At 42.8% G+C, this 115,343-nt stretch carries 91 protein-coding genes and 2 pseudogenes (1 of these 93 running past the window's edge); 69 read left to right on the top strand and 24 right to left on the bottom strand.

The window, feature by feature from the left end:
- Positions 1-348, bottom strand: the start of a protein-coding gene (locus tag D469_RS0109185; RefSeq protein ID WP_018923097.1) for a YbfB/YjiJ family MFS transporter. It extends 795 nt beyond the left edge of the window; 348 of the gene's 1,143 nt are visible here — the first part of the coding sequence; its start codon is at positions 346-348; its stop codon lies beyond the left edge, outside the window.
- A gap of 392 nt (positions 349-740) precedes the next feature.
- Between D469_RS0109185 and D469_RS22445 the strand changes: the two genes are divergently transcribed.
- From D469_RS22445 to D469_RS21150, 10 genes are all read left to right on the top strand, one after another.
- Positions 741-1,244, top strand: coding sequence for an FGGY-family carbohydrate kinase (locus D469_RS22445; protein ID WP_018923096.1), 504 nt, complete (start codon positions 741-743; stop codon positions 1,242-1,244).
- A gap of 221 nt (positions 1,245-1,465) precedes the next feature.
- Positions 1,466-1,807: a hypothetical protein gene (locus tag D469_RS0109175; protein ID WP_018923095.1), complete on the top strand. Its 342-nt coding sequence runs from the start codon at positions 1,466-1,468 to the stop codon at positions 1,805-1,807.
- Positions 1,808-2,084: 277 nt separating this feature from the next.
- Positions 2,085-3,125: a cell wall hydrolase gene (locus D469_RS0109170; RefSeq protein WP_083910775.1), complete on the top strand. Its 1,041-nt coding sequence runs from the start codon at positions 2,085-2,087 to the stop codon at positions 3,123-3,125.
- 505 nt (positions 3,126-3,630) lie between these two features.
- A complete protein-coding gene (locus D469_RS0109160) occupies positions 3,631-4,461 on the top strand; it encodes a flagellar hook-basal body protein (RefSeq protein ID WP_018923093.1) in 831 nt (276 codons plus the stop codon).
- 193 nt (positions 4,462-4,654) lie between these two features.
- Entirely contained in the window at positions 4,655-5,500 is an 846-nt protein-coding gene (locus D469_RS0109155; protein WP_018923092.1) for a flagellar hook-basal body protein, read from the top strand.
- 73 nt (positions 5,501-5,573) lie between these two features.
- Positions 5,574-5,876, top strand: a complete 303-nt coding sequence (locus D469_RS20070) for a DNA-directed RNA polymerase subunit beta (protein WP_018923091.1) — start codon at positions 5,574-5,576, stop codon at positions 5,874-5,876.
- Positions 5,877-6,028: 152 nt separating this feature from the next.
- Positions 6,029-6,469, top strand: coding sequence for a 3-hydroxyacyl-ACP dehydratase FabZ (gene fabZ, locus D469_RS0109145; RefSeq protein WP_018923090.1), 441 nt, complete (start codon positions 6,029-6,031; stop codon positions 6,467-6,469).
- Positions 6,470-6,688: 219 nt separating this feature from the next.
- Positions 6,689-8,401: a putative bifunctional diguanylate cyclase/phosphodiesterase gene (locus D469_RS20065; protein WP_018923089.1), complete on the top strand. Its 1,713-nt coding sequence runs from the start codon at positions 6,689-6,691 to the stop codon at positions 8,399-8,401.
- Between the two features lie 232 nt (positions 8,402-8,633).
- Positions 8,634-8,897: a hypothetical protein gene (locus D469_RS22050; RefSeq protein WP_018923088.1), complete on the top strand. Its 264-nt coding sequence runs from the start codon at positions 8,634-8,636 to the stop codon at positions 8,895-8,897.
- A gap of 694 nt (positions 8,898-9,591) precedes the next feature.
- Positions 9,592-12,093, top strand: a complete 2,502-nt coding sequence (locus D469_RS21150) for a C40 family peptidase (RefSeq protein ID WP_018923087.1) — start codon at positions 9,592-9,594, stop codon at positions 12,091-12,093.
- Positions 12,094-12,294: 201 nt separating this feature from the next.
- Here the strand turns inward: D469_RS21150 and D469_RS22045 are convergent, their stop codons facing one another.
- Complete coding sequence (locus tag D469_RS22045; protein ID WP_156816956.1) at positions 12,295-12,570, bottom strand: hypothetical protein; 276 nt, start codon at positions 12,568-12,570, stop codon at positions 12,295-12,297.
- 395 nt (positions 12,571-12,965) lie between these two features.
- Between D469_RS22045 and D469_RS21145 the strand changes: the two genes are divergently transcribed.
- The 7 genes and pseudogenes from D469_RS21145 to D469_RS21125 all read left to right on the top strand — a co-directional run bounded on the left by D469_RS21145 (position 12,966) and on the right by D469_RS21125 (position 23,149).
- The gene (locus D469_RS21145) at positions 12,966-14,366 is read left to right on the top strand and encodes an N-acetylmuramoyl-L-alanine amidase (protein WP_018923086.1); all 1,401 of its coding nucleotides are present in this window, start codon (positions 12,966-12,968) and stop codon (positions 14,364-14,366) included.
- 682 nt (positions 14,367-15,048) lie between these two features.
- Positions 15,049-15,288: pseudogene (locus D469_RS22770) on the top strand (Rpn family recombination-promoting nuclease/putative transposase); the annotation flags it as partial.
- A gap of 243 nt (positions 15,289-15,531) precedes the next feature.
- Positions 15,532-16,023 (top strand): hypothetical protein, encoded by a 492-nt coding sequence (locus D469_RS22340; RefSeq protein WP_018923084.1) that lies wholly within the window; start codon positions 15,532-15,534, stop codon positions 16,021-16,023.
- A gap of 108 nt (positions 16,024-16,131) precedes the next feature.
- The gene (locus tag D469_RS0109115; protein WP_018923083.1) at positions 16,132-16,440 is read left to right on the top strand and encodes an RpnC/YadD family protein; all 309 of its coding nucleotides are present in this window, start codon (positions 16,132-16,134) and stop codon (positions 16,438-16,440) included.
- 964 nt (positions 16,441-17,404) lie between these two features.
- Positions 17,405-18,049 carry a hypothetical protein gene (locus tag D469_RS21135; protein WP_018923080.1) on the top strand — a complete coding sequence of 215 codons (645 nt, stop codon included), beginning with the start codon at positions 17,405-17,407 and terminating at the stop codon, positions 18,047-18,049.
- Between the two features lie 186 nt (positions 18,050-18,235).
- Positions 18,236-21,145 carry a S8 family serine peptidase gene (locus tag D469_RS21130; protein ID WP_018923079.1) on the top strand — a complete coding sequence of 970 codons (2,910 nt, stop codon included), beginning with the start codon at positions 18,236-18,238 and terminating at the stop codon, positions 21,143-21,145.
- A 195-nt stretch (positions 21,146-21,340) separates the two neighbouring features.
- Positions 21,341-23,149, top strand: coding sequence for a S8 family peptidase (locus D469_RS21125; RefSeq protein WP_156816955.1), 1,809 nt, complete (start codon positions 21,341-21,343; stop codon positions 23,147-23,149).
- Positions 23,150-23,401: 252 nt separating this feature from the next.
- On the opposite strand, the gene D469_RS20025 is transcribed toward D469_RS21125, so the two are convergent.
- Positions 23,402-24,412 carry a C40 family peptidase gene (locus D469_RS20025; RefSeq protein ID WP_018923077.1) on the bottom strand — a complete coding sequence of 337 codons (1,011 nt, stop codon included), beginning with the start codon at positions 24,410-24,412 and terminating at the stop codon, positions 23,402-23,404.
- Between the two features lie 737 nt (positions 24,413-25,149).
- Between D469_RS20025 and D469_RS20020 the strand changes: the two genes are divergently transcribed.
- The 15 genes from D469_RS20020 to D469_RS0109010 all read left to right on the top strand — a co-directional run bounded on the left by D469_RS20020 (position 25,150) and on the right by D469_RS0109010 (position 45,519).
- The gene (locus tag D469_RS20020) at positions 25,150-28,284 is read left to right on the top strand and encodes an S-layer homology domain-containing protein (RefSeq protein WP_018923076.1); all 3,135 of its coding nucleotides are present in this window, start codon (positions 25,150-25,152) and stop codon (positions 28,282-28,284) included.
- A gap of 160 nt (positions 28,285-28,444) precedes the next feature.
- Positions 28,445-28,855, top strand: a complete 411-nt coding sequence (locus D469_RS0109075) for a hypothetical protein (protein ID WP_018923075.1) — start codon at positions 28,445-28,447, stop codon at positions 28,853-28,855.
- 130 nt (positions 28,856-28,985) lie between these two features.
- Positions 28,986-31,229 carry an O-antigen ligase family protein gene (locus D469_RS0109070; protein ID WP_018923074.1) on the top strand — a complete coding sequence of 748 codons (2,244 nt, stop codon included), beginning with the start codon at positions 28,986-28,988 and terminating at the stop codon, positions 31,227-31,229.
- Between the two features lie 75 nt (positions 31,230-31,304).
- Positions 31,305-32,153 (top strand): YveK family protein, encoded by an 849-nt coding sequence (locus D469_RS0109065; RefSeq protein WP_018923073.1) that lies wholly within the window; start codon positions 31,305-31,307, stop codon positions 32,151-32,153.
- 455 nt (positions 32,154-32,608) lie between these two features.
- A complete protein-coding gene (locus tag D469_RS0109060; RefSeq protein WP_018923072.1) occupies positions 32,609-34,429 on the top strand; it encodes a polysaccharide biosynthesis protein in 1,821 nt (606 codons plus the stop codon).
- 211 nt (positions 34,430-34,640) lie between these two features.
- Positions 34,641-36,053, top strand: a complete 1,413-nt coding sequence (locus D469_RS0109055) for a lipid II flippase MurJ (RefSeq protein ID WP_018923071.1) — start codon at positions 34,641-34,643, stop codon at positions 36,051-36,053.
- On the top strand, positions 36,050-37,159 hold the full coding sequence (locus tag D469_RS0109050; protein WP_018923070.1) for a polysaccharide pyruvyl transferase family protein: 1,110 nt from the start codon (positions 36,050-36,052) through the stop codon (positions 37,157-37,159). The genes D469_RS0109055 and D469_RS0109050 overlap by 4 nt, the downstream gene beginning before the upstream one ends.
- Before the next feature lie 52 nt (positions 37,160-37,211).
- On the top strand, positions 37,212-38,432 hold the full coding sequence (locus tag D469_RS0109045) for an O-antigen ligase family protein (protein ID WP_018923069.1): 1,221 nt from the start codon (positions 37,212-37,214) through the stop codon (positions 38,430-38,432).
- 42 nt (positions 38,433-38,474) lie between these two features.
- Positions 38,475-39,590, top strand: a complete 1,116-nt coding sequence (locus tag D469_RS0109040; protein WP_018923068.1) for a glycosyltransferase — start codon at positions 38,475-38,477, stop codon at positions 39,588-39,590.
- Positions 39,587-40,813, top strand: a complete 1,227-nt coding sequence (locus D469_RS0109035) for a glycosyltransferase family 4 protein (protein ID WP_018923067.1) — start codon at positions 39,587-39,589, stop codon at positions 40,811-40,813. Before D469_RS0109040 ends, D469_RS0109035 begins: the two co-directional genes overlap by 4 nt.
- Positions 40,814-40,857: 44 nt before the next feature.
- Positions 40,858-42,141: a phenylacetate--CoA ligase family protein gene (locus tag D469_RS0109030; protein ID WP_018923066.1), complete on the top strand. Its 1,284-nt coding sequence runs from the start codon at positions 40,858-40,860 to the stop codon at positions 42,139-42,141.
- Entirely contained in the window at positions 42,134-42,730 is a 597-nt protein-coding gene (locus D469_RS0109025) for a sugar transferase (protein ID WP_018923065.1), read from the top strand. The genes D469_RS0109030 and D469_RS0109025 overlap by 8 nt, the downstream gene beginning before the upstream one ends.
- Positions 42,727-43,359 carry an acetyltransferase gene (locus D469_RS0109020; protein WP_018923064.1) on the top strand — a complete coding sequence of 211 codons (633 nt, stop codon included), beginning with the start codon at positions 42,727-42,729 and terminating at the stop codon, positions 43,357-43,359. Before D469_RS0109025 ends, D469_RS0109020 begins: the two co-directional genes overlap by 4 nt.
- A gap of 4 nt (positions 43,360-43,363) precedes the next feature.
- A complete protein-coding gene (locus D469_RS0109015; RefSeq protein WP_018923063.1) occupies positions 43,364-44,515 on the top strand; it encodes a DegT/DnrJ/EryC1/StrS family aminotransferase in 1,152 nt (383 codons plus the stop codon).
- A complete protein-coding gene (locus tag D469_RS0109010) occupies positions 44,512-45,519 on the top strand; it encodes an NAD-dependent epimerase (RefSeq protein WP_018923062.1) in 1,008 nt (335 codons plus the stop codon). The genes D469_RS0109015 and D469_RS0109010 overlap by 4 nt, the downstream gene beginning before the upstream one ends.
- A 110-nt stretch (positions 45,520-45,629) precedes the next feature.
- Here the strand turns inward: D469_RS0109010 and D469_RS0109005 are convergent, their stop codons facing one another.
- Entirely contained in the window at positions 45,630-45,980 is a 351-nt protein-coding gene (locus D469_RS0109005; RefSeq protein WP_018923061.1) for a hypothetical protein, read from the bottom strand.
- Between the two features lie 471 nt (positions 45,981-46,451).
- Between D469_RS0109005 and galU the strand changes: the two genes are divergently transcribed.
- The 3 genes from galU (at position 46,452) to D469_RS21120 (ending at position 49,801) form a co-directional block, all read left to right on the top strand.
- Positions 46,452-47,336, top strand: a complete 885-nt coding sequence (gene galU, locus D469_RS0109000) for a UTP--glucose-1-phosphate uridylyltransferase GalU (protein ID WP_018923060.1) — start codon at positions 46,452-46,454, stop codon at positions 47,334-47,336.
- Positions 47,337-47,355: 19 nt separating this feature from the next.
- Positions 47,356-48,687, top strand: coding sequence for a UDP-glucose dehydrogenase family protein (locus tag D469_RS0108995; protein WP_018923059.1), 1,332 nt, complete (start codon positions 47,356-47,358; stop codon positions 48,685-48,687).
- A gap of 223 nt (positions 48,688-48,910) precedes the next feature.
- Positions 48,911-49,801, top strand: a complete 891-nt coding sequence (locus D469_RS21120) for a copper amine oxidase N-terminal domain-containing protein (RefSeq protein WP_018923058.1) — start codon at positions 48,911-48,913, stop codon at positions 49,799-49,801.
- Between the two features lie 477 nt (positions 49,802-50,278).
- Here the strand turns inward: D469_RS21120 and D469_RS0108985 are convergent, their stop codons facing one another.
- The 5 genes from D469_RS0108985 to D469_RS0108965 all read right to left on the bottom strand — a co-directional run bounded on the left by D469_RS0108985 (position 50,279) and on the right by D469_RS0108965 (position 54,936).
- A complete protein-coding gene (locus D469_RS0108985) occupies positions 50,279-51,274 on the bottom strand; it encodes a proline racemase family protein (protein ID WP_018923057.1) in 996 nt (331 codons plus the stop codon).
- A 10-nt stretch (positions 51,275-51,284) separates the two neighbouring features.
- A complete protein-coding gene (locus tag D469_RS0108980) occupies positions 51,285-52,517 on the bottom strand; it encodes an NAD(P)/FAD-dependent oxidoreductase (RefSeq protein ID WP_018923056.1) in 1,233 nt (410 codons plus the stop codon).
- Positions 52,510-52,845, bottom strand: coding sequence for a (2Fe-2S)-binding protein (locus D469_RS0108975; RefSeq protein ID WP_018923055.1), 336 nt, complete (start codon positions 52,843-52,845; stop codon positions 52,510-52,512). The genes D469_RS0108980 and D469_RS0108975 overlap by 8 nt, the downstream gene beginning before the upstream one ends.
- Entirely contained in the window at positions 52,838-53,098 is a 261-nt protein-coding gene (locus D469_RS0108970) for a (2Fe-2S)-binding protein (protein ID WP_018923054.1), read from the bottom strand. Before D469_RS0108970 ends, D469_RS0108975 begins: the two co-directional genes overlap by 8 nt.
- A gap of 101 nt (positions 53,099-53,199) precedes the next feature.
- On the bottom strand, positions 53,200-54,936 hold the full coding sequence (locus D469_RS0108965; RefSeq protein ID WP_018923053.1) for a sigma-54 interaction domain-containing protein: 1,737 nt from the start codon (positions 54,934-54,936) through the stop codon (positions 53,200-53,202).
- A 194-nt stretch (positions 54,937-55,130) separates the two neighbouring features.
- On the opposite strand from D469_RS0108965, the gene D469_RS0108960 reads away from it, so the two are divergent.
- From D469_RS0108960 to D469_RS0108925, 8 genes are all read left to right on the top strand, one after another.
- On the top strand, positions 55,131-56,309 hold the full coding sequence (locus tag D469_RS0108960) for an NAD(P)/FAD-dependent oxidoreductase (RefSeq protein ID WP_018923052.1): 1,179 nt from the start codon (positions 55,131-55,133) through the stop codon (positions 56,307-56,309).
- Positions 56,309-57,364: a proline racemase family protein gene (locus D469_RS0108955; protein WP_018923051.1), complete on the top strand. Its 1,056-nt coding sequence runs from the start codon at positions 56,309-56,311 to the stop codon at positions 57,362-57,364. Before D469_RS0108960 ends, D469_RS0108955 begins: the two co-directional genes overlap by 1 nt.
- Positions 57,365-57,572: 208 nt before the next feature.
- Positions 57,573-58,652 carry a tripartite tricarboxylate transporter substrate-binding protein gene (locus D469_RS0108950; protein ID WP_018923050.1) on the top strand — a complete coding sequence of 360 codons (1,080 nt, stop codon included), beginning with the start codon at positions 57,573-57,575 and terminating at the stop codon, positions 58,650-58,652.
- Between the two features lie 27 nt (positions 58,653-58,679).
- Positions 58,680-59,138 carry a tripartite tricarboxylate transporter TctB family protein gene (locus D469_RS0108945; RefSeq protein WP_018923049.1) on the top strand — a complete coding sequence of 153 codons (459 nt, stop codon included), beginning with the start codon at positions 58,680-58,682 and terminating at the stop codon, positions 59,136-59,138.
- 21 nt (positions 59,139-59,159) lie between these two features.
- Entirely contained in the window at positions 59,160-60,668 is a 1,509-nt protein-coding gene (locus D469_RS0108940) for a tripartite tricarboxylate transporter permease (protein WP_018923048.1), read from the top strand.
- 56 nt (positions 60,669-60,724) lie between these two features.
- Positions 60,725-61,672, top strand: coding sequence for an ornithine cyclodeaminase family protein (locus tag D469_RS0108935; protein WP_018923047.1), 948 nt, complete (start codon positions 60,725-60,727; stop codon positions 61,670-61,672).
- Between the two features lie 159 nt (positions 61,673-61,831).
- On the top strand, positions 61,832-62,716 hold the full coding sequence (locus D469_RS0108930; protein WP_018923046.1) for a dihydrodipicolinate synthase family protein: 885 nt from the start codon (positions 61,832-61,834) through the stop codon (positions 62,714-62,716).
- 12 nt (positions 62,717-62,728) lie between these two features.
- Positions 62,729-64,165, top strand: a complete 1,437-nt coding sequence (locus D469_RS0108925; RefSeq protein ID WP_018923045.1) for an aldehyde dehydrogenase family protein — start codon at positions 62,729-62,731, stop codon at positions 64,163-64,165.
- A gap of 248 nt (positions 64,166-64,413) precedes the next feature.
- Here D469_RS0108925 and D469_RS21115 read toward each other — a convergent pair whose 3' ends face one another.
- The 3 genes from D469_RS21115 to D469_RS0108910 all read right to left on the bottom strand — a co-directional run bounded on the left by D469_RS21115 (position 64,414) and on the right by D469_RS0108910 (position 67,849).
- The gene (locus tag D469_RS21115) at positions 64,414-65,151 is read right to left on the bottom strand and encodes a copper amine oxidase N-terminal domain-containing protein (protein WP_018923044.1); all 738 of its coding nucleotides are present in this window, start codon (positions 65,149-65,151) and stop codon (positions 64,414-64,416) included.
- A 630-nt stretch (positions 65,152-65,781) separates the two neighbouring features.
- Positions 65,782-66,834 (bottom strand): homocysteine S-methyltransferase family protein, encoded by a 1,053-nt coding sequence (locus tag D469_RS0108915; protein ID WP_018923043.1) that lies wholly within the window; start codon positions 66,832-66,834, stop codon positions 65,782-65,784.
- Between the two features lie 94 nt (positions 66,835-66,928).
- Complete coding sequence (locus D469_RS0108910; protein WP_018923042.1) at positions 66,929-67,849, bottom strand: LysR family transcriptional regulator; 921 nt, start codon at positions 67,847-67,849, stop codon at positions 66,929-66,931.
- 284 nt (positions 67,850-68,133) lie between these two features.
- On the opposite strand from D469_RS0108910, the pseudogene D469_RS21595 reads away from it, so the two are divergent.
- The 3 genes and pseudogenes from D469_RS21595 to D469_RS21110 form a co-directional block, all read left to right on the top strand.
- Positions 68,134-68,322: pseudogene (locus D469_RS21595) on the top strand (transposase); the annotation flags it as partial.
- Between the two features lie 168 nt (positions 68,323-68,490).
- Positions 68,491-68,721, top strand: a complete 231-nt coding sequence (locus tag D469_RS0108895; RefSeq protein ID WP_018923040.1) for a hypothetical protein — start codon at positions 68,491-68,493, stop codon at positions 68,719-68,721.
- A 679-nt stretch (positions 68,722-69,400) separates the two neighbouring features.
- Positions 69,401-69,853, top strand: coding sequence for a hypothetical protein (locus D469_RS21110; protein ID WP_018923039.1), 453 nt, complete (start codon positions 69,401-69,403; stop codon positions 69,851-69,853).
- A gap of 196 nt (positions 69,854-70,049) precedes the next feature.
- Here D469_RS21110 and D469_RS0108885 read toward each other — a convergent pair whose 3' ends face one another.
- Entirely contained in the window at positions 70,050-70,901 is an 852-nt protein-coding gene (locus tag D469_RS0108885; RefSeq protein ID WP_018923038.1) for a hypothetical protein, read from the bottom strand.
- Positions 70,902-71,151: 250 nt separating this feature from the next.
- On the opposite strand from D469_RS0108885, the gene D469_RS0108880 reads away from it, so the two are divergent.
- The 11 genes from D469_RS0108880 to D469_RS0108825 all read left to right on the top strand — a co-directional run bounded on the left by D469_RS0108880 (position 71,152) and on the right by D469_RS0108825 (position 87,143).
- Positions 71,152-73,965 (top strand): S-layer homology domain-containing protein, encoded by a 2,814-nt coding sequence (locus D469_RS0108880; protein ID WP_018923037.1) that lies wholly within the window; start codon positions 71,152-71,154, stop codon positions 73,963-73,965.
- Between the two features lie 147 nt (positions 73,966-74,112).
- Complete coding sequence (locus tag D469_RS0108875) at positions 74,113-75,111, top strand: hypothetical protein (protein ID WP_156816953.1); 999 nt, start codon at positions 74,113-74,115, stop codon at positions 75,109-75,111.
- A 199-nt stretch (positions 75,112-75,310) separates the two neighbouring features.
- Entirely contained in the window at positions 75,311-76,123 is an 813-nt protein-coding gene (locus D469_RS0108870) for a hypothetical protein (protein WP_018923035.1), read from the top strand.
- A 189-nt stretch (positions 76,124-76,312) separates the two neighbouring features.
- Positions 76,313-78,325: a transporter substrate-binding domain-containing protein gene (locus D469_RS0108860; RefSeq protein WP_018923033.1), complete on the top strand. Its 2,013-nt coding sequence runs from the start codon at positions 76,313-76,315 to the stop codon at positions 78,323-78,325.
- 79 nt (positions 78,326-78,404) lie between these two features.
- Positions 78,405-79,766 carry a sigma-54-dependent transcriptional regulator gene (locus D469_RS0108855; protein ID WP_018923032.1) on the top strand — a complete coding sequence of 454 codons (1,362 nt, stop codon included), beginning with the start codon at positions 78,405-78,407 and terminating at the stop codon, positions 79,764-79,766.
- Positions 79,767-79,920: 154 nt separating this feature from the next.
- Entirely contained in the window at positions 79,921-80,919 is a 999-nt protein-coding gene (locus D469_RS0108850) for a TAXI family TRAP transporter solute-binding subunit (protein ID WP_018923031.1), read from the top strand.
- A 39-nt stretch (positions 80,920-80,958) separates the two neighbouring features.
- Positions 80,959-81,423, top strand: coding sequence for a DUF1850 domain-containing protein (locus D469_RS0108845; protein WP_018923030.1), 465 nt, complete (start codon positions 80,959-80,961; stop codon positions 81,421-81,423).
- A 4-nt stretch (positions 81,424-81,427) separates the two neighbouring features.
- Positions 81,428-83,416 (top strand): TRAP transporter permease, encoded by a 1,989-nt coding sequence (locus D469_RS0108840; protein ID WP_018923029.1) that lies wholly within the window; start codon positions 81,428-81,430, stop codon positions 83,414-83,416.
- Between the two features lie 420 nt (positions 83,417-83,836).
- Positions 83,837-85,456 (top strand): stalk domain-containing protein, encoded by a 1,620-nt coding sequence (locus D469_RS21105; protein ID WP_018923028.1) that lies wholly within the window; start codon positions 83,837-83,839, stop codon positions 85,454-85,456.
- Between the two features lie 439 nt (positions 85,457-85,895).
- Positions 85,896-86,774, top strand: coding sequence for a PIN domain-containing protein (locus D469_RS21100; RefSeq protein ID WP_018923027.1), 879 nt, complete (start codon positions 85,896-85,898; stop codon positions 86,772-86,774).
- Positions 86,775-86,795: 21 nt separating this feature from the next.
- Positions 86,796-87,143, top strand: coding sequence for a hypothetical protein (locus D469_RS0108825; protein ID WP_018923026.1), 348 nt, complete (start codon positions 86,796-86,798; stop codon positions 87,141-87,143).
- 185 nt (positions 87,144-87,328) lie between these two features.
- Here the strand turns inward: D469_RS0108825 and D469_RS0108820 are convergent, their stop codons facing one another.
- Positions 87,329-88,357, bottom strand: a complete 1,029-nt coding sequence (locus tag D469_RS0108820; RefSeq protein WP_018923025.1) for an S-layer homology domain-containing protein — start codon at positions 88,355-88,357, stop codon at positions 87,329-87,331.
- Between the two features lie 462 nt (positions 88,358-88,819).
- Between D469_RS0108820 and D469_RS0108815 the strand changes: the two genes are divergently transcribed.
- Together D469_RS0108815 and D469_RS0108810 are read left to right on the top strand one after the other, a co-directional pair.
- On the top strand, positions 88,820-89,512 hold the full coding sequence (locus tag D469_RS0108815) for a hypothetical protein (RefSeq protein WP_018923024.1): 693 nt from the start codon (positions 88,820-88,822) through the stop codon (positions 89,510-89,512).
- Entirely contained in the window at positions 89,499-91,316 is a 1,818-nt protein-coding gene (locus tag D469_RS0108810) for a hypothetical protein (RefSeq protein ID WP_018923023.1), read from the top strand. Before D469_RS0108815 ends, D469_RS0108810 begins: the two co-directional genes overlap by 14 nt.
- A gap of 182 nt (positions 91,317-91,498) precedes the next feature.
- Here the strand turns inward: D469_RS0108810 and D469_RS0108805 are convergent, their stop codons facing one another.
- On the bottom strand, positions 91,499-92,485 hold the full coding sequence (locus D469_RS0108805) for a zinc ribbon domain-containing protein (protein WP_018923022.1): 987 nt from the start codon (positions 92,483-92,485) through the stop codon (positions 91,499-91,501).
- A gap of 492 nt (positions 92,486-92,977) precedes the next feature.
- On the opposite strand from D469_RS0108805, the gene D469_RS0108800 reads away from it, so the two are divergent.
- The 7 genes from D469_RS0108800 to D469_RS0108770 all read left to right on the top strand — a co-directional run bounded on the left by D469_RS0108800 (position 92,978) and on the right by D469_RS0108770 (position 102,918).
- Entirely contained in the window at positions 92,978-93,826 is an 849-nt protein-coding gene (locus D469_RS0108800) for a hypothetical protein (protein WP_018923021.1), read from the top strand.
- Between the two features lie 87 nt (positions 93,827-93,913).
- The gene (locus D469_RS0108795) at positions 93,914-94,213 is read left to right on the top strand and encodes a DUF4190 domain-containing protein (protein ID WP_018923020.1); all 300 of its coding nucleotides are present in this window, start codon (positions 93,914-93,916) and stop codon (positions 94,211-94,213) included.
- Positions 94,214-94,568: 355 nt separating this feature from the next.
- Positions 94,569-96,116: a TcaA second domain-containing protein gene (locus tag D469_RS0108790; RefSeq protein WP_018923019.1), complete on the top strand. Its 1,548-nt coding sequence runs from the start codon at positions 94,569-94,571 to the stop codon at positions 96,114-96,116.
- A gap of 202 nt (positions 96,117-96,318) precedes the next feature.
- Positions 96,319-97,743, top strand: a complete 1,425-nt coding sequence (locus D469_RS0108785; RefSeq protein WP_156816952.1) for a TcaA NTF2-like domain-containing protein — start codon at positions 96,319-96,321, stop codon at positions 97,741-97,743.
- Positions 97,744-98,511: 768 nt separating this feature from the next.
- A complete protein-coding gene (locus D469_RS0108780) occupies positions 98,512-99,828 on the top strand; it encodes an S-layer homology domain-containing protein (RefSeq protein WP_018923017.1) in 1,317 nt (438 codons plus the stop codon).
- Between the two features lie 100 nt (positions 99,829-99,928).
- Positions 99,929-101,866 (top strand): CAP and S-layer homology domain-containing protein, encoded by a 1,938-nt coding sequence (locus D469_RS21095; RefSeq protein WP_083910770.1) that lies wholly within the window; start codon positions 99,929-99,931, stop codon positions 101,864-101,866.
- A gap of 152 nt (positions 101,867-102,018) precedes the next feature.
- Entirely contained in the window at positions 102,019-102,918 is a 900-nt protein-coding gene (locus tag D469_RS0108770) for a PhzF family phenazine biosynthesis protein (protein WP_018923015.1), read from the top strand.
- A gap of 175 nt (positions 102,919-103,093) precedes the next feature.
- On the opposite strand, the gene D469_RS0108765 is transcribed toward D469_RS0108770, so the two are convergent.
- From D469_RS0108765 to D469_RS0108735, 7 genes are all read right to left on the bottom strand, one after another.
- Positions 103,094-103,627, bottom strand: a complete 534-nt coding sequence (locus D469_RS0108765) for a chromate transporter (protein WP_018923014.1) — start codon at positions 103,625-103,627, stop codon at positions 103,094-103,096.
- Positions 103,627-104,217, bottom strand: a complete 591-nt coding sequence (locus tag D469_RS0108760; RefSeq protein WP_018923013.1) for a chromate transporter — start codon at positions 104,215-104,217, stop codon at positions 103,627-103,629. Before D469_RS0108760 ends, D469_RS0108765 begins: the two co-directional genes overlap by 1 nt.
- 125 nt (positions 104,218-104,342) lie before the next feature.
- Entirely contained in the window at positions 104,343-104,840 is a 498-nt protein-coding gene (locus tag D469_RS0108755; protein ID WP_051081182.1) for an Lrp/AsnC family transcriptional regulator, read from the bottom strand.
- Between the two features lie 35 nt (positions 104,841-104,875).
- Positions 104,876-106,489, bottom strand: a complete 1,614-nt coding sequence (locus D469_RS0108750) for a gamma-glutamyltransferase family protein (protein ID WP_018923011.1) — start codon at positions 106,487-106,489, stop codon at positions 104,876-104,878.
- 76 nt (positions 106,490-106,565) lie between these two features.
- The gene (locus D469_RS0108745) at positions 106,566-108,071 is read right to left on the bottom strand and encodes a tripartite tricarboxylate transporter permease (RefSeq protein ID WP_018923010.1); all 1,506 of its coding nucleotides are present in this window, start codon (positions 108,069-108,071) and stop codon (positions 106,566-106,568) included.
- 18 nt (positions 108,072-108,089) lie between these two features.
- Positions 108,090-108,560 carry a tripartite tricarboxylate transporter TctB family protein gene (locus D469_RS0108740; RefSeq protein ID WP_018923009.1) on the bottom strand — a complete coding sequence of 157 codons (471 nt, stop codon included), beginning with the start codon at positions 108,558-108,560 and terminating at the stop codon, positions 108,090-108,092.
- Between the two features lie 12 nt (positions 108,561-108,572).
- The gene (locus D469_RS0108735; RefSeq protein WP_018923008.1) at positions 108,573-109,553 is read right to left on the bottom strand and encodes a Bug family tripartite tricarboxylate transporter substrate binding protein; all 981 of its coding nucleotides are present in this window, start codon (positions 109,551-109,553) and stop codon (positions 108,573-108,575) included.
- Between the two features lie 643 nt (positions 109,554-110,196).
- Between D469_RS0108735 and D469_RS0108725 the strand changes: the two genes are divergently transcribed.
- A complete protein-coding gene (locus D469_RS0108725) occupies positions 110,197-111,087 on the top strand; it encodes a polysaccharide deacetylase family protein (RefSeq protein WP_018923006.1) in 891 nt (296 codons plus the stop codon).
- A 193-nt stretch (positions 111,088-111,280) separates the two neighbouring features.
- Positions 111,281-111,775 carry a hypothetical protein gene (locus D469_RS21090; RefSeq protein WP_018923005.1) on the top strand — a complete coding sequence of 165 codons (495 nt, stop codon included), beginning with the start codon at positions 111,281-111,283 and terminating at the stop codon, positions 111,773-111,775.
- A 129-nt stretch (positions 111,776-111,904) separates the two neighbouring features.
- Here the strand turns inward: D469_RS21090 and D469_RS0108715 are convergent, their stop codons facing one another.
- Entirely contained in the window at positions 111,905-112,207 is a 303-nt protein-coding gene (locus D469_RS0108715) for a hypothetical protein (RefSeq protein WP_018923004.1), read from the bottom strand.
- 266 nt (positions 112,208-112,473) lie between these two features.
- On the bottom strand, positions 112,474-114,153 hold the full coding sequence (locus D469_RS0108710; RefSeq protein ID WP_018923003.1) for a methyl-accepting chemotaxis protein: 1,680 nt from the start codon (positions 114,151-114,153) through the stop codon (positions 112,474-112,476).
- Between the two features lie 618 nt (positions 114,154-114,771).
- Here D469_RS0108710 and D469_RS0108705 point away from each other — a divergent pair.
- The coding region (locus D469_RS0108705; RefSeq protein WP_018923002.1) for a hypothetical protein at positions 114,772-115,343 on the top strand (572 nt) is incomplete at its 3' end.

The following is a 115,343-nucleotide window of genomic DNA, read 5'->3' as shown; positions in this document are numbered from 1 at the left end:
AAGGACAAAAACAAGTCCACTTGATATGCCTGACGCAAGGCGCAACACTGACCAGAGGACCATTGATTCAGTAAAGCCCATCCAAAGTGTCGTAATCACGTTAGCCCACAACGAATAAAGCAGCACGCTTCTTTTTTGCTCGATCCTTCTGGCTGCAAGCGCCCCTATTAAGTAGCCTAAGTAATTCATGCTTGCTAAAAAACCTGCCGCAAAAGACGATAAGTGCGTTGCTTCCATATAAGGAAGCAACGGGGTATAAGCAAAACGCCCAATCCCCATAGCTACAGCCAAAGCAAGAAAACCTGCTATAATTCCGATTAGATCTTGTCTTTTGTTGTTGCTCTTCATACTGGCCCCCCGCTTTTCCTGCTCCTTTTTAGTATACGAGAGTTTTCTGCTAAAATAAATTAATAGTTTAGAATACTAAAATTTTATTGTCACCTAGATTGAATGTGTCACTTTTGCTACACTCTTTTTCCTAGCAGCGTCAGCTTGAGTTTAACAGGGGAGACTTTCAGGAAGATTACCTAGAGAGCATAACCTGGTCCTCCCCTACACTCGAATTGCCGAAGCGGCACGCAGCATAAATATAACCACACGTACGGCTGAATTCTTCCTACTTTTACTACCGACCTGAGAGGAGTTTTTTCATGAAAAAGAACTATGTTCTCTCCGTTCTCTCCATTGACTAAGGTACGACTAGTTCATGGGCGATTTTATTTAATTATGAGGGAGAGCCGGTGGCAAGCGGTCAGCGCGAATTTGAACAGTATTTTCCGCACCCGGGCTGGGTGGAGCATGATGCCAATGAAATTTGGAGTTCCGTGCTCGCGGTGAATGCAGATGTGTTAACAAAGACAGATGTTTCAGCGCAAGAGATTGCCTCAATTGGTTACCAATCAACGGGAGACCACCGTTATGTTTTAGAAGCCATGGAAGCCGATGCCCAGATGGAGCTCAAAACATTGCGTGTAGATGGCGGTGCGGTGAGTAATGATTTCTTAATGCAATTTCAAAGCGATATCTTCGGTGTGGAAGTCGATCGTCCAGAAGTTATGGAAACGACCGCACTAGGAGCAGCATACCTTGCCGGGCTGGCCGTAAACTTTTGGGATAATAAAGATATTATTGTCGAACGGTGGAAAACGGAACGTCAATTCAAGCCAGAGATGCATGAATCCGAGCGGGAAGCTCTTTATGCTGGCTGGAAAAAAGCAGTTCAAGCAACCACCGCTTTTACGTAAGCAGCATGTTGGAGCTGAAAGTCTCATACTTCCTTTCAGCTCCCCTTTATGTGTATGACATTGACAGATGGAGGCTTTTGGGGAAACAGTTATTATTAATCAGAAGCTATTACAAGGGTGTCCTAACTCAAGCTTGTGCTTTCATAGCCGCCGATATACAATAAACCTTTGCCTCATGTAGTAGATAAACCATTACATTTTTTATGAGAGGAGATTGATGGATGCTCACTTTTGCTTTTATTCTACTCTTCGCCCTTCTCCTTTTTGAATGTCTAAGCGGCGTCCTCGATATATCGGGTAAACGAGCGAATGTCCAGCCAAAACGTAATATTTTTGGGGATGAAATCCGCTTACATAATATACAAGACTATCGCACACGACGAGCGTATTTTTCGTTTGCCCGGGCAGGTGTCACTCTTTTCTTTATGGTTCTCATACTATTCCAACGTGACGACCTTCCTTTGCATATAGGAAGCTATTTTTTTGTTCCTGCTCTTCTTCTGGTCAGCCTGGCCCAAGCTCGAATTTTACAAAAGTATGAGCAGCAAGATCAGCAACAATGATGTGGTAACTCCCACTATCCATTTATGCAACTGCGGCTCCAACCTGGAGTGCTAAGATCCATGGATTCCAGCTTCGTCCCCCCCCGAATATCTGTTGAAATTTTCATATTTTTAGTGATTGCAATCAGTTTGTAACAACTTGCAACACTTTTTAATTTAATCGTAAAAAATTGAACTGAAGCTTGGTTGTGCAGGCGTTCCTTGCTTTCACCCCTTCTCCCCTACGCTTCGCCTCTCTTCTGTTTTTTCCTTTTATATGTATAATGTGGTAGTGTGAATGACCTATTTTAAGTACCAAGTAAAGGAGGTGAACTCGGAATCAAGGAAACAATTGATTCCGGGGGTAACTATCAAGTATACAGCAGCAAGCCTTGTAACGGCTTTATCTACTTTATTTTTTGTGAACCCAGCCGATGCTTCCACTGACATTTCAGTAGATGGCAATACGATAAACATGAATGAACCTATACTTACTGAAAATGACAGGACGCTTGTACCAGTTCGCTTTGTTTCTGAAGAACTCGGCGCCGAGGTAGATTGGAATGCAGAAGAACGCGAAGTTGAAATCGAGACCGCTCAGGGGGATACGATTAAACTTACCATTGATAATGAAATGGTTGAGTTAAACGGCGAAACCTATTCTATGGACGTGCAAGCAGGCATCAACAATGAAAGAACATATCTTCCCGTCCGTCACGTCGCTGAACTTATGCACAGCAATGTTCATTTCGCTAACGGGCACGTACATATCAACGAGGTTTCATTGCATGAAGTACAGCCAGGCGAAAATGCAGAAAATATAAGTACTAACTACGACGTAAGCACGAGTGATCTAATGGAACGAAATCAAATGACTGACCAATCCCTAAGTCCGGGTGAGATGCTAAAAACAGTCATTCCAACAGTGTTAGCTGAAGACCTTGTATTTGAAGAAGAAACAGAAGAGGCCGTAAGTGAAGCCTCAACTGCAGATATCGATGCACTCGCTCGCTTAATTCATCTCGAAGCACAAGGAGAACCAGTAGAAGGTAAAATTGCAGTTGGCAATGTTGTCCAAAATCGCGTTGACAATGGCAATTATCCAAACACGCTAGAAGGCGTTATCCGCCAATCCGGACAATTCACCCCGGTAATGACAGGCGCGTACGATTCAGCGACAGCTAGTGCCACTTCCATTGAAGCAGCTACACGAGCACTAGAAGGTGAAAATGTAGTAGAAGGGGCCCTCTACTTCCACAACCCAAACGTAACTAGCACCGCCTTCTTCAACAACAAACCAACCATAGACGTCATCGGCAACCACAGATTCGTAAGGTAACAAAGAAAAGCGGAGGCGCTTTGCTCAGAGGCGACAAGTTTTTCAGCACCTGCGTAGAGGAGCTTGCTCCTCGGAGTCTGGGGCAGAAAAATCCTCGAGCCTCTAGGCGCCGCAGCTAGACAGAAAAGCGGAACGTGCTTGGTTAACGACGCAGAGCCCTTCTCTCCCCCCGAGGAGGCTGTCGCCGCCGCAGAGTGGGAGAAAGGGATCTCAAGTCGTTAGCACGTGAAGCTAGACAGAGAAAAGCGGAAAGCGGCGTTCAGGGGCGTCAAGCATAAGACGCGCGGCGCCAAGGGCACATTTTGACTTTGAAGGCGAACGGTATAGACCTTGCCCCTGCTCCCCGCAGCCAAACGCTAACAATTTTTCGCTCCAGGTGACGTTTTCCACGTCTCATAGTGGAAATGTCCATTCGCATGCCATCACGATAGTGAGCCTAACTACGGCGTTGTTACCCCAGTCATAGAAAATACCCAGGCCGGACGACGGTCAAGGAGGAATAAGGATGCTTCGAGGGTTTTATGGGGCTGCTTCAGGGATGATTACGCAGCAGCGCCAAACTGAAATGTTGAACAATAATCTGGCCAATGCAGAAACTCCAGGATATAAGGGGGAGCAAGGGTCAATCCGTGCCTTTCCGGAAATGTTGATCCAGGCGCAAGGGACAAATGCTCAGCCGGGCAATATCCCTTACACGGTAGGTTCGATGAATACTGGTGTGTACATGCAGGAGCAGACACCGAATTTTGCGCAGGGAGACATGCGTGAGACAGGAAATAATACTGACCTTGCGATTCAGCAAGGGGACCTCCCCATTAATGAAGAAACAGATCGGCCCGGGGCCCTGTTCTTTACGGTAGCTAATGAAGATGGAGATGTTCGCTATACACGCAACGGAAATCTTACTGTGGACGGGGAAGGCTTTTTAACTACGGCTCAAGGGTACTATGTGCTTGATGAAGATGGAGACCCGATGAATGTTGAGAATGAATTTTTCGACGTAGATGAAGCGGGAAATATTACCGATGAAGACGGAGCCGCCGTCGGTCAATTGAATGTCGTATTGGCCGAGCAGCCAGAAGATCTGGTGAAAGAAGGGGACGGCCTGTTTGCGCTGGATGATGAAGAGGCTGAACCGCTCCCAACAGCCATTGGAGCTGAGGATGTCGACTACACGATCAATCAGCAAATGCTAGAGCAATCCAATATCGATCCCCAGCAGGCGATGACAGACTTAATGCAGTCGCAGCGGACATTTGAATCAAACCAAACGGTATTGCAAGCATATGATCAGAGTATGGAGCTTGCTGTAAGTGAAGTAGGACGCCTGCAGTAATTTTCACGGCCTCATTGGTTAGAAATAACGATTTTTATTTTCGACAATTATTTCCCGGGAAACATTTCATTAATTTGACGCCATGTAATGATCGAATGATATAAACGGCATTCCATAAAACAGCAGCCGGAAAGAAAAGCCTAGATCTGTAATCAACAGGGAATAGATTTGCAAAGGGGCAAGGAGGAGCATTATGTTAGGAAGTGCGATGTCAACGTCTTCTGTAACAATGGGACAGATGCAAGGGAAACTCGATACGATTGGGAACAACTTAGCCAATGTGGAGCAAACAGGATTTAAACGTCGGGAAGCGTCCTTTCAAGATTTATTGTTTCAACAAGTGAACAACAATTTGAACACAGAATATGAAGGGGGACGCCTGACCCCAGACGGTATTCGTAATGGAAGCGGGGCGGCGGTTGCGCAGACGGCACTCCGCATGGACCAAGGCTCTATTCAGGAGACGGGACGCGACTTAGACTTTGCTCTTACGGAGCCTGGCCATTTCTTTGAAGTGGAGACGACAATTGATGATGAAGCAGAGACCGTCTACACTCGGGAAGGTTCTTTTTATCTCTCGGAAGAAGCAGATGGAGATGAATGGAACCTTGTGACCGCGAACGGAGAGTTCCTATTAGATAGTGATGGCGAGCGAATGACTGTGCCGGGGGATGCTAACGGCTTCAGTTTGCAGCCTGATGGCACATTACAAGCGGATTTTGAGGGCGACGATTCGGTAGATGTTGGTGAAATTGCCGTAACACGGGTGACCCGTCCGCAGTTGCTCGAAGCCGTTGGTGATACGAATTTCCGTCTTCCGGACCTTGATGAACTAGGCCTGGATGTCGATGAAGCAGAGATACTAGAAGAAGGCGTAGCAACGGATGAACTGGTTTCCCAAGGCGCCACAGAATCAGCAAACGTAGATATGACGCAGGAAATGACCGAAATGATGACGGCCCAGCGTAATTATTCCTTTAATGCGCAAGCTGTAACACAAACAGACCAAATGATGCAGCTTATCAATAATCTAAGATAGCCTATGGCTTACGGTTTAATGGAGCTGCTTCGTTGAATCGTAGAGATATAAAAGGGCAGAAGGAGTTCCATTCATGAGTAACAAAACGGAAAAAAACCAGTCCGAAGAGAGCCGCTCGGCAAAAGGAGAGCGGCGGTCCAAGCCAGCTGAAGAGAAGGAAGAACAGGTCAGCTACGCAGAAAAACGGAAAAGAGAAGGCAAGCGGATGTTTCCGATTTGGCTGCGTTTAGTGATTGTTGTGGTCCTTGCGCTACTTAGCATTGTATTCGGTCTCATTGCTGGGTACTCCTGGTTTGGCGATGGTGACAATGCGACCGGTATCCTTCGCCCCGGTACATGGCTGGATTTACTGGATTTTATCCGCCCAGATAGATAAAGGCTTGCTAGACTGAGACACAGCGAATATGCAGATTGTTTCTACATAGCGGCAGAAGTTTTTATGTTTGCCGGGAGGCCAAGCCTGGTTAAGAACTATCTACTTTTTTACCAACTTCACAAGTGAGCTAGGACAAGGAAGGTGGCAGTGATATGCTTACAACTGAACAAATTCAAGCGATTATTCCTCACCGATATCCATTTCTCCTGATTGACCGCGTCGAAGAACTGGAGGAAGGAAAGCGGGCTGTGGCTCGAAAGAACGTAACGGCTAATGAAGAATACTTCAATGGTCATTTTCCGGAGTATCCGGTTATGCCCGGGGTTTTAATTGTGGAAGCGATGGCGCAAACAGGTGCGGTTGCAATTTTGAGCCAGGAAGAGAACAAAGGCAAGCTAGCCTTTTTTGCGGGCATTGACAGTTGCCGCTTTAAGCGGGAAGTGAAGCCTGGGGACACACTTGTCCTGGAGATGGAGCTGACAAAAGTTCGCCGCGGAATTGGCAAAGGAAAAGGGACAGCGACAGTTGACGGTGAACTGGCGGTAGAAGCCGAGCTTACGTTTGCGCTCGGGGACGCCCCAACAGCTGAATAAAACGGATGCTAAAGCTGGAGACGTTTACTGTCTCGGCTTTTTTTGTGTTAGGGGAGAGGATGTATGCTTTTTCCTAAAGAGTTATTTGCTTATCTCTAGCTATATGACTAAAGATTTAGTAAGATGAAACGTATTGAAAGGATAAATCGTAGAAAATAGAGAAAAAGGAGATAAGGGTCAAGACTTAAGATGGATGGGAGGGGACTGGCGACCGCCAGAATGATGATGAGAAAACACCATTTTTTGGAGTTTGCAAAAGACACGGACAATGTATGGCGCCTGTTCAACCACATGAATGACGGCTTGATTATTACAGATGACAAGCGCCGAATTCTGCTGATGAATCCAGCCTATGAAGAGCTCACTGGCTATACAATGGAAGAGTTGTATTTAAAGAATCCCGGGTTTATCAGCTCTCGCCAGACGCCATCCCATGTTTTTAATGAAATGCGAGAAGGGCTTGCAAGCAAAGGAACTTGGACCGGCGAACTATTGAATCAACGGAAAAACGGAGAGTTGTTCTGGTCTTATATTACGATAACTTATATTGAAAAAGAAACGCCGGAAGAGTCTTATTATATTGGCATTATGCGCGATATTACTGAACGTAAAAAGGCCGAAGATGAAGCTTCATTTCTTGCTTATCATGATGAATTGACCCAAACCCCAAACCGTCACTTGTTTATGGAAAAAGGCACAGAGGCGCTTCAACAGGCGAGAGAAGATAATCACCGTGCTGCTGTTTTGTTTATTGACCTTGATCGTTTTAAGAAGGTGAATGATAGCTTTGGCCACCATATCGGGGACCAGCTGTTGATGGAAATGTCCACCCGCCTCCGCAAAGCTTTGGGGGAACGCGGGATGATCAGCAGATTTGGTGGTGACGAATTTACGGTATTAATTGATAAGATAGAAGGTGATGTCTATGAAGAAGTACAATATGTCATTACCGAAATTTTTAATACGTGTAACCGTCCAATCACATTAGTAGACCGCCATGTCTATATTACTGCTTCTATCGGAGTTAGTATTTATCCAGAGCACGGCCAAGACGTAGAAACGTTAATGAAAAATGCGGATAGTGCTATGTATCAGACAAAAGATGAAGGACGAAACAATTTCCAAATCTATAGCGATGGCATGGCTGATTACTCTCCTGAATACGTGGAGATAGAAAGTAACTTGAGACAAGCTATTGAAAATAAGGAAATCGAACCGCATTACCAGCTGCAAATAGACACACTCTTGAATCAACCTTATGGTGTGGAAGCGCTCGTACGCTGGGAACATCCAGACCGAGGTATTATGTCCCCGGGAAGCTTTCTGCCCGTAGCAGAGCAGTCAGGCGATATTATCCCGCTTGACCATATGATGCTAGAAGCAGCATGCCGGCAAATGAAAGAATGGCATAATGAAGGGTTTTCCCATTTGACGATTTCAGTTAATATCTCAAAGCTTACCTTTGAAGACGTATACTTTGAAGAGAAAGTACGGCAAGTATTAAAAGATACCGAGCTGCCGCCCGAGCGCTTATGCTTGGAAATAACAGAAAACATGGCAATTTCCAATGGTGAGGTGGCCATTTGGAAACTCAATCAATTAAAAAACATAGGCGTCCATGTCTCCCTTGATGATTTTGGGACGGGCTTCTCCTCACTTAGCCAGTTAAAAGACTTCCCAGTGGATGAACTGAAAATAGACAAATCATTTCTCAGCGAAAGTGACAATCAAAAAATCAATTCCACTATTATTAAACTGATTGTGCAAATGGCAGAGAGCTTGAATTTCTCGGTGATTTGCGAGGGAATTGAAACGAAGGAACAACTAGCGCAAATTAATAAAGAAGGCTGCTACCAGGCCCAAGGGTATTATTTCAGTAAACCATTAGCAGTACAAGACCTGCGTAGCGCCTTAGATGAATGTTTAGCATGAAATAAGGTAGAAACATGCAAAAATCGACAATCGTGAGAAACTATCAAAAGATAAAGTGAAACTTAAGCTGCTAGATTCCATTTTTGTGGCATAATGTGAAAGACGTTCAAAAAACAACGTAATTCATAGACGCAAAGGGTAGCTCCCTGTTATGATGAGTTTGGTTGTTGGGAGAGGCACCTGCCTAATAGACAACCAAACTACTATTGTTTTTAAACAGGGGGAACTAACCATGAATAAAAAACTTCTTTATACTACACTTACAGGAATCCTTTCACTAAGCGTACTTGCTGCTTGCGGCGACGAGCCAGCAGATGAGGAGCCAGTAGACGAGCCAGCAGACGAAGAACTTGAAATCGACGATGAAGAAGGCGAAGACGACGAAGACGGTCTTGAAGACGATGAAGATGAAGATGAAGACCTAGACGACGATCTTGAAGACGATGAAGATGAAGACCTTGAAGAAGATGAAGAAGACGAAGAAGACGACGAGTAATTAACTCATCGCTAAAAAAGCACCCCGCGCGGGTGCTTTTTTTTATAGGGCTAAATCGAATGTGCCGGACGGTAGAGTTTCTCGATAGGGAGGAAGACAGGAGCAGGGCAGAGCCCGGTTGTGGAGTGATTAAATGTAGTTGTGGTGTGACGAGGCGCAGTTGTGGAGTGACAGCATCTTGTTGTGGCGTGTAGCGGATTGGTTGTTGAGTGAAGCCTTTAGGTTGTGGCGTCACGTGATTTCTTTGTGGCGTGACGCGGTTTCCTTGTGGTGTCCCGATAATCGGCCGTGGAGCCAGGGGCTTGCGCCGTCCTACCATCTACCGTTTGCAGAGGTAGGAGGTACATTCATACGGCTTGGAGTTCCAATGAGGCGCCACTTCTCTGCAAAGACGCATTCTTAAAAGCCTTACCAACATCAGGTAATGAAACGCTGCGTTCGCAGCGTTTTTCTATGCGAAAAAGACGAGAGACCTATAGTCAAAACAGGCAAAACGTCGTAGAATAACAGATACATTGTCAAAAAGGCCTGAATTTTCCACATAATACATGCTATTTCCTGTGCAACCTCTAGGAAGAAGGGTTTACACCAAGCCACTGTCTCTTCTTGTGTGACGATGGCATGATGAATACAGGAAAGCTTATGACACTAGCCATCTACTTCATTTGAGAGAGAAAAAGAGGAGGAAGCATTCATGTTAAAACGGAGTCCGTACCGTACTGAAGTGAATGAAACATCCGCATCCTGGCCTGCCCGAAGCAAACGCGAGCGTAAAATGCAAGCACGTACTGGCAAGAAAAACCGGCAGTCCACTCTCCAACCTTTACCATTTCCGGCTGTATTCTACCCACCAGCCGCACCATTAACTATACAAGCACCAGCCAAGCCGGCAGAACATCACCCTTACCTTGCTAAAACGCTGGTAACGACCACCGCTTTAGGCGGTACCCTGTTCGCCTTACCGCTTGCGGCAGACGCTGCTTTCAGCCAAAACACCCTCTACCCGGGGCAAGAACACGAAGAGGTAGCGCTTTTGCAAACCAAACTCGCCGACCATAAATACCTTACATATGATGACATCACCGGCTCTTACGGCGAACGAACGAGCGAAGCGGTCAAGCAATTCCAGCGCGATTACGGCCTCCCCGTCGATGGGGTCGCTCAAGCGAGCACACTAAAAGCTATGACACAACACCTTAATGTAAAGACAGAAACGGATGAAGACGACGTGGAACCTGTAGATGAGGCAAAAGACCCAACACCGACAGTAAAAACGACCGAGGAACCCCCGACTTCCTCGGTCCAATCCGAAGCGGAAAAACCTCCTTCCTCGGTGGAAAACGAACCGGAACCGGGCGCCGAAGAAAACGAACCTGCCCCTTCCTCTGCAAAAGAAGAAGCGGGTACTACCACAGAACACGCGCAGACAAACGAGCCTGCGGTTCAATCCTCTTCTTCCGCTGCCTTACCGGCTTCTACTGTACTGCAGCCGGGGATGGAGAACCGCAAAGTCAAGCAGCTACAGCGCCAGCTCAACGAAGAAGGGTACTTCACCCACGAAGCCACCGGTTATTACGGCCGCATTACCTCCCAGGCCGTGCGCGATTTTCAGCGGACTCACGGGCTCCAAGTCGACGGCTTGGCCGGCCCTGAAACGTTAAGCGCGCTACGTGCCGTCGCTGCCGCCGACAATAGTGAACCTGACGCCCCCGAAGTCAAAAGCGAGTCAGGGACAGAGGAGGGGTCCACCGCTACAGACACCGACGATGAAGTGGGTACTCCCGGCTCTTCTTTACCAGAAGAGGCACGCGAAACGAGCAGCTGGTCGTCTGAGGATTTTCAAGAAGATGACGGCAGTGATTGGCGGACAAGCTCCTTTGCGATGGAAGAGATTGTGCTCGGGGAGGAGGGCAACCACGTGGCTTTGCTGCAGCAGGCATTGAAGGCCTTAGATTACTACAAAACGGATGTAACGGGCGTTTTCGGGCCGAAGACGGAAACGGCTGTCGCCGACTTCCAGGCGAAAAATGACGTTGCAGAAGATGAGAGTGGGGTAGCGGGCCAGGCGACGCTGCACGCACTGAAACATGACCCCACCCCGGCAGCAGGTACTGCGGACGAGCCTGAAGAAGAAACGCTGGCCGAGCGCCTTCCGAACGACACCGTCTACCGTTCGGGCGCCACCGGCTCCGGCGTGGAAACCCTCCAGGAAGCCTTGCGCGACCTCAACTTCCTCGCCATGGAACCATCCGGCGTCTACTCCACCGTCACCGAAAACGCCGTCCGCGACTTCCAGAAGACCTACAACATCACCGTTGACGGCCTTGCCGGCCCCCAGACCTTTGCCAAGCTAAAAGGCGTCCTTACTGGAACAGTGGAGGAAAGAGAAGCAGGTGGCGGTGTGGACGAAGGCGGCGAACGCGCCCCGGAATCCGGCACCGACGGCGCAGCCGAATCGCCTGGCGAAGAGGACAGCGAACAAGAAGGGAACGGCTCCACTGAGGTAGATGTGGAAGACCTCTTCGCTGACACGTCGCTCGTTTTGCGCTTAGGTGACACAGGCGGCGTGGTCGAACTGTTTCAATCCAAATTGAAAGAACTCGACTATATCGCGATGGAACCATCCGGTGTGTATTCAAATGTAACTGCAGAAGCGGTAAAGGAATTTCAGCGCGATTTCGGGCTTGTGGTGGACGGCTTGGCCGGCCCGGAAACCCTCGGTGCGCTAGAAGAGACGCTCGCCGGCGAACGCGCCCCGGGCGAAGCACCAGAGCCGAACAACCCCGACCAAGGACCGTCCACACCGAGTGGAGATGATGAGCGGACAGGCGGCGGCTTTGAGGTGATGGATTTAATCGAAGAAGCTTCCACCCATATCGGTACCCCGTACCAGTGGGGCGGCACGAGTACCTCGGGCTTTGATTGCAGCGGCTTTTTGCAATACGTCTATAACGAAGTAGGGGTAAGCCTCCCCCGCACCGTCGCGCAAATGTGGGAAGCGGGAGAAGCGGTGAGCGAACCAAAAGTCGGCGACCTCGTCTTCTTTGAAACCTACGCCGCTGGCCCTTCCCATGCCGGCATCTACAGCGGCGGCGGCAGCTTCGTCCACGCCGGCTCGTCTTCCGGCGTCACCGTTGCCAGCATGCAGACGGAGTATTGGAGCGACCGCTACCTCGGCGCGAAGCGTGTGTATTAAGGCATGGTGCTGCAGAACCTGTTCTGTTAGAGGGGCACCCGCCTCCGTTCACGGCGAGTATAACGAAGGGGGCTGTCCAAAAAGGGCAGCCCCTTCGTTAGTCATCCTATGAAAATTGGGTGATTCCGTTGGCGCCGATGCCATACCGCAAATACAGCATGGGAAACGCGCGACGTCACACGTATTGGCGTGACACGGCACTCAATGCTCATGACACCACACTCGAAGAACGTGCCTCCGCACTAACATAGCGACACGCGGCACTAATGAGCCGTGACACCACACTCCGTCATCGTCACTGCGCAAAGGAAGGGCATGACTGCGCACCGGTAGCCCGTCACTGCGCAAAGGAAGGGGTCGACTGCGCACCGGTAGCCCGTCACTGCGCAAAGGAAGGGGTCGACTGCGCACCGGTAGTCCGTCACTGCGCAAAGGAAGGGCATGACGCCCACCCGCTCCCTTTTTTAATACTTTCAAGGGTTTTGGGACTGCCTCCTTTCTGCTTTATCGCCTTCCATTTCTATTATTCTCGCTGCTGGTCCTAGCCAATAAAACCTTTTATTTATCATATTTCTACGAGATTATTTCAAATTTTACAAGATGTGATACGTAAACGTAACGTGATTTTGGGACCTTTAGACCACTAGCCACGCCTAGAGTTGTGTTAAACTATCTACGAATCAACTGGAAATCGTTTCATATATTAAATGTTCTCCTATTTCAACGCGAGCTCGGTTGCCACAACAGACAACGGGTCCTCGCACAACGCACGTCTCCGCTTGTCTTTTACATAAAAGCACGAGGTTGGACGAGCTTGGAACTTAATCAAACGGACGGTTGTTTCAAAGAATGTCATCAGGGGGAGTAGAATCATGAAGAAGGTTACGTTGTTGGTGCTTGCGATGGCACTGGTCTTGTCGCCGTTGTTCATAGAGTCATCGGGTCAGCAGAAGACTGCGGAAGCGGGTACGAACTATTCGGACGTGCAGCCTTCGCAGCAGGATGCGATTCAGCGTTTATCAGATCAAAATATAATTAGTGGTTATCCGGATGGTACGTTTCGTCCGAATCAAGAGGTGACACGGGCGGAAGCGGTATCGATGCTTGGCCGTGTGCTCGGTTTTAGCAGTAGCGGGAGCAGCTTCCCGGATGTAGATTCTAATCATTATGCGTCCGGCCACATTGCGGGCGCAGTGGAAGAAGGCATTGTTGCTGGATACCCAGACGGCACGTTCCGTCCGACTCAAACGGTCTCGCGAGCTGAAATGGCGATTTTCTTAACGCGTGGCTTTAACTTGAGCGATGAAGGCGGGGAAGCGAATTTCTGGGATGTGTATCCGGGGGTTATGGGAGCATCAGCGATTACAGATGTAGCTGAAGCGCGCATTGCCGCTGGTTATCCGGACGGCAGCTTTAAGCCGACCCGGGGTATTACGCGTTATGAATTCGTATTGTTCCTTGACCGCACGCTGCATGAAAGTGAACGCACGTCAGGCAATGGCCAAAGCGGCCTGCAGGGCATGCAAGCAACATCCGCTGTAGTTAACGCGCCTGCAGCTGGCGCTCTCAATGTCCGTCCTTACCCAGGCACAGACAATACACCAATTGGTCGGGTGACACATGGCGATGAAATCGATTATTACGAAACGATCGATAACTGGGCACTCATCGACTATAACGGAGAATTTGGATTTGTATCGTTGTCGTACTTACGCTCAGCAAACGGAAGCCTTGCCGGCAAAACGATCGTCGTCGATCCCGGCCACGGCGGCCATGACCCAGGAGCCGGCGCATTCGGCATCCAAGAGAAAGACGTCGTCCTCGACACCGGCAACTACCTAAGACCAATGCTTGAAGATGCCGGAGCAAATGTAATTATGACGCGTTCCACCGACACATTTGTTACACTTAACGAACGCGCAAACATTGCAAACCGCCAGAACGCGGACGCTTTCATCAGTATTCACGCAAACGCAGCCGGAAGCTCCGCCGCCCACGGCACAGAAACGTATTGGGATAACTCAAATGCCAGTGCCGGAAGCCAGGCGCTCGCAGCGAGCATCCAGCGTGAACTCGTCGCTGAACTTGGCACACTAGACCGCGGCGTCAAACAAGCCGGCTTCAGTGTAATCCGCCGCTCGCAAATGCCAAGCGTCTTAGTCGAACTCGGCTTCGTCACCAACCAAAATGAAGCCAACCGACTTAACAGCTCCGGCTTCCAGCAGCGCGCCGCCGAAGCCATCACCCGCGGCACCATCAATCACTTTGAATAATCATACGAAGAAAAGTCCCTCCAGCGCGAGGGACTTTTTTCAGTCATCATGCTAAAACGCACTGAGCCCTTTTGCACCGTTCTCAGGTCTCGTGCCGCCGCACCCGGGTGGAGCGACGCCACACCCGGGTAGAGTGACACCACAACGGAGCCGAGTGACGCCACAACGGAGTCGAGCGACGCCACACCTGGATCGCGTGCCGCGGCACCCGCCAGCCAATATGCAAGAGGAACCCATGACTGCGCACTGAGAACCCGTCACTGCGCAAGCGGAGGTAGTGACTGCGCACCGAGAACCCGTCACTGCGCAAGCGGAGGTAGTGACTGCGCACCGAGAACCCGTCACTGCGCAAGCGGAGGTAGTGACTGCGCACCGAGAACCCCTCACTGCGCAAGCGGAGGTAGTGACTGCGCACCGAGAACGTCACTGCGCAAAGAGGAAGGCGCGCTCGCGTCCTCAGCACACACCATGACGCCCCACCCCCTTCTCTACGCAATGCCGCAATCTTCGGAATGAAAACCTCTACCCCTCATAACGAGAAAACTGGCTGTGCCAGTTTTTTCAAAATCATCATCCTCGCCCTTTCTGCCAATTTCCGCTATACTATGAATAACCGCGCGCCTCCCCGGCACCTATACCCTAAAGGAGGTCGACCCCTACGCCATATTCTCCGCACGATGCCATCCCGCATGATCAACTTTTCAAACAGCTCCTCACCACGTATTTCACTGAATTTCTCGATGCGTTTTTCCCCGCAGCGCTTGAACATATCGACACCACTCACCTCACCTTCCTGGAACAAGAAGTTTTCACCGACATCGTCAATCAGGACAAACGCGTCGTCGACTTGCTCGTCGAAACGAAAATCAAAGGTGAAGACGGGCTCATTATCGTCCACGTGGAAGCGCAGTCCGCGCCACAGGCCAACTTCCACCAGCGTATGTTTCACTATTTCAGCCGCCTCTACGAAAAATACCAGCGGCGCATCCTGCCGATCGCCATCTTCAGCAACCAATCCACCCACAGCGGACCTGAATCTCTTCAAATTGCCTTCCCCTTTTTCCACGTGCTCTCCTTTCACTTTTTCAACCTGGAGCTTGCCAACCGCAACTGGCGCGATTTTATTCAAAAAGATAACCCCGCAGCCGCCGCATTACTGTCACAAATGGGGTATAATGAAAAAGAAAAAGTAGAAGTCAAACTCGAATTTTTACGCATGATCGCCCGCCTCGAAATCGACCCGGCCCGCGCCGACTTTCTCGCTAACCTGTTTGAATCATACCTGACATTAAACCCAGACGAAGAGGCCACCCTGCAAACCGAAATTCAAAAACTCCCAAAAAAGGAGGAAACCCATGTCATGAAAATCGAAACGTACCGCACCCGACAGTGGAAAATGGAAGGAAGAGAAGAAGGCAGAGAAGAAGGCAGAGAAGAAGGGATAAGAGAAGGTAAGGAAAAAGGAAAACGTGAGGAAAAAGCCGCTATGCTGATCGGCTTTCTACAAGCCCGCTTCCCGGAAGAAGTGACAGAAGAAGCTGTGGCTCTCATTCAAGCATGCCGGGACACAGAAAAATTAGAGAACGTGCAGCCCCGCCTCTTCAAAGCGGACAGCTGGGACGAAATTGCTACAGCATTGGAAGTTTTGAAAGACTAATACGAAGCCGGGCGTTCCATTGATATAAATCTCAGGCTGGGGGCGCGCGGTTCCCTGACTTATTCTATTCATTTGTATCTAACTCCCCAAAAGGAGGAAACCCATGTCATGAAAATCGAAACGTACCGCACCCAACAGTGGAAAATGGAAGGGAGAGAAGAGGGCAAAAAGGAGGGCATACAAGAAGGCAGAGAAGAAGGGATAAGAGAAGGTAAGGAAAAAGGAAAACGTGAAGAAAAAGCCGCCATGCTGATCAGCTTTTTACAAACCCGCTTCCCGGACGAAGTAACGAAAAAAGCAGTGGGCAGAGTTCAAACGTGTGCTGACATAGAAACGTTAGAAAAGATTCAGTCCCACTTATTTAAAGCGGACACGTGGGAAGAAGTAGAAAGCGTACTGAAAACTTTGGAAGTCTAACATGCTGGAAAAAGGTTCAAAGGTAAAACGCACGGTTTATGTGAAAATAAAACACCTACTAAGCTGAAAGAGATTCCCTTAACGGCAATCTCTTTTAATTTTGTCTTTTCTTAAAATGTAAAAACTGGCTAGCCAGTTTTACCCGCATCTAATCTTTTGATTTCCTCAAGAAGGTTTACGAATATCTTACATAATGTCTTCGAGGCTGCACCGACCTCGCAACTTTCCTTTTCACACGCCACAACGGAGTCGAGTGACGCCACACTCAGGCCGAGTCACTCCACAACCAATCCGCGCGACGCCACAACCGTAACCCTGATCCGCACGATCCCCCATCACACCACGCCCGCCCCCCCACCACACCGGCCCCAGAGCCCAAAACACGCCATTCGCACCCTCCCCGTTCTCCATAAAAATTTCCACTAAAACATGTAACCTTTTTTTCCGTGCACCGACATATACTGTGGAGAATAAAGTAGCAATACATGACCGAGCATTCTGGGCATGACTGCGCCCTGGGGATCCGTGACGGTGCACCTAGCACCTGTCACCGCGCAAAAAGAGGAGGTGCCTGCGCCCTCCGCTCCCGTGGCTGCGCAAGCCGAGCGTCTTCGAACGGCCTCGACTCCCGTACCAACGCACCTCGGACCCCTCAAGCGCTCAACGACGCACACTCCTGTTGCGCCCAGTCTCCCGGGAACCTCCATAACCAGGCGCCTAACCGCCGTCCCTTGTGACCAGCCTGGTTCACTCGGCCAAAGCTGCCAAAGCTGCCAACGCAGCCCCCAGGCTCACGAGGCTCACACGCCTCATCCGACCCGGCCCCCTGCTCGCCCGAGTCACCAACGCGCGCTTGTATCCTGTATCCAAAAATCCGCGTGCCGCCCAAGCACAGCAGCTCGCCCCTAGCCAGTACGCTGCATATCACACGCTGCCACCGCCCACGAACAAAGGAGGAACGCCAATGGCACGACCACGCACCCTGACAACACTCATCGTTTCTGCTTTAGCCATCGCTGGACTCGTTACATATACAACGGAAGAACCGCTGACCATTAGTATCGACCAGCCCAACACCCAGTCCACCCAAATCAAAAACCCAGACACGCCCAATCAGCCCGAACCAAGCACAGCCGACACCGAAACCCTCATCGCCGAAACCACCGACACCAACTTTACCTATCGCATCATAAGCGAACAAAGCAGCTACACCAGCGACCAGCCCGTCCAACTGTACGCTGAGCTCGAATACACCGGTAGCCGCGACCACATCACCATCAGCCACGGCGCCGACCCATTCTACTTCCCGCTCAAGGACCACAGCCGCGACCTCGAGCTGAGCTACTGGAGCTATGACACAGACCAAACCACCACTTTGGAAAAAGAAAAGCCGATACGCGTCTCGATCGATCGAGACCGGCTCCAGCCGCGATCAGGCAGTCAATCGAGCGATGCGCGCACCTTACTTGAAGACATACGGGAAGGCGAAGACTTTCCCCCAGGCGAATATAATGTGAAAGGCCAGGCTCGTTTTCAAGTACCAGACAAAGACCATCAGCTCCACTCCCTGGAAACAGAACTAACCTTCACCGTCCATGATGGTGTCTGACCCCCACTGCGGTAATGCGTTAACGCAGTGGGGTTTTTTTCTTGCTTTTTGCAAAGTATGTTAGAATTTAAACGTTTTTGGGAATAGGGCTCCACAGATTAGAAGATCTACCCTTCTATATTAAAATCTATCAATCTAGGCAAAAGGACATGCTCCTTGAAAAAACAGAGAAAGGTGGAGATACCATTGCAAAGCTATTACCCTCCTATCAAAGTAGAACGCTCGAAATGTTCACTCCCAGTAAAAGTTGGTGCGAGAGCTTTCCTCCCGTTTCTTTTGACAGTGGTAAGCTTAATGCTTGTATCACCGCTGCAAGCAGAGGGAGGAGAAAAGGATTATTTTATTACTTATACCGATGAGATTGATGAAACCTTAATTGAAGAGCATGGTGGTTCGGTCGTCGAAACATATGATTTTCTTACAGCTGTATTGGCCGAACTAACTGAAGAAGAAGCGGCTAATCTTCTTGAACATGAATCAGTAGAAAACGTAGAAAAAGACCAAGAATTCCAAATCGACCCGGAGCCAGCTCCGGAAGAAGACGATGGCTCGGACGGCTCAGCTGATGACCCAGAGATCTCAGCTGCCAATGAAACAATTGACTGGGGGATGGAGCGAATTAACGCCCCAGCCGCTTGGAAGAATGATGTCACCGGCGAAGGGGTGAGTGTGGCCGTGATCGATACCGGCATCATGCACGACCACCCCGACCTTAACGTCGTAGATAGTGAGACGTTTGTTGACGGGACAGAAGATGCGGAAGATGATAATGGCCACGGGACTCACGTGGCTGGTATTATAGCAGCGCTTGATAACAATGAAGGAACTGTGGGCGTAGCCCCAGATGCCGACCTTTACGCGGCAAAAGTGCTAAATGAAGACGGCAGCGGCATGCATTCCTGGGTAGTGCAGGGCATTGAGTGGGCCATCCACAATGAAATCGATGTAATTAATTTAAGCGTAGGCGGTGACCAGCACTCCGACCTGCTCGGGGATGCGATTGAATACGCGGTGGACCAGGGTATCGCGATGGTGGCTGCTGCCGGGAACCGCGGGGCCGGCGAGGACCAAATTGAATATCCTGCCCGCTATGATGACGTGATCGCGGTGGGTGCGACCACGATTCACGACGAGCGTGCCCAGTTTTCCGCCACCGGGCCGTCCCTTGATATTGTGGCTCCTGGCCAAGATATCTTAAGTACCGATAACGACGGCGGCTACATCCGCGACCATGGAACCTCTATGGCAGCCCCGCATGTGAGTGGGCATTTAGCCCTTTTACAACAGGAAAACCCTGAAGCTGAAAGCGATGAGCTGACGGAAATTTTATTTGAGAACACCGACAATCTCGGCACGGCAACGCCAAATGAAGAATACGGCCACGGTTTGATGACGATTTCTTCGGACATATCAGCACCGGAGCTTCCGCCGGAGGCACCGGAAAACTTGAGCGCGATTGTGGAGGAAGATGAAGAGGTGACGATCACCTGGGACGAACCAACAGATGGACCGGAGCCAATCCAGTACGTGGTGGAACGAAACGGCACAGAGATTGCGACCACTTCGGAGCTTGCGGTAACCGATGAGCCGGGACCAGGCGAGCATACCTACACCGTCACGGCCATCGGAGAAGATGATCGAACCTCGGACAGCGTCTCCACCACGATAACAGTAGAAGAAGACCTCGTCTTTGCACCGGTGTCCGGGCTGGACGCTGAACTTATTAATGATGAGACGGTGGAAGTAACCTGGACTTACGACGACCCGGGCGACACCCAAGCGCTCGAAATTGTCCGCGACGGCGAAAGCCTGGCGACTGTCGACGTCGATGAGACGAGCTTTGAAGATGAGCCGGGCACCGGCACGCATACCTACACGGTCATTCCGCTCGCTGAGGACGGCGAACGTACAGACAGCTCCCTTCACCGCGATGTTGAGATCACGGTCGAGCCCGAGCCAGAACCCGAACCTGAACCAACGCCGGAGCCGGAACTAGAGCCGGTTTCCGATCTTGAAGCGACCGTAACGGCAGATAACACCGTGGAGTTAAGCTGGACATACGACGACCCGGGTGACACCGAAGCATTGGAAATTGTCCATGATGATGAAACGCTCGCTATTGTCGACACTGACACCACCAGCTACGAAGACGTACCGCCCGAAGGAAGCCATACGTACACCGTCATTCCATTGGACGAAGAAGGCAACCGGGCAGACATTGACCAGCACCGAAGCGTTGATGTGACGCTTGAAGAAGAACCCAAGCCCGAACCTGAGCCTCAATTAGAGCCGGTCTCTGACCTAGAAGCAGCCATCGTCAATGATGAGACGGTACAGTTAAGCTGGGTCTTTGAGAACCAGGGCGATACAGAAGAACTTGAAATTGTCCGCGATGGTGAAAGCCTGGCAGTAGTGGATGCAAGTGAGACCACCGCTTACGAAGATGAACCGGGCGCAGGCACGCACACGTACATGGTGATCCCACTCGATGCAGACGGCAACCGGGCTGATAGCTCGCTGCACCGCAGTGTCGAAGTCCATATCGAAGCGCAGCCAGATCCTGAACCGTTAGAAGCGTATGGGGATGTGGACGAAGGTGATTGGCATCACGACTACCTCGCCGACCTTTATGGCCGTGGGTTTATAACCGGCTATCCGAATGATACGATGCAGCCAACAGCAAGCATTACCCGCGCGGAAGCGGCTGTGATCCTGGTCCGGGCAACGGATGCTACCACCGCGGACGCGAGCCATGAGTTCACTGATGTCCCTGATCATCATTTTGCAAATGACGAGATCGCAGCGGCTGCAGAGGCCGGCCTGATCTCCGGCTATGAAGACGGCAGCTTCCGCCCAGACGAGACGATCACCCGCGGAGAGACAGCGGCGCTCTTCACGCGCGCGTATAACTATAGCGGCGGCGAAGGCACCGATTTTCCTGACGTGAACGAAGACTATTTCGCCAGCGCCGCAATTGACACACTCACCGGCGCAGGAATTATTGAAGGCTACCCGGATGGGACATTCGGCCCAACCGACAGCGTATCAAGAGCTGAATATGCTGCTTTCCTAAGCCGCACGCTTGCTCATCAATAATAATTGCTTATACCCCACTGCGGTAATATATGACCGTGGTGGGGTTTTTCTTTTTTTAAAAAAAGAATCGTAAATTTCATTACAATTTGGTAACAAAAACCGATATAATAGTAAATATATCCATGAAAATACGAATCTCGCAATGTATACATGTGATTATTCTTTGTAATACAGAGAAGAAAGGTGGAGCTACATTTGCGCAAACATCATCAACCAACCTATAGAACAGAGCCAACATCGTCGTCGAGGTCCTCTTCACGAACGCGCGGAGCCGGTCTCCCCCTTCTTTTCACAACCCTTAGCTTATGTTTTACATATCCTGTCCATGCGGCAGAAGAAGAGACGTATATGATTACCTTTGCCGAGGAAATCAAAGAAGAGCTGATTGCAGAACAGGGCGGCGCGGTAGTGGATACATACGAATTTATGCCGGTCGCTTTAGCAGAACTAACAGAAGACGAAGCAGATACGCTGCTTGAGCATGAGTCGGTGGAGCACGTAGAAGCCGATGAAAAAGTGAATGTCGACCCTCTTCCAGAGCTAGAAGAGGGAGCGGAGAAAGAAGACGCTGCTGATACGAGCGGGGAAGCAGCACTCTCGATTGCGAGCGAACAAACGGTGGACTGGGCCCTCGAACGCATCAATGTGCCAGCAGCCTGGGAGAACGGACTCACCGGCGAAGGGGTGAGCGTTGCCGTGGTGGACACCGGCATTATGCATGAGCACCCTGACCTCAACGTGACCGACAGCGTCTCTTTTGTGGAAGGCGCAGAAGATGCTGAAGACGATAACGGGCACGGCACGCACGTTGCCGGTATTATAAGTGCGCTTGATAATGACGAAGGCATAATAGGGGTGGCGCCGGATACAGAATTGTACGCAGCCAAAGTGTTGGACGAAGAAGGCAGCGGTTATCATTCCTGGGTCGTGCGCGGCATTGACTGGGCTGTTCAGAACGATGTTGATATTATTAATTTGAGTGTAGGCGGTGACCAGCACTCCGACACGCTTGCAAGTGCTGTTGAACACGCCTATGCCGAAGGAGCAATGATAGTGGCCGCGGCGGGCAACCGTGGCTCCGGGAATGATCAGATTGAATACCCGGCTCGTTACGACGAAGTGATTGCTGTAGGAGCGACAAACCGTCAAGACGAGCGCGCTGCTTTTTCAGCGACCGGTCCTTCCCTTGATATCGTCGCCCCCGGGCAAAACATTCTCAGCGCTCACAACGACGGCAGTTATATCCGCGATAGCGGGACGTCAATGGCAGCTCCGCATGTGAGTGGTCACTTGGCTCTTCTGCAGCAAGCTGAGCCCGAGGCCACTAACACGGAACTGAGAGAACTTCTGTACGCTCACACCCAGAACCTCGGACTCGAAAGCCCTAACCATCTATACGGTCACGGGCTTACGTACGTATCTTCCGAGCTCGAACCTCCTGCGAATGAAGTTGAACCAAACCCAGAACCTGATTCGCTCGAGGCCTACGATGACGTTGACCGAGAGAGCTGGTCTTACTCTTATCTTGCGGATTTATATGAACGAAACTATATTAGCGGCTATCCGAATAACACCATGCGACCAACTGCAAGTATCACCCGCGCAGAAGCCGCCGTCCTGCTTGTGCGCGCCACTAATGCCTTTACGAGTGACGGTAGCCATGACTTTACCGACATTCCAGACGGGTATTACGCAGAAGGGGCGATTGAAGCAGCCGCCACCGCTGGCCTGATTTCCGGCTATAATGACGGCACCTTCCGCCCAGCGGAGACGATCACCCGTGGTGAGACGAGCGCGATGTTTGCCCGTGCCTACACGTACAGCGGCTCACAAGCATCCGATTTCTCAGACGTGCCTGAAGACTATTTCGCCGCATCCGCTATTCAATCACTTGCCCGCGCCGGAATTATTGAAGGGTATCCGAACGGAACCTTTGGCCCGCGAGAGAATGTGAGTAGAGCGGAGTACGCTGCGTTTTTAAGCCGCACGCTTGAACAACAATAAAACCCTCTATGCTTCGGCCATCACGCGCGCGCCGGAGCCATTCTATATGATAACTTTCTCTTTTATTTAAAAGTTGTCCAAAAAAATTTAGGAAAAGAAGTTTAAGAGTTTCTCGTCCGGGGAAGTCTTATAACCAAGAGGCAACAAAAAAAGACGCCTGTCTCTCCCAACAGGACGTCTTCAATGCTTCTTCCCCTTTCCTTACCCTATATATAGATGCTTATTCGCGCATGGAAGAGTAAGTCACACCCCTTACTTAAATTCTATGCTATGAATAAGCGTCGCGATTTCCGCTCGGGTCATGAATTGATCCGGGCGGTATTCGTTTTCACTGTAACCATTCACATGTCCTGCTGCATAAAGACCAGCTACCTCTGCAGCCATGACGCTATCTTCCTCCATATCAGAAAACAGAAGTTCAGCACGTTTATCGCGGTAGTCATAAGCTCGTGCGACGAGTTGAGCGACTTCTCCGCGTGTCATTGCCTTTTCTGCTTCAAAGCGATCCCCTTCAATGTCCAACAATTGTTCTTCTTCTATTCCTGCAATCGCATCCGCAGCCCAGAAGTCTGACTCTATATCTGGATAACTAGGTCTGTTCGCAGCTTCAATCCCTGCTACTGCAGTCACCACTTTAGCTGCTTCAGCCCTGGACATCTTCTCATCCGGTCTAAACTCTCCGTTTTCATATCCGCTAAGCACGTCTTCTCTACTTAGCTTCGCAATCGCCTCATGAGCCCAGTGATCTTCCGGCACATCGGTAAATTTCCCCTCGGGCAGCTCCGCTAATACGTTTTGCTCCGCCTGTTCACGTTCAAGCACTTTCCCGGCACCAATATAACGCTTTTCCCAATAATAAGGATCATCAATGGAGTCAACACTCACACCGTTCGAAGAAGAAGCGTGAATAAACTCTCCCTCCCCTTTATAAATCCCGGCATGAGAAGCACCGGGCTGGTACGTTTCAAAGAAAACGAGATCACCGGCAGCAGGCTCCTCGTGCTCAATCGAGTCAGCTTCGTTATAAATATCAGCCATTGTTCTGGGCAGATCTACACCGGCCGAATCATAGACATAATTTAAAAAGCCGGAACAATCAAATCCGCTCGGATCCGTGCCGCCATACACATATGGCGTGCCTTTATAGGACGTTGCTTCTTCAAGTAGGCCTTCTTGCTCGCCGGCAAGTGCTGCAGGTGTGTGCAAGCTGAGGAGAAAGCCTCCCATAAGTAACGCAGGTAGTACACGTGTCCTTGTAGGCATTCCCTCGACTCCTTTATGTAAGTGGTTATATAGAACTAGTGAATTTTAAAAATAAACCCAATCCTACCAGAATAGGAAAAGGTGAATAGATACCTGGACTTACGACTAATAGCCTAGCATAGTAGTTCTTTTCAGAATATTACACAATAATAACAAACTATTAACTATTTATTACATGAATCGACATCATTTCGTAAATTAACTATTTCTAAAATGTGACGATATAAGAAGTGAGTAGCTTATATTCAATCAGCCCCGCCATGAGCCCAATCGATATTCACCTATATAAAATGAAGCAAAAAAGTCAGTAACTATACAGGCTCAGTTCTTTTTAGAAAATGTTTAAAAATATGAAAAATCGGTTAATAACTCTATGAATGGACGGCGCATTGGTGTAAACTGATTGGTAGGTTATTCCTTTTACCTGTAAGATTTGACATTGCTTCACCATCATTTATCTTCCAAAACTTTGAAACTACTGGATAGTACTAGGTTGACAATGAAAAATAAGGTAATTATACTAATCTTGCAGGCGCCACCAAAATAAGACATATCATACCAAGGGGGCGAGGCTAAGTACTTAGATCTGATTAGAGATAATTTACGAGCTTCGTTTGTTGGAATTTGTCATTTTTTGGTTTTCAGGACCTCATTCACGGTAGAAACAGGTACAATTTATGGGTTCATACTATGGGCAACCTGCGATTGTACATAATTTAAAGGAGGAATACATTAATATGGCTTATAATCCAAAGTCTTACCGCCAATTTTTGGCGACAGGTGTAACAGCAGCATTGGCTAGTGTAGCAGTGGCAGGCACGGTAAGTGCAGACAATCACGAGGAAGTGGAAGCGTCTTTTGACGACGTTGATGAAGAGGCGTATTACGCGGAAGCTGTTCTTCCAATGGCTGAAGCTGGATTTATCGAAGGTACTTCTGAGAACCTTTTCTCTCCAGACCAGAACTTAACTCGCGGCCAGGCAGCAACTCTTTTCTCTCGTTCCCTTCTTTGGGACACTGACGAAGTAGAACCAGTAGATTTCTCCGACGTTGACGCAGAAGCATACTGGCACGACCACATCGCGGCAGCGGTTGAGCATGGCGTAATCGAAGGCCACGAAGACGGTACATTCCGTCCAAGCGACGACCTAACGCGCGGTGAAATGGCAGTACTTATGACTCGCGCATTTGACCTTGAAGTAGACAATGGCGATAACCATGACTTCACTGACCTTGATGGTCATCCATATGAAGACTACATCGCTGCGATCTATCAAGCAGGTCTTACTGACGGTTACCCAGACGGTACATTCGGACCGAATGACTCCGTTACACGCGGTCAATTCGCTACATTCCTTTACCGTGACGCTACCGTTCAAGAGAACGTTGCGAACGCGATTGCTTCTGTTGCGATCACAGAGGTAACGGCGGATACTGAAGCAGGCGTGACTACAGTTTCTGCTAACGTAGAAGGTGAGTTCGAAGCTGAAACAGCAACAGTTACTGTTGAAGCTGATGAAGAAGTAGTAGCAGAAGAAGAAGTAGAAATCGACGAAGACGGCAACGTAACTGCTGAATTCGCAGGACTTGCTGAAGGCGAGTACACAGCTACTGTAGAAGTAGAAGAAGACGGTGAAACAGTTTCTGAATCCACTGACTTTGAAGTAGACTACGACCTTGAAGGTTCAATCGAAGCTGCTGAAGAGCTTATCGACGCGCTTTCTGATGACATCACACTTGAAGACCGTGCGGATGTAATCGAAGCACGCGCCCTTGTTAATGAAATCCTTGAAGTAGACGAAGACGCTGAAATCGAAGGTCTCGACGCGCTTGAAGAAGCTGAAGAAGAAATCGAAGACCTCTTCGAAGATGCTGAAATCGACGATGCAGCATTCACTAGCACTTCTTCTTTCGAAGTAGAATTCGACAACGGCATCACTGGCCTTACAGAAGCAGACTTTGACGTAGAATATGATGGCGACGAGCTTGAGTTCGACGTAGAGTCTAACGTAGACGGCACTGTTTACACATTCACTCACGCTGACCTAGCTGGTGAAGACGGTGAACTCACTGTAGAATTCAACGACGAAGAAACTGAAATTGAGTTTGACTTCACAGAAGAAGCACTTGAAGCTGCAGTAGCTGAAGTTAACACTGCTGAAGATGAGGAAGAACTTCTTGAAGCACTTGAAGCTCCAGTTCTTAACCTTGAGAACGTGAACGATGACTTTATTTCCCAATATGCTGAGGAGATTGACGATAGCTTCACGAACACTGCAGAACGAATTCAAGCAGCTATTGAACGTGTGAACGAAGAATATCAAGATGATGTAGCAGAAGCTATTGAAACGCTTAATGAGACAGCTAACACAGAAGAATTCCAAGAAGCACTTGAATTTGTTCTTAATCTAGAAGAGGAAGAGCTTGATGATGTTGACTTGGAAGATTTCTTTGAGGCAATTCAAGAGGCCCAGCCTGAAACTGCAGGTGAAGTGTTCGATATTGTTATTGATGAATTACTAGATACCCCAACATCAGAGAGCCTTGAGCTAGCTGGTACAATAGCAGAAGCTAATCTCTCTGGCGATGATCTAGAAGATCTCCAAGAAGAAATCGAGGATCTACAACTCCTAGCAGACATCAATGATGCTGTAGAAGAGGGTGAACTTGAAGATGCGCTAGAAGCGGCTGACATTGAGGGTTATGATACTGAGGTGTTAGAAGATAACCTAGCGGACACATTCGAGGATGAAACATTTAACTCTCTTGAGGAAGTACAAACGTTCATCGATGAGCAAAATGAAGAACAAGCTGAAGATATTATCGAAGATATCAATGATATCTTGGCTGGTAATTATGATGGAGATGAAAGTCTAGAAGAGCTTCTTGGAGAGCTTGGAATTGACTTTGACGATGAAAATGATGACGAAGAGAACTTTGTGAACATGTTCGAAGATGAAACCTTTGATTCCATTGAAGATCTTCGAAGCGCTGTAGAAGAAGCTCGTCTTGTAGAAGGAATTTCTTCTGCATATGATGAGGGAGAAGACACTGTTGCAGAGATTCTAGAGCTTCTCACAGAACTTGATGATAATGAAGACTTCATTGACCTTGGAGCTCAAGGACGAGTTGATGTGTCTGCGATTATCGCTGCGGAGTATGAGGCTGAGGATTTTGAAACAGAAGAAGATGTTCGCTCTGCACTAGAAGAAGCTATTTCAATATTTAATGAACGTGTAGATGCAGTGAACGAAGCAACTTCTATTTCAGCTACAATTGCTGCTCTTGAAGATATTGATGAAGATTTTGCAGAGTTATCAACTGCAGAGCAATCAGACATTGCTGAAGCGTTCTTAGATTACAGAGAAGAAGTAGCTGAAGAAGAAGAGTTAGAGGAAGACTACGCTGATTTCTCAGATATCGGCTCAATTGAAGCAGCACTAGATTCTCTTATGCCAGAAGAAGACCCAGAAGATCCAGAAGAAGACCCAGAACCTGAATCAGCTGAACTAGAAGGTGTTTCTGCTGGAGATTCTGAGATTGAGCTAACCTTCACTGATGAGGTAGCTTTTGAAAACACTGAGAACTTCGGTGAAGGTGAAGGTTTTGAAGTTCTTGCAGGGGAGACACAATTAGAATTTAATGAGGATTATGAAGCTCTAGACGAAGGTGAATTCTCAATTGTAGGAATCACGTATGATGAAGGGACAGAACAATCCTCTACCGTTAACGTTTATGTGTATGGAGATGCAGAAAGTGGCTCTTACACTATCGATTACACTAATAACGAAGACAACTTCTTTGTAGACGAAAACGACAATGACGTTGAAAGTTTTGTAGTTGAGCTTGAAGACGGTGAAGAACAAGAGTAATCATAATCTTTTTGTCCCATAAGTAATAAAGTGAACAAATGTTACGGCACAAGTTCGAATTACCCGAACTTGTGCCGTAATTTAATTTAGCTAAATGAGTAGTTTCATTAAGTAATGAATGAACTTAATAAGACCTAATAGCCTAAAGGGGATTTAGATAATGCGGTGCGTAGTACTTTTATTGTTAGCGATGATTGTTTTATCCGCTTGTGGGAGTAATGGAGAGGAAGAGACTGAGGGAGCTGAAAACCTATTTTTTGGAGAACCTACTGAGGGCGGAGATTTAGAAGCCCGGAATGCCTTTGAAGTAGGGGAAGAAGTATATTTTGCTTTCCATAAAGAAGGTGGTTTTGAAACTGACGAGGTATTGGTTGAACTAAGTATTATAAATGAGGAAACAAATGAATATGAAGCAATTACCGATGCATCTTTACCTGTGCCAGAAGAATCAGAGCAATATATGAATGGGTTTCCTGGCGAAACTTTTGAAGAAATAGGTGCAGGGCCATATTTAATGGAAATCTACGCAGGCGAAGAACGCTTTGCTTATGGTGAATTTATCATGGAATAATTAAGTGGGGCCCCATTATAAAATGGGGATTTTTTGGTTGGTTTTATGCTTTTTCTTCTATTATTTATATATTTATAGGGAAAGTGATATAATTCGATATGGTTTGTTATTTTCTTACGGAGGTTTCCAAATGATTCATTGGATGGTTTTTATTTTACTGGGCGGTTTTTTGCTTATTAGTTCCTACAATCAAGGTCTTTTTCTTCATACATCTATTTATGCATGGCAATTAGGGCTAGCTATTGTCTTTATCGCTTACATTACATATTTGATCATTAATACAAAAACAAAGGTGCCCTATGTGTATTTATTGATATTTTTAATTCCACTGTTTTACTTAGTATCCGTTACTAACGCCGTGACCATGCAAGGGGCGTTGGATCAGTTCATCCAATGGTCGTTGTTTGCTATGTTTTTCTTTGTGCTTGTGAGTTTAAAAGTGAATCAACCGTCCATACAAAATGGCCTGTTGCTTTTATTGCAAGTGTTTGGCTTATACATTGCGCTTCTCCCATTTTTTGTTTCTTGGGAATGGGTGGAATACAGCGACGCGATATTAGGAGGACGGGAACGGTTTTCAAGCATTTTTCAATACCCAAACACATACGCAGCGGTTACGATGACGCTCTTCCTGTTCAATTTAATTTATGTATCACTCAGTAAATCACGAGTATGGTACATAGTCTTGATTAGTTTACCTTTAGTTTTATACGCCTCTACTTTATTCCTCTCTCTTTCAAGAGGGGCTATGATTATTCTTCCTGTAGTTTGGTTTATAGGGCTCTTCTTTTTAACGTTTAATCAACAGTTAAAGTATATCCTGTTTACTACAGTAGGATTTTTAGGCGGATTTGCGGTATACATGGTAACGATTGAAGAATGGGCGGAATTTGGAAGTGCGGGACAGCTAGCGTTTTTGATCCTTCTTAGCCTTGTAGCAGCTGGTTTAGTAGGAAGTGTGCATAGATATCTCTCTTTATCTATTAATAAAAAAACGGTTAAATATTTCATTCCTATCGGAAGTTTTGTGGTTGGGCTGGCCCTTATCCTTGATTTTACTAAGGAAGGATTAATTTATGGCACCTTGCCTTCCCTGCTTCAAAACCGGATTTCTAACATGGGCTATGAAACGTTATTCGAAGACGGTCGTGTAACCTTCTTCTTTGATGCTATAGCGATGTTAAGAGATGCGCCCTTATTTGGATGGGGCGGCGAAGGTTGGAGTATTCTCTACCACGGGTATCAGACAGAACCGTATATAAGTAATGAAGTTCACAGTGTCGTATTTGAACAACTGTTAAATGTCGGAGTGGTAGGATCGTTATTTATGATCGCTATCTTTACTTATTTTATAGGCAAGGCCCTTCAGTCTTACCTCGCTGATAAAAATGCAATTGTTCCAGCGAGCTTTATAGGGCTTCTCATGTTAGTAGGGCATGGTGCGATTGATTTTGATTTTTCCTTTGCGTCGGTTTGGCTATTATTTATGGTGCTGCTTGCTATTATGATGCCTCACGCAACAACTCCATCCCTACCTAAAATTCAATTACATGATATTCGCCAGCCTGGGTCGGTTATACTTGTCCTCATGACTGCGGCCGTGATAGTTGTTGCTTCTACGTGGGCCTTTCGTTTTGAAGCAGCTGAGCGAATTGTTCAAGATCAAACACAAGTGTCTAATACCCAAGCGCTTGAGGCTTTTGAGGAAGCAAGAGAATATAATCCCTATCGTTTAAGTTATATATTAAACCAGGCCACAATAGCCGTTGAGGAAGGGGATGAAGAGCTCACCTTGGCGTTAAGTGACCAATTCGTAGAATCTCGTCCTCTATCGGGCACGGCATGGATGAATAGTGCGAATAGCTATGCTTCTTTTGACCATTTTGATGAAGCCGTGGAACGGTACGAGCAAGCTTTAGTATATGATCCTTTTAATACCGATATCTATGAACGGCTGATTCGTTTAACAGCTAATCGAGCGGAAGAGTTAGCCGTGGAAGAGCTCGAGGAAGAAGAGGTACAACAGCGAGCTCAACAAGCTCTATCCTCCTATGAAAAATATAATGAAACCACAGAAGAATTTATCGAGAATCCGAGGTCAAGTTATAAGGGCTTAGAAGTGAATCAACTGACGCACTTTTATGCCGGACAAAGTTATGTGCTGCTTCAGGACTATGAACAAGCAGTAAGCACTCTTGGGGAAGTAGGATCAGATGATGATGAAGTATACGCTCGAGCCAACGCTTTAATTATTCGCTCATTAGAAGAAAAAGGGGAAGAAGAGGAAGCTCATGAACGGCTTGAAGAACTGAGAGAAGACTATGAAACTATCGATCAATATGTTGAAGCCTATCAACCGTTTTTTTCCGGTTAGGACTATATTAATGTCAAAAGTTGTGATAATATGAGGAGAAATGGAAAACGGTCTAGCACAGGAGGAAACAAGTAAATGTTTCAACAAGATGAACCCAACTATCAAACCAATCAATCGCCCGATGAAATCAGCTTAAGTGAAATGATAGAAGTCTTATGGCGCTATAAAATACTTATTATCGGCTTACCAATTCTCCTAGCCGTTATAGCCTATATAGCATCTCAGTTTATGACACCAAGCTATAGTGCTTCAGCTAAACTCTATCTTGGCAACTTCGGAAGTGAAATGTATACCGACGAAGAAGCAGCAGAACAAGTGATCCTAAGCAATGATTTTATGGAAGAAGTAAAGACGGATCTCGGTTTACAAGAAGGTGAGATGGATGATCTAGAGATAGAAACTCTTCCATCTAATATGATCGAAATTGAAGCTAGCCATCAAGACCCGGAACAAGCAGAGAGCATTGCCAACTATGTAGCAACAAACTTTTTATCACGGGCAGAACCCGCTTATCAAGACCGGTTAGCGTTAATGGAAGAACAGTATGAATTAACAGTGGAAAATTATGAAGAGACAGCAGAAAGCTTGGATCGCAACCGGGAAGCATTAACATCAATTGAGGAAAATACAGAATTAAGTGAAGCAGAGAGAGACTTGTCGCGCACAAGATTGATTGACTACGTAGAAAATCACGAGAGTGAAATGCGCACGCTGGACCAACAACTTCAAGAGCAACAATTAGAATTAAAAGATATTCATGAACCGGAAGTATTTGACCAAGCGCAAGTTCCAAATTCAGCTGATTCTCCCAACCCACTGCTAAATACGGCGATTGCTTTTGTAGTAGGAGGAATGGGAGCGGTTGGGTTAGCTTTTAGCATGGAATTTTTCAAAAACAATCCAATTCGTCCAAAAAAAGATTGAAATTAAACTTCATGTTAATGTAAGTGATTATTAAAACACAACACATGTAAGACCTTCACAAGGACGATTCCTTGATTGTAAAGTTATCAACTGTGCTATAGATCTTCCGTTTTAAGACCATACAACCAATAAAATCCAAAGTCATTACCTCATTCCTAACTTCTAATGTAGTCAATACATCCATGACAGACATCCAAAAAGACAAATGGAAAAATTCCCGGTTTTTTCCTGGAACGGTAATGCTTGCTGTACCGATATCACTGTGAGCACTCGGCCGTGCTGTCGGTGGGTCGATAACGACCACTTTAGCGCAAGTTGCAAAGGTTCGGTGTGAGGACGGGTTCAATGCCCAGTATACATAACGAATCAAAAAAACAGGCGTGGCTCACGCCCAGAGGGATTGACAGACAATTCTTGTGGCCGTGAGCCAAAGTGTTGAAAAGGAGGCTCATTTGATGACTTATGGAAAGCGGCTACTATTGTTAATGGGAATAGATACAGTGATTGTGATCACCGCCGTCTTTATTGGCGGTTTTTTACTTTATAATGTTGATTATTTGCACGCACCGATCATCTTCGCTAGTTCGGCGACCCTGGTGATTTCGCACCATATTCTCGCTCATATATTCAAGCTCTATAAACGGATTTGGCAGTACGCCAGTATTCACGAACTGGTGGCGATTTTTAAAGCAGTCAGTTTATCCATCGCAGCGACAGCGCTCATGCAGAACGTTGTATTTCAATCGCTTCACTCGCGTACACTGATTATCACCTGGATGCTCCATATTCTTTTAATCGGCGGTTCACGCTTTGGCTGGCGCATGTACCGGGACCATAACAGCCGGCCGAAAAAGAACAAAAAACGAACCCTTATTATTGGAGCGGGCGGCGGCGGCACAATGGTGGTCCGCCACCTGCTACAAAAAGAAGACAGTGAACTGGAACCGATCGCTTTTATTGATGATGATGAAACGAAACACCGCTTGGAAGTGATGGGGCTTCCTGTAGTCGGCAGTGTGGAAGATGTGCCGGAAGCAGTTAACAACTATCGAATCGAACAAGTTATTATCGCCATTCCTTCTCTCGATAAACGAGAAATGCAGCGCATTTATAAAGCCTGCCAACAGACAAAAGTCAAAACACAGATCATGCCGCGAATGGAAGATGTCTTTACCGGCAAAGTCGCAGTCAGTGAGTTCCGAGATGTTCAGGTTGAAGACCTGCTCGGCCGCGATCCGGTGGAACTGGATACCAAAGGCATCGGAGAAACCCTTACGGGTAAAACAGTACTTATTACAGGAGCGGGCGGCTCCATTGGCTCGGAAGTGTGCCGGCAAGCAGTGCGCTTTCAACCGAAAGCGATGATCCTCCTCGGCAATGAAGAAAACAGCATCTATTACATCGAGCGTGACTTACACGAAAGCCAAGTGAGTGCTGACCTCTTCACAGAGATCGTTGATGTAAAGGATCGGGAGAAAATGTTTACATTGCTTAATACGTATCTCCCGGATGTCGTTTTTCATGCAGCCGCGCATAAGCACGTACCGCTTATGGAACGCAACCCGGAAGAAGCGGTGAAGAATAACGTATTAGGCACAAAAAATACGGCTGAAGCCGCAGCCGAAGCAGGGACAGATACATTTGTGATGATCTCCACCGATAAAGCGGTAAATCCTACAAGCGTCATGGGGGCAACCAAGCGGCTTGCAGAAATGGTTGTACAAGACATGGACACAAAAAGCAACACCCACTTCGTTTCCGTACGCTTCGGCAACGTCTTAGGTAGCCGCGGTAGCGTGATTCCGCACTTTAAGCGGCAAATTCAAGCCGGCGGCCCGGTCACTGTCACTCACCCCGAAATGGAACGCTACTTTATGACGATTCCAGAAGCGTCCCGCTTAGTACTGCAGGCCGGGGCCCTGGCAAAAGGCGGAGAAATCTTTGTTCTTGATATGGGAGAGCCCGTAAAGATTATCGACCTCGCGAAAAACTTAATCGAACTCTCCGGACACAATATTGAAGATATCGGAATAGAATTTACTGGCATGCGCCCAGGAGAGAAACTGTACGAAGAACTGCTCGGTGAAAAGGAAGTACACCCAGAGCAGATTTATCCGAAGATTTATGTTGGTAGAGCAGAGAATGTAGAAATTGAAGCGCTAAGCCCTTTCTTTTATCAACTAAACAAGTTTCAATCAAGAGAACTACGTCAAGTTCTAATTAGTTTGGCACAGTCGAATGAGTTCAGCTCATTGGAGGTTCCATCTGTTTACTAAAATCACCTTAGGTGAGAGAAGGGGAATTAAACTATAGTATTTATAGTGTGGACCCTACTTAGTGAATATTAAAGAAGGAATTAAAAAATAAGAGATACATGGAAAGCACTTATGTTATAGAGACATAAAGCTGTCATAGAAGAAAGGGAGTAAAGTAATTCCTTATAAGACAGGTGATTATTAAATATCGTGAAGTTAGGAATTTGAACTTATGTTAAAGCATTTTTTAAATGTTCTAAAAGCCCAAGCCAGCATAAAGTTTGTTGGAGTTGTGTTTACTGTTTATTTAGGTAGTGTATATGGGGCTCCCTTTTTAGGGAGTTATGTATTATTCATTTCCTTAATGTCTTTAAGTTTGTTTCTATCAAAATTAGGAGTTTTATATTCGGTTGAAAAAAAATTAAGTGAGAGAAGAGAATTAATTTGGCCTTATGTGATAGCGGGGTTAATTATTAACCTAACTTTGTTGGCGTTTACTATAGGACTATTACTTTTCTTCTCTTCACATTTAAGTGTATATATAGATGAAAGTTTAATAAGTTTGTTAATTTTATCAACAGTAACCGGTAATTGTGTTAACTTCTTGAACAGAGTTAATAAATCACAAAAACGTTTTGATGTATTTGCGAATTCAGTAATTATCAAAGAAGTAGGAGCTAAAATAATAGCAGCCATTATTCTTTTGGTGGCTCCATTTTTAGAGAGCATTATAATTTGTCATGTGATAGCAAATATTTTAGCTTCTATCTATGCATTTAGGTATATCCCCCTCCATTCAATAACTTGGCCAAAAACAATTCATTTCAAAGAAATTGTTTATTACTCCAAATTCAATGTGGTATTAGAATTAAGAGATGTTGCAATTAACTGGGCCGATATTTTGATTATAGGTTTGGTTCTTACAGAAACTCACGTCGGTATATATCAATTAATTTGGCAATTAGCCTCTGGAATTCTAATAATTGCAAAATCTATAAACTTAGTGTGTTTTCCATACTTTAATACTTGGTTTTATGAGAGGAATTTTAAGCAAATAAAAGAGTTTTTAGGAACAAAAATTTATTTATTTACCTTACCAATTATACCAATCTTTTTTGGAGGTATTGTAGTTGGAGAAGATTTATTGATTTTAATTGGGGAGGACTATAAAGAAGGGTATATCCCTTTAATTATATTACTGTTTGGAGCAATTTTTCGATCAACTCAGGAGCTTTACAGCAAACTGTTGGTAGCCTATGGAACTCCAAAATATAGTTTTGTGATTTCCACTATATCCGGCATTTTCAATATAATACTTAACATTATATTAATTCCATTATGGGGGATTTCAGGCGCAGCAATAGCCACATCTATAAGTTTTATATTAAATAATGCAGGATGCTATTACTATTTTCATAAACAAATTGCTTTTAAATATTATAAGCAAATTATACTTAACAATGTGTTAGCGTCTATCTTTATGGCTGTAATCATATTATTAGTCTCAAGTATTTATCAACTTTTAGTGTTTTACGAAATAATACTAGGGATAGTGATTTGGACGTTATCGATGTTGTTGTCGAAAGACATTAAGAATGATGGGAAATTTTTAATGGAAAAAATGAAAAGGAGAGCTTATACATGAAAAAAATGAAGGTGGCATTACATGGAGCCTATCAAGGTGAAAATTTTGGGGATGAATTATTGATGTACATTCAATCACAATGGATTAATAAGTTAACTGAATTTGAATTAGTAATGCCATATGCTCATAAAGTTTATAGGGAGCAAATAGGGGCAGGGAATGTTAAAGGGTTTGAAGCATTAAAACAGGCAGATAAGTTGATTTATGGCGGGGGAGGGTATTTCGGAGAGCCAAATTCTAAAGTTATGAAATGGGGTGGGGCTTTTTTCAAAAAGAAACATCCTATACCTGCAGAGTACTTTAATTATAAAAAGCGTCCTTATATTATCAATGGAGTTGGTGCTGGTCCTATTAGCAATTTATTAACTAGGCATGAAGTCAAAAGAATATGCAATAATGCTTCCCGAGTTATAGTCAGAGATGAAGAATCCATGGAATATTTAACTCACTATGGAGTTAAAAGTAGTAAACTTGACGTAACAAGTGATATTGTCTTGTCTTTAAATAAAGATGAAAATGTTATAAAAGTAAAAGATCATGGGCTTCTAAGCCCTTCAAGCTCGATAAAAAATAGAATCGGCCTTCATATGAATTTTTCAATTAAAGATCCTACTATCAAAAGATTATTGGATTCTCTAATAGAATTTTTCAATGAAAGAGAAGATGTAGAAGTTGTTTTAATTGCTGATAAAAGAAACTCTGAAGCTCAAGAAAAAGTAATCGAATATGTCGGTTCGAAGTTGATACATACCTTTAAAGTTTATAGGCATCAAGACATTCATATCACTTGTGCTATTTTAAAGGATATTGACGCAGTTATAACTTCTAAGTTACATGTGGCAATCACCTCTTACACTTTTGATACTCCCGCTTTTAGTATTGCAAAGCATCAGAAAACAAAAAGATTTTTTAAACAAATTAATCTGGAAGAATGTCATTATGATATAGGAAATTTATCAGAAGAGCACATAGAGAAATTATTTCATTTTTTGAGTAAAGTAACAGAAAGTAAATTTGCAATTGACTATAGTAAAAAAGAAGAATTAGTTAACCTTGCCACTAAAAATAAATACTTTTTAGAAAATTTTTTAATTAGTAGAACTTAATAAAAAGTACTTCAAGTTGATAAGCTATTCTAATATTAAAGGTGTTATTATATTGAATATTAAGAAAAAAGATGTGTGTACATGGTTAATCGCTTTAATAATCAGCTTTCTGTTTTTATTTAGAGGAGTGTTACCTTCCTACTTCTCAGATATAGGGCTAACTTTAATTTTTTTGATTATCTTAAGTTTAAAACTAAGACATATAGTACTTAGTAAGTATCATTTATTAATTATTGGTTTAATTTGTGGGTTGATAATAGTAAATGTAGTAAATGTATTTTATGCGGAACAATTATCCCTTTCTTTAATATCAATAAGTTATTATTTCGCTGGTGTAATAATTATTATAATTATTAGAAGCATATTTAATACTCATAAGAAGTTTTCCATATTAATTTATACCTTTGTGAGTTTAGTAAGTATTGTGGCTTTGATAAATAATTTTACATATATTATGAATTTAGCAAATGGATATAGTAATTTAACATTAAGCGAGGGTGCTACTTTACGATCTGTAGGATTTTACGGTAATCCTAATAATTATGCTATTTTATTAAATTTGGCTATTGGAATTCTTCTAGGGTATATAGTTCTTTCCTTTAATAAACTACAATCTAATAAGAGATTATTTACAATTTATAATTTATTATTATTAAATATGGTAACTAGTCTTTTTTTGACTCTATCACGGGGAGCGTGGTTAGCCTTTTTTTTTATGACCGTGATAGCGACACTATTAATCATAAATACTTCACTGAAAAAAGCTAAAGTGAATACAAGTTTTGTTATTTTTACTGTTGGTTTTTTTATAATATTACTTTTTGTGAGAGGCATAAATGACTTAACAGAGTATTTTAGTGAGCAATTTAGTATGAGAGTTGGACATGCTATCGAAAGTGGAGGTTCCGGTAGATTAAATATTTGGAGCGAAAGTCCATACTACATTTTTGATAATGTTATAAATTTCCTAATTGGAATAGGAGGTAATCAATTTATACATGTTTCTAACATGAATCATGTACATAATCACTATTTAAAAATATTAATTGAAAATGGTGTGATTGGGTTTACTATTTTAATTTTTATGCTTGGAATTTTGGTTTATTTAACTTTAAAGAGAGAGGCTTTAACTAAAAAACCTTGTTTATTTATACCATTGGTAGGTTTTTTAGTTAGTTCATTTACAAATGACCACCTTATAGTAAAGGAGTTTTTTTTTCTGGTGGCTTTAATTTTAAACCAAGAATGCCTTGGAGGGAAAAATCACCATTAAAGAAGGCGTTTTTACAATAGTTTATAGGGGGGTTATGAAAAAATGAATAATAAAACTCTTAATATTATATGTTTTTCGCCATTTTCAGGTAGATTTACAGGCTTGTCTTATTCTGTTCCAGCTATGATAGAGGTATTATATAGACATTCAGAAGTTAATTTGTTATTTGTTAACAGTTCTAATAATTTGAGTTTGAATAATAAAGTACCTACTCTAAAAAAAAGTGACCTAGTTAACAGTGTGACCAAATTTCCAAAAGGTTTTAACAAACCTGATTTACTATTGTTTCAAAGTACATATTTACCAATTCATTTTAAATATGCCAATGAAGCAATTAAAAAGAATATACCATATGTGATAACGCCACGTGGGGGGATGACAGAAGGAGCTCAAAAACAAAAACCATTAAAAAAGAAAATTGGTAATTTCGCCTTCTTTAATAAAATGGTGAAAAACGCCTCTGCAATCCATTGTTTAAATGCGGCCGAAGCAAAGGATGTGGCAAAGTGGACAGACTGCCATTTTGTGGTTGGAAATGGAGTTAATTTACCTTCACAGGTTTTGATAAATAATACAGAAGTTGCACGTTTTAATATAACTTTTATTGGGAGGTTAGATTTAAATCATAAAGGATTAGATTTGCTGATTTCTAGCTGCGCTCATGCTAGAGAATATTTGAAAAATAGAGGAGCGGTAATAAATTTGTATGGGCCTAGTATAAATAACAGCAAATCAATATTGAAAAATATGGTCAATGATTTTGGTCTGAAGGAAATTGTGAATATTCATGGACCGGTATATAAGGAGGAAAAAGAGAAAGTGTTGAGGCAAACTAATGTGTTCCTCCATACCTCCCGGTTTGAAGGTCACCCTATGGCTGTATTGGAAGCTATGTCATATGGTGTTCCATGCTTGGTGACTCCTGGTACAAATATAAGCGAAGAAGTTCAGAATACAAACTCAGGTTGGAGCACCTCTTCTTCCCCTAACCAAATTGGGGAAAAGCTAATAGAAATCACAAAGTCGAGTTCAAAACAAATAATTGAAAAAGGTTTCAATGCACGACGATTAATTGAAGAAAAGTATACATGGGATATTATTGGAAAAGAGTTACTTAAGGAATATAAAAAAATATTAAACCGTGAGGGATTCAATTGAAAATTCTTTACATCCATCAATATTTTAAAACACGTATAGGAACAAAAGGTACTCGTTCCTATGAGATGGCCAAATATTTTAAACGACAAGGACATGAAATAACAATGTTGACAAGCCATCGTCATCTTAAAGAATATACACCTGTAAGGGTTTTTAAATCTTACAAAGAGTATGAAATCGATGGGATAAAAGTTATTAGTGTTGATAACGAGTATTCTGGAAGGATGAATACATTTAAAAGGATTAAATCTTTTCTATCGTTTATGTATAAATCATCAAAAGTAGCGATTGCTCAAAAAAAGACATATGATTTAGTGTATGCAACCTCAACGCCGCTAACTATAGCTTTTCCAGCTCTACTGATGAAGAAAATCAATAAAGTTCCTTTTGTGTTTGAGGTAAGAGATTTATGGCCAGAAGCTCCTATTCAAATGGGTGTTATAAAAAATCCTGTATTAAAGAAATTTCTACGTTGGTTTGAAAAAAAAACTTATAAAGAAGCTTCACATATTGTAACGCTTTCCCCAGGAATGAGGAATGGTGTGATTTCTCATCAGGAAATAGATCAGAAGAAAGTTACTATGGCACCTAACAGTTGTGACTTAGATTTATTTTCTGAGAGCGTTTCAAAACGTGAACAGGAAAGACTAATGAACGACTTTTCCTTAGAGAATAAATTTGTAGTTACGCATGCGGGAACGATTAATACAGCTAATGGAATCGAATATATATTAGAGGCGGCAAAGCTTTTAAAAGAAAAAGGTAACAATAGGGTGTTGTTTTTACTGGTAGGAGAGGGCAATAAGAAAGAATGGGCTGAAAGCTATGTAAAAGAGCATAAACTAGACAACGTAATATTTGTAGGAGAGGTTTCTCGGATTAAAATTCCTTTGATTATGAGTGTAACTGATATAACTATTACCTCATTTCAGAACGTGCCTATATTAAGAACAAACTCACCTAATAAGTTTTTTGATTCATTAGCTGCGGGTAAACCAGTTATTGTAAATTCAAGTGGTTGGACAAAAGATATAGTAGAAAATGAAGGAATAGGTTACTATGTCGAAGAAGGGGAGCCCAAAAGTTTAGTTAATCTATTAGTGCAAATTCAAGATCAAAAAGAAAAAATGAGATTTAAGGGGCACTTGGCACAACATGTAGCGGAAAAATATTTTGAACGTAATAAAGTGAACCAAAGAATTTTAAAAGCTATTGAACATTAGAACTAGGTTTTTATTATTAGAATAAGATAGGAAGGTGCTAGCATTTGAATACGAGGAAGTCTCTCTTTTTTTTAAGAGACAAGATTTTAAATAAAAATATTAACTCAAACATATCTAGGATCAAAAACGAACTAACTGAATTTGATCAAGGAAAGCAATATAAGAACTTGAAAACAATGATCAAGTATGTAACTGAGCATGTCCCCTATTATAAAAGATATAAAGGGATAGAGGATATTCAAGAGTTGCCGGTGATAAACAAAGCTGAAATTAAACGGAATTACAAAGACTTTCTTTCGGAAGAGTACGAAGACCAAGTGTTAAAAACACTAAAAACTAGTGGTTCCACTGGAGAGCCCTTTGTTCGCTACGTAGAGTCAGAAAAAATGATGAGAAGAATTGCAGAAGTTATTTATTTTAATCAACTAACTGGCTTTGAAGTAGGAGATAAACACGCATTGGTTAGCATAAATAAAAAAGGTAAATTACAGTGTATTCTACAAAACCAAAGTGTGATTGACCCTCAGTACTTGGAAGAAATTGATTTATACCAAACATTTAATGTGCTTGATAAAAAACGTACAAAGGTAATAGTAGGATATCCTTCTACAATTGAAGCTATGGCTTTAGCGGTTTATAAAAACAGTGGGTTACAAACTGACTCTTCTGTAAAAATTGTTATAGCTACTGGGGAGCCTTTAGATGAAAATGCACGAAACAAAATAGAAAGCATAATGGGGTGCAAAGTCTGTGCTCGATATGCAGCTAATGAACTTGGAGTGATTGGCGGTGAAAAAAATAAAGGAGAGTATCTTTTAAACTCTTCTAATTACTTTATTGAAGTATTGGATCCCCTAACCAATGAACAGGTGAGACCGGGTGAAATTGGTAAGGTGGTAATTACCGATTTGTCATCTTTTGCAATGCCATTAATTCGCTATGATATTGGAGATATCGCTACATTTAAAAACGAAGAGGCAGGATGTTTAATAACAGACCTTCAAGGTAGAAGTAATGATCGGGTAATTACACCAAATGGACAAGTGGTATCTCCTTTTAAAGTGAATCAAGTAATAAAATATCAAAGTGAGATAAATAGATTTCAATTTATACAGGAGAATGATTCAACGTATCAAATAAACGTTGAGATAGGAGAAAGCAAGAATGTAAAGGAGATCCGATATAGAGTAATAAAGGAGTATAAAAAATTATTAGGCGAAGAGGCAAATATTAATTTTCAAGTGATGGAAAAAATACCTACACTTGCCTCGGGAAAAACTACCTTTATAAAAAACAATTATATTAATAATGAGGAAGCAAATGTTTAAAAGAGGATTTGATCTATTTATTGCTGTAAGCATGCTGATGCTTACTTCGTCGATTATTATACTGGCCTCTACATTAATTTTTCTTAGAATGGGGAGACCTATATTTTTTAAACAAAAACGACCTGGTTATAAAGGCCGTCCGTTTTTCGTTTATAAGTTTCGAACGATGACAAATGAAACAGATGAAAACGGTGACCTTCTTTCTAATGAAGAACGACTGACAAAGATAGGTTCTCTCCTTCGAAAAACAAGTATAGATGAACTGCCGCAACTGTTTAATGTTATAAAAGGAGAGCTTAGTTTAGTGGGGCCACGACCGCTCTTAATGGAGTATCTCCCACTTTATACAGAAGAGCAAGCTCGCCGTCATGAGGTGAAACCAGGAATTACTGGCTGGGCTCAAGTACACGGAAGAAATAATATAACGTGGGAAGAAAAGTTTGAGTTAGACGTGTGGTATGTGGATAACCGCTCTTTCATATTAGATATGAAAATCATACTACTAACTATTCAAAAGGTAGTATCTTCTAAAGATATTGATCAAGGTAATAAGGTCGGTGCCAGTCGATTTAAGGGGTCAACTAAATGAAAAAAAAGGTTATATTAATAGGTAATGGTGGTCATGCAAAGGTAGTAAAAGAAATCATTGATCTGCACCCTGATTGGAGACTTGAAGGGGTGCTAGATGATAATGCCTCCTCTAATGAAGTTTTAGGGGAAATATCGTTGGCCCCTGAACTAGCTGAACGGGATCAATCTTTATATTTTCACTTAGCTGTTGGAGACAATATTGTTAGAAATGAAATATTTGAAGAGATAGGGATATCTCATGAACGCTATGCTACCTTAGTTCATCCAACGGCAGTGCTTTCTCCGTCAGCCAGCATTGGTTATGGGGCTGTTTTAATTGCAAATACTGTAGTTAATACCGATACTGTAATTAATAATCATGTTATTGTTAATACAAGCAGTTCAGTAGGACATGATTGCAAAATAGGAAACTTTGTACATATTTCGCCACAATCAGGAGTTACCGGAGGAAGTGTTATAGAAGAAGGAGCTCAGTTGGGAGCTGGTTCAATTATGGTTCCTAATACAACAATAGGGAAGTTTACTACAGTGGGAGCAGGGTCGGTTGTTACAAGGGATCTGCCAGCGAATTGCACAGCCGTAGGATCACCAGCAAAGCCGATTAAATATCATGTAAAGGATGAGTGATGATATGGAAAAAATCCTTCTATCTACTCCACATATGAGCGGTGAGGAACAAAAATATATTCAACAAGCATTTGAAACGAATTGGATTGCTCCATTAGGTGATAATGTGAACCAGTTTGAGCAAGACATTATAGACTATACAGGTGCGACCGCTACAGCAGCGGTCTCATCAGGGACAGCAGCCATCCACTTGGCCCTAGAATTACTAGGTGTTGGTCCCGATGATACCGTTATTTGTTCCTCATTAACATTTGTAGCGAGCGTTAATCCTGTATTATACCAAGGAGCCGCACCGGTGTTTATTGACTCTGAGCCAGGATCTTGGAATATGTCTCCTCGTGCGCTGGAACAAGCACTGATAGAAGCAGCTGAACAGGACAAACTGCCAAAGGCAGTAGTAGTGGTTCATTTATATGGCCAGAGCGCAGATATGAACCCAATATTGGAATTGTCTTCCCGATATGGAGTGGCTGTAATTGAAGATGCAGCAGAGTCTTTGGGAGCTACTTATAAAGGTAAGTTGACCGGATCTATGGGTGATTTTGGCATTTTTTCTTTTAACGGGAACAAGATCGTCACCACTTCAGGTGGTGGAATGCTTGTTAGTAATAATGAAGAAGCAATTAACCGAGCTCGTCATTTGGCAACACAAGCCCGGGAGCCAGTGCCTCATTATCAACATGAAGTTGCAGGATATAACTACCGCTTAAGTAATGTGCTCGCTGGTATTGGGCGGGGACAAATGGAAGTGATTGAAGAGCGCGTTCAAGCTAGACGGGTTGTATTTAAACGGTATGAAAAAGAGTTAGGGCATCTTCCGGGAATTGAGTTTATGCCTGAAATGGATTATGGACGTTCCAATCGTTGGTTGACTGCGCTAACAATTGAACCTGAAATAGCTGGTATAGGTCGAAACGAACTTATAGAAGCTTTAGAGAGAGCAAATATTGAAGCGCGTCCAGTCTGGAAGCCGATGCATATGCAGCCGCTTTTTGAAGGGGCTAAGTATTATAAGCACGGAGAACATTGTGTTGCTGAGGAGTTGTTTGAAAAAGGGCTATGTCTTCCTTCGGGTTCAAATTTAACAGCAGAACAACAGACATATGTTATTGAAACCGTTAAACGTGTTTTTCAGAAAAGCGGGGTTAAAGCATGACTATTTTAGTTACAGGCATTGCTGGTTTTGTCGGCATGAATACGGCCAAGTATTTACTTCAGATGGATTATGAAGTCATCGGCCTCGACAATCTAAACGATTACTACGACGTTTCTTTGAAACAAGCACGCCTCCGCGAGTTAGAAAACTTCGGTGGTTTTTCTTTTTATGAAGAGAATTTGGCGGATGAGGAAGCAGTGAATAATATTTTCCGTAAGCATGATATTGATGTTGTCATCAATTTAGCTGCCCAGGCCGGAGTCCGCTACAGCCTAGAAAATCCGCATGCTTATATCCAATCTAATATAGTTGGCTTTACAAATATCTTGGAAGCTTGCCGTCATCATGAGGTGAAGCATTTAATCTATGCCTCTTCTAGTTCGGTGTACGGCGCGAATGTAACGATGCCGTTTTCAACGAGCGATGGTGTTGATCATCCGGTGAGTTTATACGCGGCCACGAAAAAGTCTAACGAACTCATGGCTCATACATATAGCCATTTGTACGGAGTTCCGACGACGGGGCTTCGTTTTTTTACGGTGTATGGGCCTTGGGGGCGTCCGGATATGGCGTATTTCAAGTTTGCGGATAAGATTATGAAAGGTGAACCGATCGATGTCTACAATCACGGCGATATGATGCGGGACTTCACTTATATCGATGACATTGTCGAAGGGATTGTGCGACTCTTGGATAAGCCGCCGGAGCCTAACCCGGAGTGGGACAGGGAAGCAGCTGATCCTGCCACAAGCTATGCGCCGTACGCGGTGTATAACATCGGTAACAATCAACCCGTGCGTCTGCTTGATTTCATTGAAACATTGGAGAAGCATTTAGGGAAGAAAGCGGAGAAAAACTTCCTGCCGATGCAGCCGGGGGATGTGGAAGCGACATACGCAGACATTGATCCGCTCTATGAACGGATCGGCTACAGGCCAACCACCACCCTGGACGAAGGATTGAAGAAGTTTGTGGATTGGTATAAAACCTATTATCAAACCTAATTTGACTCTAGTTATGTGTAGGGAGAACCCCCTCTATCCCCCCGATAAAACGTGTTAACGTTAAGTACGAATACGTTTTAAATTGGTTTTATTCTATTACGTTTAGAGAACTACGTTAATTTCTCTACTACGAACTGGTGGCATTCATGAAGTAACTCTTCTTCCATGCCATTGATGAGTTCCATGTGGGCTATTTTGTTTCTCGTATAGGTTAAGCGATACAGCTTTTTTAATTCCTTTTCTGTAAAGATGGAACTGATGGGCGCGTACTTTCCGAAGTAGCTTACTTTCTCATGAAAAAAGGTGGTGTGAAGACGCCGGGGTGTTTGGAGTTTGAGTTCCCAAGACGGGCCATAACTTGCGGTTAATCTCGCGTCGATTTCTTTTTCCAGGGTTACTTCAATTTCGAACAACAAACGGTACGCACTGCTCATGTATTGAATATCAGCTTCTGCAGGCATCGTCTTCGTCCCTTTCCAAAGTAAAATGAGAAACCAAGGGAATAGAGGGTTTCTTAAAGTATAGAATTGGTTGTACCCCTAAAATATGTATAATTTGTGAATTATTGACACTGTATGTCATCCCCTGGCGAAGTTTATCGAATAGAATAAGGTGCCTCACTTCTAGTGCGCTGACGATGAGGCCTCTTAGATTCGGAGACTCCCCTAGTAGTAGAGTGAATTTTCCGGGAGCGGGGAAAGAAATGAATAGTTTTATGGGTGCACCCATGTGTTCAGTACTTTTTATATAATTAAAGATGAACACGGGGAGCAAGATCAAGGGTAATAGGAGTATAGTTTGTGACCTGGTAAGTTTAATGCAATCTTTGACAATCCTCTCCAAATCTTGGTGTGATTATGATAGAATGAACCTACTTATAATAAGGCATTCAATAAGTGAATGTCTTTTTTAATGGTTCGGGAGGGAATAACATGAAAGTACGAAAAGCGATTATTCCGGCAGCAGGGTTAGGGACACGGTTTTTGCCAGCGACTAAAGCGCAGCCCAAGGAAATGCTTCCGATTGTGGACAAGCCGACGATTCAATACATTGTCGAGGAAGCGATTGAGTCCGGAATCGAGGATATCATGATTGTGACTGGACGGGGAAAGCGCGCGATTGAAGACCATTTTGATAAGTCTTATGAATTGGAAGAGACACTGCTCAAGAAAAGTAAAGTGGACTTGTTTACTGAGGTGCAAGGCATTTCTCAACTAGCGAACATCCATTATATTCGCCAAAAGGAACCGAAAGGGTTGGGGCATGCAATTGCCTGTGCGCACAGCTTTATCGGAAACGAACCATTTGCCGTAATGCTCGGGGATGATATTGTGCGGACGAACGGTAAACCTTGTCTTCGTCAATTAATTGAGTCTTTTGAAGAACATGAAGCTTCAGTGGTTGGTGTACAAGAGGTGCCGGCAGAGGATGTTTCCAAGTACGGGATTATTTCGCCATTGATTCAACGAAGAGGGGCTGACGTAATTGAGGTAGCCGATCTTATCGAAAAGCCGGAGCCAGCAGAAGCACCTTCCCGGCATGCAATCATGGGCCGGTACGTCCTTACACCTGAAGTGTTAGAGATCTTAGAAACCCAGGAGCCTGGGGCAGGGAATGAAATTCAATTAACCGATGCTCTACGTACGTTAAATCAGTTTCAGTCTGTGAAAGCTTATCCTTTTTCCGGAGAACGGTATGATGTCGGGGATAAGCTAGGTTTCGTGAAAGCGACGGTTGATTTTGCTTTAGCGCGTGAAGATCTGCGAGACGATATGGCAGCTTATTTAGAACAACTTAAAGCCTATGAGAATGTATAAAAGGCAGGAGGAAGACAACATGAACATCGCCGTATTTGGCACTGGCTATGTGGGGTTAGTCACAGGGGTCACCTTAAGTGAAATAGGCCATAACGTCGTCTGTGTAGACCTGGACGAAGAAAAAGTGGACGCTATGAACAAAGCTCAATCTCCTATTTATGAGCCAGGTATTGAAGAATACTTAAAGCGAAACGTAGAAGCCGGGCGGTTATCTTTTACAACAGAGTATTCCGAGGGGCTTGAAGAGGCAGAGGTGGCTTATATTGCAGTAGGTACTCCAGAAAGAGAAGACGGCACAGCGGACCTACGTTTTATTGAATCGGTAGCGGAAGATCTAGCGATGTGGATGAAGCGGGATATGACGATTGTGACTAAAAGCACGGTGCCTGTTGGAACGAACGACTGGATTCGTTCGATCATAAATAGCATCTCATCCTATGAGTTCACCATGGTCTCCAACCCAGAATTCTTACGCGAAGGTCAGGCCTTGCATGATGCGTTTCACGGCGACCGAATCGTCTTCGGTGTGGAAGATGAGCAAGCCGGTGAAACCATGCGAGCCATAAATGCGCCGTTCGAACTACCAATGTATGTGACCGACATTCGTAGTGCGGAAATGATTAAGTATGCTGCTAATGCTTTTCTTGCCACCAAGATTAGTTATATCAATGACATTGCTTTACTTTGTGAAAATCTTGGCGCCAATGTGCATGATGTGGCCGCAGGGATGGGCATGGATGAGAGAATTGGTCGTTCGTTTTTAAACGCTGGCATTGGATATGGCGGTTCCTGCTTTCCAAAAGATACAAGTGCGCTTGTAACTATTGCTGACCAAGTTGGCCAAGACTTCTCCTTGTTAAAAGAAGTGATAAACACAAATGACAGGCAGCGCAATCTACTTGCCGACAAAGCAAAAGAGCGTCTTGGGAGTTTAAGAGGAAAGAAAATTGCCGTACTCGGTCTTGCCTTCAAGCCAGAAACGGATGATATGCGCGAAGCAGCTTCTATTCCATTAATTGAGTCGCTAGTGTTAGCAGGAGCAGACGTCTATGCGTATGACCCAATAGCAGAAGAAAATGCACGTCGTTTGCTACCAGAAGCTGTGAACCTGGTAGAGTCAAAAGAAGAAGCACTAGCCGGGGCTGAAGCAGCTTGTTTAGTGACCGAATGGCAGGAATTTAAAGAGATCGATTTAAGAGAACTACCCGAAATAATGGAACACCCTATCCTTCTTGACGGCCGCAACGTCTTCTCATTAGAAGCAGCAGACGAAGCGGGAGTGGAATACCACTCGATTGGGCGTCCTGTTGTTCACGCTCCTTCTGAAGAAGAAGCTCAATCTACCGTTTAAGTGAGAACTCATTTTTTATAAATTGGCTTCTAAGTCGTTAAGTTATTGTAAACTAGATAATAGAAAGCTTAGCCCTGCAGAAAGTGAATCTTTGTGGGGCTTTTTAATGTGCAAAAACCTCTCAATATAATAGTGAAATATTCTCTATATAACGACATATTATGACAATGTTTTCACCTTTGTTGCTTTACAGTAAAAAGAAAATAGTTAGGAGGTCTTAGGAATGAAGGATTGTTTAGGTTTAAAAGTCTTAATGGGAGTTGTGCTCTTCTTTTGTTTAGCTGTAACAGCAAATGCTTCTGAACGGCAAGTATTAGTGTTTGTGGGGGACAAAGAGCCTGAATTTACGAATGAACCTATCACCAATCAAGGCAGAACATTAGTTGAAATGCGGCCTATAATGGATGCACTTGACTTGAATGTTACGTGGGAACCAAATGAACAAAAAATTGGAATAGAGGGAAATGGAGTTTCTGTCCAATTGTCGGTAGGTAGCCAACAAGCAAGGATTAATGGGGCAGTTCACTCTATTGATGTCCCTCCCCAGGTGCGAGATGGACGTACTCTTGTTCCGCTGCGATTTATTAGTGAAGCCACGGGAATGGATGTGTCTTGGAGTAATGAGGCTCATATTGCCCATATCCACGAGGGAGAACTCCCTGTAGTAGATACAACTGTAGCCTCGACAAAGGATGAAATCTGGCAAGAAGCAAAAAGAGGAGAAATTGGCCCTTTTTCGCAAGAAGATCGAGAGAAAACATTAGCTGAGATTGTACATAATTATGGCATGCCCGATGCTCGCCATGACGGTACTCCTGAGTCAGATGATACTCCTTTTGTCGTGTACGGGGATTTTGATATAGAATTTAATGGAACCGCTGCTGAAGTTAGGGACAGGGAATGGCATCATTATTTGAGCCAAGGAGAAGTGACAGGGATTAGAGGCAGAGTAGGAAATCAAGGTTCAATTGAAGAATGGGCGGCCCAATATGGGTCTTATGAGGACTCTATGTTTGGCTTGCAACAAAAATATTTCTATTCAGTAGGCGGGTATCAAATGACACTATATGAGGGTTACACTGGGGACATATTTTCATACAGTGTGGGAAGATAAGTGGATAGTTGTTAACAGCTATTTATTCCGAGTAAAAAAGAGGTTTTTAAATAACAGGTTGAATATATAAAATTTCAAAACTATAGGAAGCGTACCATTAAGTAGTAAAAACTCCCCGCAAGGTTCTTGGCGGGGAGTTTTAGTGTCTGAGAAGAGCTTTATCCATATGTCTCATTTACCAAGAGCTAATGTTAATAGATTTCTGGCTCTATAGTGAATGTTGTGGTGTAGGCTTTACCTAAGCGGATGGGTGGGCATTTTTTTATAAAAAATGCATCCTGCCCCCTCTCTTTGATAACCTTGAGTTGGCAGACAAAAGGCAAGGAAAGGAGCAAGATGCAAGTTGAGGACCGAAAGTACTCCCTAAGGTGATTGCGATTGATGAATGTACAGGCGATGCGTTTGATAATAAATATGCTTTTACATCGCGTCAAACCTTTAAAAGCGGAAGTTCTGCAGTGAGAAATTACGTGATTATTATTTCAATACAAAACCATCTTTCAGAACGTCATCAGGATCTACCATGAATTGTTGGAAACCGGTGATACTTGCTTTCCCTTTGATTTTCGGTATGACCCCTTCATAGGAGCCAACTTTCGTACGGCCGATTATTTCGCCTTTCATCTCACTATCTAAGATACCGGCATGTCGGAATTCTTCAGCGTTTTGCAGCTTATGAGAAGCGGCTAACTTAGCTATGAGTGCAGCCGTGCCAGTCCCACAAGGGGAGCGGTCAATCTGGCCATCGGCAAAGACTGTTACGCTTTTTCTGTTCACTGGTCCGCTTTCAACCTTTTGTGAAAATATTACTCCGTATAACCCTTGCAACCCTTCCTCCAACGGGTGCTGAATCTGAACGTTGCTTTCTACTTCTGTTTTTATCCTTGCAAATAGTTTTTTTAAAAGAGATAGGTTTTTAATGTCTGGAGTAAGACCTAAGTCTTCTATATCTACGATGGCGTAAAAAGCACCCCCAAAAGATATGTCCGTCTTAATAGTTTTATCGTCTACCTTTATCTCTAATCCAGTTTCTAGAACAAATGAAGGCACATTCTCAAAAGCTACTTCTTTTACAATTGTACCTTCCGTTGTTGTATCTGCTCGAATTTCTCCGGCAGGGCTGTCTATTACTAGATGTGTTTTTTCACTTAGTAGTCCGGTTTCAAAAGCTGCAGTTGCTACCGCAATGATGCCATGACCGCACATCGTACTTAAGCCTTCATTATGCATAAACAGTACACCCATATCTGCATTTGGCGTAACCGGAGGCGTAATGATACATCCATACATTCCGGCGTGCCCCCTTGGCTCTAACATTAATACTCTCCGGATATCGTCAAGGTTCTCTTCGAAAAACTTCTTTTTTTGCAGCATTGTTTTCCCTGAAATGGGTGGTACGCCACTCGTTATAATACGTAATGGTTCACCGGCTGTGTGTAAATCAATTGTTTGAAAGTAACGCTGTATTTCCATGTAGTACCTCCTAAGCTAAATGACTAGATTTAGTATGTTCGTTAAGCCACTCGTTCCATGAGTTCTGCATTTTTTTTCTACCTTCATTGATATGTGGGTTAAAACTCAAGGGGGCTTGATCTCTAATTTGCTGTACATTCTCTACTGAACGATTTACTTTTTCTTTGAAGTTTTCATGGTTGGTGGCGTGCTGAAGAATGGAATAGGCGGCAACCTCTCCTTGAGCTAGAGCTACCTTGGCGCTCTCAATCCCTGTAATGTTGCCTGCTACAAACAAACGATCAACAGGTGTTTCCATCTTTTCACTATGGAGTGGCACATACCCACCTAATTCTGCTGCATCGAGGAAAGGACACCCTGTTAGAGCTGCTAGTTCAGCTAGAGGATACAACCCACCTGCAATACAAACGAAGTCAGCTTCAATTATTTCTTCTGTTCCTTCTATCGGATTTCCATTTATATCTATAGCCGCAACTTTTACACCCTCAACCTTACTTTCTCCTACTATTTCCAGTGCTGCTTTACGTAAGTGGACGGGAAAATCCCAAATTTTAAATCCACGTTTAGGGAAGAAGCGGGTGCTTAAGTTCCTCATATATTTCCATTTAAGCAGTGGACTGGACCATTGTATTAATTTTGAAGGGGCTAGATGAGAGATGTGGCTCAGGGATTCCATCACATGTAATGGATTAGCAAATTCTTCATTAAACTCTGTTTTCTTTGGAAGTACCATAGATTTAATATGAATGCCTGCCATATCAAGTTCCATAGCAATCGCTGATCCTAACACGCTTATCCCTATAATAACTCCAGCATTACCCGGTTTAACGCGTTGAACAGTAGTCATAACTTGTGCTGCCCCTACGGACATTACTCCCGGCAGAGTCCAACCATCTATCGGTTGCGGTGCTTCAGCAGCTCCCGTTGCTAAAAGCAAGTAAGAAGAAGTTAAAAGCTCAGCATTTGTATGAACTGTCCATGCGTTCTCACTATTTTCTATGTGTATAACTGAAAGCCCAAGCTTTATTTCAACTCCTGAGGAAAGAGCTTCCTCATAAAGTCTTTCTGATTCCTGTAATCCATTCCACCATTCGCCGTCTTTCTCTTGATACAACTGACCCAGAAGACGCCCGCCTGCTTTCATGTACTCATCAACGACGGTGACGGACAAACCGTTACGGGCACATATAATGCTTGCTCTAAGACCGGCAGGCCCCGCGCCTACGATAATTAAATCACTCATCAAAGCTGCCTCCTTGCTTTAGAGGATTAGGAAGCCTTTTACCTGATTCGACCTTCATATTATCTTCAATCACTGTAAGGCAAGCTCTACATCCTTCTATATCATTAACGGTCACTCTGCATTCAAAACAATGACCGATATTACAATAAATCCCTCGCGCACTTCCACTTTCTTCGTGGTGTCTCAACGTTCTGATGTCATTACTTAATAGTGCTACAGCAACTGTATCTCCCTCTTCTCCAACGTAGGTTGTGTTATCAAACGTGAACGTCACAGCTTCTTTCTTTGGTCTTTCCCCTAAAATAGGATGATGATTGATTCTATCCATGATGATCACCTTGCATACGTTGAAATGTTATAGGGCGAACAGGAGGCTGATATTTTAAAGGTATAACCTGTGATTCCAAGCGTTCATTTTTATTTTGTGAGATTTTATCCAATAATGGTCTGCAAACTCTTCCGCCGCAGTATCCCATGCCAGCCCGCGTTCGCAGCTTTAACTCCCTAGCGTCGCACTGATACTTTTCTTTCGTTGCTCGTACTGTTTCATAGGTGACTTCTTCACACCTGCATAAAATCATACTATCGCCTCCTTTTTAACTACTTGAAGTAAATGCAAGTTCAATGCCAAAAAGACCGTCTCGTTAATCTGGAGACGGTCGGTTGTGCGTTTTATTTCTTTCTATTCAATGTGTAATCGTTTCATGCGATTATAAAGGGTAGCGCGTGATACCCCTAGTTGTTTTGCACATTCTAATTTACTACCATTACATTCATTAATAGCTTGCGTTATGATTTCTTTTTCATAATACGCTAATTGGTCTTTTAAACTGCTAGCTGGATTGTATGTAACAGCAGCGCTGTCACCTGCAGTGTTATTGAAATCACTTATTGTGACAGAAGTGTTATCTTCATTCGTCTGTTTTTCCATAAACGGTATTTCATCGGATTGGATTTCCCCATTTTCTGAGAGTACAACGACCCGTTCAATGACATTCCTTAATTCCCTGACATTACCCGGCCATGAGTGATTAAGAATCGTTTGCATAAACTCCTGGGAAAGGTGTTGAATGGGTTTATTATATTTCGTAGAAAATTCGTATAAGAAATACTGGCTCAATTCCAGAATATCTTCTTTTCGATTACGCAAAGGAGGGATTGTAATACTAACGACATTAATGCGGTAATAGAGGTCCTCACGAAACTTACCTTCTGTTATCAGCTTATATAAATCCTTATTGGTCGCAGCCACTACTCTGAAATTCACCGATTTTTCTTCCGTAGCCCCTACAGGAAAATATTTCTTTTCCTGTAAGACACGAAGAAGCTTAACCTGCATTTCATATGGCATTTCTCCAATTTCATCTAGAAATAATGTCCCGTCTTTCGCCAGCTCCACCTTGCCTTTTTTTCCTTGTTGATTAGCCCCTGAAAAGGCTCCTTTATCATACCCAAATATTTCACTTTCAAATAGAGCCGGCGGAATAGCACCGCAGTTAACGGGTATAAAAGGGGCCTGAGAACTTTCACGCGCATCATGAACTGCTTTAGCGAATAACTCTTTCCCCACACCGCTCTCACCAAGAATTAAGCAATTGGTGTCAGTGGCAGCTACTTTTTCAATATGATTGATCGTTTTTTTCAGTACCTTACTATTTCCTTTGATTTGTGCATATGGACTATTTGAGCTTTTTAACTGAGCCATTTCTTTCTCGAGCTGATGAGCTTTAGCTGATATGTTAAAAAACTCTTGATTCATTCTTACCTGAGAGGTGATATCAGTCTCTGAAACTACCGCGCCTACAATTTTATCGTTTAAGTAAACAGGATTGGAATTTATTAATACGACTAAATCTTCACGGGCTTGATGTTGATGGCGATACAGTGATCTGCCTTCACTCAATGCTTTATTGATTTCTAGCATGTCACTGTCGAAAAATTCAGTTATATTACGCCCCATCACTTCTTCCTTTGAATAGGAGAAAAGGTTTTCGGCACCTCTTGTCCAATACTGAACACGCTCTAAACTATCAATCACAGTACAAGATTCTTCGATCGTATCCAATATTGTGTTAAGGAAAACATCTAATAATTCATAAGCGTAGTTTAGGTTAGACAATAAATCGTGTGCATTAAGTAACCCCAGCACTTGTTCGTTTCTATCCAGCACTAACATTTGATTATTATTGCTACAATGCTTTTTTACAGCCTTCCAGTTCATTGCTGCTCTTACTATATCAACTCTTTTCCAGGCCCAGCCTTCATTTATTTCATCAAAATAACCTGCAAAATAGGCATTTTTACTCTTATGAAAAAATACGGGCGTTTCCCCTTTCTTTAAAGTATCGACTTCGTGTAAGTCATGTAATTCAATCACTTTATAATCGATTAACTCCGGAATATGAATAGTCTGTTCCAAAAACGCACACCTCCATACTGTTTAAAAATGTATACATTTCTAATTATTTTTACACACATGTCTGAATTTTTCAAATTCAATAGTTGTGTGATTTGATTGATAGATTTCTGTTTAATTGTGTTACCACGCTATTATATAGAATGGCACAATAATTGCATTTAATATCATGAAGAAAAGAAAGGAAGGGGGCAGTCATGAACCATAGAGAGATAGTAATCATAGGCGGGGGGATTATCGGCGCCGCAATTGCTTATTATACGTCACGTGCAGGCTATGAAGTGACAGTTCTGGAGAAGAATGCCTTAGCAAGCGGTACTTCTTCTAAGTGTGACGGCAATATTCTAGCAATTGATAAAGATCCTGGTTTTGATTCTCAAATGTCGGTAGTAAGTCAGGACTTAGTAAAGGAATTGACTAACGAACTTGATATTCCATTTGAGTATCGAAACCCCGGAAGCATACTGGTTTGTGAAAATGAAGATGAAATGGAAGCAGCAGCAAAGTGGGTTGCTCAGCAACAAGAAGCAGGCTTGCCATTTACAATGCTGGACCGAAATGATTTAAAGAATGAGTCAAAGTATTTTGCTGACGACCTTCACGGAGGATTGGAGTGCCCGACCGATGCAACCGTGAATCCTTACTTGCTTACTTATTCGTTGATGGAGAAAGCCAAACAACTCGGCACTACGGTGATCACAGGGACCGAGGTTCGGAACTTAGAGACTGATATATATAATAACTTCAACATCAGCACAAGCAAAGGAGAATTCACCGCGAAAAAGGTGATAAATGCCGCAGGAGTTTGGGCTCCTCATATTGGTCATATGCTCGGCGTGGACATTCCTATTAAACCAAGAAAAGGGCACATTATCGTATCTTCGCGTCAAAATCCTGTAGGTCCACGTAAGGTCATGGAATTTGGTTACTTAATATCAAAGTTCGGCGGCGAACGCCAAGTAGATGAAGTAACAGAAAAATACGGAGCTGCTCTAGTATTTGAACCTACAGAGAGTCAAAATTTTTTACTCGGGAGCAGCAGAGAGTTTGCAGGATTCAATACGACTGTAAATATGGAGGTCATAAAATGTGTCGCCCGAAGAGCTATACGGTTTTACCCCAGTATGAAAAACATGAACATCATTAGAACGTATGCTGGGTTGCGACCTTGGACATCTGATCACCTCCCCATTGTTTCAAAAGTAGATGATATCCCTGGCTTTTACATCGCCGCAGGCCATGAAGGTGATGGCATCAGCTTAGCTGCTGTGACTGGTAAAGTAATGGCAGAAATGATACAAGACCAAGATGATACAATCATACCAACTGAACCACTTCGTCTGTCTAGATTTAAACATGCAGAGGTGAAAACGTAATGCACGCTAATAAACTATTTCGAACGATAGACACGCATACAGGTGGCAATCCAACAAGGACGGTCGTAAGTGGGCTCCCGACGCTGAATGGGGAAACAGTGGCTGACAAAATGCTTGATATGAAAGAAAACCATGATTGGATTAGAAAATTCTTAATGTACGAACCTCGAGGACATGAAGTAATGTCTGGCGCGCTTCTCGTAGACCCATGCCACCCTGACGCTGATATAGGTGTAATATTCATTGAAACGGGTGGATACCTGCCGATGTGCGGCCACGATACGATCGGCGTTTGCACTGCACTTGTTGAGGCAGGAATGATTAAATGCACAACTCCTGTCACTGCTCTCACCTTGGAAACACCTGCGGGAATAGTAAAAGTTGAAATTGAAATTGAAAATGAAAAAGCAACAAAAGTAACATTCCAAAATATCCCTTCATTTAAACTGAAAACAGTAGAAGTGGAGACTTCGGTATTACAAAACTCTTCAATTGAATTATCACCTCAGCATTCAAGTATAACGTGCGATATAGCCTATGGTGGTAACTTTTACGGCATTATAGATGCGAAGAGTTTAGGTTTGAGAATAACTCCAGATAACGCTTCAGAAATCATCGAAACAGCAGTTACAATTAGAAATCATATTAACGAAATTGCAGAGATTGTTCATCCTGAACACCCTTTCATAAAAGGCCTGACCCATATTGAATTTTCTACTGATCCGACTCACCCTCACGCCTCAGTGAAGAATGCTGTGGTGGTCCCACCAGGAGGTATAGACCGCTCCCCATGTGGCACAGGTACTTCAGCTAAGCTGGCAACACTTTATGCTAATGATTCGTGGTCATTAAACGTCCCTTTCTTGCATGAAAGTATAGTTGGATCACTGTTTGAGGCGAGCATCATTGAAGAAACAAGTGTGGGCAAGTTAAACGGAATTATTACAACAATCAGTGGGCAAGCCCACATTATGGGTATGCACACGTTCGTAAGTTCAGCAGAAGATGAATTAAACGAAGGTTTTCTATTAATCGAAGAAATGGAAGTTCATTAATATTTTTGGAAAATTTTAAATTGGCACACCTTTTGCAATATTTAATAGCAGAAAGTAAGAAAGCATTATTTTGCTTTAACAAGTAATCAGTGAAGTCTCTAGCAATTTTAGTTTAATCAGGAAGGGGGGTTCATTAAATCATTAATTTTGGGTTTCGATTAGGCAGGGAGCAGGTTGATTTTTACTACTTATTTTAGGAGGGGTTACATTGACTTATAAAAAAACGTTACCGATTAGCTTAGCTGTTGTATTAGGACTTATGACTGCATGCGGTGATGAAGAAGCTGCATCAAATGAGGAGAACGCAGAAGCGGAGAATGGTCAGGATGAAGAAGTAGGAGCTGAAGCTGAAGGGGATGACAATGACGAAAATGGGGCAGAGGATTGGCCAGACGAAACGCTAACGATTGTTAATCCATTTTCATCAGGTGGATCCATTGACAGACAGTCGCGGGAACTCACTCCTTTGCTTGAAGAAGAACTTGGTGAAGCAGTAAATGTTGAAAATAGGGAAGGTGGAAATGGGTTAGTTGGCGCTCAAGATCACCTTCAAAATGATCCAGATGATGGGTCGCATATCTTATTCCATTCACATCCCCACTTTGACGGCGGTATCTTCAGAGGAGCGGAATATGAGTTCGATGACTACGATTACATGGGGACTGTTCATGATTCCCCGATTGGATTGTTTGTTCCTGAAGACTCTGACTATGAAACATTTGAAGATTTAATCGATGACTTGGAGAACAATCCAGGTGGTCTAAACTACGGCATGCTCACAGGTTCTTGGGAGGACGTTGCAGGTCAAATGCTGCTTGATGAATTAGGGCTAGAAGCTGCCGGTGTTCCTTATGATGGGGGCGGGCCACTTAGAACCGCATTAGTTTCGGGTGAAGTTGACTTTGCATTCACAGACATTGAAGGTGTGTATGCAAGCATTGGTGACGAAGCAAGAGCACTAGGTCTATTTTCTAACGATCCATATCCCGAAGACACAGATGTTCCCCTTATGAATGATCTAATGGGAGAAAAGGGCGAAGATATTGATTTTCCAGAAATGTCTAGCGTTCGTTACTTGAAAGTAAAGGAAGGCTTTAAAGATGAGCATCCTGAGCGCTGGGATATCTGGATCGACGCGTTGGAAGCAGCTGTAACTAGTGACGAATATGTCGAGTGGGGACAAGAACAAGGCATGAACTTAGAATGGCAAGGTCCAGATGAGACTTATGATTTCCTCAGTGAAAGTCATGAAATCTTCTTGGAGTACGGAAGTGCAGAGGAAGAGTAATAGCCAAAAGGACAGGGGGAGATAGTTATGGCGGAAAAAATAGGTAATTTAATCTTTTTGATTATCATTTTTGCCTTCGGGCTCTATTACTATATGGACGTTCAATCTCTCCTCCATTTTGAAGAACGGTTGATAGTTGAAATTCTTTTCTGGTTTTTAATGATTCTGCTTCCCCTGGAGGGGGGCAGAATCATATATAAAATGGTTAAAGAATCAGCAGGGAATTTTACCTTCAAACAACTTTTACATAGTTGGTTTATGAACAAACCAGCGCTCCTCCTTACCGGTCTGGTAATTTATGTAGTTTTAATCCCCATTCTAGGTTTTTTTACAGCGTCTCTCACTTTCATAGTCGTTTTTAATATTTTATTGAAAAGTACAAAGGTATGGGAAATAACTTTACTTCCTGTAGGCGTACTCACGTGTATTTACTTTATATTCGTCTACTTTTTAAATATTCGGCTTCCGGAAGGTGTTTTATTTTAAAGGCAGAAGGGAGGGATTCACTTGTCTGTTTTAGACGGCGCTGCATTGATGGAAGGATTAAATCTGATTATGTCACCTACAGTGTTACTCTTTATTATCCTCGGGATCATTGTAGGTATTTTCTTAGGATCACTTCCTGGCATATCAGGAGTAATGGGGATTGCGATTATGCTCCCAGTAACCTATCAAATGGAAGCTATACATGCTCTCATGTTTTTGACAGGTATTTTCACAGGCTCTGTTTATGCAAGCGGTGTAACCGCAATATTATTAAATATCCCTGGTGGACCAGGTGCAGTAGCTACTACATTTGATGGATACAAGCTTACTCAAAAAGGTAGACAAAATGAAGCTTTGGGAATTGGGATCGGCTCTTCCGTCCTCGGCGGAGTGATTAGCTATGTGCTAGTTTTGTTTTTTATACAGCCGCTCGGGCAATTGGTTTTGTCTTTTGGAGCGCCTGAAATGTTGATGTTAACACTCTTTGCCCTTTCCGTCATCGGAGCTGTCCAGGGGAGTATTATTAAAGTATTTATTGCTGGTACATTGGGCCTCATGCTTGGAACGATAGGAGCGACAGCCTTTGGCAGTCCGCGAGGAACGTTCGGCCAGGCCAGTCTTTACGAAGGAATTGAAATTATTCCTGCACTTATGGGGCTGTTGGCACTCTCTGAGCTATTTTTTCTGATATCCAGGAAATTCATTGTTGATGATGGCGCCGAAGTGCAAAAGAACTTTAAAGATCTTTTGAGAGGCGTGGCCCAACCCTTCAAAGAAAAGGTAAACAGCATTCGTTCTTCATTAATCGGGATGTTTGTCGGCCTGCTTCCGGCTGCCGGCGGGACCGTTGCTGCAATTTTAAGCTACGGCCAAGCACAAATGTACTCGAGAAAAAAAGAGAACTTCGGTCACGGGGAGCCGTCAGGCGTAGTTGCTGCCGAAGCTGCCAACAGTTCTTCTGAAGGCGGAAGTATGACAACGATGATGACGTTTGGAATTCCAGGAGGGAGTGCGACAGCTGTTTTAATGGCTGGATTTATGATTCACGGATTAATCCCCGGACCTTACTTAATTCGTGATGATATGGATTTAGCTTACGCGGTTATTTTAGGGAATATCGGGCAAATGTTTATCTTGTTGGTTCTGGGTATAATTTTCGTTTGGTACTTCAGTAAAATTGTTATGATTCCAACGAGACTTTTAATCCCTATTATTGGTGTACTTGCCATACTTGGCGCTTTATCAATCCGTGGATTATATATAGATGTGATTCTTACTCTAATTTTTGCTTTTATTGGGTTTGTAATGCGGAAATTGGATTATCCAATCATAGCTATTCTTCTGGGGATTATACTCGGAAGTATTGTTGATACCGAACTTTCACGGACCATTATTATGTACGAAAATAATCCAATGCAGCTTTTTGAAAGACCTGTTTTTGTGATCATGTTAGTGCTGACAATCATTATGTTTTTGTTTCCAACTTTACAAAAACTTTATGGAAAGTCGCGTGAAAAGTCGTCGTCATAGAAAGCCTGTTCTGATGTCTCTATGTTTATATATCTAGTTGAGAAAGGGGGAATACAATGATTCATCTAAGTTATGAAGAGGTTTATAGCACAATAACAATGAAAGAAGTCATTGAGGAAATTGAAGCTTTTTACCTTGATCCTACTAAACATCATGCGGTTGTTCCTGATCGTTTATTTGTTGAAGACGGGGAGAACACAGCTATTTTAAAACCTTCCTTTTTTGATGAATTTTATACTGCCAAGCTTGTAGGTATCGCTCCCGGTAATGCAAATAGAGGTGAACCAACATTGAAAGGAATGGTTTTCCTATCAGATCGTAGCACGATGGAACCATTAGGACTATTTGACGCTAAATCAATAACAGCATTACGTACAGGAGCTTTAGCTGGCTTAAGTATTCGTCATTTGACAGATCCACATCTTTCTTCAGTCGGCATCATAGGTACGGGAGAACAAGGATGGAGCCACCTAGAAGCTGCTTTAGCTGTACGACCTATTACGGATGTTTATATTAACAATCGAAGTGCTGAAAGGTTAAAAACATTTAAAGAACAAGTACAAAGCCACTTTGAACATTTAAATGTCCATGAAGTGGATGCCCATGAGTTGGTAAGGTCCGCTGATATCATCATAGCTACAACAACTTCTACTACGCCTGTACTGCCGGAGTATAAGGAGGTGGATTATGCTGGGAAACATATTGCCGCTTCAGGATCATTCAGACCTCACATGCAGGAGATCCCTGCTTCTGTATTAAAACATGCAAACCGCATGTTTGTTGATACGTATGCTGCTTTTCATGAATCAAAAGATATGATTGTAGCTAGAGAACACGGTAAAGATGAGGATTCAGTTTTTACACTGGATGACCTTATCAATCAAGCGTCTTTCAATACTGATGCTCAAAATAGAGAGCTAACTATTTTTAAATCGGTAGGGAAATCAATTTATGACTTGATAACGGCCAGATTGCTGTATAAAAAATTAAAACAAATTGTTTAAATTTTTAGTCATTACAACTAACCATGTCTATTTAATTGTACATTTACAATTTTTTAGACACTGAACGTAATGAATTAGCATCTCTACAACTTGGCATGCATATTGCATTATTCAATACGTGAAACAACATTTAATTATTTGGGAAAGGGTGTTTATTAGATGGCTAATTTTGAAGGGGTACATGTTGCATTAGTAACTCCATTTACAACTAATTATGAAGTTGATTATGAGAGAATGACGGAGTTGTGTAATTGGCTAATTGATAAAGGAGTTGATGGATTAATTCCTGTAGGCTCACTAGGTGAATACACTACATTGGAGGACGAAGAACGCGCTCAAGTTGTTGAAACGGTAATTGAGGCAGCTAATGGAAGGGTACCGGTTGTTGTAGGGACAGGCGCTCCTTCAACAAGTAAAGTTATTAAGTGGGCAGAACATGCAAAAGCATCTGGAGCTGCTGGGCTTATGGCTCTTCCACCTATTAATTATAACCCTTTAGAAGAAGAAGTTATTCAGCATTTCAAAGAGCTCTCTAATGTTGGTCTTCCCGTTATTGCGTACAACAATCCCAGGGATTACCCTACAGACTTAACACCTGATCTGCTAAGAAAGATTTCTGCATTCGAAAATATTGTCAGTGTGAAAGAGTTCTCAGGTGATATCCGCCGGGTCCACGATATCTTAGACCAAACCAACCTTGAAGTGATGATCGGTGTTGATGATTTAGCTTTTGAAGGAGCAATCGCCGGGGCTTCAGGATGGATTTCTGGAGTTCCTAATATTCTGCCACAAGAAGGTAAGAAACTGTTTGAAATGGGTCAGAACGGTGCAATTGAGGATGGACTTCGTTTATACCGGGAACTCCTTCCGCTATTTCATTATGACGCGGAACCACAACTTGTGCAGTCCATTAAACATATGATGGAACTGGGCGACATGGATTGCGGACCAACACGTCCACCAAGGCTTCCTCTATCAAAAAAACATTATGAAAAAATAGAACGAGACTTCCAAAGAGCTAAAAATTATTCGATTTTACAATAAGGAGGATTTCTGGTGTTAATTGCAACTAGCATTTTAAATAACAGTAAAGTTAGTGAAACCAATGAGCAAAGAGAATGTTATAACCCGTCTCATTTAACTGAACTTGTTGGCCGAATTGATCTCAGCCCTAATTCTGTTGTGAAGGAAGCTGAAACAGCTGCCATCTCTGCTCAAAAGGAATGGACAAAACAAACAGGAGCTCAAAAAAGTCAATTACTCTATACAATGGCTGAAGCTTTAAGTAATCATGCTGAAGATCTCGCTGAATTAGGAAGTAAAGAAATGGGAAAGCCGATCACGGAAATGAAAGGCGAAGTACAACGGGCTATTCAACTGTTTAAATATTACGCCTCTGAAGGAGTACATCCAGATGGAGATACCATCCCTTCAAGTGCTCCAAATGTTCTGCAATACGCTAAACGTAAGCCACTCGGAGTAGTAGGTGTTATTACGCCGTGGAACTTCCCGATAGCTATACCGGTCTGGAAGATTGCACCTGCCTTAATCTGTGGAAATTCAGTTATATGGAAACCTGCAGAAAATGCAACACTCACGGCCTTCAAAATGATGGAGATTTTTATAAGCAATGGATTACCTGAAGGGCTCATTAATCTCATCGTAGGAAAGGGAAAGGACGTTGGAAATGAGCTTTTAGAGAATACCAACCTTAATGCTGTTAGCTTTACCGGTTCAACCGGAGTAGGGCAAATGGTAGCTGAAAAATGTGCGAAACGAAATATTAAATTCCAAACAGAAATGGGCGGAAAAAACCCGGCTGTAGTGTTGAATGATGCAGATGTGAACAAATCTGCTAAAGCGATATTAAGTGGTGCCTTCCGCTCTGCCGGCCAAAAGTGTACAGCTACAAGTAGAGTAATTGTAGAAGAACACATAATGAACGATTTTAAAAAAGCTCTTCAAGATGAAATGAGAAATGTGGTTGTAGCACCTGCAGAAGAAGGAAGTGCCTACGCTGGACCTGTAGCTTCTGAAGACCAATACCGTAAAGTAAAAAGGTATTACGATTTAGCTAAAGAAGATGGAAAGGTGGTCGCTGAAAACAGCATCCCTGACGAGAATGGGTATTTCATTTCGCCTTTGATCGTAGAAGGCATTGGCACAGAACATCAATTATGGAAAGAGGAAGTGTTCGGTCCGCTAATCATGCTAGTACCAACAAAGGATGTTCAAGAAGCTACAGAGCTTGCAAACGATACGGAATTTGGCCTAAGCGCTTCTGTCTTTACCAATAATCTCTCGGAAGCCCATTATTTTCTCGAACACACCGAGGCAGGGATGGTACGTGTGAATCAAGAAACTGCCGGTGTTGAATATCAAGCTCCATTTGGAGGTATGAAACTGTCCAGTTCACATACACGTGAACAGGGACAAGCCGCGCTGGCCTTCTATAGTGAAATGAAAACGTATGCTATCAACCATGGGTGGTAGACATAGTGTGACGTTTTGTTTTAATGGCTCTCCCCCTTAATTAATATATCATTCTTTTAAAGAGCTGCTATTTCAGAGCTCTTTTTTTTGCTGGTAAAGGAATGTCAAAATTGTAAAAAAGAATACTATCTTGTGCGCTCCACTTAAAAAATAAAAAAAGCTTTAACTGCCTGGGCGGACAATAAAAAGCCTTGCAGTGCAAGGCTTTTTAGAGAGTTATTGGCGTACTTTCAATGGAAATTGAGCCGTTATTTTACGTAGGTGTTCTCTAGACTGATGCCAACACCATGGTACCAAAGACATCCTTCGGAATGTTGGGAAATAGAGATTTGGTCTCCGATTCGCGTCAAGGTCATTTCGCAGTCATTAGGGTCATTAATAAGGGAAGCAACATGCCCGTCTTTCTCAGCCGTGCCGCTAATTTCGCCGACATGGTTATAAAAGACATTGGCAGTAAAATCAAAGGTGGTATCAGTTTCATTGTAAATGTTTAGCTCGCCCCGTACGTCTGGGTGAGCGTCAATCTCATAATTTCCCTTCCATCTTTCACTCGTTTCAGGCATCTCACCAATAAAGGCGGTATTTGCGGTTTGGTTCCACTCTACCTCATATCCGCTGGCTTCACTGATAAAACGAAGAGGAATCACAGTACGACCTTCTACCACCGTTGGAGCGACATCTAATTCATGAGTTTCTCCATTCACTGTTGCATAACGACTGCCTACTTGCATATTCACTTCAGGGCCTTCTCCTGATGTTTCAATGGTTCCTGTAGCTCCATCCCAACTCACATTTAAATCCAGCGCCTCTATAATTGGGCGAAATTCTACGAGCGTTCGATTGTTTGTAATTGAGGGTAAATTTGTGAAATTCGGGGTTTCTCCATTTACTAAAACATTCGGAGAGGAATAGTATGCTTGTGTGGAATCGGTTGTTCCTAAAATACCTGCAAAAACGAGAACCATAGTTAGAATGAGCTTTTTCATGTGTTGGTAGACTCCTTTAAGTTATAGTAGTAGGGTTCTTGCAAACCAAGTTGAGTTATGTACTAAGCTTTGGTTGCTATGCTTTTGTAACATTATTGAAATACACAATGTATTATACAGTTATTTAGTTCTAAAGTCTATTATAGATTGGTTGCAACTAGGTAATTAGATATTGTTTTTTGAAAAAACAGCTGCAAAGAAACCAGGTTACATATCTATCGAAAACCGTAGATAATCACGGCTCCTACCCCATCATTTGACTAAGTACCCTTATTTTTTAATAGATTCATAACTTTGCTGTTAAAAATAATGCTCAAAACAGGTGAAGCTTTTCATAATATGGGTAAGATAAGAATAGTTTAAACAATGATGATGCCCCCTACCTCCCTCAAAGTCTTGACCCATAACCCTATACGGAATTTTTAAAGTAGCCGATGAGTACGGCGGGCGTTTTTTACCACGTATGCAATCTTTTGTACCATCTTTTGCGGAGACCTTACCAGTTTTAAAAATGGATGCAGCTTCAGTTAATGAAGAATGCATCCATCTTGTTCAAATAAGAAGCGCCCGAGGAAAGCTATATTTATTATCGCTTTCCTGCTTACCCTCTTTCAATGATCACCTTATGATTTATGCTTTTTTACTGTAGTTTAGATTATGACTCTTTAGCGTTTTATCTTTCCCGAATAAGAAGTGTTTCTCCATATCCGGTGAATATTTGGAATTAATGGTTTCATATCCTATCGCTTCTGCTATTGCTCTGATCATCGCAGGTGAGGCCCCGCAGCAAAGACCAATATAATTAATACCAATATCTTTTGCTTCTCTCGCCCATTCCGCTAATTCGTACCGATTGTGATAAAGCGGGTCTAAGGATGTCGGGAACGTGGTTTCGGTCGGTAAGGAACAACTGCATCCTCCATCGGGCAAGTTGAAGAACGTCGGGTGTTCTTCTGTCGTGCGATATGGAATGGGCAATCCACCGACATATCCTTCTACCTCATTTCTAATTCCCTTCAGGTATGGCTGCATCGTATTTGGTCCGCGGAAACAGTTCATCCCAACTACTAACGCACCTTTTTCAGAAAGAATTTTACAGGATTCTTCAACGGTATAACCATCCCGCAGTTTATTTTCGCCCATCAGCCCTAATGTAACGACTGCCGGCAGATCTTGTTTTTGAATTTCCTCTAGCGCAATAACGGCCTCTTCATGGTAATAAAGAGTTTCCGCATTTATAAAATCGACGCCTTCTTCTTTACACCACGTGGCCATTTCTGCAAATATACTTCTTACTTCTTCCGCAGAATCAGCATCTTCCGGATCAAAAATATTCGTATTCGAAATGTTGCCTGCAACTAACGCTTCTTCTGTAGGATGCTCTTTCGCCACTTCCTTCGCCAAACGAATCGCACTCCGGTTTAACGGCTCATGTAAATGTTCTTTATCTATAATTCTCATTTTTTCACGGTGGGCATTATAGGTGAAAGCTAAAACCACATCTGAACCGGCATTCATGTAATCTCGATATACTTGCTTTAAAACCTCCGGGTGCTCCAACGCTACTTCTGGTACAAACGATCCTGCCTGTAAATAACCTCTGCGCTCCATTTCAAATAAATATCCTTCGGCTACAACGACTGTGCCTTCATTTAATCTTTGTTCTAAACTTCTTTTCCCCACTGCTGACCCTCTCCTTTAGTAATGTAAGGTCAGTGTAGCATTGAATAATGGTATAGCATAACACGTGAATTCTATGCTTTGTCATAACTTTAACCTATAGCAAAGTTAGTTCTTCGGCAATCGTTTCCTTTAAGAAATTGATATAAATCGTTGCCAGCGGGCTGTTTGCCACATTCTTATGTTGAATATACCCGACTGTAATGCTCTCATCCACCTTAAGCGGCACCGCCACAATATCATCGTCGTTGATGTCATAACTGATTACCCCTGTGGAAATCGTGTATCCATTCAATCCTATCAGCAGGTTAAACAACGTGGCCCGGTCACTGACACGAATATTTTTGCGCCTTGAGATGGTGCTTAATATCTCCTCGGAGAAATGAAACGAATTATAGTCCCCTTGTTCAAATGACAAATATGGATAAGGATCCAAATCAGCTAAGGTAACATACTTCTGAGCCGCGAGTGGATTAGTTGAACTGATGAACACATGCGGATTGGCCTGAAATAGCTCATGAAACGTTAAATTTCCTTCTCTAAGAAACTTCCGAATGACCTGTTGGTTAAAATCATTTACATACAAAATCCCAATTTCACTACGAAGGTTTTTTACATCATCAATGATTTCATACGTCCTCGTCTCTCGTAATGTAAACTCATATTCATCCCGATTATAATCTTTCAACAGCTTCACAAACGCACTGACCGCAAAGGCATAATGCTGGGCAGATACAGAGAAATGCTGCTGCGGGGATTGAGCCGTATTGGCATAGCGGTTTTCAAGCAAGTCTGTCTGTTCAATCACCTGCCTGGCGTAACCTAAAAACTCCGAACCCTCTGACGTAAGAACAATCCCCTTATTCGTACGAGAAAAAATCGCAATCCCCAGTTCATTCTCCAATTCTTTAATCGTATTCGACAGACTCGGCTGACTAATAAACAATCGATGCGCAGCTTTACTAATCGATCGTTGCTTCGCCACTTCAATCACATATCTCAATTGTTGCAATGTCACTTAAACTCCTCCTTCCTTTGTTTTGAGATGGTGCGTAGACTTCGCTCTTCTCTATGCAATTCTAGCATGTAGCGGTATGGGAACATAAAAAACCTCCTGTAAACAAATGTCATGCCAAAAAGGGGCACGCAGGGTTCTTTGGCTGTTTCAGTCATTCGAAACGTATGGAGCTGCTGTTGTAAGGATTCGACAGAGAAACTCATGTTGTACCTCCCAATTTGTTGGGGGATATGAAAAATTGAGCATAAAAAAACACGCGAACTCCAAAATCCGTTACACTCGAATTGACTAGAAACAAGAGAAGGACGTTAGAAGGGTTGAGAACCTTCTATGAGCTTGTGGAGTCAACAGCTCTCCCACCGTTTCATAAATCGATAAGAAGTTTAAAGAACTGGGAAACAGAGATTTTGAACAGCTTTGCTTTTGGTTATTCAAACGGATTTATTGAAGGGATTAATAATCAAACCAACGTCTAAAAGTGAAGTGCTTCTAGGCATAACTTCCAATTAAATTCGAATGCGTATATTATCTCATCACCAAGTTACATATCTATCGAAAACCATAGATAGTCGCGGCTCCTACCCCAACATTTGACTAAGAACCTTAAGGAATTAAAATTCTAAGATAAGGAGGAAGATAGCATGAAGCATTTGAATATCGGTCTAGGATTTTTGTTATTTAGTTCGATCATTTATGGTTCAACCTTAATAACTGCAGCTATTTATTCTCATGTGCTTATGGAACGAAGTTGGAACAGTAATCTTGGCATTTTTGGGAGTGCAATGAGAGAAGTAGGGCGCTTTCCTACAATCATAGCAATTTTGTTGGCGATAATAGGGATAGTGTTAGTTATTAAATCAATAAAAAAATAGTAAACTTCACTTATTATGCAGGTTGAATAATTTCATAATGACATTTTAGGAGCAATGAAACGAATACTATCTATCTATTTTTATATACTATACGGCATTTCAAAAGTGATTGAAGCGTAAGCAGGTGCCTCCCAGAGGAAAAAGCGCAGTCTGAAGATCCACTTGTTCGAGGATTTTGCGATCGAAAACGTTAGCTGAAGGCAAGCCCTCAGGAAAGCGCCGTCTGAAGTGAAGGTCACATTCATTCGTCGGATATTCACCTCTTATGTTGAATGATGAAATTGATTCATTTACTATACGGAATTAAAACAATGACAGAAACGTAAGACGGCGACTCCCGGAGGATAAAGCGCAGCTGAAGATCCACTTTTCCGATGGGTTTTACCCATCGAAAAAGTTAGCGGAAGACAAGCCCTCGGGAAAGCGCCGTCTGAAGTGAAGTCCACATTCATTTGTCAGATGTTCACACCTTATTTTAAAGACGAAATTGAGTTAAGAAAGATACGTGTAGATTGAGGACTGTTATTAATTGTTGTTAAAAAGGATGGACCTGACCATTGGTTTAGATCATACTATGTAAAATTTCATAACTCTACTATAACCTGTATGTTATTGCCATCTTTTATACTATAATAAACGGTGTAGTTGATTACTTACTTCAAAGAATAGGTGATGAAAGATGAAAAAAAGCGTAGTAGGATTAGGGATTCCATTTCTGGCAGTTTCATTGCTCGCTGCTTGTGGAGATGATGAAGCAGGGGATGTGGAAGAACCAGGCGATGATGACGCTACTGAAGAAGTAGATGAAACGGAAGAGGATCCGGTTGAAGAAGAGGAAGATGATGAAGATGCGGAAGAAGAGGAAGATACAGAAGAAGAGCTTGAAGAAGTAGATGAAACAGAGGTTGAAGAAACCCTCACAGGCATAGAGGAAGTAGAAGAAGCTATGGTGGAAGCAGGTAGTGGGGAGACGTTAATCATTGACGTTACCGTAACTGACGTTGAAGCTGATATTGATGCCTTAACTTCAGAAGTAGAAGACGAAACATACAGCCTGGTGGATGAAGGGTATTCTCTTGATATCGTTTATATCTATGATGGCGAAGAGGTTGACGCTGTCGTAGTTGAATAGGTTCCGAGGGGTCAGCCCCCCGATTCGGTAACGCATTAAAGCATAATAATCCTTGTGGAGAGTGAGTCTCTGCAGGGCTTTTTTGGGTGCCTGGTCCCTAATATTGAATAATCCCCAAATTTCTATAAATAACTGATAAAAAGAGACACACAAGTCTTTAGCAAGTTTGTGTAGCTCTTTTTTATGGTATGAATGTTCAGTCTATATGAAAGCATGGATGATTATGAGTAAATATTGGTTGGGGTAAACCTTTACTTACTTTATAGCGAGCTCTCAGATTAGAGCGGAGGTTATTTCTTCGAAGAACGACAGGGGAACGCCGATTAAGAATTTGAGCGGCAGTGTCTTCCCATATTCTATACAGAGATGAACGATAGTTGACGACAAACTGGAGAAAACACTCTAATTCTTGTAAAGTAAAGTTTGAATGTTGTATGTGTTCAAACATCCATTTAACAACTGTTAATTGCCCGTGGGTGAGCCTTTCTGGTTCTTCTTTAGGCAAGATGGCTCGGTTATATAAAAAAGGTCTCGCTCTTCGGGGAATCTTAGGGACACAGATCTCATTTAATAAGTTGCCTGCATGATTTTTAAGACCTTCTTCAATATATATACGAGGAACTTCTTCTTTTATAATGTATTTTTTTACTTCATGTTCTTGAACATGAAGTTTATTTGCAATAACAGTTGTTTTCTCCCCCACACTAAGTAACCGTTGAATAAGGTCATATTTTATTAACCACTTGGAAGGTTCAAATGAGAAAATTTTTTGCAAGACAGAATATAATTGCGTCTCTTCATTTGTATAAGTTTTAATATTACAAAGTACTTTCCTTTTCTCATCCTCATATCTAAAGGCTTCATATTCTTTATATCCATCAATTAGAATATAAGTATTATCCTTCTCATTTTTTTCTACAATTAAAAAAGCATGAGTATTTTGTTTATTACGAAGGTAATTAACTCTTTTGTTCAAGTTTTTAATTGAAGAATTCAGCTCATACAGGGGTTTGATAGATTGAATGGGGATAAATCGTATGACGCACAATACCATCCTCCCTTGTTTGTGAAATTTATGAGATTAGACCTTTGTCCTATGTCATAAAATAACGATTCTTATAAAGCGGGGGCTGACCCCCAGCGTGGTGCAGCGGTAATGCAGTGGGGTTGACCTTATTTAAGACACTATTTAACAATCATTTAGGAAGAATTTAATAGTTTTTCACAAAATTTATCAGGGTATATGCCAACTGGTGCTCTTAAGCACAAAACTATCTACTTCAAGGAGGACGTAATTCGTGGCATATCAACCAAAGTCTTACCGACAGTTTTTGGCAACTAGTGTGACAGCGGCAGCGGTAGCTGGGGGCGCGGCAGTTGTAGGTGCAGGCGAAATAAAAGCAGACGATCACGAGGAAGTTGAGGCATCGTTTGATGACGTCGATGAGGACGTTTATTACGCGACACCTGTTCTGCGGATGGCTGAAGCCGGCTTTATCGAAGGTACCGGCAACAATATGTTCACCCCGGATCGCGATGTGACACGTGGAGAAGCCGCTTCTCTTTTCTCTCGTTCTCTTCTCTGGGATACCGATGAAGTTGATCCAGTGGATTTTTACGACGTGGATGCTGAAGCTTTTTACCACGATGACGTAGCGGCGGCGGTTGAGCTTGGGATCATTGAAGGGTACGAAGATGGTTCTTTCCGTCCGGATGACAACCTAACTCGCGGTGAAATGGCAGTACTTATGACGCGCGCGTTTGATCTTGAAGTAGACAACGGCGCAGACCATACGTTTACAGACCTAGACGGTCACCCATATGAAGATTATATTGCAGCGATTGAAGACGCTGGCTTGGCTGACGGTTATCCAGACGGTACTTTCCGTCCTGATGATACGGTTACTCGCGCTGACTTCGCTACTTTCATCTATGAGGACCCAACCATTCAGCAAAACGTTGACGATGCGATTGATGGTGTAGAAGATATCGTTATTATGGACGTTACGGCTGAAACTGAAGCCGGAGTGACTACCGTAATCGGTAATGTCCAAGGTGACTTCGAAGGAGAGGCAGCTACCGTAACGGTTGTATCGGACGATGATGAAGAAGACGTGGTAGAGCAGGATGTAGAAATCAGCCAGGGCGGCAGCGTTTCTGCTGAATTTGAAGACCTTGATGCAGGTGAATATACAGCTACAATCACAGTAGGCGATGTATCAGAGTCTACTGAATTTGAAATCGACGACGATCTTGAAGGAGCGATTGCAGAAGCTGAAGAAGCGATCGATGCACTCGCTGATGATATCACCCTTGAAGACCGCGCGGATGTATTGGAAGCACGCGCTGCTGTTGACGCGGCACTAGAAATAGATGCGGAGGCAGAAATCGAAGGGCTTGAAACGCTTGAAGAGGCTGAAAGTGTCATCGAAGATCTCTTAGAGGATGTGGAAATCGACGATGCGGACTTCACCAGCACTTCTTCCTTTGAAGTGGAATTTGAAAATGGCGTAACCGGCCTGACCGAAGCTAATTTCGACGTTGAGCTTGACGGCGAAGAGCTTGAGTTCGACGTAGAAGCGAATCAAGACGGCACGGTTTACACGTTCACTCACGCGGACCTCTCCGGTGATGAAGGGGAAGTAACGGTAACATTCGGCGAAGACTCAGAAGAGCTTCCGTTTGATTTCACAGACGAAGCCCTTGATGCAGCCGTAGACGCTGTTGAGACGGCCCAAGATGACGATGCTCTGCTGGATGCGCTGCAAGAACCAGTGCTTAACCTTGAAAATGTAAATGAAGAGTTTGTTTCTGAATATGCAGATGAAATTGATGATAGCTTTATTACCGGTGTGGATGATATCCAAGCCGCAATCGACCGTGTGAACGAAGAGTATGCAGATGAAGTGGCAGAGTTATTAGAAACGCTGAACACCACTGTTTCCCAGACTGAATTCCAAGAAACGCTTGAAGAGCTGGGCATAGAGTTTGATGATGACTTACTCACCGAGTACTTCAGCGCTATTCAAGATGCACAGCCGGACAGCGTAGAAGCAGTGGCTGAGGTCATTGCAGAAGTAGAGGCTGGCGTTGCGCTGGAGGCTTATGACACAGCACTAGCAGAGCCAACTGCTGAAAACATCAGCGAAGCCGAAGGTCTAATTGAACTATATATCGAAGACGAAGATGAGCAAGCACTGTTGCTTGAAGATCTAGAAGAGCTTGAAGCAGTAGCTACACTTAATGAGTATGTAGGCGATGATGACATTTCTATTGAGGAGTTAACTAACGACCTCGAAGAATTTGGTATTGAAGGATATGAGCTTATTGAAGATAACTTAGACGAGCTTTTCGAAGAACGTGAAGAAAACTTTACTTCACTAGAAGAAGTTCAATCATTCATCGATGCGGAAAGTGAAGAGTTTGCTACTACTTTAATTAGTGAGCTAAATGAGGCATTTGCAGAGATTAACGATTTTGATGACTTATCTGACCAGGAAGAAGCTGAGCTTGTAGACGATATCGAAGAAATTCTTGGTGAAGATGCATTTAGTGGAGAGTTCGATGATTTAGAAACTTTCTTCGAACTTTACGGAGATGTTGAATTTGAATCAATCTCTGAACTACGCGAAGCTCGAGACGAATCGCGCATTGTAGTGAGTACGAGAACTGCAATTGAAACAGATGATGCCGACGCAATAAATACTGTTTTATTAGACCTCGACGATAATGAAGCATTTATTGAACTTGGAAGCACAGGCCGGGCGGACGTTTCGGAAATCTTGGTTGAAGAATTCGACGAAGATGATATTTCTTCAGAAGAAGATCTCCGCAACGCTCTTAACGAAGCGATAGATATATTCGAAGAGCGAGTAGAGGCTGTCAATGAAGCTACTACTATCTCTGCTATGAGAGATGCTCTAGACGACCTTAACGTAGACGTATTTGATGGCTTAAGTGAAGAAGAAGAACTGGAGTTGGCGGAAGAGTTCTTAAACGCCTTCCCTGAAGATGAAGACGGCGAACGCATTCCGTTCACTGCTATCGGTGATATTGTAGACGAGATTGATGATCTTGAGAATAATGGCGACAACGACAATGATGACGACTAAGACGCCTAAAGTTTTAGTGGGCCCCTGTAGAAGATTTATTCTACAGGGGTGGTTTTTAACTTAGAATCACAGTTGGTATAAGTTTTATAGAAGTTTCAAATGGGAGGGGCTTCAATGGCACTTACCCAGTTGCCTGCAAGTAAAGCGATGCAAGAGAAAGCAGACATGAAAATGTCACCAACAGATTGCTGTGTTACTGCAGAAACTGCCTTTAATGAAAGAGAATTATATAAAACGTTAAAGGACATACTTACGGCTTATGAAAATAACGAGGCCTCCAATGAAGAGGGACTCCACGATATTAATGAGAAGTTGTCTTACTTTCGATTGAACGCCGACCTGAAAGAAGAAATAGAAACACGTTTAAATAACGTCCAAACGCTACGTCAAAACCTTGTAGAGATTGAGAAAGCAGAAAGTTTACGACACGTGAGACAGTTAAAAAGGAAAATTCGTTCATTTAAAAGCACGCCCTTAAAAAAGACGGCTATGAAACAGTTAAAAGAATATGAAGAGAAATTTTCAGCTGAGACTTTAAATAATAATGAACCTGCTGCTAAACAAACAGCCCTGATAACGAGCATTCCGCAATGTAACAGTCCTGAGCAAGTGGCAGAAATCCTGATCAAGCATCTTGATAGTAACTACATGAATTTAGGAAAAGAAGGGCGTTTATATGTAGCAGGCTTAATCATGCAGCAGCGTGAGCAATTTAAATCATCACAAGACATGAGAGACACTGCTTATTCTTATTGTGACCGATTAGAAAATGAAGTGAAAACTATTAATGCAGCCCGCAGTACAGATGAAATAGTGAAGGCCCTTTTTAAGTTACCGCTTAGTATTTTTAAAGAGGCAGATGAAAAGATTCAGAAAGGGGTAGCGAAAAAGCTATTAAATAACTCTCAAACGTATCGTAATTTAGGCACATTAACAGTGACCATTAATCAAATATTTAAACGAGAAAGAAGAAAAAGGGCGCGTTTTAGTCAACAAGATGATGTTTTGTTTTTAACGTTTGATCAGCAAGAGAGAGCTTTAGAATGCGGCATTGGGAGACTTAACCACGTTCCTGAAAGCAGTTTATACGTTGCCCCGGTTCAAAAAGAGCCAACTAGCGCAATTACATTCAAAGAGATTAATTAAAATCAATTTGGTCCCCTGCGGTTATCAGGCTAGGGTAATTATCAGGAGTCCTGCAATGCTGCAGGGCTTTTTTATGGGAGGTTGTGGGTGGTGCTTCGTTCGTACGCTTCAATTAAACAAAGATCTCCTCTGTGATATAATAAGAGAATCATTTAGAAGTAAAAGGTGTAAGAGCAAGATTCTATGGAGGGCATACTCATTGAAACATGACCGTATACAAGATTTTCGCACGCAGACGTCAGACTTGGTAGAGGCTGCTTATCTTGCAGGATCTTCGCCTTTCGTGACTAATGTTGATATCAAACACATGCATTGCTATTTGCTAGGAGCGTTTGACCAGGTCAACCCGCTCGTGCAAACAGTACAGGACTACATAAATGGAAGAGCTTCGGAATATAAATACTCACCGCTTGAAATGTATTATAACTACTATCAGCCAGAGACCATCGGCGAAGCGCTAGGCGTCGTAGTGGAAGAGGAAGATGACGTGCTTACTCGTTCGCCGTTTAATGCCCCGCCACCTCCGCCCTGGGATGGCCGCCCTGTGCTGAAACAATGGGAAAAGAGCAAAAAGCAGGAAAGCCAGCAATTGAAGAAACCTTCGCAAGAGAAGACAACATCGAAAGGGAGCGGGCAACTATACTATGGCCCAGTTGGAGAAGAGTTTGGGGCACGAACATATAAACGACTGATCCGTGCTGCTGATTCCATTCAGGAAAAGGGGTATGAACCAGCTACTGAGAACTCTTTTCTCAAAGGCTGTATTCTCTCCGCCGGATCGGAACAGCGCGTATGGATTATCCATAGTAAACACCGCTTAGCCGCTCTCGCTGCGCTTGAATATAAAACGATTCCGGTCTTATTTGGGCGCAAAAACTTTCCAGTGATCATCAGGCGCGAAGAAGTAGCTTCTTGGCCGCTCGTTCGCCGTCGATTATATACAAAAGAGCAGGCATTAAAAGTGTTTGATCGTTTTTTTACGGAGGAGTTATCTATTACCTCCATTCATTAATTAGGGACCAGCATTTAGTGCTGAGCTGACTGTGAACCTTATTAAGACAAGCGAGAAATAGAGTACAGGAGAAAAGCCGGTGCTATTTCGAAGCAGCGGTTTTTCCTTCATCCACTTGTATTTAGTTCAACTTACAAAGCTGAAATTTTTAGAATTTACAAACGATACATTTGAAGCGAGGCACTTCCCATGAAACGTAATGTAATGATCACTTTAATCTTCGTGGTGTTGATTGGTATAGGATCATCCCCCATTTCAGCAACCAGTGAACCCGCTTTGGAAAATGGCCGGGAGCTCATAGCAGCATATGACCCTAGGTTACCTCCGTTTCATTTTCATGAAGATGGGGATGTGACAGGATTTGCAGTAGAGGTGCTAGAGGAAGTGGCCGCCCGGGAAAATATGCACATTTCTTATGAGCCGATGGTCGAACGAGAGGCACTTGCCTCGTTAGAAGCGGACGAGATTGATATTATTTTAAGTATGAGCTATTCGGAGCAGCACGCTGAATCGTTGGAATTCAGCAACTCCTACTATTCTTCTTCTGTCGGTTTGTTTGTTCCCAGAGAAAAACGTGATATTGAGAGTGTGGCGGATGTGTCTGGCCAGACTGTAGCCTTAAAGCGTGAGAGTGTGGAGCGAGAGTTTCTGCAAAATATTCGCCGTGTACACTTTAATGAAACGAGCAGCCTGGATCATGCGGTGGAGCTTGCCGTTCGAGGGCGAGCAGATGCAGTGGTAGGAGAAGTAAAGACGACAGAAAGGCTGCTTGAACGTCGAGGCAAAGCTGAAAATTATGTAGTTGCAGATAATTACCTCGTCCCACTTGAATACTCATTTGCGACTTCGTCTGAAGATTATCAGACGCTTCGGAGTCTCAACAATGGGCTTCAGGCCATTCACAATGATGGCACTTATCAAGAGCTTTTTAGTGAATGGTTTCCGGAAGAAGATAGTCAGCGGGACCAATTATGGCTTGCGCTGCAGATTCTTGGGGCAGCCTTTCTTGGTACAGCAGTTGTGATTGTGATTGGCGTGCGCTTGAATCGAAAACTACAGCGAGAAGTAGAACGACAAACTGAACAATTAAACGAAGCCAACCGCTCATTGAAAGAACAGGTGGAAGCTACAAAAAATAGCAATGAGTTTCAAAAGCAAATTCTGCAATCCAGTCCGCGCGGTATGATGACCATTAACGAGGAAGGTGTTATCACGTCATTTAACCCGAAAGCAGCCTTCATTTTAAATAGTGAAGAAGAAATGGTTGGGCTAAGTTACGAGAAAGACCCTCTGCTAGATTATTTTTTACACGATAAATTAACGGGTGTATTAATTTATGGAAAACAGTTTCTAGGCGAGGAGAGTACTTGGGTGCGCGAGGATGGCATCCGTCTCAGGTTAAGAGCTTATATTTATCCACTTTACAATTTTGAGCAAGATATCGTCGGTGTAATGTTTACGTTTGAAGATATTAGCGAGGAAATACAAGTTCGTCAGCAAGCGTTTGAAAACGAAAAAAATTTAGCATTAAGTCGTGTGGTTGCGGGGATTGCCCATGAAATTCGTAATCCATTGACGTCGATCAAGGCGTTTATTGACCTGATCCCTTACAAGTTTCAAAGTGAAAAGTTTCGAGAGAAGGTCTCAACCCTTGTTCCTCAGGAAATCGAACGTCTCAATGATTTAATTGAAGGACTCATGGATTATAGCAAATCTCGCCCGGTAGCACAGGAAAGACTGGATACTTCAGACTTACTAGAGGGCTGCCATCTGTTGTTTGAAGGGACAGCGGCGAATAAAGGCATTGCGATGGAATTATCAATTGAAAAAGACTTAGTCATATTGGCAGATCGACAACAAATGAAGCAGGCAATTATCAATTTGATCATTAACGCCATTGATGCATTAGCAGACCATGATTTAACAGTAGATAAAAAAATATACTTACGGAATTATCAGGAAGACGACAACATTTGTATGGAAATAACAGATACAGGACCAGGCATGAGTGAACATGTACAAAGGCAGGCCTTTGAACCTTTTTATACGACAAAGGCGGAAGGGACAGGCCTTGGTCTTGCCATTGCTAAGCAGCATGTAGAAGAAAATAACGGTTTCTTCTATGTAAAGAGTGAACCAGACAATGGGACGTGTATTCAACTTGTATTTCCAACGTATGCAACAACAGAGAGAGTGGGATAAAGGCAAATGAGAAACGCTCTGCCTGTACTCCCACCAGCGCGGAAGTAATCGTTAAAGACAGGAGAAAGGAGTGATCAATGTGAAGGGTTCAGTTTTAATTATCGATGATGAACCGTCAATTTGTACCTCCCTGGAATTCGTATTGGAAGACGACTATAACGTATGGAGTGCAACCAATTCAGCGGAAGGGTTTCAACTACTTGAACATCATCCAATTGACCTCTGTCTCGTTGACTTAAAAATCGGCCAAGAAAATGGCCTTGACGTATTACAGCAAATCAAGGATTTTAATTCAAACATTGTCATTGTGATGATTACCGCCTATGGTACCATTTCGTCTTCTGTGGAAGCTCTTCAAAAAGGAGCTTATTCTTACTTAACCAAACCGTTAAATATGGATGAACTACGATCTGTGATTGAACAAGCGTTTCAGTACGTTAAGTTAAACCGGCAAGTGGACTACTTAACGAATGAGCTAGAAAAGAAATATAACCGGGATGGTTTTCTAGCTCGAAGTGAACCGATGAATAAGGTGTTTAAGTTAATTGATAAAGTAAAGCAAGTAAATACAAATGTGTTAATCACCGGTGAGAGCGGAACTGGAAAAGAACTAGCCGCCCGGTCGTTGCACTTTTCAGGGACAAGGCAGCGCGAGCACTTTGAAGTGGTGAACTGTGCAGCGATTCCAGAACATCTGCTTGAAAGTGAGCTGTTTGGGTATGAAAAGGGTGCCTTTACCGGCGCCACTCAAGCGAAAGAAGGAAAGTTTGAACAAGCAAATGGCGGGACCATTTTCTTAGATGAGATTGGTGATATGTCATTGAACATTCAAGTCAAGCTGTTGCGCGTTTTACAAGGAAAAGAAATTACACGTCTTGGCTCAAATCAGACGATGAATTTAGATGTTCGCCTTATTGCCGCAACCAACAAAGACTTAAAAACTGAAGTGGAGGCTGGCCGCTTTCGTGAAGATTTATATTTTCGCTTAAATGTGATTCAAATTCATTTGCCTCCGCTTCGTGAGCGCATGGATGATGTTTTGTTGTTAGCGCACCATTTTATTCAAGCGCTAAATGAAGAACTGAATACTTCCATTCAGGGGTTATCAAGTGAAGCTGAGGCCTGCTTGCAATCTTATTCATTTCCAGGAAACATTCGGGAGCTGCGTAATATCATTGAGTCATCGATGGTGATCGCGGATGGAGCCTGTATTGAAAAGGATGATTTGCCAGAAACGGTGGCAGGGGCAAGAGGGTCGGCTCCACCTGAACAGACCCTAAGCTACGGTGAGGTTGGACAGACATTAAAAGAAATTGAAAAAGAGCATATTAAACTCACATTAACTCACTTCAAAGGCCATCGCAAAAAGACAGCCGAAACGTTGGGGATTAGTGAACGAAGTCTACGAGACAAGATTAAACTTTACGACCTGTCCACTTGAATGCGGCAACTTTTTCCTTACCGGCAAAAGTTGCCGTTTTTCTTGCTGATGAGAATGTATGCGTTTTCAATAAAACGTTGTCAAATCGGCTTTTGGAATGTTGGCACACTTTTTGCATTATTAACTGATAGATATAAAAACAGGAGGTTATAACATGAAGAAATTCTTAACTGTAATTGGCGCCTCTGCCCTAATGTTAGCAGCTTGTGGTGAAGAAGAGAGCACAGGTGGCTCAGAAAATGGGGGCGATGATGATACTGGGGTCGAAGAAGATATGTTCTTAACAGTAGCAACAGGGGGAACTTCCGGTGTTTATTACCCGATCGGTGGAGCTTTATCTAATCTTTATGAAAGCGAATTAGGGACCGATTCTTCCGTGCAATCAACTGGGGCTTCGGTAGAAAATATTAACTTGCTAGAGGATGACCGTGCTGAAGTTGCAATAACGATGTCTGATGCGGTCGCCCAGGCGTATGAAGGAACGGGTCCTTTCGAAGATGAAGAACCGATCGAAGGACTGCGTGGCATGGCTTCGCTTTATCCGAATTATGTGCAAGTGGTAACAACAGAAGATTCTGGTATTGAAACGATTGAGGACCTAGAAGGAATGGACGTTGGGGTTGGTGCCCCGAACTCTGGTGTCGAGTTAAATGCACAAATGGTACTCGAAGCACATGGCATGGATTACAGCGATATTGAGGAAGATTTCCTTTCTTATAGTGAAGCCATTGATCAAATGCAAAACGATATGATCGATGCGGCATTTGTTACTAGTGGACTGCCGAACTCTACGGTTATTGACTTATCCACCCAAGATGACGTGAACATCGTGCCAATTGAAGGTGAGCCATTGGAATACTTGCAGGAGGAGTATGATTTCTTCAGTGAAGGAACCATTGATGCTGATATTTACGAAACAGATGAAGATGTACAAACAGCTACTATTATGAATGTCTTACTGGTAAACGAAAATTTAAGTGATGAAGAAGTTTATGATTTAACGGAAACCATGTTTGATAACATAGAGACCATTCAAGGTTCACACAATTCAGCGGAAGAAATTGATCTAGACACGGTAGAAGAAGGGATGCCGGTTCCATTTCATCCAGGCGCTGAGCAGTACTACGAAGAAGTAGGTGCTTTTGACGAATAATGAAGGGGGAAGGAGGAGAGGAAGTCTCTCTTCCTTAGTATGATGAGAGACATATGGAGTAAAGGAATCATAATTTTAAGCTTAGCGATAGGACTTAGTGCATGTGAGGCGGGAGAAAAGACGCTTATCATCGAACATGCAAAAAAAGGTGAAGTGTTTCATGAAGGTACAGTTGAGGTCGGGGATGAAGTGGCTCTTTCTTGGATTCATTCGGTGGAACAAACGCCGTGGAAAGACGTGTTTAGCGTGGATGGATCGTGCGAACTCTTGTTGACAGAAACTCACTTTGAATCATTTGGTGCTGGGGTTGAGCACGAATTTGAACAAGTGGAGAGGGAGAATGGCACAGTCATTGCCCAAGGGATCAATGACTGTCACGACTCCGTTGACTGGATTCATTCTCATGAGGCGGAGTATCGTGTGACGGTAAATGAAAAAACAGTAGCTGACCCGGAAGAATTACCACATCATGAACCGCTTCGAATTATGATAGAAAAGAGGTGATGGTATGCGTTCATCACAGCAGTCATCAGAACATAACCCATTACATGAAGACCAACATGCCGACGAACAGCAACAAGAAGTGTTGGAAAAATATGATAATGAATCACGGTTTCGCGTATTTGATAATCGAATCGTAGCTTGGGGTGTTTCCCTAATAGCTGTTTTTCTTTCCCTTTATCATTTATACACCTCATACTTTGGGACCCCGGTTACGTTGCAGCACCGTTCGTTGCACGTGGCTGTTATTCTTGTGCTTGTTTTCATGCTTTATCCGCCATTTAAGCGCTCAAAACGAAACATTTTACACTGGTATGATGCCTTATTTGCTGTAATGGCTTTATCCACTACTGTATATGTTTTCATCGAATACGAAGGCATCATTCAACGCGGTGGTATTCCAAATAACATTGACCTGATTTTCGGTGCAATGCTTGTTGTACTCGTACTTGAAGCTGCCCGCCGTGTTACCGGCTGGGGCTTGCCATTGTTAGCTTCGTTATTTTTAATTTATGGTATGTTTGGCCGAGAATTGGGCGGAATCTTCCGCCACCGCGGGTATGAATGGGATGAGATCGTCGGGTTTATGTATCAGACAACTGAAGGAGTGTATGGCACTGCAATCGGCGTTTCTGCTACATACATCTTCCTCTTTATCTTATTCGGTGCCTTTTTACAAAAATCAGGCATGGGTCAGTTCTTTAATGACTTAGCTCTTGCCATAGCTGGTCAGACCCGGGGTGGACCAGCGAAAGTGTCAGTTATAGCCAGCGGCTTTCTTGGAAGCATTAACGGGGCTGCCGTCGCAAACGTGGTGACAACTGGCTCCTTTACCATCCCTTTAATGAAAAAAATAGGTTACAAAAAGAATTTCGCCGGTGCTGTGGAAGCTTCAGCATCTGTGGGTGGTCAGATTTTGCCGCCAATTATGGGGGCTGCTGCTTTTATCATGGCTGAAATGCTGGGCCTCCCCTATAGTCAGATAGCCCTTGCAGCCTTGCTGCCAGCTTTGTTGTTTTATCTAGGCGTGATTACCCAAATCCATTTGCGTGCCTCCAAAGAAGGGTTGAAAGGTATTTCAAAAGATAACTTACCAGCGATCAAGCAAGTGATGGTTGAGCGTGGCCACTTGCTCATCCCGCTTCTTTTCTTAATGTATATGCTGTTCTTTAGTGGACGGACCATTATCTTCTCAGCCTTCTTGACCATTCTAGTGACAGTAGCCATATCCATGCTTAGAAAAACGACACGCATGTCCATCCGTGACATTTTCGATGCTCTGGAAAATGGCGCTCGCACCGCAATTGGAGTAGCGGTGGCCTGTGCAGCAGTAGGATTGATTGTTGGAATTGCAACCTTAACTGGATTTGGCCTGAGCTTGGCCAACGGTATTGTTGCCTTGGGCGGAGAAAGTTTATTGTTAACGCTCATGTTTACGATGGTTGCCTGTATTGTGCTCGGTATGGGGCTGCCAAGCATTCCAACTTACATCATTACCTCAACTATGGCAGCACCTGCCCTCGTAGAATTAGGAATTGAAGCGCTAGTCGCTCACTTGTTTGTCTTCTATTTCGGTATTTTCGCCAATATTACCCCTCCGGTGGCGTTAGCTTCATTTGCTGCCGCTGGAATTTCAGGTGGCCAACAGATGCGGACAGGTTTTGTATCAATGAAACTTGCCATCGCCGGTTTCATTGTGCCTTACTTGTTTGTGTATAATGATTCACTGCTTCTCATTAACACGACATTTAGCGAAGGGGTATTGGTCACCATCACCGCTATAATAGGCGTCGTGCTCCTAGGAGTGGCAGCAGAAGGTTTCCTTATGACAAAAATGCCTGTGCTCTTGCGTTTGCTCTTGGCAGGAGGGGCGCTTATGCTAATGACACCAAACTTGCTCTATGATGTAACAGCGCTTGTGCTTATTGCTGTTTTGCTGGGCGTTCAATGGCTGCTGGCAAAACGAGTCGGTTTGAACACCATAAAAGCGATTTAAGCAGGTTGCGATACTTGTTTCGATGTTCACCTAAATAAGAAACCGATCCCCCCTGGAAAGAGAGCAGTTAAGGACTCTATCCAGGGGGATTTTTTATGATTTCTCAGTCATTGCACTTTATAAATACTTTAGCCAAGAGGGATGGTACAGGACTTTGGATGTGTCTGATATGTTTAGTGCTAATTGGAGGAAGAGACTACCGGCTGGGTTATGTGAGCCGTTAGAGTCTTGCAAGCTCGTGAATAATAACTCTGGGAGAATTGCTTAAAACAGAACCTTATATACGAGTGTTCATTTGTTTTCTATACATTGTATTTAACTTGTATTTATAGTATTATATATGTTGTTTTACATATTTTAGATTATTTATAGGTTTTAAGATGTAATTCTTTGGTTTCAAAGAGAAGGGTGGAAGGAATAGTGGGAAGAATAAAAACATGGGTAATGGTTGTGGGAGCTGTACTTTTTATCTTTAGTCAGGATGTATTCGAGATTAAAGGGGAAGCACAAGCTGCTGTCATGAAAGAAGAGCCGGTCTTTTTACAAAATGGAGAGGAGGAATCACTGGCTGAGCACCCCTTGTTATCTAATGGGGAGAGCTCTTATATTCCTTTTGAGGATTTAGCTCAATTAGAAAATCTGGACTACAAAATTGAAAATGGAACGATGACCGTTACAGAGTCAGACCAAGCAACTAGTTCACTTGAGCTTAGTCCTTTGCCGAAAGAATACATACCATCTTTTTATGAGTTTGGAAGTTTCAATTCAGGGATTGGAGCTGGTAGTGGAGCTGTTATGGAGAATGGAGAGGCGAATACACTTTATGGAAAAAATGAAGATGAGCCTTTATATCCTGCAAGCACCACAAAAGTGATGACTGCTTTGGTAGCGTTGGAACATGTGGAGTTGAATGAAACAGTGCGTATAAGTGAGGCGACGAGTTCAATTCCTAGGCGAACATCTACGGCAGATATTGATCCCGGCGATCGTATGTCTTTTAGAGATTTGTTATATGCCTTGATGGTTCCTTCCGGGAATGATGCGGCTGTTGCGATCGCCGTACATGTGGCAGGAAGTGAAGAAGGTTTTATTGAGATGATGAATAAGAAAGCAGAAGAAATAGGGGCGCTCAATACCAATTTTAAAAATCCGCATGGGCTCCATGACGAACAGCAGTATACAACAGCTTATGATTTGGCACTTATTGCTTACGAAGCAAGCAAGTATGAGGTTTTCATGGATCTGGTTAGCACACCAGCCTATTATGCAACTTATACGGATCGTTATGGGTGGCCTAAAAATAGTTTCTGGGAGGCCACTAATCAGCAAATCATTCCTGAAAAGAGCCATTATGATGACCGAATGGCTGGAGGGAAAACTGGCTACACCTCGGCATCTCGCCATAATCTCGTGGCCTTCGCTGAACATGAAGGGAACATATATACCATTGCGTTATTGCGTGGCGAACGTGATCAGCGTTACCGTGATGCGGCTTCCCTATTAACATCGGCCAAAGAAGCAAGGACATCTTATAATAAAGATTTTAAACAACCTATCCAGTTATCCCCTGCGTCAACCTTGTTAGACGGGGAGTACCTAACCTCACCTGAAGAACCTTTTGTTACCTACGCAGGAAATTACTATATAACGTTAGAAAACCTTGAACAAAGTTTTGACTTGGAACTTAGCCAAGAACAGGAAATGAAATTAAGTGTAGATGGAACACTGGTCCCTTTTGGCAATGCAGCTCCTATCATGGAAAACGATCGCATGCTTGTTCCGGTGCGTCCTATTTTTGACCACCTTGGCTTGGATATAGAATGGGACCCAGAGAATAGAGTGGTTAGCGCCGTGGATGGTCATACTTCACTTGAATTACCTATCGGTTCTCGCCAAGCATCCTTTAATCACGAAGCAGTAACTCTTGATGCAGCAGCTGATGTGAGGAATGGACGAACTTATGTCCCTGCGCGTTTCGTCGCTGAAGCCTTTAATTCAGAAGTTGACTGGGGACGCGGGCGAACATTACGTATTCATTAAAAGTGAGTAGTATAGAAAACCAAAAGACTACCATTGACCATCTTTACCTTATTTAAAAGGGGAGAGGGGGAGAAACTGATGCGGAGAGCGTGTTGTTCTTCTCCAGTGAGAGTAACTAAAAGTAGAATAGGTTGGTTTATTTGAAGGTTTTGGACGTAAGGAAGGTTCTTGGCGAAATTTCCCTTTATTCTTTTAGCAGGAAAAAGAAATTGTTTGTCGAATAACGAAGGAGACGTTGATACATAGGAAGTGGGCTAAGTCCTAGCGAAAAGGAAGGGAAGTCTGACAGGTGAAGAGAGCCTGTCAGCCTGTCGTGTTGCTTTAGACGAGGGGAGGGAGAAGAAGAGATCTTTTATAGATAGAATTGATTACTTATTACAAACTGACACGCCTCCTTGGAACATAACAACAGGAGGAGAAGGAAAGGCTTGAGAAGATCATGATCATTACTGCACCTTTTGCTGAACACCTTTATACTGTGCTATTTATTAGCTTTTTACTCCTTATTGGTTTGCTTTACATACCGGAACGATTTCGAAGGTTTCGCTTTCTGAATTTTCTGCTGTCTATTGCGTTAATAGGGGCCGGGCAGGCTTACAATAAACACTTTCGCAAAGCATTCGTGCTTTCCGGCGCCTGGCTGGGAGCCTTGCTGCTTCTTTATTATGATGTAATTGGCGATGGGAACATGAATTTTAATACAGGTGATTCAAACATTGCAGCGTGGATTTTTTTACCGGCATGGGGGTTTGCGATTATAGACGGTCTCTGGTTTACAGAAACAGAAACGAAGCGAACAAAGCGACTTCTCAAATTGCGCCGAAAAGAGCGGGCGTTGGCAAAAGAAATTCGTGAAAAGCAACTGCTTGTTAACATTCGCACAGCTCATCAGAACGATCAGGCAATCGGACTGGACACAAACATTTTAATGCACGAAGAAGATGTTATTGTTAATGAGTTAGTGAAGGGGCGGATTTTCATGAGCTGGGTCGTTTTAAATGAACTGGACGGCTTAAAGAAAAGCCATAATAAAGATAGGCGTCGCCGCGCTCAGCAAGCATTTGACCGCATTGAAACATTCCAGACGCAAAGCGAGTTCCGAATTGTCTCGCCCCCAGAAGATCATTATATTAGAAAACAAAATCTGAATGCCTATGACAATGACGATAAAATTGTTGCTACTTATTTGAAAATGCAACAAGAAGGAGAGAAGATCAGCGTCTTTGCGAACGATAAAAACGTACGTATTAAATGCCGCCAACTGCAAGTTCCGGTCATTGAAGCTGAAAACGTCCAAGCCGAAGCAGACGCTTCCTAATGGAAAGGAGAGGATTACCTTATGGGTTTTATTATATTTATCGCTTGCTCGTGCGCCTATTTGCTGCTTGCGAATAAAAGGCAGCAGGCATTAGCAGGAGCGGAGTTGGGGGCGCCATTAGTTACAGCTACTTCATTAGCCGGGGGGTACGGAGTTTCAAGCGGGCCCACATCTCATTCTACGTTACATGACAGCTTAGACGATCTCCACGCTGCAGATCACGACCCTCATGCCGGCATGCCGCAGCCAGGTGACGATATGATTATAGATGAACAAGTTTATGGCATCGACCACAACTTAGGCATCGTAAACCCAGATCCTCATCAAGACCAAGGCATGAACGGGATGGATCATATGGGTAACCCTTAAGGACTGCCCAAGCCTTGTTTTATTAGGAAAGGCGTTCGACTTCTACCCGTAGTCCAGATCCTTGTTGGTTGTAAGCAAAAAACCGTTGTGATGGTTACCCATCTCAACGGTTTTTTGTTTTTTAAAGGAGCTTTTTTGGCGGCTTCCAGGAGTGAATTATTCAGAGGAAGAAAATTAACTCCCTTTTAATCTTGCACGTGATCCACAATCAACCACGTCCCGTCGACCTTCTCAAGGTGATAATAAGCATTGTATGCACCATGGGTTATTGGGCCCTCAGGAGAAGCTTCGACCGCAAAAATAACTTCAACTTCATTCTCCCCTTCACTCACCGTTATTGACTCGTAAGGCATTTGGGTAGGGAAATCATACATGAGGTGATTCCACCAAAATTCATCATTGTAATACCTTTGTTCTATATTGTCTAAGTAATCATGGCTGTAATAGGGAGAAAAAGAAGGTCGTAACGTACTAAAGGCAGTTTTCCCATCATCCTCTTCACCGATGTGACCATACCCATCTTGATAACCTTCTAAAATTCCTTCAAACAAAATATTCTCTGCTTGTTTTACAAATACAATCGGGTCGTTTAGTTCTTCAACTGGCGGGTCAATTTCTGCATTCATAGCACGGTGCAAGAAAGCGCTAAACTCTCCGCGTGTAATCTCGTTCTCCGGTTGAAAGGTGCCATCAGGATAACCAGAAGTTACGTTGGAACGGTATAGTTCGCTAATTTCCTCAAAAGAATGGCGCTGGCGTTCGACATCATGGGCATGAGACATAAAGTGGGCTGCCGGAACTAAGTCATAAGATTGTGACAAGATAATGGCCATTTGTTCTCTCGTCATCGCTTCATCCGGCCGAAAGGACCCATCTGGGAATCCATCTAAAATGTTAGCATCAACGGCAGCACCAATGGCTTCTGCTACTTCACCGGAACTTGGAACATCCTCAAAGTTATGAGAAGCCCCTTCTGTATTTAAGTCAAGTGCGCGGCTAACCATAATTGCCGCTTCCCCGCGAGATAAGGACTGATCGGCCCCAAACGAGCCATCAGGCAAGCCACTCACAATCCCTTTTTCAGCTAATACCTGAATATCAGAATAAAAATCATCTCCTTGGGTTAAATCTGTAAAATCCTCAGCTGCTTGTAATGGTGAACTAACTAACAACATGGCAGCAACACCTGCAACCCCTAATAAGTAATTTTTCATAGTAAATATAGCCCTCCCTGATAGATATAGTAAAAGTTTAATAATGAATATATTACCATAGTAGTTAAAGATTTCAATAAATTTTTGGTAAAAATAACTACAAATATAGTTATTATTTACTTTTTACAAAAAGTTAAAAGAGGCTTATTTGCCTATGATTCCTAAATTAATAGAGTTTTTAGCCATAGGGCTCATGGGAAATCATGAACAGATACATATGATATAGCACTAGCCTCTGACAATGCACCTGGTGGTAGTGCCTGACCCCCGGCACGTTAAAGCGGTATAACCATCATTTCTTTCTATTTTTAACAGATGAATGTCCCCGCCCTAAAAGAACAGAAAACTAAGAATAAAGATTGAATTAATTGGATATAGGTGGTATATTTGGTTCCGTGAAACAGACATTTTGTGATATTTGTCTGTTTTATTTTATTTTGTATTAGTTCAGGAGGCTCGTATATGCAAGGTCGAAAATTGTGTTTAATGACGGTATTTGTAACTATGGTCATGGTTCTTGTAGCTTGTGGGGAAACCCATATAGAGATTGAAAATGATGGTTCGGGAAACGTTACTCAAACCATCTATGACACGGGGATGGTTACTGCAGAAGATGTTGAACGTGAGGTAGAAAGAGAGCTGGAGCAAGGTTCAGAGGAAGTGGAAGCTATTCAATCGCTTTCAGTAAATGAAACAAGAGAAAGTATCGAGGTTACGTTTGATTTTTCAAATATTACTGCATTGGAAGAAGAAGCATATGTCATTCCACTTCAGGATCTACAAGTAATAGAAGATGAGCGTCTAGAAGAAGTGGTAATGGTTGAAGAAGGTGAGGACCTAGCTGAAGCAGACGGTTTACTTGTTTTATCTCTTCCCCATCCAGGCCAAGATATGGGAGAGTTGCACATCCATACTCCAGGGGATACGGTCGCCCATTCGGAAAACATTGAAATGAAAGATGACAGAAGCCATGTAGAAGTAACTGCTAATGAAGAAATTTTACTTATTTATGAAGAGGGATCCTCTTTTGCAGGGCTGGCAATAGGGGCTTTAATTATTGGAGGTTTGGGTGCTGGCGGCTGGTTTTATTGGAAGCGCCGGACACAAAACCACTCCAATCTCACGAAAGAAGGTGATCAAGATGCCAGTGCTTAAACGATCTGCATACATAATTAGCGCAATGGGGTTGTTAATTGCATCAGGGTGTTCAGATGAAACGGAAGATTTTCACGCTGAGTTGAAGAAAGCTGAAGAAGCTATGAATGAGTTGAAATTGGACGATGCTCTTCTAATTTATGATGATCTGTTAGAGGACTTAGGTGCAGGGAGTGAATATTCGGAAGGACGATCGGCCATTGTTTCAGATTTGCACGCTGAAGCTTCCAGCATGCTAGAAACTGTTGAAGATATTGAGCTGGATTATGAAGAAGCAATCGAACAAATTAACGGTTTGGATCCAAGTCTTAATGAATTTGAAGATTACTACGAGACGTTAACCTTTGTTGAAGGTGTACAAGAGCGTTTTGAAGGATTTACCCAACTAGACATGTATGAAGAGCTCGAAACGGAAGCTGAAAAACTTGAAGAAGTCATGGAAAATGAAATTATTGCGCGGTATAAGGAAGAGGCGGAAGTTGCTCTTCAAAATGAAGACATGTCAGCGCTTGAACGTTCGATAGAAGAACTATCATCTCTTGAATCCAGTGCCCCGAATTATGTCTCTGAAGAGATGGTTGTAAGTTTGGAAAATGAAGCAGAAGAGTTAGAAGAACGCTACGTTACTTTTCCAACTGAAGTAGAAGAATGGGGAAAAACAATTGTGAATAGTGAGCGCGGCTTAATTGAAGTGGCCGGAGTGCAGGATGATGAAGGGCAGATTGAACTCTATATCTATTACCATGACGATTTTCGTTATCAAGCAGAGCAAATCAGTGTTACTCCGTTATTAATTTTCGCCGATGGGGAGACAGTGGATAACTCGAATATTGATTATACTTTTTATGAAGATAAAACGGTGCAGCAAGTGAGATTTAACACCAATGAAGATCAATCGCTGGAAAACTTACAACGAATCAATGTAAGCGTCCCATCGGTTGATGAAGATGATATTGCTGTTGAATTTGAAGAAAACGAATTAGACGGAGCTCTTACCATTCCGGGCAAACGTTCCGTTGCAGATCTTCATCGGCCATCAATTGATTGGACCACGGAAAAGTATGATGTAGAAATTGATCGTTTAAAAGTGCTAGATAATGAGCTTGAAATCAGTGGGGAAATCATTCCTAATGAGGACGGTGAAGTTCCGGAGTTTTCCTCTATCTATAACCCTGAAACAGGTGAATATAATTCTGTGAGCCCGAATTCATTTATGGGAACGAATAGTCTAGAGATTTATGAAGGCACTCAGAAGCCATTTGAATTTACGCATTCATTTAATTCTTCTATTACAGAACATCATTCTTCTATTGGGATCGTGCTGTTTGACGAGAAAAAGTGGTTTGATCTCCATACTGGTGAAGAATATGAACCAGACGAACCTGCTTACTTATATGAGCTAAATAAAGATCCTGCGAATAATTACGAAGAACATTTTAATGCAGAAGACCAAGAAGACTTTATTAGTGAAAATGAAGGACTTTTGTCTCCGCAGTCGGTGTTGTTCCGTGGAAGTGGAACAAGCGATTTTGATTTAATGGAACGATTTGAAACATTAGAAGTTGGCGTTGAGGTACAAGGAGAGACAGTAGGCGTAGATTATGGTAGCACCGAGATCGAATTTAGAGACGATGAAGAAGAAGTTCTCCACGAAGTAACGGTGGAAGAAGATCATGAGTTAGAGCACGTAGAAGTTAATGTATCCGGAGTGGAAAATCTTGAAATTGGAATCAGCCAAGATTCTGGAGATGAGGGGAACCAACATATCATCTTTGAAGAACCTATATTAAATTATCAAGAGTGATACAAAAACCTTATTTTGAAGTGGTCTTTGATGAAATATATGATGGATACGCCGATGCACAAACGAAAATGAATAGCATTACATGACACTACCAACGACACAAAAGGCATGGAGGGTTTCTCCATGCCTTTTTCAATACCTATCTTGCGCTTAGCTACTAAGGAAATTTTTATAGTGTTAATTTAAAACGGGTCTTCTGGTGGTTCCATGCCGGAAAGGAGCGCAATGAGTTCTGAGAAGTAGTTAAACACTGCGTAATATTGGATGAAAAGTAAAGCAGCTCCAGTAATAGCGGCTAAAAAGACAACATCAAATTTATGATTGCCAGGTTGTTGGGTTTGGTAAGAGAAAATTGAAGCTGCCAAAGCTAACACGAGTAACATGAAGCTTAAAAGTAAAAGAAAGCTAGCAAAGGATTCCAGGTTAACAAAGGTTAAAACCACAGCAAGCAAAGCAAGGCTCATAGGAAGGGCTAAAAAGGAGCCAAACCGCCCCATCATGTCTTTCCAATCTAATTGTTTACCTGTTGATTGAAGCAGAAAATAAGAAAGGAACGTAACTCCGAATAAGCCGGCACCTAAAATAAACAAAGGTTGCATGGAGAGCTCAAAAAAACCGGGCATTAGTTCAGAAATTTCAGCTTGCATAGCGGAAATTTCTTCTGCGGATGCAGCGCCCCCTCCTGTCATCCCTGTTGGATCAAGTTGCTCTATAAACAATGTAAACCTCATCAACAAATATGGAGTAGTTAAATAAAGAGCAGCAATAATAAAAAAGGAGGCTAGTACCATATTAATTATTCCGAAAGAGAGATGGGAATGATTTGTTGCTAACGATGATTGCCAAGGTTGTTTTATAGATGCAAAACAAAAATCTTTATAGGTGTTAAAAAAATCATTTTTAGGTGGACCTTGTGTTACTTGAGGTGGAACAGTGGCCCCAGGTGAGGTTTCAACTGATGCCTCAGGTTCATTTCCAATGGTAGAAGCAGTCTCTACTTTGGATGTTGTACCTGGAGCAATGGGTTCGATTGGCTGGTTCTCGATTGTGAGGTGAGATTCTGCTGGTTGCGATTCTTCCTCATTTGTCACTACTGGTATGGGCGAGCCGCAACTAGCACAAAATAAGGCCTCATCTTCGTTTATTGTAAAACATTTAGGACATTGCATAAGATATGTGCCGACCTTTCTTCAATAGTATGAGTAGTTTGTTATTAATAGTGAAGGTAAGAGTGTTTAATCTTACAGTTAGCAGTACATTCAAAAATTTATTTATGCCCACATCTCTTTCTTATGTCTTAGGAACGCGGGAAAACTCGTGCACAGAGTTAATATGAAGTTGTTTTTAAACAATAGAATTGAAGTATCTACTTAAAAGATCATAGGACTTTTATAATGGAAGCTAAGATACGGATAGAATTTTACAATTTATTCTTTTAAATGTAAACATCTTAACAAAGTTAAAAATTCAAAAAGCTTTGGATCTATCAATTATTGAGAAACAAAGACTGAAATCATAAGAAAAATAAGGTAAAATATTGAACTTTTTAAGTTTGGGTGGTATATTAGAACTCGTTCTTAGGTGCTAAAACCTGATATTAACATTTTTTACATATAAAAGAACTAAGATGGATCTATAGTTCTTCCGAGCAGTGATAGAAGATGTACTTAACATATGTGTGTATTACAAAAGATTACCAATTGAATTTAAAAAGGTTGGAGGGGATTATAGTTTATTGTCAATACTGTGGTACCAATACCGACAATGAAGTGGGAATTTGTGCTTCATGTTACTCAACCCAAGAACAATCCAGGGAACCTGCAGGTGAAAAGCAGGCAGCAGCTGCAGCAACAGAGGTAGCTTATAGTTCAAAAGATTTACTAAAGGAATTTTGGGATGGGTTTCTTAGTTATTTGCAACACTTAAAATTTGAGCCTTATAATTCTCTAACTAAAATTGGATCTAAAGATTGGAAGAATGCTTTAGTCATTTTTCTGCTGTTTTCTTTTGTTCTTCCTTTTATTATGTACCGATTTGCTGAAAATATTGCCGGGGGCATGATGACTATGATGGGAAGCGGAGGGCCCTCTCTTTCCTTTTCATCTTTTGTATTCCCACCTTTTTTTGGGTTCATGGCACTCTTCGGTATAATGACTGTAATTATACTGGGGGCAGCTAAATCCATGCAGGTATCAAATGTGGAGTTTTTACAGAGCATGAGCCGTTTAGGGTTGTTAATGATACCGGCAACTGGGGTGCTTCTTATTGGATTATTTTTCAGTTTTATCGCTGCTTTTGATGTAGCTATATTATTTGTAGCCTTAGCTTTTATTCTTAAGATTGTTGCTTTTGTGGGGGTCATTTATTCTTACTCTCGGAGCAAGCCAGAAGATAGAGGCCTTGATCCTTTTTATGTATCCTCGTTAAGCATGGTCCTTTATATTATTGTATTATTCTTTGCTGGAAGAACTCTTTTAGCAAGTTTAATTACAGATGTCATTCCCTTTTAGTTTCATGAAGTGAGGTTGAATCTTTACAAACTTTGACTAATTAAGGTGCGGCAGAATGTTTGATTATCTTTAAAAGGAGGTGGAAGAATGACTGAACAAGCTGAACAAGCTAACCAAGATACAACAAGAGTTGTCCTGGAAAAGCCCGAAGGAAATGGCTTAGCGGTGACTGCGTTAGTACTGGGTATCGTAGGAGTAGCACTTAACTTTATCCCGTTCCTACCATACCTTCTTGGGATTTTGGCAATTATTTTTGGTTATTTGGGTATGAGTAAACCGGTCAAGAAAGGAATGGCTAAAGCAGGATTAATTCTTGGAATTATAACTATAGGCTTAAAGGTTATGTTTTGGCTCGGGATCGGACTTTTAGGGTCGACAGGCCTATAAGGTAGAAACTTATGAAAACCGGAACTGATTCTAGCGCAAAGAGTGGAGACAACTCTCGAAGTACGATCAGAATTTATCTTTTGAAATCATGGTAATTTATAATACCACACTTATTATCTTAAAGGCCTATTTCTTGTTTGCTGCAGTGATGCTTGGCATTCAAGAAAAGGCCTATTTTAATAAGAACTTTACGGACAGATTCATACACATTCATTTGTGCCATTTTGAGTAATGGGATATAAGCGGGTCCAAAAGGTTTGTTTCATTTAGGAGTATATAAAAGAAATTGGGACGACCAATGGCGTAAGTAAGTTTAAAATTATCTATCAATCTCTACGGTTGGGAGGGTGAAAATATGAAATACTGTACCAAATGTCAACAACAGCTCCAAAACGAGGCCTCATTCTGTACTAATTGTGGAAAAAAGCAAGTTTCAGTTCTCTCCCCAAAGGAAGACTCTCCACTTCAACGTTCCACCAATCAATCAACTGTCCAAACCAAGCAAACCGATGCTCCAAGGAAAAAGTCACCTGCTTCAAAGGGTGTTATGGTCGCAGTCATCCTTTTGGGAATTGGCTATGGGACTCATCAGTTGCTTTCTACCATGTACACTTCAGACGCAATCATTGATGAGTGGGAAACTGCCGTTTTAACCGAAAATATATCTGAAGTTCAAGCGCTGGTAGAAGAGGATGAAGCGATAGATTCTATTAGTAAAGAAGAAACAGCTGCCTTTGTTGACTATCTTAATAATGAAACAATTGAACAACTATTTGATGAACTCCGGGATGCAGCCACTGAAGAGAGAAATATCCATCGAGTGAAGGATACCCACGGAAATGACGTACTACAACTTCATAAAGGGAACAAACGATTTGGGATATACGACCAGTATCAGTTAAGTCCTGTGCTTTTTTCAGCAGAAATTTCCTCGTCACGTGAGGGGCTGGTTCTTACAGTAGGTGGAGAAGAATATGTTATGGAAGACAAGGATGAACCAATTACTGTTGATGGTTTGCTGGCGGGAGAACATGTCCTTGATATCCATTCTAGCCAAAATGAAGAGCTAGCAGAGGAAAAAGTGCTTTCTTTGGCTCAATCTTCAGCTAACCATTTAAGTAAAGAGCTTCGGCTTAATTGGGAGCCCGTAGAAGTTGAAGCGGACTTTCCTGAAGCAGAACTAATATTGGATGGTGAAAATACAGGGGTTCTAGTGGAGGAAGCTGACGATTTAGGGCTTTTTGCAAAGGGTGAAACATTACATATAAGTGCGAAACATGAATTGGAAGGACAAGAATTCTACACTGATGAGCTGGAATACACGGTGGGCGAGGCCAATTCAGTTCTTAATTTTGATACGGAAGAGATTGAAGCTTTGAATGTAAACAATGTAGAGGAGGAAGAAGAGGATCATGTGGCGGGGGCTGAAGACCCTGAGCAGTTAGGGGTGGAAACGACGAGTGAGGAAGACCTCGATCGCAGTGAGCCATATGTACAAATTGACGATGAATTGCCTGAACGTTTTGAAGGGGAATATGTGGCTGATGATACATATTCACTAGATACAAAACTACAGGTGATTTATGAAATTGAAGGGGGCTATGATGATCAATTCTCTGAAGCTGGTGGAGTTACCACTAGATTTGGGAATTTTGATTACGGAGTTCCAGACTCTTCAAATATATGGGAAGGAAGGGTGGTCTCGATAACGGGCTATCCAGATGAAGTCTTTTATGTGGAGGATGTAAAGCAAGTCATGGGCGAACCTGACACCGAAAAAAATTCTCATCAAACTGGGGATTGGATGTTAATTTACCATGTTAACTCAAACGTGGCGGCATTCGAATTTGCGGAAAATGAAAACGGAGAACTATTAGAAGTACGTTTAAGAGACGAATCTTGACTTCATGAGCAGTTTTTTATGAAGAATTAGGAAATGGAAGTTTCTAAAAAACGGAAATGAAATCAACTGAGGTGAGATCATGTATTGCACACAATGCGGAAAACTACAAAAGGAAGGTAGTTCTTATTGTACAAAGTGCGGAAAATCCTTGGGCTCTGCCTCACATACGGAGCCAAAGCGCCATGCCCAACCACAGGAAACCATGTCGCCATCACCCGCCCATAACTCTTCTCAGACAGTTAAGCAGAATGGAAAGAAATCACCTCTGCCAAAAATCATTATAAGCATAGCAGTACTTGGTGGAATACTATATGGTGGCCATACAACAGTTGCTTCCATGCTGCCCGCTGATGAGCAGTTGGAAGAATGGGAAGTGGCGGTGCTTTCTGAAGATAAGGAGAGTCTTGCAACACTAATAGAAGCGCATGATGAGATTGATGAAATTAGCGAAGAACAAGTAGAAGGCTTTTTGGGCTATATTCGCGCAAAAGGTGATGACTCTATGTTTGATGATCTTTACTCTGCCATCGAAAATGAAAAAAGAGTTCATCGAGTAGCTGATAGGAACGGTAATGATATTCTTGAGTTGCAAAAAGGAGATAAGAGGTTCGGTTTGTATGAATACTATGAAATTCAACCGGTGTTATTCAGCGCAGACATCCATTCAAGCTTTGAAGATGTGGTATTAACGGTAAATGAAACACAATATGATCTCGAAAGTGAAAATGAACAGGTGAATCTTGATCAACTCCTTCCAGGCGACACAGAAGTAGAAGTAGTATATGCAAATAATGAAGATGTAAGAGATGAAGACATCTTATCGTTTACGGATGCTCGAGACAACCAGTTGGACCATCAGCTTCACTTGGATTGGGGATATATTGATATTAATACGGATCATCCCGAGGCTGAACTTCTGCTCGATGATGAACCTAGCGGAGTAAGTATGGGAGATGCCGACGAGTTAGGCCCTTTCGTTCTTGGAGAGCAAATTAAGCTTGAGGCAAGAATGGAAGTAGAAGGTGAAGAGCTTTATACGGGAGTTACAGATTATGTAGTGGGAGAGTTGGCCCCTACTTTAAACTTTAACCGTAATGAAATCAGGGCCTTAGAAGAATCAGAGGAAGAGACAGCTGAAGAAGGGACAGAGGAGGAAGCAGACGAGCAGGATATAATAGAGATAGAAAATGAGGAAACAGTAGCTATTGAAGATGATTCAGCGGAAGGCACTTTAAGTGCCCCTAGTGAGTCAGAAGATATCGAATTATTTATGCAAGGGTTTGTGGTCAATTCTGTTAATGCTATGAATGCTGGTGATGAAAGTTACGTTCTGCCTTATTATGATCAAGATGCGACAGGTTACGCTGAATTTGTGGATTATTTAGATTATATTATTGAGGAAGGAATCACAGAAGAAGTCATGCATGTTGAAAAAGTAGATTCATATCAAGAAGGAAATTACCATCTTGTCACACTGGATGAAGGTTACGAAATTTACTACGGGAATGGGCGCGAACAATATAAGCGGTTTGAAACCACATATCGAGTTGAAGAAAGCGAAGAAGGGTATAAAATTAAACAAATTGAAGAATTAATTGAAACGGAAGACGAAACGCTTAGTGAATAGTAAAGAATTTAAAATGTTTCCAAGCGTGAGCTGTGCGAGCAAACGGCATGAAAAATCCATTGATGACAGTTGTAAGAGATTTATTCCAAAAGGTGCAAGCACAATGTGTAGAGCGTGTCTCCGTTGCGGCGTCAGCAAAAGTTCGTAAAAAGAGAATGTAATACATTAGCCTACTAGGATGGGAATTTAATGACAAGGATATAAGTAAAATTGTAGATAGTTAGAAGAAGCTTCTACAATCGTACAGTTGGTCATTAACGTTGCGGCAGCTGTCATCGGAGCGATCATCGGAATGAGCATCACGAAGAAAACTGGCGATGGTTGATGTCAGCTTCAAGTTGGTGCTGAAGGGTTGTCCTTACGCAGGGCAACCTTTTTTTGATGGGCTCACTAAAAGGGGAGCTAGCGGTTCAGCGTATGAGGAGGTGGGCAACTGTCCAAATTTGAGCGTTAACGTAACAGAAATTTGTCGAAGTGTCACAGAAACTTGTCGAAACGTCCAAATAAAGCGCTTACATGTCCAAGTTAAACGATTACACGTCCAAATTCGCTCCGCTGGCGCCTCGGGAGAGTAGCAATCTCCTCAGTTTTTTGGCAAAGCAAAAATAGACCATTTAGATCATCATCGTACTAATAAAAATCATTAATATCAATTTTTCACAACAATAGGAAAGTATTATGATAAAATAGATGTGGTAAAATAGTTCTGTTTATTTTGATGAAATACGGACTTAAGTATGGACAAAAAGATAAAAAGGGGAGACTGACATGAAGAAAGTAAGTGTGAGTTTTATAGTGTTAGGGACTTTAGCAATGTTTACAGTGACTTCGGGAGAAGCGCTTGAGAAAGATTGGCAAGAAACATATGAGAATGAATTGAACAACTACATTTCCGATAATGAATATATTCATGCCGATCAATCTACAAACATTGTATTGGCCGATATCAATAGAAATGGTACTCCTGAACTTTTTAAAGGTACCTCTTATCGAACAGTTAACAATTTAGACTTGGCGCTTACTTATAAAAACGGAGAAGCCATAAAGTTGAATCATCAAGGGGACGGACTCGGCAGTAGCAATGAATCGTTACAGAATATGGGTATAGGCATGCGGGCTTTTGATCATTTGCAGTTATATCAAAATAAAAGCACGGAAGAATTCAAGTTTATAGGGGTGGACGGGAGCTCTAGTGCAATAAATTCTTCAATTGCAGATATAGGGATTACGATGGAAGGCAACATGTTAACAACAGATCAAATAAGTTATGCTTTTTCGTTAAATTCACACCAACCTGAAGAGGAGGGCAGTTCAGAATATGAAATTTATGGGGAACAAGTTAGTGAAAGGGAATATGAACAAGAGCGAGAGAAGATTTTTAGCAATAAAGAAGAAGTTGACTTTCCATATGTAAAGGAACAATTTAATGAAATCTATGATCAAACTTCTGATCGAATAAACAGTGTATCACTTCAAGGGTTGTTTGAAGAGTATCAACGCTCAGTTGACGATGTGCATGGCGAAGAAACGCCTTCTTCTTGGGCTACTGATGAAGTAGAAGAGTCGCGACAGTTGGGGTTGGTTCCAGAAAACTTTGACCTTCGTTATCAAGACTCAATGACCCGTCTGGATTTTAGTGAACTGGTTGTACATTTTTTAGCTACCACTAAAGGAGTTAGTACAGGGGAGTTTATGGAAGAAAATTTATCAGAGCAATCAGACTCTCCGTTCGCTGATACATCTCAGCAAGCAGTCATTGTTGCATTTGAATTAGGAATTGTGGATGGCCGCGGAGATAATCATTTTGAACCTCAAGCAGAAATTACACGACAGGAAGCTGCAGTAATGTTAGAACGTACAGCTGATCACTTAAACCTGGAGCAAGCGCGAGGAACTATAAACTTTGATGATAGGGGTGAAATTGCTGTGTGGGCAGAGGATGGCGTACAATTCGTTACTCATGCTACCGATAAAGGTAGTGGGGAGAACATAATGAATGGAACCAGTGAAACATTATTCAGCCCTAATGGAACATACTCTCGTGAACAAGCCTTTATTACTTTTAAACGTTTGTTTCAAATTTGACTTCCATTAAACTTATCACCTATTTTAATAAATCAATGAAATTCCTACTAAGCACGATAAGCATAGTAACTGTGCTTTATAGGAAGAAGTGAGGGTAAAAATGAATCGAAAAGTAAAGCAATTCATAATAGGTAGTTGTACCTCTGTAGTGTTATGGTTCACCTATACATATGCTGGCCACGCTTATCAGTTTGATGATGTTCCGCCCGAGCACTGGGCAGCTGAATCTATTAATCAATTAGTCGAAGAAGAAGTGGTTGAAGGCTATGGGGATAACAACTTTGGTCCTGATGATGAAATACGGCGTGACCATGCTGCTGTATTAATGGTACGCGTATTAGACTTAGAAACAGGAAGTCATTCTGGAAATGACATGATCGACGTGGACGACTCTGATGAATTCATGGAAGAAATAGCAGCAGTAGTTGATGCGGGCCTATTTGAAGGGAATGAAAGTGGACAATTTGAACCAAAAGAAACGTTAACGCGTGCTGAACTCTCTTCTGTTCTGTTTCGGGAGTTTGACTTTGATGAGGAAAAGCGACTTTCATTTGTTGATGTTGATGAAGGGCATTGGGCTTCTCGTGAAATTGGCATATTAGCTGGCAATAATATAGTTACAGGCTACCCTGGGGGAGATTTCATGCCTGATAACTCGGTAACAAGAGCCCAATTTGTTACGTTTTTAGATCGGGTTTTTAAAGAAACGAGTTTTAATGAAGGTAAATCCCCAGAAGGCAGTGTTATCGTTGATCAACCTAATACAACAGTAGACCTTTCAGAGGCAAATGAAGTAACAGTTGGAGCAGAAGAGGTTACTTTAAAAAATGGAGAGGTTAGCACCCTAACTTTTACTGAAAATGGAACATCTGTAACACTTGATAATGTGCATGTTAACGAACCTGTAGCGATAAAAGGTGAAAGGTTAACCTTTAAGAATGGTTCCTCTGTACCTCACCTTACTATTTTACCAGGGGATGAAGCATTTTATCTTGAAGCTGTTGAGCCAGGTGGAGGGGACATTCATCAGGGGCTTGCCATACAAACTGAAGCTCCTATTACCATTGATGATGAAGAACTAGTAGCGGAGAAACAAGTTGAATATGAAAAGGATTTGACTATTCGCTTTGAAGAGGGAGCAAACCTTTCAGGGTATGAATTCTTGCCTGCTTCCTCCTCTTTAGATTTGAACCTTCAGTGGGGAGAGCTTCTCTTAATTGAGGAATTAAAAAATAGCATAGAACGACAGGTAACGTCTGAAGAGGTTTCCCAACATGAAGACGAAGAAGTTGAGGTGAGTTTTACTCTTCCTGTTATTGAATATGAAATACCTATGACAGCTACGATTTATGCGAGCGACGATGAAGGAAAGGTGCTAGAGTCAACTGATTTCTTATCTACTGATGACGAACTGAATCTTTCATTTCAACCTGATGCAACTTACGAAGAAGAATACACAGTCGAGCTATCTTTGCCGGGAGAGAGAATCATAAAAGAAACAGTGACTGTTGTACCAGAAGAAAGTTATGAGCATGATGACCTAACTCCCAAAGAATTTGAATTAGCTCAATTAATTAATGAATACCGAGAATCTCTAGGCTTAAACCCATTGCCTGTATCAAGCTCATTAACAGAAGTGGCTCGGACTCATGTAGAAGACTCTAACGAATATTCCCCAGAAGACGGTAAAGATGAGCGTGGAGAAGAATGTAACTTACACAGTTGGTCCGAAAATGGAGAGTGGACGCCAGTATGCTATACTTCCGATCATGAGTATAGTGAGAAAATGTGGAACAAGCCACGTGAATTAACAGGCTATCAAGGAAATGGTTTTGAGATTTCTGTTTATTCTGGGGTGCAATTAGAAGCAGAAAGAGCTCTTGACTTATGGAAGAATTCCTCTGCTCATAACGATGTCATTATAGGGGAAGGTAATTGGGGTGACTTAGAAGTGATGGGGGTAGGAATTGAAGGACATTATGCCCATGTTTGGTTTGGAAGAGAAGAAGATGAAGAGGGGTATTATGTAGAGTACTAAGTAATCTCTTCTCTACTGTGCATATGTTAAAGAATAAAGAGCCCTGAAGAGAATAGCTTCTTTTCAGGGCTTTTTGTTTCTTCATCTGCCCGATATAATGATAGCAAAGCTCGGTATAGTACAGGCATGTTTTAATTGCGGAGGGGTTTAGAATGAAAACGGTAAAGGTATATCATTACGATGCGTTTTGTAATGAACCCAATAAAGGGAATCCAGCTGGCTTAGTGTTAAACGGAGACGATTTTAGTGAGCAGGAGATGCAGGAGATTGCGTATGCCGTCGGCTTTAACGAAACGTCTTTTCTTGTTACGGCGGCCCGAGATGATGTCGGGCTCAAATTTTTTACGCCAGGGAAGGAAATGAATCTGTGGGGCCATGCCACGGTGGCGACGGTCTATGCGTTAAAGAGTAGAGGATGGCTGCCGGATAAAAATCATCTCACGATTGAGACGAAAGCAGGCAGTCTTCCTGTGCACGTATCTTCGTCCTCGGCTGGTGCGATCCAGATTACGATGCAACAAGCACAGCCGCAATTTCAAGCATTTAACGGGTCTAAAGAAGGACTGGCTCAGGCTCTTGGAGTAGGGGAAGAAGCGATTGATGAAACACTGCCGCTTGTTTATGGCAGTACAGGTAACTGGACGCTCTTAGTTCCGATTAAGAAACTAGCAACCTTTCAACAAATGACGCCGCAACCTTCTTCTTTTCCTAAAGTGTTAACAGAAAGACCGGAAGCGTCCATTCATCCGTTTTGTTTAGAAACGTATGGAGCGGATGCTCATATGCACGGCCGCCATTTCTCCTCTCCGCATGCCGGCACGATTGAAGATCCGGTAACTGGGACGGCATCAGCTGTCATGGGCGCATATTATGCTAACTATATGGCCGGCCCTTTAGTTGAAGATCTTCATCTGCTTATTGAGCAAGGGCAAGAAATGGGTAAAGACGGCCGGGTACTGGTTAGCGTGGCTGACGGTGAAGAGGGCTATGAGATAACGATTACAGGTGAGGCACTGTTTGTGAAAGAGTTCGAAGTGGCTTTAGAAGAGTAAGAGAGCTTGAGCACGTTAGAAAGGAAAAATATACACAGTTTTTCCACAAGTCATATACAGTAGTGGGCTGTGGGCATAAATGTGTGATTCTAGCGCGATTAGCAAATCACCTTTAATAAAAGAAGTGGAGCCGTCCTCGCTGTGAAGACGGCTCCTAGGTGTGCAGGATGAGAAATTAACTTAAAAAGATCGCTCCGTACGCGAGGGCAAGAAGGATAACCAGCGCAGGATGAACTTTCCGAAGTTCTAATAATACAAAACTGCCCACAGCAAGAATTACGGTCTGCAGTACGCCAGCTCCTTGCCAACCAGAAGCGAAAAAGTCTACTGCCAGTGCGCCTAACAATACCGCGATCACCGGACGAATCAAGGACGTCATCCGTTTTACCCGCGGAGAGTCTTTGAAACGGTAAAGCAGGCCAATAAGTAAGAGCATCGCGAGCAGGGAAGGTGCCACCGTGGCAAATAGGCCAATGAGAGCACCGGGTATGCCTGCGACTTCATAGCCGATAAATCCTGCCATTTTCGTCGCGATCGGTCCTGGAAGTGCGTTTCCGAGCGCGAGAATTTCACCGAACTCTTCTACAGAGACCCATTCATATCTCTGCACAACTTCATATTCAATTAACGGAATGGAAGCAGGGCCTCCTCCGTAACCTACAATTCCTGGTATAAAAAACGCTAAAAATAATTCCCAATACACGATCATCAGCTAAGCACCTTCTTTTTGGGGCGGTTCTCTTCATCTTTCTGCTTTTTCTTGCGCACCGAAGAAAAACCTGCAATAAGCAAGATGGCAATTAAGATAGCAGGATGGACATTTAATAGTTCGATGATGAGAATGCTCACAACGCCTAGAGCGATCATTCCCACCCAGCCGAGCTGGTCTCTTGATGTTTTGAAAAAGTTATACGTCAACACAAGCATCATAACGCCTACTACTGGCGCGACGGCGTGAGTCATCCCTTGAACGATAGGCGAATCGCTAAACGAGGTCAAAAAACCGATCAAGACAATCATTAGGAAAACAGTTGGAAAAATGGTAGCAAACAAGGCGTTTAGCATACCTACAACACCGCCAACATGGTAACCAATATAACCAGCCAGTTTCGTGATAATTGGCCCTGGCAGCGTATTGCCAAGCGCAAGAATATCGCCAAACTCTTCATCACTCATCCATTCATACGTTTCCACTGCTTCTTTCTGCACGAGTGGAATCGAGGCAGGTCCACCGCCATAACCGAGCATTCCGCTTCGGAAAAAGGCCATGAAAATTTGCGATTGCAATTTAAAATCCATATGATGACGCCCCTCCTTTCTATTTTTTTAACGTAAACGAATAGCGAAGAGGCCCATCGTGCAGCCTCTTCACTGGGATTTTCTTATTGGTTCTGTAGGAATACTGCCTTTTAACTTAAAAAGGCCTATAATTTTAAGCCAGTGCGGCTTTTAAATCGACGCAGTAAGATATGGGATTCCACCCTGGTAATGCCGTGCAAGGTGTACAATTCTTCATTAATGAAGGTTTCTAATGCGGCCATATCCTCGACGAGCACGTGCATGTGCAGCGTACTGGGACCCGTCATTTGATAGCAGCTGGCAACACTGGGGTTATTTACAAGAGTTTCAGCTACCTCGACTAAATATTGAGGGTCACAGTCCACTTCAAAAAAAGCAGAAATCTGCTTACCGGCTTTTTCTGAATTGATCACTACGCTGAATTTTTCAATTAATCCCGATTCCACCATAGCCTGAACCCGATCCCGGACAGACACGCGGGAAATATCGAGTTCCTTACCGATATCCACATAGGACATCCGTCCATTTTCCGTGAGTAACTCTAATATTTTTTTGTCAATGTCATCATGTTTGGCCACGAATGGTTCCTCCTTCGCCTGAACAGTTTTTGTCTCTATGTTCATTATAAAGAAGAACGTCTCATTTGAATAAGAAAGTGTTAGAGCACGGAAATATAACCATCTGCCCGGGGCTCAGTTCCGCCGGTGAGTACGCCCGTTTTCGGGTCTCGCCAAATAATCTGGCCGCGGCCAAAGCCGCCTTCATCCACGCTTTTCTTCACTTGATGGCCTTTTCTCACCAGGGCTTGAGCTATATGGTCTGGAAAATTAGGTTCTACTTCAACGGTTTTCTCTTCAACCCAGCGCCATCGCGGAGCATCAAGTACAGACTGTGGATTCAACTGGGCAAGTACCGTAGCCAGCACAACCTGCAAATGTCCTTGCGGTTGCATGTAGCCGCCCATGACACCAAATGGGCCAATCGCTTCTCCATCTTTGGTTAAGAAGCCAGGGATAATGGTGTGGTAGGTCTTCTTCCCAGGCTCCAGCACGTTATGATGCTCAGGGTCGAGGCTGAAATCATGCCCGCGGTTTTGCAGGCTGATGCCTGTGCCCGGAACGACAATACCAGAACCAAAGCCCATATAGTTACTTTGAATATAAGAGATCATATTCCCCTCATTGTCTGCGGCTGCAAGGTAGACGGTTCCGCCTTTTGGCGGCTCGCCGGCTTCTGGGGTGATGGCTTCCTCTCCAATTAACTTTCGGCGTTCAGCAGCATACTGTTCCGACAACAAATCTTCTACTGATACTTTCATATGTTCAGGATCGGTGATGTATTTCATCCCATCGGCAAACCCTAATTTCATCGCTTCGATTTGTTTGTGCACCGTTTCAGGGTCAGCTTCTTTAGATATGTCCATCCCATCCAGTGTTTTTAATGCAAGCAGTGTGTTGAGCCCTTGCCCATTGGGCGGAATCTCCCACACGTCGTAGCCTTGATAATTGACAGAGATTGGATTAACCCATTCAGGCTTGAACTGTTGTAAATCTTCCTTTTGTAAAAAGCCGCCATGTGTTTGGAAAAAGTCGTGAATCTCGTCCGCAAGTTCCCCTTGGTAGAAGGCTTCTCCATTTGTGTCTGCTATTTTTCTCAAGGTGGAAGCATGACCTGGCAAGGTCACGATTTCGCCTGGTTCAGGAGCTTTACCAGTTGGCGTAAACGTATCAAACCAAGGCTTAAACTCCTCTCCTTCGAATTTCTTCCGAAAACTAGCAGCTCCGAGCTTCCAATACTTTGACACGATCGGAGAGACCGGAAAGCCTTCCTCCGCTAAGCGGATCGCAGGAGCGAGAACGTCCTCTAAAGGCAGTTTACCAAAACGCTCAGATAGAGAAGCCCACGCACCCGGAGCCCCCGGGACCGTAACGGGGGTAAGACCGTGAGTAGGGATGCTTTCGTAACCTTGTTCCTTAAACGCTTCCCGGGTCATTTGCTGGGGAGCTTGACCGCTTGAGTTTAAGCCATGGAGCTTATCATTTATCCAGACAAGAGCAAATGCATCACTGCCAATACCATTTGAGGTAGGCTCTACCACGGTCAACGCAGCAGCAGTAGCAATCGCTGCATCAATGGCATTTCCTCCCTTTTCCATCATTTGTTTGCCGGCTTCAGCTGCAAGGGGCTGGGTGGTGGCTACCATCCCGTTTTTGCTGTAGGTCGGCATACGTTTGGATGTATAAGGTTGATAGAGTGGATCTTGTGCAAGCATATATCTCTCACCTTTCGTTGGTAAATTTTTGTTCGATTTACATTGGAGCAGCGTCATTCAAACGAGAAGCGTGCTATTATTCTTGTTTGGCTTGAGCCATCTGTTTGGAATACTTAACTTCTGAAACAATCGCGTAAATGAGTGAAAGAATCGCCAAGGTTAAAAGAACGCCTGAGATTGGACGCGTGAAAAAGAGTGATATGTCCGGACTTGTATTTAAGGCGCGCAGTAAGTTTTGTTCGGTCAATGGCCCCAGAATTACGCCAAGGACAAAAGCCGGCAGAGAAAAACCAAAGTGTTTCATTAAGTAACCGAGTACACCAAACAACAGCAGTACGCCTACATCAAACATGCGGTTGTTAATGGCGAAGCTGCCAAGCGCACACAACACAATAACAACAGGGAGCAAAATATGAAGCGGGATATCGTTTACCCGTAAGAAAAGTCGAATACCAAAAGATTGAATAAGAAGCATGAAAATGGCTGATATGAAAAAGGAAAGAAAGATGCCGTACGCAAGCACTGGCTCGGAAATAATAAAGTAAGGACCAGGTTGAATACCATGAATCAGCAAAGCGCCAAGCATCATGGCTGTAACTGCGCTACCAGGGATGCCAAGTGCCAAAGTCGGAATCAAAGCACCGCCTTCTGAAGAGTTGTTTGCTGATTCACCAGCAATAATACCGTCTTTTTTTCCTGTTCCAAATTCTCTCGAATTCTTTGAAACTTTTTTCGCCACATCATAACTTAAAATGTTAGCAATACTAGAGCCCGCCCCTGGCAGGATGCCGACAATCGTACCGATGATCGAGGAGCGAACAACATTAATAGAGGAAGAAAACATTTCTTTTATCGTTTTACCAATCGGATAAGAGACACTTTTCTGTTCTCCGAAATCGACGGATTGACGTGCACCTTGCTTTAGTTCACTGAGAAGCTGGGAAAAGGCAAATACCCCAATCAAAATCGGCAGAAAATCAAAGCCATTGTACATTTCCACAAAGCCAAAGGTGAATCGTTCTGTATTGGTTACGGGATCAAGGCCAAATGTGCCGATAAACATACCGAACAATCCGGCAATCAAGCCTTTAATTAAATAGCCCTGACCTAAGCTGGCAATGGCGGTTAACCCGAAGACCATTAAACTGAAAAACTCCCATGGTCCGAAGTTAACGGCCCAGGCTGCCAAAAAAGGAGAAGCAACTACAAGGATGACCCCACCAATGAGTGCTCCAAAAAAAGAAGACCATAACCCAATGGCCAATGCCCGTCCGGGTTGCCCATTTCTAGCCATTGGATACGCATCAAAGGTGGTGGCCATGGCTGATGGAGTACCGGGAATACCTAATAAACAAGCTGATATAAGTCCACCAGAGGCGCCACCAATCCATACCCCCATCATTAATGAAATTCCTTGAAGGGGGTCAAGCGTGAAACTAAATGGCAACGTAAGCGCCACAGCCATCGTCATTGTAAAACCGGGGATACACCCTAGTACAATTCCTACGCATACCCCAATAAACATAAGGAGCAGTGTTTGCCATTGCAGGACTTCCTGCAAACTTAGCAGAACGTTTTCCACGTGATCTCACCTCTTTTCCTAGAATATACCGGATGGTAGCGGTACCTCTAAAATATTTTGGAAAACAAATTGAAGGACAAAAAGTATAACGATAAGTATACCGAGCGTACGCGCCGAACGTTTCCAAGACTGTGAAGGTCCGATCAATAAATAAACGGCAATAATAAATAATACTGCTGAGAGCGTAAACCCGAGAAAGTCAACAAGTAGAATAAATACGCCGAACAATACAAATATAATCCAAACGGACTTGCCTCGTTTTTTTTGTTCGGCTGTTTCTTCTTCCTTTTTCATTTCTTTTGTTGGTGTGACAAAAGAACGGATTAAACTAAGTATCGCTAAAGCTCCAATCATAATCAGCAGAAGCCGCGGAAAAAAAGTGGGTCCCAGCCCGTCTTCTTCCCGGGCTGGGATATTAAAGGTGAAATAATAGAAGATGCCCGCTACCGCTAAAACGATTAGAGCTGCCAATTGTTCTTTGTTTTTCAACGTTGGCCCCTCCTATTCTACTTCTCTTTCAAGTGCCCCTTGTTCCTCGAGAATGTCTTCCATTTCATGAAGGTCGTTTTCGAGATACTCATTGTACTCGTCGCGGTCTAAGTAATTGATTTCTACACCCATCTCTTCAATCTCTTGTTGGAAATCTTCATTCTCGGCCACATTCCCGAGCGCTTCATCCCACTGATCAACAATTTCATCAGGCGTATCTTCTGGGAAGAAGTAACCACGGTTGGTTCCAAACGTAAAGTCGATGCCTTGTTCTTCTAATGTCTCTACCTCAGGTAAGGCTTCATTTCGTTCATCAGCGAGAATACCGAGGATTTTAATTTCATCAGCTTCAATGTATTCTTCAGCTGCTGGAACCGTAGTAGGGACAATGTCTACATGATTGCCAAGAAGAGCTTGGGTCCGTTCTGCCGTATCTTCGTAGTTAACAAAGTTAAACTCCACCCCGGCATCATTTTGAATACCTAGTGGAACAACATGCGTCGTTGAACCGACGGTCGCTCCAAAGCTGATCGATTCAGGGTCATCAGCTACGTCATCAATCACATCTTCCATACTGTCCCATTCATTATCAATGTTGGTTGCTAAGAGCTGATTGGCTGAAGTCATTAGAGAAACCGGTTCAAAATCGAAATAGTGGAAATCAGTTTGGTCCATTAAGTATGAAACGGCAATGGAATCATGGCCAGCAAGTATAGTATAACCATCATTATCCGCATTGAGCGCTTCCTGGGCGCCAATAGCTCCACCGCCACCGCTCATGTTCGTGATCGTGATCGAGGTTCCTAATTCATCTTCCAAATAATCAGTTGTGATGCGGTTAATCACATCAGTATCACCGCCGGCACCCCACGGCACTACCATTTCAATTGAGTCATTTGGATAATCTTCGGCTGAATCGCCACCCCCGCAGGCAGATAAAGCAACTGCAGTCACTCCTGTTGCTAGTACAAATGCCACTTTCTTTTTCATCATGAAAAACTCCCCTTCTTAAAGAAAGATAATTTAGTAGTTAATTAACAAAAAGTACCTGAAAAACAAAAAAACAAAACTTTTTGTTAGATTACGAGTATATATCATGACTTTTCGAAAGTCTACAAAATTTATAGAAAAAATCAAAAAATTTGTCAAATTATCTGTCATTATGGTGCCTGTCCCCCGGTAAGGTACAGCGTTAATGTGATAAAGGGGGCAGTAAAGGGGGGGGGTTTCAGAGCAGGATCAGGGGAGGTTGAAGAAGAGCGAAATAATAGAAGATAATGAGGAGGAGAAACTTTCAGAGCATTCATGAAAGGTGTCGAAGAGAGATTCAGAGCAGATAGTGCATGATAATAAATTGATTTTGAAAGGTATTGATGCGTTTGGCGAGAAAGCCTCGGGTATGGTTTTCAGGAGCTACCTCATTAATTATCAACATTATGTTAAAAGAGCCGATATGGGTTCATAAACCTCATTTTCATGGTTATTGAAATAGAAAAGAAATGGTCAGATGGCCTCTGAGAATATCCTACGAAGATTTCACATGAAACTTCTACATTTATTAACTTGCGAGTGCCACCATTCTCTTTTAAAATTAGAAAGGATCAAATTTTTTGCCATAAGGAAAGTTGGAGGCTGAATGACTATATTAAAAAGCTTTTTAATAACAGGTTTTGCTGTTTTCATGGTTGGTTGTCAAGATGTGACGGAGAACGAAGAGGAAACCTCTGAACCTGAAGAGAACGAGATAGAAGAGGAAGGGGTACCTGAAGGTAAGACCCCGATTACGGTGTTGATGTATCACCATTTTGATGATGATGAAGAAGCAGCGAGTTCAGTAACGGTACCTACCGAACGTTTCGAAGATCAGTTAGAAGCATTACAGGAAGAAGGCTATGAAACGATTACCGAAGAAAAGCTGGCAGCGTTTTATAACGGCGAAGATGTAGATATGCCGGAAAAGCCATTAGTTATCACCATTGATGATGGGTATGAAAGTAATTATGAGATTGCATATCCTTTATTAGATGAAATGGAAATGCACGCCACCATTTATGTAGTAACGAGCTACCGTGGTGAGACCCCGGGCTCAAACCCTCACTTTGGCTGGGATGAGGCTGCAGAAATGGCGGAAAGTGAATACATTGATATACAGAATCACAGCCATGACCTTCACCACTACGTAGAAACAGAAGACGGAGAAGGAGCACCACTGATTAATCAAAAAGTGGTAGATGGGGAATTGGAATCTGAAGAAGAATATATGGAACGGATTATTGAAGATTTTGAAACGTCCGAAGAACTCATTGAAGAGCACGTAGGCAATGAAGTCTTTACCTATACCTACCCGTTTGGCGCATTCAATGAGGATGTGGTTGAAATCGGCAAAGAACGAGGGTATGAACTAATGTATACGGTTCGTGAAGGTATCAACACAGAGGATACTTCCCCGTATGAGTTACAACGAATTAACGCGGATGGCGACTTCAGCGGCGAAGATCTAATCGAGCAGATTGAGTCTTATCATTAATATAGTGGTGCCTGACCCCCAGTGCGGTAAAGCATTAAAGTATCGTAAACCCTGCAGAGAGTAATTTCTGCAGGGTTTTTATACTAGCGTATATTTTTGTTTGCATGGGCCTTCGCTACTGGTAGGTCCCGTGCACGCGCTATATTATAATAAGGGTAGATTGAATAAATTCTACTAAGAAGAGGAGTTTCATATGAAACATAGTGGGAAAGTTGGTATGATCTCGTTGATTTTATTACTCATTGGTTGTAGCGGTGAAGAAGAAATGGAGAATGTAGATGAACCTCAAGGAGCTGAGGAGGAAGTAGATGAACTTCAAGAAAACGATGAGGACGATGAAGAAAAAACAGAGGAAAGTAATAATGAAACGACTCATGAGGTAGAAGATACAAGTGAAGAGGTAGACCGTGATGAAAATGATAGTGAAATGAGGGAACCGAGTTCAGCAGATGAGGACTTGATAGAAATCATTGCAGCAGATGCTAGTGTACAAGATGTAGAAGTATATGAAGAGGATGGGAAGGTCGTGCTTACTGTCCACTTAGGAGAAGATGTAAGCAATGAGGAAGCAGAAGCGCTTGCAGAAACCTTTGCTGAAGAAGCTCAAGACACTCACGCTGCACCCTCGGTTCATGTTCAACTTATGAAAGATGAAGAAAACCTCATAAATCTTAACGAAGATTTTTAACTTCATAAAGTAACGTTTAAATGGGTTATACAAAAAACCAGTGAAGAATGACACTTCACTGGTTTTAATGCTCACTTTTATTTATTATGATCTTACTCTTTCGATCAGCCGGTGGTTCTAGGCAACATTCTAAATTTCTTTACTGACCGTTTCATCTTTCGCCGCTTCCACCATGTTAAAGATAGCGGTTATAACGTGCATGACAAAACCGACTCCCGGGATCCAGGCAACACATGAAGTGACAATTCCTAAAATCGGCCCAGCTTTCTTTTTATTATCTTGAACTGAAAAGACAAGAGCAATAATATGCAAAATAAGCATAACTAAGAGTGGGGTCCATGATAAGCTGATAACAAGAGCGCCCCCGAGTAAAGGAATCGCTAAGACAGCTTCAAAGCTTCCATTAATCCATTTCATGATTTTCGTTCTCATATGGTTTCCCCTTTATAAATAAAATGAGAGCTGATGTGACACCTATTGTAACATATTAACAGCATCTGAGGTTTAGACTTTAAATATTGATTTCCTCTGAAAACGTATATGCCCCTTGGAGTAGTGGGCTTAACCCCTGCAGTTTAAGCTGAACAGTGTGTTTCTTGCATGAGAAAAGCCGGGGATGTGATAACCCCCGGCTTTTCTATTATGATGTCTTGTGTTAAAGGGACGTTGTTGATAAAGAACGTTGCTATACTAAACATTTACAATTTGAATGTTTGGATCGATTCCTGTAAATTTTCGGCCATTTTTGAGAGCGTAGCAGCGGCTGCATTAACTTCTTGCATGGAAGCATTTTGTTCTTCAGCCGCAGAGGCTACTTCTTGAGTATAATGAACAGAGTCGCTCGCGACGGTGGCTGTTCGTTCGATAGAAGTTGACATCGACTCAGTACTTGCGGTGATTTCCTCAATGGCAGCAGATACTTCTTGCACTTGGCTGGAAACGCGCACAACTGCTTTTTGGATGTCGTTAAAAGCATCTCCGGCTTGACCAACGTAAGACATTCCATCACTAACTGCCACCTGACCGTCTTTCATAGCTTGAACAGACTGAGTAATGTCACTTTGAATCTCTTCAAGCATCGTGCTAATTTGCTGGGCAGACTGACCAGACTGTTCAGCGAGCTTTCGTACTTCCTCGGCTACTACCGCAAAGCCTTTCCCGTGTTCACCAGCCCGCGCTGCTTCAATAGCTGCATTTAAAGCGAGTAGATTGGTCTGTTCGGATAGGTCGGTAATAAGTGATACGACCTCTCCTACTTGTCCGGATTTATTGTTGAGCTGCTCAATGATAGTAGCTGTAGATTCTGTTTTCTCCTGAATGGTGTTCATTTGGTCTACGGTCTGTGTAATGACTTCTGCACCGTTTGAGGCTTTATGGGAAGCCTGCGTTGCAGAATCATTTACTTCTTGAGCATTAGAGGCAATCTGCCCGGTTCCGGTAGAGATTTCTTCAGCTGTAGATTGAGCGTGATTAGCTGTCTCAGCTTGTTGGTCAGCCCCACTGGACACTTCTTGCACGGAGGCAGAAATTTGACTGCTGGCTTTGCTCGTTTCATCCGCACTTGCCAGGAGTTGTTCAGCTGAAGATGCGACTTCTGTAGAAGTGTTCGAAATGTTTTGCACCAATTCACGCAAGTTATTGGTCATCCCATTCATGGAAGAAGCCAACACGCCGATTTCATCTTTTGCGTTTGTTTTCACTTGTTCAACGTTTAAATTACCTTCACTAATCTGTTCTGCGTTGTAAGACACTTTTTGCAAGGTGCGGCTCAAGTTATTGCTAAACAATAAAAATAAAGTAAAGCCAATCACTGACGCGACCGCTAAAGAAACGATAAACACAGTTTGCGATTGTGAAAGAGAGGCGGCAGCTTCCTCTTGTGCTAGTCCCATCTGATCAACGACTTCGTTTGAAAGTTCGCGGGTTGAAGTGACCGTTTCTCCGCGTAATTGATCTAACTCAGCCATTGCAAGTTCTATGGAACCTTCCCCTTCCACAACGCCTGTCGCTAATTCATTGAACTGATCATTGTTTTCATGGATGGTTGTATACAATTCTTGCTGCCTCTCTGTGTTCATACGATCCTCAATCATTGCTAGGTACTCGGTAAGTCTATCATTTTGTTCTATATAATATTCTTCGTCAAAATTGCCTGTACGGGCAAACTCATTAACTTGTATGTACTTTGCACGAAAGAGGGAACCAATATCCGTGACGATAACAGCGCGTTCGGCCCGTTGTTCGGATGTGTCTAGTTCCTCGCCGGTTGAATTGAGTTCTAAAAAGATCCAAACGGCTCCAATTATAAAGAGTAATAATACAGTACTAAACGTTGCAAGTAGTTTTCCGCGCACAGAAAAATGTTGCCATGCTTTCATTCTCTATCCCTCTTTTTACAATGTAATTTCTAAATTTAAAAGTTTTTCAAGTCTTAAGTACTATACCATATTACTTACAAAAACAGTAGAGATTTGTAAAGAATCTCGAAAAACATACTTGTTTGTCATTAAATTAGCTTGTATTCCGGTATGAAAAATAAGCTCACATCAGATATAGAGGGCTTTTATTATTCTGATATATTAAAATCAGGTTTCTTTGTTCTCTGGTTAGAAATGAACTAAGAGAAGTCAATTCGTCACATAGTTATAAAATCCTAATGAATAGGCATTTGCTATGGATGATATTTCTATTCGTTTACTATTAATAATTACTTTTTTGTAGTAAAAGTTTTCGATGATAATAGTTTGTAATCTTTTCGTTAACTGCTGGCTATGAAAATAAACCATCACAAAAGCAGGTAGGCCTGCATGATGGTGGTTAAAGCTTTTATATGAAAAATAATAGCAGTGTAATATTTATTGATCTGACTTTTTACAACATTTCATCAAGTTTAAAAGGAGATTATGTATTCTAAATTCTCTTTTTTTACGGCGGGAGTATTTCTACAATTAGACATGTATCATCAAATTTCCAAGCTCTTAAAGGAGGAAGGTAACATGAACAAAAGAATTGTGAAGTTGACAGCACCAAGTTTGGCGGCATTAGGACTTGTATTTACAGCAGGACAAGCAGGTGCTGAAGAACCTAACTCAGAGGCGAACGGAAACAATGGTAATAATGGAAATGCTGGAGTGCATGCAGAACAACAAAGTGATGTAGAGACTTCTCATCATCTGCAACGACTAGACAGCGTAGAGAAAAAAGCAGATTTTGTCAGTGCAGATTTAGAGGAGATTCTTTCAATATTAGAAGATGAAGATCTAACAGACGAAGAAATTGGCGAATTGGAAGCTTATGAAGGAAAGCTGAATTCTTTCTTACATCGTTTAAATGCTGCAGATAATCAATTGAACGGCGTGACAAATCAAGTCGATGAAAACGCGCCCGAAGTGGTAGAAACAGAAGAAGAAATTGAAGAAGTTCGCTCAGAAGTCTTAAACGCCCAGGAAACCCTTTACTCTGTCTTTGAAGAAGATGAAGATGCGGTAGAGGAAGACGAAGATGCAGTAGAAGAAGACGAAGACGCTGTAGAAGAAGACGAAGATGCGGTAGAAGAAGATGAAGACGC

The organism is Salsuginibacillus kocurii DSM 18087 (assembly GCF_000377705.1).
Lineage (GTDB): Bacteria > Bacillota > Bacilli > Bacillales > Marinococcaceae > Salsuginibacillus > Salsuginibacillus kocurii.
Note: the sequence above shows the minus strand (reverse complement) of the source record. Positions and strands in the feature narration are given on the sequence as shown.

Bases quoted from the DNA above. Each gene is read 5' to 3' on its own strand.
- D469_RS0108850 (WP_018923031.1), top strand. From the start codon at position 79,921: ATGAAGAAATTCTTAACTGTAATTGGCGCCTCTGCCCTAATGTTAGCA.
- D469_RS0109115 (WP_018923083.1), top strand. From the start codon at position 16,132: ATGAAAATCGAAACGTACCGCACCCAACAGTGGAAAATGGAAGGGAGA.
- D469_RS0109055 (WP_018923071.1), top strand. From the start codon at position 34,641: ATGTTAAAGCATTTTTTAAATGTTCTAAAAGCCCAAGCCAGCATAAAG.
- D469_RS21120 (WP_018923058.1), top strand. From the start codon at position 48,911: ATGAAGGATTGTTTAGGTTTAAAAGTCTTAATGGGAGTTGTGCTCTTC.
- D469_RS21110 (WP_018923039.1), top strand. From the start codon at position 69,401: ATGAAAAAAAGCGTAGTAGGATTAGGGATTCCATTTCTGGCAGTTTCA.
- D469_RS20020 (WP_018923076.1), top strand. From the start codon at position 25,150: ATGGCTTATAATCCAAAGTCTTACCGCCAATTTTTGGCGACAGGTGTA.
- D469_RS21150 (WP_018923087.1), top strand. From the start codon at position 9,592: ATGTTAAAACGGAGTCCGTACCGTACTGAAGTGAATGAAACATCCGCA.
- D469_RS20025 (WP_018923077.1), bottom strand. From the start codon at position 24,412: ATGCCTACAAGGACACGTGTACTACCTGCGTTACTTATGGGAGGCTTT.
- D469_RS0108845 (WP_018923030.1), top strand. From the start codon at position 80,959: ATGATGAGAGACATATGGAGTAAAGGAATCATAATTTTAAGCTTAGCG.
- D469_RS0108930 (WP_018923046.1), top strand. From the start codon at position 61,832: ATGGCTAATTTTGAAGGGGTACATGTTGCATTAGTAACTCCATTTACA.
- D469_RS0109170 (WP_083910775.1), top strand. From the start codon at position 2,085: ATGACCTATTTTAAGTACCAAGTAAAGGAGGTGAACTCGGAATCAAGG.
- D469_RS21095 (WP_083910770.1), top strand. From the start codon at position 99,929: ATGAATCGAAAAGTAAAGCAATTCATAATAGGTAGTTGTACCTCTGTA.
- D469_RS21145 (WP_018923086.1), top strand. From the start codon at position 12,966: ATGAAGAAGGTTACGTTGTTGGTGCTTGCGATGGCACTGGTCTTGTCG.
- D469_RS20065 (WP_018923089.1), top strand. From the start codon at position 6,689: ATGATGATGAGAAAACACCATTTTTTGGAGTTTGCAAAAGACACGGAC.
- D469_RS22050 (WP_018923088.1), top strand. From the start codon at position 8,634: ATGAATAAAAAACTTCTTTATACTACACTTACAGGAATCCTTTCACTA.
- D469_RS20070 (WP_018923091.1), top strand. From the start codon at position 5,574: ATGAGTAACAAAACGGAAAAAAACCAGTCCGAAGAGAGCCGCTCGGCA.
- D469_RS0109175 (WP_018923095.1), top strand. From the start codon at position 1,466: ATGCTCACTTTTGCTTTTATTCTACTCTTCGCCCTTCTCCTTTTTGAA.
- D469_RS0108735 (WP_018923008.1), bottom strand. From the start codon at position 109,553: ATGATGAAAAAGAAAGTGGCATTTGTACTAGCAACAGGAGTGACTGCA.
- D469_RS0108795 (WP_018923020.1), top strand. From the start codon at position 93,914: ATGACTGAACAAGCTGAACAAGCTAACCAAGATACAACAAGAGTTGTC.
- D469_RS0108770 (WP_018923015.1), top strand. From the start codon at position 102,019: ATGAAAACGGTAAAGGTATATCATTACGATGCGTTTTGTAATGAACCC.
- D469_RS0108715 (WP_018923004.1), bottom strand. From the start codon at position 112,207: ATGAGAACGAAAATCATGAAATGGATTAATGGAAGCTTTGAAGCTGTC.
- D469_RS22340 (WP_018923084.1), top strand. From the start codon at position 15,532: ATGGGGTATAATGAAAAAGAAAAAGTAGAAGTCAAACTCGAATTTTTA.
- D469_RS0109070 (WP_018923074.1), top strand. From the start codon at position 28,986: ATGATTCATTGGATGGTTTTTATTTTACTGGGCGGTTTTTTGCTTATT.
- fabZ (WP_018923090.1), top strand. From the start codon at position 6,029: ATGCTTACAACTGAACAAATTCAAGCGATTATTCCTCACCGATATCCA.
- D469_RS0109005 (WP_018923061.1), bottom strand. From the start codon at position 45,980: ATGCCTGCAGAAGCTGATATTCAATACATGAGCAGTGCGTACCGTTTG.
- D469_RS0108765 (WP_018923014.1), bottom strand. From the start codon at position 103,627: ATGATCGTGTATTGGGAATTATTTTTAGCGTTTTTTATACCAGGAATT.
- D469_RS0108985 (WP_018923057.1), bottom strand. From the start codon at position 51,274: ATGGAAATACAGCGTTACTTTCAAACAATTGATTTACACACAGCCGGT.
- D469_RS0108840 (WP_018923029.1), top strand. From the start codon at position 81,428: ATGCGTTCATCACAGCAGTCATCAGAACATAACCCATTACATGAAGAC.
- D469_RS0108760 (WP_018923013.1), bottom strand. From the start codon at position 104,217: ATGGATTTTAAATTGCAATCGCAAATTTTCATGGCCTTTTTCCGAAGC.
- galU (WP_018923060.1), top strand. From the start codon at position 46,452: ATGAAAGTACGAAAAGCGATTATTCCGGCAGCAGGGTTAGGGACACGG.
- D469_RS0109050 (WP_018923070.1), top strand. From the start codon at position 36,050: ATGAAAAAAATGAAGGTGGCATTACATGGAGCCTATCAAGGTGAAAAT.
- D469_RS21100 (WP_018923027.1), top strand. From the start codon at position 85,896: ATGATCATTACTGCACCTTTTGCTGAACACCTTTATACTGTGCTATTT.
- D469_RS0108820 (WP_018923025.1), bottom strand. From the start codon at position 88,357: ATGAAAAATTACTTATTAGGGGTTGCAGGTGTTGCTGCCATGTTGTTA.
- D469_RS0109010 (WP_018923062.1), top strand. From the start codon at position 44,512: ATGACTATTTTAGTTACAGGCATTGCTGGTTTTGTCGGCATGAATACG.
- D469_RS0108815 (WP_018923024.1), top strand. From the start codon at position 88,820: ATGCAAGGTCGAAAATTGTGTTTAATGACGGTATTTGTAACTATGGTC.
- D469_RS0108935 (WP_018923047.1), top strand. From the start codon at position 60,725: ATGATTCATCTAAGTTATGAAGAGGTTTATAGCACAATAACAATGAAA.
- D469_RS0108810 (WP_018923023.1), top strand. From the start codon at position 89,499: ATGCCAGTGCTTAAACGATCTGCATACATAATTAGCGCAATGGGGTTG.
- D469_RS0109025 (WP_018923065.1), top strand. From the start codon at position 42,134: ATGTTTAAAAGAGGATTTGATCTATTTATTGCTGTAAGCATGCTGATG.
- D469_RS0109155 (WP_018923092.1), top strand. From the start codon at position 4,655: ATGTTAGGAAGTGCGATGTCAACGTCTTCTGTAACAATGGGACAGATG.
- D469_RS0108895 (WP_018923040.1), top strand. From the start codon at position 68,491: ATGAAGCATTTGAATATCGGTCTAGGATTTTTGTTATTTAGTTCGATC.
- D469_RS0108955 (WP_018923051.1), top strand. From the start codon at position 56,309: ATGCACGCTAATAAACTATTTCGAACGATAGACACGCATACAGGTGGC.
- D469_RS0108995 (WP_018923059.1), top strand. From the start codon at position 47,356: ATGAACATCGCCGTATTTGGCACTGGCTATGTGGGGTTAGTCACAGGG.
- D469_RS0108875 (WP_156816953.1), top strand. From the start codon at position 74,113: ATGCAAGAGAAAGCAGACATGAAAATGTCACCAACAGATTGCTGTGTT.
- D469_RS0108785 (WP_156816952.1), top strand. From the start codon at position 96,319: ATGTCGCCATCACCCGCCCATAACTCTTCTCAGACAGTTAAGCAGAAT.
- D469_RS0109020 (WP_018923064.1), top strand. From the start codon at position 42,727: ATGAAAAAAAAGGTTATATTAATAGGTAATGGTGGTCATGCAAAGGTA.
- D469_RS21090 (WP_018923005.1), top strand. From the start codon at position 111,281: ATGAAACATAGTGGGAAAGTTGGTATGATCTCGTTGATTTTATTACTC.
- D469_RS21115 (WP_018923044.1), bottom strand. From the start codon at position 65,151: ATGAAAAAGCTCATTCTAACTATGGTTCTCGTTTTTGCAGGTATTTTA.
- D469_RS0108980 (WP_018923056.1), bottom strand. From the start codon at position 52,517: ATGAGTGATTTAATTATCGTAGGCGCGGGGCCTGCCGGTCTTAGAGCA.
- D469_RS0109065 (WP_018923073.1), top strand. From the start codon at position 31,305: ATGTTTCAACAAGATGAACCCAACTATCAAACCAATCAATCGCCCGAT.
- D469_RS0108945 (WP_018923049.1), top strand. From the start codon at position 58,680: ATGGCGGAAAAAATAGGTAATTTAATCTTTTTGATTATCATTTTTGCC.
- D469_RS0109075 (WP_018923075.1), top strand. From the start codon at position 28,445: ATGCGGTGCGTAGTACTTTTATTGTTAGCGATGATTGTTTTATCCGCT.
- D469_RS0109060 (WP_018923072.1), top strand. From the start codon at position 32,609: ATGACTTATGGAAAGCGGCTACTATTGTTAATGGGAATAGATACAGTG.
- D469_RS0108825 (WP_018923026.1), top strand. From the start codon at position 86,796: ATGGGTTTTATTATATTTATCGCTTGCTCGTGCGCCTATTTGCTGCTT.
- D469_RS0108960 (WP_018923052.1), top strand. From the start codon at position 55,131: ATGAACCATAGAGAGATAGTAATCATAGGCGGGGGGATTATCGGCGCC.
- D469_RS0109040 (WP_018923068.1), top strand. From the start codon at position 38,475: ATGAATAATAAAACTCTTAATATTATATGTTTTTCGCCATTTTCAGGT.
- D469_RS0108725 (WP_018923006.1), top strand. From the start codon at position 110,197: ATGACTATATTAAAAAGCTTTTTAATAACAGGTTTTGCTGTTTTCATG.
- D469_RS0108710 (WP_018923003.1), bottom strand. From the start codon at position 114,153: ATGAAAGCATGGCAACATTTTTCTGTGCGCGGAAAACTACTTGCAACG.
- D469_RS0108800 (WP_018923021.1), top strand. From the start codon at position 92,978: ATGTACTTAACATATGTGTGTATTACAAAAGATTACCAATTGAATTTA.
- D469_RS0108860 (WP_018923033.1), top strand. From the start codon at position 76,313: ATGAAACGTAATGTAATGATCACTTTAATCTTCGTGGTGTTGATTGGT.
- D469_RS0109015 (WP_018923063.1), top strand. From the start codon at position 43,364: ATGGAAAAAATCCTTCTATCTACTCCACATATGAGCGGTGAGGAACAA.
- D469_RS0108750 (WP_018923011.1), bottom strand. From the start codon at position 106,489: ATGCTTGCACAAGATCCACTCTATCAACCTTATACATCCAAACGTATG.
- D469_RS0108805 (WP_018923022.1), bottom strand. From the start codon at position 92,485: ATGCAATGTCCTAAATGTTTTACAATAAACGAAGATGAGGCCTTATTT.
- D469_RS0108975 (WP_018923055.1), bottom strand. From the start codon at position 52,845: ATGGATAGAATCAATCATCATCCTATTTTAGGGGAAAGACCAAAGAAA.
- D469_RS0109160 (WP_018923093.1), top strand. From the start codon at position 3,631: ATGCTTCGAGGGTTTTATGGGGCTGCTTCAGGGATGATTACGCAGCAG.
- D469_RS0108780 (WP_018923017.1), top strand. From the start codon at position 98,512: ATGAAGAAAGTAAGTGTGAGTTTTATAGTGTTAGGGACTTTAGCAATG.
- D469_RS0108790 (WP_018923019.1), top strand. From the start codon at position 94,569: ATGAAATACTGTACCAAATGTCAACAACAGCTCCAAAACGAGGCCTCA.
- D469_RS0108755 (WP_051081182.1), bottom strand. From the start codon at position 104,840: ATGAACATAGAGACAAAAACTGTTCAGGCGAAGGAGGAACCATTCGTG.
- D469_RS0108970 (WP_018923054.1), bottom strand. From the start codon at position 53,098: ATGATTTTATGCAGGTGTGAAGAAGTCACCTATGAAACAGTACGAGCA.
- D469_RS21135 (WP_018923080.1), top strand. From the start codon at position 17,405: ATGGCACGACCACGCACCCTGACAACACTCATCGTTTCTGCTTTAGCC.